The following is a 115343-nucleotide window of genomic DNA, read 5'->3' as shown; positions in this document are numbered from 1 at the left end:
TCGTTTTGAAAAGCTTCGCTTTTTCTTCAGCTTCACGACGCGCACTTGCTTTTTCAAGTGCTTGTGCTTTCACTTTGTACTCGCTGTCTAGCTTCGCGATATCGATACGTAGCTTTTCAACTTCGTCTTGACCCAAAAGCTCGCCGTCACGTTGTAGCTTCTCAATCTTTGTTTTAGCTTGTGCTTGGATTGACTTCAGTTCATCAGCTTTGCTTTTGAAGTCTTTCTGCATTTTTTGTAGTACAACTTCACGTTGAGGAAGAGCTTGAAAAACTTGAGCTGTATTTACGTAAGCAATTTTCTGTGCAGCTTCTGCCGCATTTGCAAACATTGAAGAGCTCAGTACAAGAAGGCCAATCCCAGCCGCTTTGATCATTTTATTCAAAATATTTTCCTCTTTAGAAAGTTCTACCGATAGTGAATGTGAAGAACTCTTCATCATCGCCATCAAATTTCTTAATTGGTTTCGCTAGTGAGAAGACTAGTGGCCCCATTGGAGACATCCACTGCAACGCCGCACCGTAAGAAGAGCGGTAGTTGGTTGGATCTGAGTAATCGTAGTAGTAACGGTCACCATATTCCGCACCTGAATCGCGGTAGTCAAACTCCGTATCCCAAACACTTGCCATATCAAAGAAGATACTGGTACGAATTTGGTTTTGTACTTCTTCTGATGCAAATGGTGTTGGGACAATCAACTCAACACTTGCTAGCGCTACGGCGTTACCACCAACAGAGTCATCTGTTGCTGTATCTGCGCCATTGTTTGAACCAGATGTATCACGGTAAACCGCTTTAGGACCAACAGAGTTTGAGCCAAAGCCACGAAGCGATGTAAAGCCACCTGCGTAGTAGTTTTCGTAGAATGGGAACAAGTTATCGTTGCCATCCGTTTGACCGTAACCATTACCGTAACCTAAGCGGCCACGGAACAAGAGGGTAAACTCATGCTTTTTAGTCAATGGCACATACTGACGAACATCGTACTGCATTTTGAAGTATTGAACGTCAGAGCCAGGTACGGTCATTTTATAGAATGCACGCTGATGGTTACCTGCCGTAGGGAAGTAGCCACGGTTTAAGTTATTACGTGTCCAAGAGATATTGAAGTCGAAGTCGTTTGTGTTCAACGCTCCACTAGAATCAATGTTGTCTGCTTGTGCTCGTAAGAACTGCTCTACCTGCAAGTAAGGCGATAAGTTACCGATCTTGTTGTGCGTATAACCGACACCGAATTCAAAACGGTTCAACTCATCGAATGGGAAGCCCCACGTTAAGCTCGCGCCATAGCTTTCGTTGGTATAGTCAACGATATTGGCTTCTTTCGCTTCAAATTCGTTATAGAAAACCTTACCACCCAAGCTTACACCGTCTAAGTTCCAGTACGGATCACGGTAATCAAGACTGATGTTTTTCTGGTAGTCATTCATCATCGCGTTGATACCAACACGGTTACCGCTACCAATAAAGTTATCTTGTTGCAGGCCAACCTGGAAGCTCACACCCGATTCTGTACCGTAGCCAACACCGAAGTTAACGCTACCAGAGTTCGCTTCTTTGACAGAATAAACTAGGTCAACTTGATCATCACTACCAGGAACTCGAACCGTCTGTACTTCAACATTTTCAAAGTAGCCCAAACGATTTAGACGAGTTTTACCCGTTTCAATCGATTTCGAGTTCAACCAACTGCCTTCCATCTGACGCATTTCACGACGAAGGACTTCATCTTTGGTTGAGTTATTACCCGTGAAGCGAATATCACGAACATAAATTCGGTTACCCGGGTCTACGTTAACGACCAAAGAAACTTCTTGATTCTCGTCGTCAAACTCTGGAATGGTATTCACTTGAGGATAAGCATAACCAGACTCACCAAGCACACGCTTAATCCCTTCTTCCATTGAAGTAACCAACGAGCCGTTGTATGTCTCATTGTCTTCAAATGGCACAAGTCTTTCGAACGTCGCTTCCTCGCCAATCAAATCACCACGGAACTTCACGTTCTTAACGGTGTAAACCTCGCCCTCTTCTAGACCAAGAGTAATGTATACCCCTTTCTTGTCAGGAGAGATTGCAACTTGTGTCGAATCAACGTTAAATTTTAAGTAACCACGATCCAGGTAGAATGATTTGAGTGCTTCAATATCACCTGCAAGGACTTGCTTTTGATACTTTTCATCAGAAAGGAAATTCCACCACGGCACATCAACATTTAAGTTAAAGCGCGAAAGCAGTTCTTCATCACTGAACACTTCATTACCGATAAAGTTGATTTGCTGAATTTTTGCCGACACACCTTCAGTAAAGACAAACTTAAGGTCAGAACGATTACGTGGTAGTGGAGTCACCACCGCTTTTACTGTTGCGTTGTATTTACCTACGCTGTAGTAAAAGTCTTCTAAGCCTTTTTCAATGTTGCTTAGCGTGGTGCGGTCAAGCGCTTCACCTTCACGAACGCCAGACGCGTTCAGGTTTTCTTGTAGCTGCTCGTCCTTGATTGCTTTGTTACCTGAAAAAGAGATGCTTGCAATGGTAGGACGTTCTTTGACTTGAACCATCAGAACACCACCGTCACGCAACACTTTCACATCTTCAAAGTTACCAGATGCATACAGGGCGCGGATAATTTCTGCAACATCGCCTTGGCCAATGGTATCACCGACACGTACAGGCATTTTCAACAATGCAGCACCCAGTGCTACACGCTGCAATCCATCGATTTCAATATCTTGAACTACGAAGTTCTCTGCTCCATTTGCAGATACACTGGTCGCCAGTAAACTTGCAAATAGAATTCGCTTAATCGCCATACTTGTTCTAATTATTCCTTGCTACTGCTTTTGTCTCTGAACTATCACAGACGAGTAAAATCATTAAATAGCGCTAACGCCATGAGCGAGAAGATGATCGCACCACCAATTCTAAAGCCCATTTCCTGCACTTTCTCAGGAACAGGACGTCGAATGACTGCTTCAATTGCAAAAAACAACAAATGACCGCCATCCAACATTGGTAAAGGAACGAGATTAATAATACCTAGGTTAACACTAATTAGAGCGAGAAAACCTAAAAAGTAGACCAAACCATAATCTGCTGTCGCGCCTGCGCCTTTGGCTATTGATATTGGTCCACTCAGATTATTCAGACCAACGTCTCCAACAATAAGCTTCTTAAGCATGCTGATTGTCAAACCAATGACTTGGCCAGTTTTGTCTACTGCTTTACCTATTGACTCGAATACACCAAACTGAAGATCGAAGCGATAACTTTCTGGCCATTCTGCGACTTTAGGTGCAATACCTGCAAAACCAACGACTTCTTTGTTAGCTAGCTCACGGCTACCGGGCGTCAGCGTCAATGTTTGCTCATAACCCTGACGTAACACCGTCAATTCAAGCGGTGTATCAGGATTAGAACGAACCGCTTCAACTACTTGCTTCCATTCGGTCACGCGTTGTTGACCAATTGCGACAACCTCATCACCTGGAAGCACACCGGCTTTTTCCGCCGCTCCACCTTGCGAGACCTGCTCGATAACTCGATACACCTCCGGTGTATACGGAGTAAAACCTAACGACTGCATCGCTGACTGAGTTTCTGGGTCGAACTTCCACTCACGTAAATCGAGCGTTTTCGTTACTTCTGAACCAACTTCATTCGCTGACGTTAGTGTTACCGTCATCAAATCATCGCCAATATGAGAAATCAATCCCATATTTACTGATTCCCAATCCGGAGTTTTGATACCAGATATCGATTTAAGTTCCATTCCAGATTCAATTCCAGCTTCCGCAACAATCGAATTGGGCGTAACTTCACCAATTACAGGCTTAACAGCCGGGATACCAATTAGAAATACCAGCCAATAGGCAAAAATTGCGAAAAGAAAATTAAAGATGGGGCCAGCCGCAACAATAGAGGTTCGCTTCCATAACGGCTTCTTATCAAACGCTAGGTGCTTCTCATGTTCTGGCACCTCATCGACACGGCTATCAACCATTTTCACATAGCCGCCGAGAGGGATCATTGAGATGCTGTACTCCGTTCCGTCTTTGCCTACTTTACTCCAAATAGACTTGCCGAAACCGATTGAAAACTTTTCAACTTTAACGCCGCAACGGCGAGCAACCCAAAAATGCCCAAATTCGTGCACGGTAACAAGAATGCCCAGTGCGACGATAAAAGAAATGAGATTCCACAATATACCAGTCATCAGCTACGCTCGCGTATGGTTTCTAGGGCAATAGTTCGTGCCATTCTATCTAGCTCGAGCAAGCTTTCCAAGCTATTCGCATTCTCAGCTTTGCAGCTTGCGTTGATTTTATTCAACACAGACTCATTGATGCGAGCAATATCGGTAAAACCTAGTCTGTTATTTAAAAATGCATCAACAGCGACTTCATTAGCTGCATTCAATGCCGTTGTTGCGTGTTGACCTTCATAACAAGCATCAATTGCGAGTTTTAAACATGGGTAACGAGCAAAATCAGGCTGCAAAAACGTCAGCTCACCAACTTTCGTGAAGTCTAGCGGCTTAACCCCAGCTTCCACTCTTGACGGGTATGACATGGTGAGCGCAATTGGCGTCGCCATATCCGCTTCTCCCATTTGTGCCAAGACCGAACCATCACGATACTGAACCATAGAATGAATTACCGATTGAGGGTGAATAACCACCTTCAGTTGTTCGCGAGCAGCATTAAATAGCCACTTAGCTTCGATATACTCAAGGCCTTTATTCATCATCGTGGCAGAGTCAACAGAAATTTTTGGCCCCATCGACCAGTTTGGATGAGCAATCGCCTGCGCGGGTGTCACCTGCTCCAGTTCTGCGATGTCAGTGTAACGGAAAGGACCACCAGATCCAGTCAACAAAATATGAGAAATGCCATGTTCTTGTAAATTGCAACGACCCAGATTGGTTTGTACTTGCTGCGGTAAACATTGGAAAATGGCGTTGTGTTCACTGTCGACGGGAAGTAGCTCTGCGCCAAATTCTTCAACGGCATCAATAAATAGCTGGCCTGACATTACAAGTGCTTCTTTATTTGCCAACAAGACTCGCTTACCTGCTTTCACGGCAGCCATGGTAGGCAATAAGCCAGCGGCTCCTACAATAGCAGCCATTACACTGTCGACCTCGTCCAGCGAAGCAATATGGCATAGCGCATCAACACCACCTAGCACTTCGGTACCTGGCGAAACCGAGTGTAGCTCAGCTTGAAGTTGAGACGCCGCAGCTTTATCTGCCATGACCGCATACTTAGGTTGCCAATGACGACATAAACCGATCATCTTTTCAACGTTAGTGCTTGCCGCTAAGGCAACGACAGAAAACAGATCTGGGTTTTGTTCGACCACTTTAAGCGTGCTTGCACCAATTGATCCAGTAGCACCAAGAATCGTTAACTTTTGCATGTTGTAAGACCGTTAGAAAGCTCAGGAGCGACGACGCCGCTCCTGATAAATTAGAATACGTAGTAAAGAAGAGCAAAAACTGGGAATGCTGCGGTTAGGCTGTCGATACGATCTAGCACACCACCGTGCCCTGGGATAATGTTACTGCTGTCTTTAATGCCTGAGACACGTTTGAACATACTTTCAACCAGATCACCAAGCACTGAAATAACGACAGTCACTAGCGTAATCAGCACCATATGGACAGGGCTAGTGAACTGGATGTCGAACCAATCAGCAAATGCCCACGCTACGATTAATGCCGTGATAATGCCACCAATTAGCCCTTCAATGGTTTTATTGGGGCTTACATGAGGAGCCATCTTACGTTTGCCTAAGCTTTTGCCTGCAAAGTAGGCGCCGCTATCTGCAGCCCATACCAAGAAACAAACGTACAACACAAGCTTTGCGCCGTGGTATGGATCTACAGTGATGTCATACGCTCTGAGAATAATCACACTCCAAAGGAATGGGATTAGTGTCAGAAAACCAAATACATGACGTAAAACAAAATTACTTTGCCAAGATTTCGTCGTTTTGGGGTAAGTAATCGCCATTAAGCTAGCAATAATCCACCAAACAAAACCAATACCCAAGACGACATAATGAGGTGTCGTTAAGTGATTTAGGCTATATGCATCAGGCGAGATGTATAGAAAACTAAGTCCGGTAATAATGATTGCCGGCACAAGGGCAGCAATGCGAGAGTTGCTTCCTGTAAACTGAGTCCACTCCCAAAAACCTAATAGCGTTATTGCAGTTAAAGCGGCAATAAAGCCCATTAGCGGTAATTTAAAAATGCCTAAAATAACCAGGGGAGCTAAAATTAGTGCTGTTATTATTCTCTGTTTCAAACTAACTAGTCCTTATTGAGCTGCCATCAATGCCTTTATTTGTTCACCTGTACAGCCAAAACGACGTTCTCGGTTGATAAACCAAGTCACAGCTTCTACCAAACTGTCTTCATCGAATTCTGGCCAGTACTCTGGTGTAAAGTACATTTCTGCATAAGCCATTTGCCACAACATAAAGTTGCTGATGCGGCACTCTCCACTGGTGCGAATTAAAAGATCCACTTCCGGTAAGTCTGCCATGGTCAAATGCTCAGTGATTAGCTGCTCATTGATATCCTCTACACGAATTTCACCGTTACGTGCTTTTAGCGCTAACGTTTTAGCAGCTTCTGTGATGTCCCATTTACCGCCATAGTTGGCTGCAATGTTGATCACCATACCCGTGTTATCTGCCGTTAGGTTTTCTGCTTCTACAATTTTCTTTTGTAGACGCTCACTAAATCGACTGGTATCACCGATCACGCGCAACCGTAAGTTATTTTTGTGTAGTTTATTTACTTCACTAGACAGGACCGTGATAAACAGTTCCATCAAAAGACCCACTTCTTCCTCCGGACGACGCCAGTTTTCACTACTAAAAGCAAACAGCGTCATGGCTCTAATGCCTAGTTTTGAAGCAGCAGCCACGGTCTTACGAACGGCACTAACGCCTTTTTTATGACCAAATACGCGAGGTTTTCCTTTGGACTTAGCCCAACGGCCATTACCGTCCATAATGATGGCAATATGCTTAGGAAGGGAATCAGAGAAGGCTTGAGAATTTTGCATAGGGAGTTAATTGAGTTCCATCAGTTGGATAGACTAACATAAAAAAACGCTGAGCTGTGAGCACAGCGTTTTCCAACAGTGATGTGTGTGGGAGTATTAAACTTCCATCAACTCTTTTTCTTTTGCAGCAAGAACTTCATCGATCTTCTTAACTGCAACGTCAGTTAGCTTTTGAATTTCGTCTTGTGCTTTACGATCTTCATCTTCAGAGATTTCTTTATCTTTTAGAAGCGCTTTAAGATCGTTGTTTGCGTCACGACGGATGTTACGAACAGCAACACGACCACCTTCAGCTTCACCACGGACGATCTTAACTAGGTCTTTACGACGTTCTTCCGTTAGCGGTGGAAGTGGAACGCGGATGATAGTGCCAGCTGACATAGGGTTTAGACCAAGGTCAGACGTCATGATCGCTTTTTCTACTTTCGGCGTCAGCTCTTTATCAAAAACCGTGATTGCAAGTGTACGTGCATCTTCAGCAATAACGTTTGCTACTTGGTTTAGAGGTGTTGCTGCACCGTAGTATTCTACAGAAATACCAGATAGTAGGCTTGGGTGTGCACGACCTGTACGAATTTTAGAAAGGTTGTTCTTAAGCGCTTCAACGCTTTTATCCATGCGCTCTTGCGCGTCTTTTTTGATTTCGTTAATCACAGTTTCACCTTAAAAATGTCATCTTTCCTGAAGAAAGCCTAAAACGGTTGAGCAAAGCAAGCACCACCCTAACGCTTTGGAGTGGCACCTTAAGCCAAGCTTATTCGTTGATGAGCGTGCCTTCTGCTTCGCCCATTACCACGCGACGTAGTGCGCCTGGCTTGTTCATATTAAATACGCGGATTGGCATTTTGTGGTCACGAGCTAGCGTAAACGCCGCCAAGTCCATAACTTTCAGCTCTTTATCCAGAACTTCTGCATAAGATAGCTTATCATACAGCTCTGCGTCTGGGTTTGCTACAGGGTCAGCAGTAAATACACCATCAACTTTCGTCGCTTTTAGTACGACATCCGCTTCAATTTCGATACCACGTAAACAAGCAGCAGAATCCGTTGTAAAGAACGGGTTACCAGTACCAGCAGAGAAGATGACAACTCGGCCTTGGCGAAGCTCACGGATCGCATCAGCCCAATTATAGTCGTCACATACGCCTTTTAGAGGGATTGCAGACATAACGCGCGCATTTACGTATGCACGGTGAAGAGCATCACGCATCGCTAGGCCATTCATTACTGTAGCAAGCATACCCATGTGGTCACCAACTACGCGGTTCATACCAGCTTCAGCTAGGCCTGCACCACGGAACAAGTTACCGCCACCGATAACTACACCAACCTGAACACCCAGTTCAACCAGTTCTTTAACTTCTTGTGCCATACGATCAAGGACCGCAGGATCAATACCAAAACCGTCTTCACCTTGAAGAGCTTCACCACTCAGTTTTAATAGAATACGTTGATACGCTGGTTTAGGGTTCGTAGTCATGGAGTTTACCTTCCAAAGAGAGTTGTTGATTAACAGTCATGAATAGACACAACTTCAGTTATGGCTATTCATCACGGCTAATCGTTCACTGCTCATAAAAAGACCGCAGCCTTGGCTACGGTCTAATCTTTATACAGTCTCTAAGGATTAACCTTTTTGAGCTGCTGCAACTTCTTCAGCGAAGCTCATTTCTTCTTTCTTCTCGATACCTTCACCTACTTCTAGGCGAACGAACGTAGAAACTGAAGCGCCTTTTTCTTTCAGCATTTCGCCTACAGTTTTCTTAGGCTCCATGATGAAAGCTTGACCTGTTAGAGAGATCTCGCCAGTGAATTTCTTCATGCGGCCAACAACCATCTTCTCAGCGATTTCAGCAGGCTTGCCTTCGTTCATTGCGATTTCAACTTGAACCGCTTTCTCTTTTTCTACTACGTCAGCTGGTACGTCTTCTGGGTTAACGAACTCTGGCTTAGAAGCAGCAACGTGCATTGCAACGTGCTTAAGAGTTTCTGCGTCGCCTTCACCAGCAACAACAACACCGATTTTCTCACCGTGACGGTAAGAAGCGATTGCAGTGCCTTGAACGTATTCTACGCGACGGATAGTGATGTTTTCACCGATTTTAGCTACTAGAGCTACACGTGCGTCTTCGAATTGTGCTTGTAGTTCTTCAACAGAAGCTTTTGAAGCTAGAGCTGCAGCTGCAACTTCTTCTGCGAATGCAGTGAAGTTACCGTCTTTAGCAACGAAGTCAGTTTGGCAGTTAACTTCAAGAAGAACAGCAACGCCGTTTTCTTCTTTGATGATGATTGCGCCTTCAGCTGCAACGTTACCAGCTTTCTTAGCTGCTTTCGCTGCGCCAGATTTACGCATGTTTTCAATTGCTAGTTCGATGTCAGCGTTTGCTTCTACAAGCGCTTTCTTACATTCCATCATGCCAGCGCCAGTACGCTCGCGAAGTTCTTTAACTAGAGCAGCAGTTACAGTTGCCATTCTGTCTTCCTCGTTTGATTCGAAATAAGGTAAAAAACAGGGGCCTAACATTGTCGGCCCCCATTGCTAACTATAACTTAGTTTATGCTACACAAAGGTTTCACATAGACCAAGTGTGACACAGAGCCGCTATTATTCAGCTTCTACGAAACCGTCTTTTTCAGCAACTGCAGCTACGTCTTTGTTACGACCTTCAGATACTGCTGAAGCAGCAGCGTTCAGGTATAGCTGTACAGCGCGGATCGCGTCGTCGTTACCTGGGATTACGTAGTCAACGCCGTCTGGGTTAGAGTTAGTATCTACCACAGCGTATACTGGAATACCTAGGTTGTTAGCTTCTTTAATTGCAATGTGTTCGTGATCAGCGTCGATTACGAATAGAGCGTCTGGTAGGCCGCCCATGTCTTTGATACCACCAAGAGATTTCTCTAGCTTCTCCATTTCGCGAGTACGCATTAGAGCTTCTTTCTTAGTTAGTTTGTCAAAAGTACCGTCTTGAGATTGAGTCTCTAGTTCTTTTAGACGCTTGATAGACTGACGAACTGTTTTGTAGTTTGTAAGCATACCGCCTAACCAGCGGTTGTTTACGTAAAACTGGTTGCTTGCGATTGCAGCTTCTTTAACAGCTTCAGATGCAGCGCGCTTAGTACCTACGAATAGAACCTTACCTTTCTTCTCGCCAACTTTAGCTAGTTCAGCTAGAGCGTCGTTGAACATTGGTACAGTTTTTTCTAGGTTGATGATATGAACTTTGTTACGAGCGCCAAAGATGAATGGCTTCATTTTTGGGTTCCAGTAACGAGTCTGGTGACCGAAGTGAACACCAGCTTTTAGCATATCGCGCATTGATACAGTTGCCATTTTAAAATCCTCTATGGGGTTAGGCCTCCACATTCCCCATAACTCCGACCAAGCTTCTGCTCAGCACCCCGGAATATGTGACGGAATGTGTGTGATTTAAAGATAAAAGGTTATTCGGATGAAGCTTGCTTCGCCGCTTAACTTTGCTAAACGAAGAGAACAGTCCTCTATTCCGGCGCGCTTTATACCATATTTTAGCTCACTGTGGCTAGTAAAAATTATTTCTTCACCGAGCCACTTTCTCCTATTTATAAGCAAAACTTTAAACATATGATCGAATTAAGAATGATGCATATTCCTATCTAACTTGGGTTAACGCCCCGATGTCTGATAGAATGCGGCCATTCGCACGTTTACGTGCTTAGGAATAAGTAGAGAAAACCAATGTCAATCAAGATTAAAACTGCTGAAGAAATAGAACGCATGCGCATTGCGGGCAAGCTAGCCGCAGAGATTCTAGAAATGATCGAACCACACATCAAAGTTGGTGTGACGACAGAAGAGTTAAACAAAATCTGTCATGAGTACGCTCTAGAAAAAGGTGCATACTCTGCTCCGCTTGATTACCATGGTTTCCCTAAGTCGATCTGTACTTCAATCAACCATATCGTATGCCACGGTATTCCAGCGGAAAAAGACGAAATCGGTAGCAACGGCCAAATGAAGCCGGCGGTACTAAAAGATGGTGACATCTTAAACGTTGATATTACCGTAATCGTTCCAAATGATGAGAATGCCGATCTGAGCGTGCGTCCTCAGGGTTACCATGGTGACACTTCTAAGATGTTCCTAGTCGGTGATGTTTCGCCTGCAAACAAACGTCTGTGCATGGTAGCTCAAGAAGCACTGTACGTTGGTATGCGTACCGTTAAGCCAGGTTCAACGGTTGGTGACATCGGTACAGCTATCGAGAAGTACATCAAAGAGAATAACAAGAACAATCCTCGCAACAAGTTTTCTATTGTGAAAGACTTCTGTGGCCACGGTATCGGCGATGAGTTCCATGAAGAACCACAAGTGGTTCATTACAAGAACAAAGACCGCCGCGTATTAAAAGAAGGCATGTGCTTTACTATTGAGCCGATGATTAACGCAGGTAAATTTGGTTGCTCTGTTGATGCACAAGATGACTGGACTGTTTACACGGGCGACGGCAAGAACTCTGCGCAATGGGAACATACCATTGTTGTAACAAAAGAAGGTTGTGAAGTACTGACGCTTCGTAGCGACGATACGATTCCTCGCCTAATGAAAAACGTGTAAAGCTGACGACCACTCGTTGTTTACTATATCCCTGCTTCGGCGGGGATATTTTTTATCTGCCGCAAATTTGTTAGATTGTTATTAGATTAGCTTGCACGGATGGCAAATATGACACTTCAGTCCCCTCTTACCTTTTCCGATGAACAAATCAATATCGGTGAACTCAAACAAGAATTAGAGAAGTTTAGCTCTAATCAAAACCAAGAGTTTCTCAATCATCATCCGGTAACAAGCTTGGTTTTAGCCAGAGCTGAATATATGGATCTGCTTCTCAATCGTTTGTGGCAACATTTTGGTTTCAAGGATATTTACAACATTTCCCTGGTTGCCGTTGGTGGCTACGGACGAGGCGAGCTGCATCCGCTCTCCGATATCGATATTTTGATTCTGTCGAACAATAAACTGCCAACCGCGTTAGAAGCAAAAATCAGCGAATTCATTACGCTGTTGTGGGATTTAAAACTCGAGGTCGGACACGCTGTTCGCACCGTTACTGAATGTGCTGAAATTGGTAAAGCCGATCTAACGGTCGCGACAAACCTGCAAGAAGCGCGATTGCTGTGTGGAAGCGAGGACACCTTTCAGGCACTGAAGAAAGTCGTGTTATCAGACTCTTTCTGGCCAAGTGAGACGTTTTACCGCGCTAAAATTCAAGAGCAGCGCGAACGCCATGCACGTTACCACGACACGACCTACAACTTAGAACCGGACATTAAATCAACCCCTGGCGGGCTGCGCGATATTCATACATTAAGCTGGGTCGCTCGACGTCACTTTGGTGCTACTTCATTGTTGGAAATGAGCCGATACGGATTTTTAACTGACGCAGAATACCGAGAATTGGTTGAATGTCAGGACTTCCTTTGGAGAGTACGTTTCGCTCTGCACATGGAGCTTCGCCGCTATGACAACCGCTTGACCTTTGCTCATCAAGCACAAGTTGCGGAAAATCTAGGCTACGTCGGAGAAGGCAACCGAGGCGTAGAAATGATGATGAAAGAGTTCTACCGCACGCTTCGTCGTGTGGCAGAGCTCAATAAAATGCTACTCAAACTCTTTGACCAAGCGATCATTAATGGTGGGGCGACAGAAAGTGCCGAGATTCTCGATACGGACTTTCAACGTCGCGGTTCTTTAATTGAAGCGCGGAAACCCGCATTGTTCCAAGCTCGCCCAGAAACTATTCTGGATATGTTCTTACATATTGCTAACGACTCAACTATTGAAGGGGTGAGCCCACCAACGCTGCGTCAACTTCGCACCGCTCGCCGTCGGCTCAACAAGTTTTTGCACACCATTCCTGCTGCGCGTGAAAAGTTCATGGCGTTATGTCGTCACCCTAATGCTCTGCACAAAGCATTCAGCCTAATGCACCGATTAGGGGTTATGGCGGCCTATTTACCGCAATGGAGTCAGATTGTTGGTCAAATGCAGTTTGACTTATTCCATGCCTACACCGTTGATGAACACAGTATTCGCTTACTTAAACACATCAACACTTTTAGTGACCCAGAAAATCATGCGAAGCACCCTATTTGCTGTGACGTCTACCCACGGATGCAAAAGAAAGAGCTGCTGATTATTGCCGCTATTTTCCACGATATCGGGAAAGGTCGTGGCGGCGATCACTCAATTATCGGTGAAGGAGAAGCGTACGACTTCTGCATTGAGCATGGCTTATCGAAGCCCGAAGCGAAACTTGTCGCTTGGTTGGTAAGACATCATCTATTAATGTCTGTCACCGCACAGCGCCGAGACATTTATGATCCCGATGTCATTACCGAGTTTGCCAAAAAAGTCAGAGACGAAGAATCTCTCGATTATCTTGTATGCCTGACAGTTGCAGATATTTGTGCAACCAACCCAGAACTTTGGAATGCTTGGAAACGAACTTTACTTGCAGAGCTGTATTACTCCACACAACGTGCTTTACGCAGAGGGCTAGAGAATCCTGTCGATGTGCGTGAGCGAATTCGCCACAATCAACAAATGGCCTCCGCAATGCTGCGCAAGGAGGGGTTTGCCGCGCGCGAAATTGAAGTATTGTGGCAACGCTTCAAAGCTGACTACTTCCTTCGTCATACTCATACGCAAATCGCGTGGCACTGCGAACACTTACTTCGCATGGAAGATCCGACTAAGCCTTTGGTATTGATCAGTAAAAAAGCCACTCGTGGCGGCACTGAGGTGTTTGTATATACGAAAGACCAGCCTGCTTTATTTGCGACGGTCGTGGCGGAGTTAGATAGGCGTAATTTTAATGTACACGACGCGCAAATCATGACCAGCAAAGATGGGCACGTGATTGATACCTTTATGGTACTCGATCAACATGGCGAAGCGATCGATGAGTCTCGTCACGCCGCGGTGATTAAACACCTCACTCATGTACTGGAGGCAGGCCGACCAACCAAGATTAAAACGCGCCGTACTCCGAACAAACTTCAGCACTTTAACGTGAAAACCAAAGTCGACTTCTTACCAACCAAAGGTAAAAAACACACTTTAATGGAGTTTGTCGCGCTAGACACACCAGGGCTGTTGGCCAAAGTAGGCCGTACGTTTGCTGATTTAAATATCAACCTTCACGGTGCCAAAATCACCACCATTGGTGAGCGAGCAGAAGACTTGTTTATTTTAACCAGTGATGCAGGGGGAAGATTAAGTGAAGAACAGCAAGATGAGCTAAGAGAGAGATTGATCGAAAAGTTATCTGATGAGGTCGCAGCTTAGATCAAACCTGCCAATCTTTTCGGTTCAGGGCGAGAGCGATCTTGCCCACAAGTTAAGCATTTTGGCTAAATATCAGCTATCTAGCTCATACATAGGCTGCTACAGTTATATCAATATCAATTCGATGTAATAGAGGTAGCCTATGTATCCCCACCTCACTGGTTTGGGTATTCACGACCCTAAGCAGATTGAACGTTATTCCCTACGCCAAGAAGCACACAAAGACGTACTCAAGATCTATTTCCACAAGCAAAAAGGCGAACTATTCGCTAAAAGCGTTAAATTCAAATACCCACGCCAAATCAAAAATGTTCTTGTTGATAGTGGCAGTCACAAATATAAAGAAGTAACGGAAATCAACCGTAACCTCACATTAGTCATTGATGAACTGAATAAAATCACTAAGCCAACGAAACAACCTGAGGTTGATGTAAAAGAGAAAATTCTTTCAGACCTTCGTCATTTAGAAAAAGTCGTTTCGAGTAAGATCGCAGAGATCGAAGCGGATCTTGCAAAACTAAAGTAAACGTTAAGTCTTAAATTTTAAAAAAGGGTTAGCATTGATGCTAACCCTTTTTATTTGTACCCAATCATTATCTAGATCTAACTGCGCCGATTATCGGTTGATCATCGATTCATCCCACTCAAATCGAGTAAACAATTGCTGCCAAGTCTCATCAATATTGGCCGTCATGACAATCTCTTGATCGGTAAATGGATGAACGAACCGTAACTCTGAAGCATGCAGTAGCAAACGATGAGAATCAAACTCTGTGCGATACAGCTTGTTGTGCTTTCCATCCCCGTGCGTTGTATCACCCACGATCGGATGGCGTAGATGTGCCATATGACGACGAAGTTGGTGCTTACGCCCCGTTTTAGGTTTCATTTCAACTAAGCAATAACGCGTTGTAGGAAATTTACCCGTCGAATAGGGAACTTCCACCTTAGCCAACGGTTTATATTCCGTCACCGCTTCTTGCGCTTCTTTTTCTTGTGAAGCGAACTTATCCGCAATCTTGTCTAACTCGACTTTGAGCGCGTAATCTAAGACGCCCTCTTCCTCAATCCAACCGCGTACTATCGCGTGGTACGTCTTTTCCATTTTATGTTCAGCAAACATCGGCATGACTTGTGACGCGACTTCACTCGACAACGCAAACACGAGCACACCAGATGTTGGACGATCCAGACGATGCAATGGGAACACATGCTGACCAATTTGGTCGCGCAAAGTTTGCATGACCAATTGAGTTTCGTGTTTATCTAACCAACTGCGATGCACTAACATGCCGGCAGGCTTGTTGACCGCTACAAAATATTCATCCTGATAAACGATCTCCAGCTCAACTGGTTCTGAAGATCGCGCTATTTCTTGTTCTAGCATTCGTTTACTTACACAGTTCGTCAATGGTTCGGATTGTAACAAGCAGCTCTGCGAACTGCGGTTCCTGCTTCCACGCTTCTGAAAAATAGGGCTCGAGAGAAAACCCTCTTGGCAATGGTTGGTTGTTTTCCACTAGCACGTGCATTCTGTCTATAAAGATCCACTGCAACCACTCATGAGGATGCAATGTATCAATCGCAAATGGCTCCACGCTTTGTAAGGCTTGCTCTGAAGGCCTAGTGTGTTGCCACAACTTATGTTCTTTAAGCTGCGTTTCAAGTTGGTGAAGTAAGTCGACCAATTGAGTATTTGTTACCATTAATTCTATCTCGAACCTTGAATTAGCCGAGAATGATACCATTTCTTGTGAAAAGAACGTTAGGACGTCGTATTTAATGGAAAACATTCAAACCCTCACTCAACTGTTGAACAACAGCCGCTGTGATTATCAAATCTTCGATCTTGGTCGTCGTATCAAAACCATCGCTAAGAAAGAGTTTGCCGATGTAGAAAAAGGTCAAGCACCGTACCCATTCCCAATGCAGCGTAAAGCACACCTTGCCATCGCTTATTGGAATGAACAAAAGCAACCTTGGATTTGGTTTCTAAAGTTTGAATTGGACGAGCGCGGTTTGTTAAAGCAATCAGATATCGGCAATTTCATTAAATACGTAGTGGAAGCCATGGGAACACGCCTCAATGGTGATATCTCTGAAGAGCAACAGCAAAAGCTGTCTAATAACCCATATACGTTCAAACCTTCCGAAGACAAAATGGCCGTGTTTCATAGCCAGGTCCGCGCGAACCTCGATCTTCCTACCAGCCAATATTATGAGCACACTCAGCATTACTTTTCAGGTGGTTTAGGCTGGGATAATTGGCAAACCGTAGGTCTGCAAGGGATCACCGACATGGCCGCTCGTTTGGACAAAGAGCAAAACGGGGTAATGATACGCAAAGCGTTGAACCACCTACCAAATGAGCCACTTTATGCCCTATTAGGTGCGCTTGAGCATGTAGAGCTTCAAGAGCGTTTAGCAGAACGTATCGCGGAAAAGGCACAGCAAGAAATCGCAAGTAGCGAACCTGATCTCTTCCTACTTTCAGCACTTATCCGAGCCCTTGCTGGTGCGCCAACAGAAGTCGCCTCTCCAGTATTAGATGCGATATTGCATAGCCCTCGTTTAAGCCATCAGGAGGTATTGATTGGTGTGGCGGGTCGCGCTTGGCACTTACTCGCCAATGAAAAGGTAGCAGAACAGTTTTTGCTGCGTTTAGCTCAAACCGGTAATCAAGCCCTATTTAATCAGTTATTTGCCGATTTAGTGATGCTGCCAGAGTTAAGAATGGTGTTATTGCCTTTGCTGCATTCAAACCCATCAGAGGAACTAGCAAATGCGCTAGTAAGCTTACAACAAGCAACAAAAAGCTAAGAAAGGTTCAGGAATGATTGGTGATCTTTTAGCAATTTTAGGGCTCTGCTTTTTCTGTTACCTGTTTTGGCAACAGCGTCGCCAAGCCGAACTCGCAAAAGCGGCCATCACGCGTAAATGTGAGCAATTGGATCTCCAATTAATCAGCATCGCCTTTGGTGCCCATAAACTAAAAACGCCAGACGGAGTCTGGCGTTGGCATACGGTGTATCAATTTGAGTTTTCATCTCTTGGTGACGATTGCTACCAAGGAGAGTTAACCATGGTCGGTTTCAGGCCGCAGAACTTTCACCTACCACCGCATCGCTTGTAAATTCCATTTCAAAGTAAGGACCATATATATCCTTACTTTTTTTGTTTCAACAAATCCCAGCTTTTTCAGTACTGCCATAGAAGCTTGATGATTGCTATTCACGTTAGCTTTCACCTTATTCAAGCCCAATTCACGGCACGCTTTGGGGAAAAATGCTTTTAGTGCTTCTGTTGCTAACCCTTTACCCCAATATGCTTTATCAAAAATAAACCCTAATTCAGGTTCGGAATCGAGATTAGCAATGAACACGTGCCCCATATAGTCACGACTGGTGCTCTCTAGCACTGCCATACTATAAATGTTCTCATCATCCAGTATTTTCTCAAACATCTGTTTGGCAGACGCAACTGTATACGGACCATTCAATTCAGCACGGTTTTTCGCACAGCAATTCAGCATGACGAATTCTAGTTGCAACGACTCATTGTAGGGTAGAAGAAGCATTCTTCTGGTTACTATGGCCACATCTGTTCCTTGATTACAACAAACTTAATCTATCCGCAGATCACAAACTCGATGAGCTGAACATGCTCAATGATTGCGGGCATAACACCTTGTAGAGAAGCCGAAAGTTAAACCAACTGGTTGGAAAGGGTATTGATCTGAGTTGTTTTTTATTAAGTGTTATTAGGAATTTATATATTTTGTGATATTGATATCCCCAAGTAACATCGAGATGCTTAATTCAATGAGAGCACTGGATATCGTTTTTATATAAGAAAGACCCCGACACATAAGTATCGGGGTCATGGTCTTACTCGCAGCAGTCCGGCTACTAAAAGTGCTCCATGCATCATCCATAATAGTGGCTGATTCCGTCAGCTTATTCCTTACGTCGCCGTCCTAGCGGTGTCCTTATTATCCTGACTGCTAACATTCCTCGTTAGCACACGTCACTTGTTCCTTGAGCGGTGTCCCTTGCATCTTCCTGATGCTGTCCATAACCTCAATCCTAGAGGGGTCCATTGTCTATCCTTAGTCATCAACATCCTATTGATGATCGTATCCTTACAATGTCCTACGCTCCATGCTTGATTAATCATCCTGACCAACCAAATCGTCTTCCTGACGATAACCAAATCCTTGGTGCTTTCCTGTTCCATGTCTGCTTCCTGCTGACAACTCTCAATTTACGCCTTTTCCAAAAATAGACAATCTATCCAAGATAAATATTTGGCTCTCACATTGGTTAACAAGTTGTTAAATCATTATTTATCAGAAACTTAAGCTCTTCAGCTTCTCTTTTTCCGCTTACGAAATCGTTTTCTCTCACAACCTATGTAAGAGATCTCTCACACTACACTCTCCAAAATGCCATTCGCCAAATTAGCGCACTCAACGTATGATGATAGATATATCGTTGTTAAGGATTAAAAATGTTAACTCAAGACGTTACTAAAGAATTAGAAGCGGCAATGGAACAGTTGCAACAACAAGGAAAAGAGCCAACCGTAGCGTTAGTGAAAGCACGCTTGAAAACGCCAGTTCCAATGCCAGCATTAATCACCGCAATAAAAAGTTGGAAGAGTGCTCAACGCGTACCCAAGGTTGAAATCGCAGCACAACACCACACCGATAATGATCGTCTTGAAGCCCTAGAGCGCACCGTAAAAATGCTAGCCATTCGTATTGAAGAGTTAGAAGCGAAACTCAGTGAGAAATCATCATGAAGTTATGGGTAGATGCAGACGCGTGTCCGAAAGTTATTCGCGAAACCATTGTGCGTGCCGCCGAGCGTACGGGGATTGAATGTACGTTTGTCGCTAACCACGTTGTCCCTGTGCCGAAAAGAGACAACATCCACTCGCTGCAAGTCCCTGCGGGATTTGACATCGCAGACAACGAAATCGTCAAGCGTGTGGAAGCCAACGATTTGGTGATCACGTCAGATATTCCGCTTGCAGATGAGGTTATCTCTAAAGGCGCTCAAGCCCTCAGTTCTCGTGGCGAGCTCTATACAAAAGACACCATCAAAGCTCGCCTAAATATCCGCGACTTTATGGAAACCATGCGTTCAAGCGGAATTCAGACAGGTGGGCCCGCCGCGCTTTCTCAAACCGATCGACGCGAATTTGCAAACCATTTGGATCGTATTTTGGCGAAATTTAAGAAGTAACCCTCACTCTATTCAAATTGAGCCAGCAAATAAAAGCCTGGCTCATTCCTGAAAATTCATTCTCAGCATTGCACCCAAAGCGTGCTCTTACTCCCATTTGTTTTGTTCTGTTTATTTTTCATCTTGCTCGCCATAGCTTCAATATGCAACGTGGTTTATTTTGAACGACGTTTTTAATAAGTGTATAGAGAATAATGGGCTTTAACATCGTTTCCAGTGGAAGCTACCTGCCAACGAATCAATGGTCTGATCGAGAGATGGATCGCTTCCTAAAATTAGCGCCAGGGACCTGCCGAAATAAATTCGACGTTGAATATCGTCATGTAGCCAATACAAAAGAGACCGCTATTTACATGGCAGTGCAGGCAATAGAGCAATGTTTAGGAAACACACATACCTTAAGCTCCGTTGATCTTCTTATCTACGCTAGCGGCACACACCACCAGTCTCTACCCTACGACGCCTCAGCGGTTCTCGCCGCGTTAGACGCTCCAACATGGCTAGAAAGCTTTGATTTGAACAGCACCTGTTTATCCTTTCTCTCTGCGCTTGATCTTGCCCAGAGTCTATTCTTAGCAAAACGATACCGTCGGATTCTTATTGTCACCAGCGAACTCGCCACTGGCATCACACTGAATCGAAATTTTACGCTCAAACCAGAAGTTGCAACGCTATTCGCAGACGGTGCCGCCGCATTTTTGCTCGAAGAACGCAACGATGATGGATTGCTCACCAGTCACTTTGAAACGCATCATACCGGGTATTCATTTTGTCAAATTAAGGGCGGAGGTAGTCATATCAATCCGCATACCTCCGAGCATCAAGCCTATTTAAAAAGTTGCCAGTTTGAGATGGAGGGCAAAGCACTCTTTAAACATGTGCGTAAAGCCTTACCAGCGTTTCTAAAAAAAGGGTTTGACGCCTCTCCGGTAACACTCAGCGATATTGATTATTTTCTTCCTCATCAAGCCAGCGCGCATGGATTAAAAAAACTGCCTTCACTCACCGGGCTACCAACAGAGAAAACCGTTAATCACTTTTCGACTTTGGGAAACCAAGTCGCCGCCTCACTCCCAATTAACTTACACTGGCTGCGTAATCAGCCAGAAACCGCAGGAAAACATGTGTTATTAGCTGGCACCGCCGCAGGGTTGTCACTAGGGATGGGAGTGCTAAAACTATGAAGATATTGGTCACTGGTGGCAGCGGGATGTTGGGTAGCGCAATTTTGAGAATGTTTCACCAGCAGCATGAACTGCATTTTACAGCACGAAACACAGTCATCGCTAAACAACTCGCCGAGCAATTCGATGTTATCCCCCATATAGTCGATTTAAGAGACCACTCAGCAGTTCATGCGGTATGCCAAGGTATGGATGCAATCATCCATTGTGCCGCTTTCTCAAGCCCATGGGGAAAGTGGCAGGCGTTTTATCAAGCCAATGTAGATGCCACCAAAAACCTCGTCAATGCGGCTAATACGCATCAAATCTCGCGTTTTATCCATATTTCGTCCACCAGCGTCTACTTTGACCATCAAGACCGTTGGAATATTCGAGAAACCGACGCCATAGCTTCATACTGGTGTAATGATTACGCACACACAAAATATCTATCAGAAATTGAAGCCGTAAAAGGTCGAAGTAAAGCGATCATTTTAAGACCGCGTGGCATTTTTGGACCCAATGATCGCGCGATTATCCCAAGAGTGCTTAAGGCGATAAAAAACAACACTCTGCTTCTGCCATCAGGTAGAAATCCTGTGGTTGATCTGACCTATGTCGACAACGTTGCCCATGCAGCGATGCTCGCTTGCACTCAGGCAGACCAACTTCAGCATGGTGATGTGTTCAACATTTCCAACAACGAACCAATGCCAATTGAGACTGTTCTGCAAGCTTTATGTGAGGGGTTAAACCTAAAAGTAACGTTACAATCATTACCATACGGCGTTGTATCACCATTATTAAAGCTCAGTGAGCAAATACGAAGTCACTTACCACATCAGCCAGAACCAAGGCTCACCTCATACAGCGCAGGATTGTTTAACTACCATCAAACTCTGGATATCAGCAAGGCGAAACAAACACTGAATTACCAGCCGCTTTTTTCAATTCAAGAAGGAATACAGCAGTATGCAAACTGGTCTAAAAATAAAAATCTTTGAGGCTGGACACTGCGTACACCCAGGCTTTGTTGTCAAACCAGGTTCTGGTATCAAGCCTAGAGCATTTCCGGCAGCCGTTGCGTTAATTCAGCACCCAACACAAGGCAACATCCTGTTTGACACGGGATATCACGAGCATTTTTTTAGCGCGACTCGTCCCTTCCCTGAACGTTTTTATGCTTGGACAACACCTTGTCGCTATAACAAAGAACACGGAATTGTTGCGCAGTTAGCAAAAGAAAGTCTCAAACCTCATGATATTGAACACTTAGTACTCTCCCACTTCCATGCTGATCACATTGCTGCCGTGTCTGAGTTTTCCCACTCTCAATTGCATTGCCAACAAAAAGGGGTGGATGCAATTACTAAGAGTGGTCGAATTGGAGGCGTAAGAAAAGGATACCTAAAAGCTCTACTTCCTCCACAACTTGAATCTAACTTATTCATTCATAGTGACTTTTCCGTACCAATCAGCCAAATTATTCCTCAGTGCCAAGGTGTTAATTTGCTCTGTAAAGACATGTTCGACGACGGATTCATTTATATGGTTAGCTTGCCAGGCCATGCTGCGGGTCAAGTGGGCTTGCTAGTTAAAAGAGACCAAAGTTGGCTGTTCTTACTCGCCGATGCATGCTGGTTAATCGAGAGCTTGAGTGAAAATATTGATCAGCATTGGCTGGCGAACATGCTTTGCGATGATACAAAAGCCTATAAAAACACCCTCTCCGAGTTGAGAAGTTGCTACCAACAAACCCACCACTTTGTTCGCTTCGTGCCTTCACATTGTCAGGAAACTATCCAGCAGCTAATCAAAGAAGGATGGATGAAGTGAGAACGCTTATCTCAGAATTCTGGCGAACCCGCTACCGCCCCTTCGGCTCAAGGGAACAAGTCGAAACATGGCAGCAACAACACTTAACGCAACACTTGGATTGGGTATGCCGTCATTCACCGTATTACCGCTCACTTCAAGGTGCACCACTCAGTGATTTCCCTATCATGAATAAGCAAACCATGATGGAGAACCTTTCAGAGTTGAATACGAAAGGCTTAGATGCTGAACAGCTAATGCAACAAGCACTCGACGCAGAACAGTCACGCAACTTCGCCGCTTCGAAAGTTGTCGATGTTACTGTTGGGCTTTCCTCGGGCACATCAGGCATGCGCGGGTTGTTTCTTGCTGACAAACAGGAAACGCAACTATGGGCTGGCAATATATTGGCTCGCCTGTTGCCCAATCTATGGCAAAAACACCGAATTGCGCTAGCCTTGCGCGCCAACAGCCCACTGTATAAATCCGTCGCGAAAGGGCCTGTAACATTTTTTTATGCCGATTTAACCAAACCTTACCAAGAATGGATAAAAGAGCTGGATGAGTTCCAACCCACGCTTTTGGTTGGTAGTGCGCAAGCTCTTCAGCTCTGCGCCCAGTTCAGCGGTCAATTTGGTCAACCCGCAATTCAACCACAGCGGATCATTTCTGGTGCAGAAGTCCTAACCGAGAGTGACCGTCACTTTATTTCTCAACGGTTCGACAGCGAACTCCATGAAGTCTATCAATGTACTGAAGGTTTTCTTGCATGTACTGATCAGCATGGACAAATGCGCTGGAATCAGGATGTTGTTTACATCGAAAAACATTGGCTGAATACCGAACGTACTCATTACAGCCCAATTATCACCGATTTTCGTCGTAAAACTCAGCCCATTATTCGTTATCAGCTCGACGATATTATTGAGAATAAACAGGATAATGGCGTATTTGAACCTCTTGGCGCGATTGCCGGACGATGTGGTGATCGCCTCACGCTAAACGCAAACCACGTCCCAGTGACGGTGTTACCAGATCTCATCTACCGCGCTATAACACTATCTGCCAAAGGTCGCGTGGATTACCGAATCACCCAAACAGGGTCACAAGCCATTCAAATTGAAGCGGATGTTCACCACCATCGGGTTATACACCAAGCCTTGATAAAGTTGTTTGACCAATTGCGGCTTGATCCTGTCAGATTTAGTTACCGCCCTGCGCCTATTTGGACGCCAATGAATAAACAACGACGTGTGGTGAACATATGCGGGTCTTAATCACCGGAGCCCGAGCACCAGTTGCACTAGAGTGGGCAACCATGTGTATTCATCATGGACATGACGTAATTCTCACCGATTCGCTAAAAAAACCTCTAGGATCGTTTTTGCGAGGCATCGAGTCTTATATCCCCACCGCTTCACCTCGATTTGCGTTTCCCACCTATCAACAGCAGATCCTAAAAATCATTACTCAGATGCGTATTGATATAGTGATACCCACTTGTGAAGAAGTTTATTACTTGGCTCATGTTGCCAAACAATGCCCAGAAGTAGATTTTTTTCTGCCCAATGTGGGACTACTCAATGCCCTGCACAACAAGTTGACCGTCTTTGAACAGCTTCAAAGTTTGCCAGAAATCACACTTCCAAAAACTCGTTTGGTCGCTGATAAAAGTGAGATTGAAATTAATAAGAGAACCGTTCTAAAGCCCGTTTACTCTCGGTTTGGCGGGCAAGTCATAAGAGATGTGACAACTCAGTCTATTTCTGCCGCCACGATATCGCCCCTTTACCCTTGGGTTCAGCAACAAAAAATCCATGGGACTCCGGTGTGTAACTATGCCATTTTTGAACATGGTGACCTTAAAGCACACCAAGCTTATGTGCCGAAATACTGTGTAAACGGCTCGGCCGCCAGTGCTTTTCAGCCGATCTCGTGCGAACGACTAGATAGATTTATCGCAACTTTTGGTAAACGTCATACTTATCATGGGCAAGTGTCGTTTGACTTCATCAAATCACAAGATGAACTCTACGTGATTGAATGTAACCCAAGAGCCACCAGTGGTTTGCACCTACTCTCGTCTAGATGCAGTCAACTGCTCCCTAATATGGCATTTACTGCCCCTTCCAAACAGCGACTGCATCATTTAGGGCCAATAACACTCATCGCTGAAGGAGGGTTATCCCTGTTCAAGGCTCGAACTTGGCAAGATTGGTGGTCTGGAGTGAATGTAATGCAACAGCATAACTTGCCGGTAGGGAGCCAAATCCGGAGTGTGTTTGAATTACTCCGGTTAGCTAGGCAGAACAAGACGAAGTGGAGCGACGCTTCTACCGTTGATATTGAGTGGAATGGAGAGGCATTGAACTCATGACACTTTCCTCTCAAGAATGGCATAAAACTTTTTTCACTCTTATGCAGTCGAATCCCATTGATGAATGCACAGCAAGCTTTGGTTGCTACTATATCGATGATGTTGCCATTCCCTACTCCGTAACACCAAAAATACCAAACAACTGTTATGCCGTGTCCCCTATGACACTGCTTAGTGGCTACGCCGAAGAAGAGCTTCACAAAGTCAAAAATGTGGCTGTTCGATGGGTATGTAAGTTACTTATTAATATGACTAAACCAATCTTATCATTGGCTGGATTGGATCAAGTCCAAACGCTCAACAATCAGTGCTTGTCCACCAATATGTATAGCGAACAATGGGCAGCCTTAAATCTCGATGAACTGCGTCGCGTCGCACTCGATCAATACCCCACCTTTCCCTTGGTGCTTCGCTCCCTCAACCAGCGTCAGCATTCACACTTAATTCAGCGATTGAAGCAGCCAAAATGGCAAAGCTTGGTAACACGACAAGTGTATTTACTTGATGATTGGCAAGCGTTCAGCTTCAACCGAGATTTAACGAAAGACTTCAAACTGCTTAATGATAAAGATTGGCAGTTTAGGCCACTGACCACTGATGAAGAGTTTCAGCGTGCCAAAGAGTTATATGACATGCTTTACCTTGATAAATACAGCCTCAATAACATCCAGTTTTCAACCCAATATTTAAAACAGGTGAGCCAGAACAAATTAGTACATTTAGTGGGACTGTTTTATCAAGAAGAGATGCTGGCTACGTTAGGCATTGTAGAAATTGATAATGATATGACTTGCCCAATTTTTGGCTACGATACCAATAAGCCACAACGCCTCGCATTGTATCGTCGAATATCGGCCTATACCATCCGCCATGCAATGATATACCAGCGTCGCTTTAATATGAGCTCAGGTGCTCCGGCTTTTAAACGCAACAGAAAAGCCCGGCCAGAAATTGAATTTAGCTATGTTTATATTGCGCACTTACCTTGGTACAAACGCATAATTTGGAAAAGCTTATGCTGGCTCACTCAGCACTTTTATCGCCCTTTGTTGATGCGTTTTCAGCTATAAACCGACATCTATAATCAGGTAAGCCTGCGTACACAGTCTCAATCGATAAAAAAGCCTGCGACGTTCGCAGGCTTTTTATAATGGAGCTGTGTGAGGTAACCGTTTTCTACGGTGTGTAGTATGTTGCTGCGCCAGGGCCTACTGGTAAACCAAATACGAATACCCATAGGTAGAACAGCACACTCCAACCTACAATGAAGCAGATTGAGTAAGGTAGCATGGTCGCGATCAGCGTACCGATACCTAAGTTCTTCATGTAACGAGTCGCTACGGCAAGAATCAAACCAAAGTAGCTCATCATTGGAGTAATGATGTTTGTCGTCGAGTCACCAATTCGGTAAGCAGCCTGAATCGTTTCCGGTGCATAACCAACAAGCATCAACATAGGAACAAAAATCGGAGCCGTTACTGCCCACTGTGCCGATGCCGAACCAATCATTAGGTTGATAAATCCACACATCAGGATGAAGGCAAAGAACAACATTGGGCCAGTTAAGCCAATTTCTTGCAGGAAGCTAGCGCCAGCAACCGCGAATACCTGACCGAAGTTAGTCCATTTAAAGAAAGCAACGAACTGAGCCGCAAAGAAAACTAATACAATGTACATGCCCATAGAAGACATAGATTTCGCCATTGCATCAATTACATCGCGATCCGTCTTCATCGTGCCAACAACTTTACCAAACACAAAGCCTGGAATAGCAAAGAACACAAAGATGAATGCCACGATACTTTTCAGGAATGGTGAACCTGCAATTGTACCTGCATCAGAACGTAGAATGCCGTCTTCTGGAACAACCGTCCAAGCAAGCAGCGCTGAAACAACCAGTACAGCAACACCTGCTAGTTTTAGGCCTTTCTTCTCAATGTCTGTTAAGCCACCCATTTTGTCGTTCGACAAATCTTCTGAGGCTTCTTCTTCACTGTATTTGCCAAGCTTTGGCTCAACAATTTTTTCAGTAACAAACGCACCTGTGATTGCAATGAAGAATGTCGACACAAACATGAAGTACCAGTTAACTTCTGGACCAACAGTGTAAGTTGGGTCAATCATTTGCGCCGCCGTTTCAGTAATGCCTGACAACAGCGGGTCAACCGTACCAATAAGTAGGTTTGCTGAGTAACCACCAGATACACCAGCGAACGCCGCAGCAAGACCGGCAAGTGGATGACGACCTAAAGAATGGAACAGCATTGCAGCCAGTGGAATAAGTACCACATAGCCAAGCTCTGATGCCGTATTTGAAATGATACCCGCGAAAACGACCGTCACTGTTACCATGCGTTGAGATGCACCCATGACTAAGCCACGCATTGCTGCAGATAGCAAGCCTGAGTATTCAGCAATAGCAACACCCAACATCGCAACCAATACCGTACCCAAAGGTGCAAAGCCGACAAAGTTTTTCACTAGATTGGTAACGATTAGTTCAAGGCCATCAGCGTTAAGCAAGCTAACGACATGAATCATGCCATCCGCGGCACGACCTTTTGCACCCTCAGGACGAGGATCAACTACGGAAACTTCGAAGTATCCTGCAATACCCGACATCACCAGAATGGCTAAACAGAAAATGGCAAATAGTGTGATCGGGTGGGGTAATAAGTTCCCCAAATATTCGACAGTATCCAAAAAGCGCGTAAACAGCGGCTTCTTAGGCGAGTTTTGTTTAATTGAATCAGATGAACTCATCTGTTCCCTCCTTGTTTTTATTCCTATGCAAATGTGACAAAAATGTCAAAAAGCGTGCGAAGGGTACTTGAGTAGAAGGTCAAATAAAAGCCCTAAATGTTACAAACTGTGACGAACAGAGGCATTTATAACCAACATTGAATAAAAATGTAGATATTTCATCCATGTAAGATAATTAACTCAACATTATCAATTAAACAAAACCATAAGTTAGATATATGCAGGCTGATTACTTTTGCACAGCTTTGAATCTCGGGTTCGTTTTACAAATGACATAAAGACGCCCTCTCCGTTTTACAATCTGACAATCCGGATGACGACTTTTTGCACTTTTTAATGATTTTACTACCTTCATGATTTATTCCTTTTCGCTCTTAAATTGACCAAAACGACGGTTGAAGTTCGCAATGCGACCTTCGGTTTGTACAACGCGCTGTTTACCGGTGTAGTACGGGTGAGAAGCTGACGACACATCTAACGTAAAGTAAGGGTAAGTTTTGCCATCTTTCCATTCGATGGTTCTCTCCGTTTTCAACGTAGAACCAACGACAAAGTACTTATCTACACTGGTGTCGTGGAACACCACAGGACGATATTCAGGGTGGATTCCTGGTTTCATAATACTTTTCCTTTCAATTAAATTGTTATGTTATAACATTTTAATTAATAATCATTATCAACAAGAAAAGCAAGAGAAATTTGTGATACTTTTCATCTCAATGAATTCTTAAAGATGTCCACCATGTATTCCATCGAACCCATCGGCGTCATTGAGACACCGTACAAAGAAAAGTTTGCAGTTCCGCGCCAACCACGCTTAGTACCAGAGGCTAAAGCACGCGTAAAACTGTTAGGTGCAGCAAATAGCCCTGAAGCAGTGCGTGGGCTAGAACAGTTCTCTCACGTTTGGTTGTTGTTTCTATTTGATCAGAACCTGGAAGCTGGTTGGAAACCAACTGTACGTCCGCCACGATTAGGCGGCAATGAACGAATTGGTGTCTTTGCCTCGCGCTCGACTTTCCGTCCAAACGGAATCGGAATGTCAGCCGTTGAAGTGAAAGGAGTCACTAAGCAAGGCGATCAAATCTATCTTGATTTAGGCAGTGTAGATCTCGTGGATGGGACACCGATTGTGGATATTAAGCCTTATATCCCCTATTCGGATTCTATTTCGGAAGCACAAGGCGGATACGCAGACCAAGAGCCAGAAAAGTCACAAGTCACCTTTTCTGCTCAAGCATTAGCAACGATAGAAAATCGATCCGATACTGACTATGTAAGATCAGTCATTGAACAAGTTCTGGCACAAGATCCTCGCCCTGCATATAAGAAAAACAAGCCGGACGACAAAGAATATGCGGTAAATTTGTTCGACTTGAACGTAAAGTTCACAGCAACAAGCAACTTAATAACGGTTACCGCTATTGAAAGCTTTTGACAAACGCAATTGGCTGATATTATAGACCGCTAACAAATTTCCCTTTCGGGAACTCCCATACTCCTGCTTATTCAAGCTTGAGTATCTAACTTAAATAAACGGATAAATTTAATGCGTACCAGTAATTATCTTCTTTCTACTCTGAAGGAGACTCCAAACGACGCAGAAGTAGTGAGCCACCAGCTCATGCTACGTGCAGGTATGATCCGTAAGCTGGCTTCAGGTTTATATACCTGGCTACCTACTGGTCTACGTGTACTGCGTAAAGTCGAAAACATCGTTCGTCAAGAAATCGACAATGCAGGCGCAGTCGAAACTTTGATGCCCGTTGTTCAGCCGTTTGAACTATGGGAAGAGACAGGCCGCAGCGAAAAGATGGGTCCTGAGCTACTTCGCTTTACTGACCGTCATGTTCGTCCGTTTGTACTTAGCCCAACCGCTGAAGAAGTGATCACTAGCCTTGTTCGCAATGAAGTGAGCTCTTACAAACAGCTTCCGCTAAACCTGTACCAAATCCAAACTAAATTCCGTGACGAACGACGCCCACGTTTTGGCGTAATGCGTTCACGTGAATTCTCAATGATGGATGCGTACAGCTTTGACATTGATAAAGACGGACTACAAAAATCATACGACGCAATGCACGATGCTTACTGTAAAGCATTCGATCGCATGGGTCTGGATTACCGTCCTGTACTTGCAGATAGCGGTGCTATCGGTGGTAGCGGCTCTCAAGAGTTCCACGTACTGGCTGAAAGCGGCGAGGATATCATCGCATTCTCTAGCGAGTCAGATTACGCGGCAAACATTGAAAAAGCAGAAGCACTAGCTCCAGCCTCTGAGGCTGCGGCACCAACACAAGAAATGACGTTGGTTGATACGCCAAACGCGAAAACAATCGCTGAATTGGTTGAGCAGTTCGAACTACCAATTGAAAAAACAGTGAAAACACTGTTTGTGAAAGCATCTGACGAAGTTGATGCGCCAATCATCGCGCTTATTATTCGTGGTGATCATGAACTGAACGAAGTGAAAGCAGAAAACCTTCCTCAGATTGCAGCTCCACTGGAAATGGCATCTGAAGAAGAAATTCGTGAGCTTATCGGTGCAGGCCCTGGTTCACTAGGCCCTGTTGGCCTTAAACTGCCGTTCATTGTTGACCGCAGCGTTGCGGTAATGAGCGACTTCGGTGCGGGCGCGAACATCGATGGCAAACACTACTTCGGTATTAACTGGGGTCGTGATGTAGAGCTTGGTCAAGTTGAAGACCTACGTAACGTTGTGGAAGGTGACCCAAGCCCATGTGGCAAGGGCATTATCCAGCTTAAGCGTGGTATCGAAGTTGGCCATATCTTCCAACTAGGTAACGCTTACTCCGCAGCGATGAACTGTGGTGTACTGGGTCCTGATGGTAAGAACGTCATCCTAGAAATGGGTTGTTACGGTATCGGTATCACTCGCGTAGTAGCGGCTGCTATTGAGCAAAATCATGACAAATACGGCATCATCTGGCCAGATGCAATCGCACCATTCCAGGTTGCGATCGTTCCAATGAACATGCACAAGTCAGAAGAAGTAAAAGAAGCCGCTGAGAAGTTGTACGCTGAGCTAACGGCAATGGGCATCGAAGTACTATTTGATGATCGTAAAGAACGCCCAGGTGTAATGTTCTCTGATATGGAGCTTATTGGTGTACCGCATACCATTATTATCGGTGACCGCTCAATGAAAGAAGGCAACTTCGAATACAAGAACCGTGCTACTGGTGAGAAAACGCCAGTCGCAATGACTGATATTATCGAGCACGTAAAAGCTCAACTAAAGTAAGCGCTCGACGAGTTCGCATTTGAAGTAATTTCAAATAATTAGAAAGGGTTGGCTTCGGTCAGCCCTTTTTTATTACTGGGCAACCTTACTACTCCCCTTTAGATCTATTCACTTTGTTAATCTTTGGTTCAGCTTCTTGCTATTAAACTGATTTCATCATCTAAAGGAGGTCAGTTATGGATTTAAAAAGTCTTCTAAACCAAGCACTCAAATCAGACTTACTCAAGCAAGGGGCTGATGCGTTAGGTAAACAAACTAACAACATCAAATCCTCATCAAACTCAAGTAGCCTGAAAACGCTAGGAGCAGGTGCCGTTGGCGGAGGCCTTATCGGTATGCTGATGGGCTCGAAGAAAAGTAAAAAAATGACCAAGAAAATAGGCTCGGGCGCATTAAAAGTTGGTGGCGCTGCTGCGCTTGGAGCATTAGCCTACAAAGTTTATAACGACTGGCAAGCCAAACAGTCCGGTCAAGGTGTTCAAGAAACCTTTGACCCCGATGACAATAAACACAGTGTCTTAATTTTAAAAGCAATGATTGGAGCTGCAAAAGCTGATGGTCACGTTGATGAAGAGGAAATGGCGCGCATTGAACAAGCTCTCGCGGATATGGGCGCAGATGAGCACGTTCGTCACCTCGTTCAGCAAGAGTTAAACAAACCGCTTGATCCTGCTGAAATTGCTAATCAGGCGACCTCTCCTCAACAAGCGTCAGAAATTTACCTAGCGTCTTTGATCGTCGCTGATGAACAAAACTTTATGGAAAAAGCGTATCTGCAAGAACTAGCAAAACAACTTCAACTTTCACCAGAAGTCACTCAGCAGTTAGAAGCACAAATGCAGTGATTAAATCTCGCTCAAGCAAACCTTCAACTTGAGCCAAAACAACTCTGTACTTTGAGTTTCAAATCCGCTGTGTGTATATTGAGATAAGTTATCATTTAGTGGAAAGAAAACATGCAAGTATACGGCTGTTGTGAACTGGTTCGTGAGCTTTATGCTCAGATTGGTAGTGGCGATCAAGCTTATATTCCCCAAGCAATTTCATGTGCAGTTAAAGCACTGAACGATGTTGCAGCGGATGAGTCCCTGCCTAAAGAAGTGCGTGAAAAAGCGGCATTTGCTGCGGCAAACCTACTGATTTCAGATTTTGAGGATAAGTAATGAATCTAGCGAACTTTGAATCCATGGATCCTGTCATGCTGATGAGCATTGTGAATATGAAGCTACGCGACGACTTCGGTGGTGACTTAGATAAACTGGTGGCTTTCTTCGATATCGAGCGCACAGCACTGGAGACAAAACTGGCTTCTGCTGGTTTTGACTTTCTTCCAGAAGCAGGACAATTCCGTTAATCCACACCATGCTTGGCGGATAACCGAAACGAGAATAACCAATATGAAAAAGGGCTTGATGAGTTACCATCAAGCCCTTTTCTTTTATTCGATAGACGTCTCGGTTAGCCAAATGAAGCCCAGATGACTGTCGCCACAAGAATTGGACATACAAACTTCACATACGCAGGCCATAACTTACCAAACCAACCTTGCGTAAACTCCGGGCAACCTTGCTCAAGCTCTTTGATTTTTGAGTTGCGATTCCATACCCAACCACCAAATAAGCAGAATAAGAGCGCAGCGGTTGGTTGTAGATACTGAGTAGCAACCGTCGCGACCATACCAAACAGAGCGCCAAAGTTATAAACAATCACCACACTGAACAAGGCAATGAGACCACCTAAAACCCAGCTCGTTGCGCTGCGCTTAGTATTGAAGCGCTCACTCACTAAAGCCACTGGACACTCTAACATTGAAATGGAGGACGTTAGCGCCGCAATCGTCAGCAATAAGAAGAACACAATAGAGAATAATTGACCAAGCAAACCTAAACTATCAAACATTAGTGGCAATACCGTAAACACTAACGTATCTGAGCTTAATAGAGAGCCATCTTCTGCATAGATTTGAACGCCCTTTTGCATTGCCACAAACATCGCTGGCATCACCACTAATCCTGCAATGAAAGCAACGGCAGTATCTACCATGGTCACGTTCATCGCCATCTTTGGTAGGTTTTCTTTCTTACTCAAGTAAGATCCGTAAATCAACATTGAGCAGCCACCGATCGTAAGCGAGAAGAAGCCCTGTCCCATTGCAGCAAGAATCAACTTGCGGTCCCATACCTTTTCAAAATCCGGCACTAGGTAATGTTTCAGACCTTCCATCGCACCGTTTTGCGTCATGATGTAAGCAAACAGTAGAGCAAACAGAACAAACAATGCTGGCATCAAACGTGTGGACCACTTCTCAATACCTTGTTTTACGCCACCTTGTACGATGAGAATCGTCAGTACATAAAAAGTAATGGTTCCGAACAAGTTACGTTCAACACTAAAGCCCTTTAGCCATTGAGTTGCAGCTTCTAACCCCATTAGATCTGTGATTGCACCCAGTAAAAAGCAGATCAACCAACCACCAACAATTGAATAAAACGCTAAGACAGCGCTTGGTACGCTTAAACCAATCCAACCCACAATGCCGCCGAGCTTTTTACCGGCAGGGTTATCTGTGATTGCACGCATACTGTCTACAGGGTTGGCTTGACCATGGCGACCAATCGCCATTTCAACCACCAGCATCGGAAATGCGACGATAAGAATCATCACCAAATAAACTAACAGGAAAGCACCGCCACCATTACTGGCTGCTTGAGTTGGGAAGCCCCAAATATTGCCAAGGCCAACTGCGGCACCTGCGGCAGCTAAGATGAACCCGAGACGAGAGCCAAAATGCTCGCGAGGCTGAGAAGAGGTTTGCTGTGTCATACTACTCACACAAAAATATCATTGAACTAGCTAACTAGTACACTATAGCAATATTCACTATTCAACAAGAGCACCTCGGTTAAATCCTCGACAGTTGAAACAATTTGTAGTCATTCAGCTTGTAAATTTTAACGTACATCTCATATTCATCGCTCAAAAGCCTCGCGACTGTTGTTCGTTTTACGTGGCTGAATTTTACCAATCCTTCTGCCGTGAAGTGAGCCGAAAAATAATGAGCTCTGGTGTAAGGGACGAACTGTTCCTCGTGACACTGTGTCGAAAAGCAGAATATTGTGCTTCGCTTTTTCCCCCTAATGTCTATTTATCAGCTAGTTATTACTCTGTTCTCATTTATACCCATGATTCAAGGAGAGGAAAATGAAGGTCACCCTACTTCACGGAGCGATGGTTGTAGCACTCAGCGCCAGCTACCAAGCTCAAGCCTATAACTGTCAAAGTCTACCCGACTGGGACAGCACTGCGACTTATACATCGGGCGCTTTAGTAAAAACGCAAGGAGCCGCTTATGAGGCTGCATATTGGACGCAAGGCAATGATCCCGTGACCAACTCAGGATCTTGGGAAGCATGGAAAGCGTTAGGGCAATGTGATGGTGGAAGCAACAATTTATCACCAACGGTGTCGTTCTCCTCTCCAATAAACAACGCACAAATTCCCGAAGGCAGTGCGATCACTTTGTTAGCCAACGCAGCTGACGAAGATGGCCAAATCACACAAATTGAGTTTGTTGCAGGCAACCAAACCGTTGCTGTGGTAACTCAAGCACCATTCGAAGCTTCTTGGACCGCTATTGAAGGGATCTCGCAATTGACCGCAATTGCGACAGATAATGAGGGAGCTGTTAGCACCACGACGATTTCTATCCAAGTTCAACCACAAGTCGAATTACCGCCCCCAAGCATTTCATTGACAAGCCCAGTAGGCACAGAAGTGCTTAATGTAGGCGATAACCTAACCGTAGCCGCTCAAGCTGACGATATTGATGGTGTGGTCACACAAGTTGAGTTCTTCGTAAACAATCAATCTGTCGCCATTGATACTAGCGCACCTTACGAATATCAATGGACCGCTAGTCCAGGTACATACTCGTTCAAAGCACAAGCGACTGATGATACAAACCTCGCAACGATGAGCCAAGAAGTAGCGCTGGTTATTAGTAATTCAGAAACCGGAACGGGCGGATGTGCAGATGCAGTACCTTATGTGGCAGGCACAAGTTATCAAGCTGGCGACCTGGTTTCTCACTTCAACCAAAAATATCGTTGTGATGTTGCTGGTTGGTGCTCCTCGGATGCGACATGGGCTTACGAGCCTGGTGAAGGGCTATACTGGCAAGATGCTTGGAGTGGCCTAGGTGCTTGTTCGACACCACCGCAAGTTACCATTACGGCACCAACGGATGGACAAGTCGTGCTCGCTGGCAGCAATAACGAAATCACGGCAAACGCAAGCGATGCTGATGGCACAGTCACGCAAGTTGAGTTTTTTGCGAACAACACCAGCTTAGGGGTCACCACTCAAGCACCATATTCCGTTACTTGGAACGCCACACTTATTGGCGCTAACCAGCTTAAAGCCGTCGCAACCGATAATGATAACAACACGTCAGAGTCCCTGGTTGGTGTGGAAGTCAGCGATAAAGATTTGGTCGTCTCTCTGACTTCACCAAGCAGCGGTCAAACCGTCGGATTAGGCGAAAGTCTCGCATTAAGCGCCGATGCAACGTCTTTAACTTCAGGCATTAAACACGTTGATTTCATGATCAACGGCTCTATTGTTGCAACCGATACCACAGCACCTTACACAGCCAACTGGACACCAACTGCACTTGGTAACTTTACAGTTAGCGCCCAAGCTGTGGATTTGTCGGGAAGCAATGCACTGTCTGACGCCGCTGCAATAACGGTGGTTGAGCAAGTAGAGAAACGCCATAAACTCATCGGTTACTGGCACAATTTTGTAAATGGAGCGGGCTGTCCAATTCGTCTAGCGGATATGGCAGATGCTTGGGATGTGATTGATATTGCCTTTGCTGAAAATGATCGCAACAGTGATGGCACCGTGCACTTTAATCTATATTCAGGCGATATTTACAGCGATTGTCCAGCACTCGATCCAACACAATTCAAGCAGGACATGGCAGCGCTTCAAGCTAAAGGTAAGAAGTTTGTTCTCTCTCTTGGCGGCGCAGAAGGCACGATTACGCTGAATACCGACCAAGATGAAGCCAACTTTGTCTCTAGCCTAACAGGTCTTATCGCTGAGTGGGGCTTTGATGGTCTAGATGTGGATTTAGAGAGTGGTTCTAACTTAGTTCATGGCTCGCAAATTCAAGCTCGCCTTGGTCGTGCTTTGCTTCAAATAGAGCAAAACATGGGTGGAGATATGTACCTAACCATGGCGCCTGAGCACCCTTATGTTCAAGGTGGTTATGTGGCTTATAGCGGTATTTGGGGGGCGTACATCCCTGTGATTAACGAGACACGCAGCACGCTCGACTTGCTTCACGTCCAGTTATATAACAACGGCGGTTTGCCAAACCCATACCTGCCAGGCAGTGCACCAGAAGGCTCTGTGGATATGATGGTAGCGCAATCTAAAATGCTTATCGAAGGTTTTGAGTTGGCCGACGGCACTCAATTTGCACCATTGCGCGATGATCAAGTCGCAATCGGTTTACCTTCAGGTCCTAGCTCGGCAAATTCAGGGCAGGCTCCAACACAGAATATTATCAACGCACTAGATTGTTTAACCAAAGGCACTTCATGTGGCACCGTTAAGCCAGCGTTCAATTACCCGAATTATGCAGGAGTAATGACATGGTCTATCAACTGGGATCAGCATGATGGTTTTAACTTCTCAAAACCTGTCGGCGATAAGCTCACCGAGATGAACGCGCAATAAGCAACCAAAGAACAAGCGAGTAAAACGCAAAGAGAGCACAATAGTGCTCTCTTTCTTTATCTCATCGAGTTTTTACTTTTTTAATGAGTAATTAAATCGTAAATACTCGGTAATCTTTTAGCTCAGGGATTTTCTTCAACAAATCGTCTTCTTGCCCTGCCATGTCATCCAACGAGTCACACAAGTCTTCTGCTTGTTGCTCTACCTCTTTCGAATGCTCAGCTAAACGCTCTTCTACTTTCGCGCTGAGTTCAGCCATACTCTCCGATAATGCAGTGAGGTTTATTCCCCCCTCTTCCTTCATTTTTTTCGATAAAGCATCCAACGAACTCGCTAAAAACTCTTTATTGAAGATCTCTTGTGCTTTTGCAAAGTCTTCAGTCCACCCTTGTGTCATGGACTCAAAACTTTCCGCTGGTAGAATGAAATCACCATCTTTGTAGTAACGTGATTCAACATCAGCGAAAAAGTCCTGTACTGCGACTTTGACGTTATCAAACACGCCAGGTGCGTCTAGGCTTTCCGCGACATCATCGATGATGTCATTTGCAAGCGCTAAACCATCACTCGCCAACTGCTTTGCTTGTGGAATATACGCGTTCATTTTTTCGCGATAGTCTTCAATTGCCGCTTTTTGGTCGGCATTGAGTTCAATTAACTCACCTTTGATGAATAGATTGTTATCTTCATCCACGACGGCTTTATCACCTGTCGTTTGGCGAATTTCCAAGCTTTGCCCATCCATACGGACTTCATTATTGATGTCCACACGACACTGCGCTGCATAACCAGTAGCACTGACCATCAGCAATGAGAGTGTAAAAAGCTTTTTCATGTCATTCTCTTTTATTTAACATTACTCGTGTTAAACATAACACTGAGTGATACATGAGATGTCAGCAAACCGTCACGACTTCGTAACAAGTTGTTTTATCTCCTATTTTCACGTCAACCTCATCACCTTCTTCTTTTCCGAACAACGCTCGACCCAGAGGAGATTTAGCTGTTAAGACAAAGACTTCCTGAGCCTGATATTGAACAGTCAAACCACCAGAGCAAGGGCCTACAAAGAAGTGCTTTTCAAGCAAATTCTCATCTGCGAGAACAACGTAAGCGCCAACACCAACAGGCGCATTCTTAAGGTCGCGAGTCACTAAAGAACGATATTGACGCAATTCCTCTTCACTATCTTGGATTCGCATGGCTTGTCCATGAGCAAGATACGCGGCTTCAAGTGCCAATGTATCGTACTTGTGCTCGGGAACAGTTTCTTCATCTGTCGCGGCATCGATCGCTCGCTGAGCCGATGCATGGGCAACTTGAAGTTTTTCTTCCAGATGTTGGATGATAATTTGGACTAAGTCAGCTTTGTTCATACTTTTAGGACGCGCGTTTAGTATTCGGGGTGTGTTAATGTAGCCAAGTTTACCATCAAAGAAAGGTTTCCCTATTATGCAAAGTGACTCGCTGCATCAAACACTTCAATCTGTATTTGGTTTTGACTCATTACGCCAAGGTCAGCAACCCGTTATTGAAGCCGTTATGAATGGTTACTCTGCTGCGGCAATCTTTCCTACAGGCTCGGGGAAGTCACTCTGTTATCAACTACCTGCAACCATATTACCCAACCTTACGTTGGTGATCTCTCCGTTGTTGGCGTTAATGAAGGATCAACTGAGCTTTTTACAAAGTAAAGGAATCGCGGCCGCTTCTATCGATAGCAGTCAAAGTAGAGAAGAAGCACAACAGGTCATGGCTGGCGTGAAGAATGGACAAATCAAAATCTTGATGATTTCTGTTGAGCGGCTAAAAAACGAGCGTTTTCGTGAATTCATTCGCCAAGTACCGATTTCTTTGATGGTCATTGATGAAGCGCACTGTATTTCCGAATGGGGGCATAACTTTCGTCCAGATTATCTCAAACTACCGCAATATCAACGTGAACTGAACATCCCACAGTCTTTACTTCTCACCGCAACGGCAACGCCTGCAGTTATTGAAGACATGCAAAAAAAGTTCGATATTGCCAGTGAACATATTACCGTTACAGGCTTCTACCGCCCCAATCTGGATATCTCGGTGATCCCGTGTGAGGAAACAAAGAAACAAGAACAGCTCAGTGAGATCATCGCCTCTTCACCTAAGCTTCCGACCATCGTATACGTGACGCAGCAGCAAACAGCAGAACGAGTAGCAAAGTCATTAATCCATATTGGCATTAACGCTCACGCATACCACGCTGGCATGAAAAGCGACGTTCGTGAACAAATCCAACAGCAGTTCATGGATGGCCAAATTGACAGTATTGTTGCAACGATTGCATTTGGTATGGGAGTCGATAAATCTGATATTCGCCGCGTCATTCACTTCGACTTACCCAAATCAATCGAGAACTACGCACAAGAGATTGGACGTGCAGGCAGGGACGGGCAACGCTCTGAGTGTATTCTGCTAGGCAATACGTCCGGCTTAACGGTGTTGGAGAATTTTGTCTATGGTGACACACCAGAATTTACGTCAATTAACTATGTAGTCGAGCAAGCGAAAGAACATGCTCCACAATGGGAGGTAGTGCCACTGCGTTTGTCGCGTGAAAGTAATATCCGCCAATTGCCACTCAAAACCTTGTTGGTTTATTTGGAGCTACATAACGTCATTGAAGCAAAGTACAGTTACTTTGCGGAATATCGGTTTAAGTTTTTGCACGATCAGCAATTTATTGTGAATCAATTTCAAGGCGAGCGACGTCAATTTGTGGAGGCTATTTTCTCCTGCTCGCAAAAAGCCAAAGTGTGGTGCAAAGTTGATCTAGAAGCGCTATGGATGAACTATCAATCGGAACGCAGCCGAGTTGTCGCAGCGCTCGACTATTTTCACCAGAACGGCTGGATAGAACTAGAGAGCAAACAACTGACGGACGTGTACTCAGTTATGCCAACCAAACAGAGCTCGGATGTTTTAATCCAACAACTGTATGAACTGTTCCAATCCAAAGAAAGCAAAGATATCGAAAGAATCCACACCATGCTGCACTTGTTCCAGTCCGAGCACTGTTTGAGCTCACAATTGGCGAACTACTTTGCGGATCACGATGCACCAAAGCAATGTGGTCACTGCTCCGTGTGTCGTGGTCACGTCGCCACATTCACAGCACCAGAACCTGAAGATATTGAACAATCTCAAGTATCGATATGGGCGCGGGAGTTTATTCAGCTTTCCCCATCGGCCATCAGTAATGATGCCGTTGCTCGCTTCTTGTGCGGAATCAGCACTCCTTTGATTAGCCAGCTAAAAGCCTCAAAGCTAGCAGGTTATGGTGCAATGGCAAATGTAAGTTTTGAGCAGGTATTAACGCAGGTAGAAACGGTAAGGGCCTAAAAAAAGCTCAATTGACGCGCTTGGTCTTCGGGCTTGAGCATCACGTTCAAGCCTAAAAGGCGAATTTCCCGTCCATTTTGGCGTTTAAGAATATCTCTTAGCAAGATCTTGAAGTCCTCAAGCTCTAATTGCGGATGGATGTGCTCAATTGTTGTCAGTTGAAAGTCGGCAAATTTGACTTTAATACCTTGTTTAATAATCGACTTATCTGGGCTTGCACGCTCTAAACGTTTCTCGAGTTCAGGATAAAGTTTCTCCTCAATCACTTGCCAACATTCATCATAGGTTGCGATGTTCTGGCTGAATGTCCTTTCCACACCGACGGACTTTCTCTCGCGCTCAACAACGACTTCTCGATTATCAATTCCATGGCTTCGCTGCCATAAGGAGGCACCCTGACGACCAAACTGCCTCAACAACTCTCGATAGTCACTGTTTTTAATGTCCTCACATCGATAAAAACCGGCTTGGTGGAGCTTCTCAAGACTCACCTTCCCCACACCAGGAATGTTCTCTAGCGGAAGACTATCGATAACCTCTTGGACTTTCTCTGGCGGAATCACAAACTGACCGTTGGGCTTGTTCATGTCTGACGCGACCTTGGCAAGAAACTTTATCGGAGCAATGCCCGCCGATGCCGTCAACCCAAGTTCACTCCAGATATCGCGGCGAATTGACTCTGCGATCAACGTAGCGGAGCCACGGCAAGCTGTCGAGTCCGTGACATCGAGGTATGCTTCATCCAATGAGAGAGGTTCAATGATAGGCGTATAACGCTCAAAAATAGCACGAATCTGCTGAGAGACTTGCTTATATACATGCATTCTACCGGGCACAACCAACAAATGAGGACAGAGTTGCAGCGCGCGCGCCGTTGACATTGCACTGCGAACACCATATTTACGCGCATCATAATTACAGGTGCTAATCACTCCACGCTGCTTTTCATGTCCGCCAACAGCGAGTGCAATGCCACGGTAACTGGGGTTATCTCTCATCTCTACGGCAGCATAAAAACAATCCATATCGACATGAATAATTTTTCTAATTCGATCTGACATAGCCATCAAAGCACTGTTCAAAAAAACAGTATAAATCAAATCTACCTGAAGAGAAATGGGCGTGTTTAAGCGAACGTCAATCTCGAAGCATTACGTCCAATTGATCGACTAATTCGGCCCAATCTGCATCTTCTTCGATGGCTTGTTTTAGAAAGTTCGCCTGTGACATCGTCCAAAAGCTAGCTTCATGTAAAGGCGCAGAATCTCTTTTGTGTCGATGTTGATTAATAAAATCTTTCATTTCTTGAGGAGAGCTACCGAGGCCCAGTTGTTGAAATAGCTCAGCCATACCATGTTGATGCATTTCCATACTACTTTCTCCCTACGTTAGCTAAACATAATTATATAACTAAGACAGGAATAATGATGTGATGTTAACGGATGCGTGTCAAACATTTGAGTAGTTGTTCTACTTTTGGTTGACATGTGTTTTTTGATGGCGATAAGTTTAATTTTAGTTATCATTGATTTTAAACAATTAATTTTGGGGACTGCGCTTGAGTAATAAGATTCTGGTTGTTGAAGATAGTCGTGCATTTAAAAACTTTCTTTGCCAAACAATAAGCCAAGCTGGTTATGAGGTCATCGCAGCGGAAAGCTACGCGGAGGCAAAGAACTTGTTATCTTCAGCACAGGACCTCTTCTGTGCGGTTTTAGACTATTGTTTACCGGATGCTCAAGATGGCGAGATTATTGACCTCGTTTTGGAACATGGTCATCGTGTCATTGTTTTAACGGCTCGATTTCAAGAAGACACTCGCGAAAAGATGCTTGCAAAAGGTGTCCTCGACTATATTTTGAAAGACAGCATGGCGTCCGTTTCCTATCTATTACCACTCCTCAAGCGACTAACCAACAATCAACAACACAAATGTTTAGTCGTTGATGATTCACACACCGTAAGAAGACACATTGCCCAACTTTTGGAGCATCAATATATTCAGACGTTGGAAGCTGACAATGGGCAAAAAGCCCTAGAGCTTGTCGAGCAAAATCCAGATATCACTCTCGTTTTAACCGACCATGATATGCCCGTTAAAGATGGCATTACTATGGTGCGTGAATTACGTCGGAAGTGGGATAAAAATCAATTAGCCATTCTCGGCTTGTCGGGTAGTAACTCTAAGACCATGACGGCTAGGTTTCTAAAAGCAGGGGCCAATGACTTTTTATACAAGCCATTTAATCAAGAAGAATTTTTTTGCCGTATTCACCAACTGTTAGATATCAAAGACGCAACATCTGAACTGTTTAAAATGGCAAATCAAGATGCGCTAACGGGCTTATGGAACCGCCGCTTTCTGTTTGAGCAACCCCATGTAGAAAACGCTCAAAGAAACATCGCGATGCTTGATATCGATTTCTTTAAGCAAGTAAATGATACACACGGACATGAGGGCGGCGATGCAGTGTTAGTCATGATAGCGAATATTCTAAAAATCTATTTTCCAAATGATATTGTCGCTAGGCTTGGTGGCGAGGAGTTTTGTATTCAAGCCAGTGGCGACTATGACGGCTTTCTAACACGCTTAGAACAAATGAGACAGCGCATAGAAAAAACGCCAATAACTTATTTGGACAAAAACATTCTTGTGACCGCGAGTATTGGTGTAAGCAACATCGAGGGGGAGCTGGAACAACAAATAAAAGTGGCGGATGAGCGACTTTACATGGCCAAAGAGAACGGACGTAACCAAATCATTTCTTCGTCCTAATGACTATCAGTGTGGTCTTGCTCTGTAACATGAGAGAAAGAAACAACAAAACACGGTATTGGGCTCTTTCTCGGACATCTGAGCTTTGGTTAGCTGCCTAAAAATAAAGCTCAGCAGAACGCTGAGCTTTATCACTTTCTTAGTACGATTAACCAATACTAAGCAATTCTATCTTTTTCCCACGCCGCCAATTTCTCAGCACGCGCAGCCTCGCGCGCTTCACGTTTTTTACGCGCATCGCAGGGTTCTGGACAATTACACACTTTTTCGATGCCAACTGCCCCTAAGCCACCACAGCTACCTTTCACGACTTTCTTTTGGAAAATGTATCCGACAGCCATTGCAGTGATTACCGCGACAAACACAGCAAAGGTAATTAGAAATGTATTCATAAAAACATGCTCACTTCTGTTGTTATTTCTTCATGAATGGCTTGTATGCTTCCGAAGCCAACTCTTTAAAACCATCTTCCGTTTTCACAATCATGAAAACAGGAATATTATTTTCGTTCGCAATTGCCATGCCTTTGTCTTCACCTAGCACCATAAGACCAGTTGCAAGACCATCAGCAGTCATCGACGATTTATCTAATACCGTTACAGACACCACTTTATGATGAATTGGTTTGCCTGTTCGTGGATTAATAATATGAGAGTATCTCACACCATTACTCTCAAAGTAATTACGATAGTCACCACTTGTTGCAATTGCCATGTCGCCTGGTTCAATAATTTCTTGAATTGAACGTTCATCAACGGTCGGTTTTTCAATTGCGATACGCCAAGGCACACCTTCACGATTGACACCTTTGAGACGCATTTCACCGCCAACTTCGACCATAAAGTTCTGTACCCCTTCAGATTGAAGGTAGTCAGCAACCACGTCAACCCCCCAACCTTTCGCAATCGTCGATAGGTCGACGTACAAGTTAGGAAGGTCTTTGGACAGTGTATTACCATCAACAGATAGGTGGTGAATACCGGTATTTGCTTTGCGAGCAGCGAGTTCTTCATCGGTTGGAACTACATCTGGACGAGCTTCTGGACCAAACCCCCACAGGTTAACTAGAGGGCCGACCGTCACATCCAATGCACCTAAAGTAAGACCGTTAAGGCGAATTGCTTCTTTCACTACCGTTGCAGTTTGTGTCGAAACTGTAAATGGCTCGCTCGTTTGATGCTGATTAAAACGACTTAACTCTGAGTCGTCACGATAGGTCGACATTTGGTCATTAACCTCTTCCAATAAGCGTTCAATTTCTGTCTGCATCGCTTTTGGCGTTGGAATACCATCTTGCTCGATATACTTGATGTTGTAAGAAGTCCCCATGGTAGGGCCACTTAAATGAATTTGATCGGCAGGCTGCTCACAGCCAGCCAAAATCAATAGAGAAGCAAATGCAACAAGCCACTTTTTCACTTGTTAACTCCCAATGTTGTTGAATTGATATGGGAAATAGGATCAATCCTTTCAATCCGATTACCTATATCAACTGTTGAGTATCAGTTTTATGTCTATAAAAAATAATGGCTAGCTCTCTTGGAGAGCTAGCCATAGATTCAATCACTTGGAGGAATTAACCACCGAAGTCATCTAGTAGGATGTTTTCATCCTCTACACCTAGATCTTTTAGCATGCCGATTACAGCAGCGTTCATCATAGGTGGACCACACATGTAGTATTCACAGTCTTCTGGCGCTTCGTGATCACGTAGGTAGTTCTCGTAAAGAACGTTGTGAATAAAGCCAGTGTAACCATCCCAGTTATCTTCTGGAAGTGGATCAGACAGTGCACAGTGCCATACGAAGTTGTCATTCTCAGCTTGTAGCATATCGAAGTCTTCTACGTAGAACATTTCACGCTTAGAACGTGCGCCGTACCAGAAAGACATCTTACGCTTAGAGTGCAGACGCTTAAGTTGGTCGAAGATGTGTGAGCGCATTGGAGCCATACCAGCACCACCACCAACGAATACCATTTCTGCATCTGTATCCTTCGCAAAGAACTCACCAAATGGACCAGAAATAGTACACTTGTCGCCTTCTTTTAGAGACCAGATGTACGAAGACATGATGCCTGGTGGTACGTCTGGGTTGTTCGGCGGCGGAGTTGCGATACGAACGTTAAGCATGATGATACCGTGCTCTTCTGGGTAGTTAGCCATAGAGTATGCACGAATGGTCTCTTCATTAACTTTAGACTCGTAACGGAAAAGGTTGAACTTCTCCCAGTCTTCACGGTATTCCTCAGGAATATCGTAGTCTGCGTATTTCACGTGGTGAGCAGGAGCTTCAATCTGGATGTAACCACCAGCACGGAAAGGTACTGATTCGCCATCTGGAATTTGTAGCTTAAGCTCTTTGATGAATGTCGCTTTGTTATCGTTAGAGATAACAGTACATTCCCACTTCTTAACGCCGAAGATTTCTTCAGGAAGCTCGATATCCATGTCAGTTTTCATTGCAACCTGACACGCTAGACGCTCACCTTCACGCGCTTCACCTTTAGTAATATGGTCAAGCTCGGTTGGTAGGATGTCGCCACCACCTGATTTAACTTTTACGCGACACTGACCACATGAGCCACCGCCACCACAAGCAGAAGATACGAATACGCCAGCACCTGCTAGAGCACTCAGTAGCTTACCACCTGGTTGTGTAACGATCGCCAGAGAAGGGTCATCGTTCACAGAAATTGTAATGTCACCTGTTGGTACAAGCTTAGACTTAGCGAAAAGAATCACTAGTACTAGTGCTAGTACGATCAGAGTAAACATCACTACACCAAGAATAATGTCCATTGACTATTCCTTAATTGTTGCGGTTTACCCGACTTACAGTTGAACACCAGAGAAAGACATAAAGCCTAACGCCATAAGACCTACAGTGATAAATGTGATACCAAGACCACGTAGACCTGGAGGTACGTCAGAGTACTTCATCTTCTCACGGATACCTGCAAGAGCAACGATTGCTAGCATCCAGCCCACACCAGAGCCGAAACCGTAAACGATCGATTCAGCAAAGTTGTAGTCACGTTGTACCATGAAAGATACACCACCGAAGATTGCACAGTTTACTGTGATCAGCGGTAGGAAGATGCCTAGCGCGTTGTACAAAGGTGGGAAGAAACGGTCTAGGACCATCTCTAGAATCTGTACAAGTGCTGCAATTACACCGATAAAGGTGATGAAGTTTAGGAAGCTAAGGTCCACGCCCTCAACTAACGCGTTCTCTCTAAGAACTAGGTTGTATACCAGGTTGTTCACAGGAACAGCGATAGTCAGAACTACCACAACTGCAACACCTAGGCCGAAAGAGGTCTTAACCTTCTTAGATACGGCAAGGAAAGTACACATACCTAGGAAGAAAGACAGAGCCATGTTTTCGATGAAAATCGATTTAACTAACAGACTAATGTAATGTTCCATGACGTCCTTACTCCTTCGCTTCTACTTGTTCTGGTTTCAGAATACGGATTACCCAGATAAGGAAGCCGATTAGGAAGAATGCTGATGGTGCTAGTAGCATTAGGCCGTTAGGCTGGTACCAACCACCGTTGCTCACTAGAGGTAGAACTTCTAGACCAAATAGTTTGCCTGAGCCAAATAGCTCACGGAAGAAACCTACAGTGATAAGAACGAAGCCGTAACCTAGACCGTTACCAATACCGTCAATAAGAGATGGTACTGGCGCAGACTTCATTGCGAATGCTTCAGCACGACCCATTACGATACAGTTAGTGATAATCAGACCAACGAATACAGATAGCTGTTTAGAGATATCGTATAGGTAAGCTTTTAGCACTTGGTCTACCACGATTACTAACGATGCGATGATTGCCATCTGAACGATGATACGCACACTGTTAGGAATGTGGTTACGGATCAATGAAACAGAGAAGTTAGACAACGCAGTTACAAATGTTACCGCTAGTGTCATTACAAAAGCTGTTTCTAGTTTAGTTGTTACTGCAAGAGCAGAACATACACCAAGAACTTGTAGCGCGATTGGGTTGTTATCCAACACTGGCGCTAGGATGCTCTTTTTAACGTTTTGTGCACTAGACATTAGTTAAGTTCTCCGTCACGAACTTTTGCTAGGAAAGGACCAAAGCCCATATCACCTAACCAGAAGTCAAATGTGTGTTGAACACCATTACTAGTGAGCGTCGCTCCTGATAGGCCATCAACACCGTGCTCAGAACCTTGCGGTGCGCCGCCTTTCACGACCTTAATCGCTGGCTGGTGATCTTCATTGTACAATTTCTTGCCAATGAATTGATCGCGCCATGAAGGGTTCTCTACTTCACCACCAAGTCCAGGAGTTTCACCTTGCTCGTAGTAAGTAATAGCAGACACAGTGTTACCATCAGTTTCAACGGCTACAAAGGCATACATCATCGACCATAGTCCTTTACCGTGCATAGGCAGGATAACTTTTTGGACTTCATCTTGATCTTTTACAAGGTACACCACTGCTGTATTCGCGCGACGACGGATATCAGCTACGTCTTCTTCTGGTGTCAATGCGATTGAACGTTCTGCATCTTTTGATGCTTCACGTTGATCGTACGTAGATGCATTACCCTCAGTAAAGTTACCTGTTTCAAGGTCTACTAGACGAGGTTCGATGTACTCAGCAAATAGCTCTGGTACTTTCTTACCGTTTGCGTCAATGCCTGCAACTTCAACGATCTTTGATTGCTTATCTAGGACAGCGTTAGCTTTTTGCTTATCACGCAGACCTACTGCTGCTGTTGATACGATGATTGAACAAACAAGGCTCAACCCGATAACAACACCCAGCGTCTTTTTAATGCTGTCGTTATTACTTGCCATAGCGTGCTAGTCTCCGCTTGATGTTCTTCTCAATCACTACATGGTCGAACAGAGGTGCGAATAGGTTCGCGAATAGAATCGCCAGCATCATACCTTCTGGGTACGCTGGGTTAACTACACGGATCATCACACACATTGCACCAATCAGGATGCCGTACCACCATTTACCTTTGCTAGTAAATGACGCTGATACTGGGTCCGTTGCCATGAAGAACATACCGAATGCAAAACCACCTAGAACTAGGTGCCAGTGCCATGGCATATTAAACATTGGATTAGTGTCAGAACCGATCACGTTAAACAGAGTCGATACTGCGATCATACCGATCATCACACCCGCAATGATGCGCCATGAAGCGATTCGCATGTAAACGATCATCGCTGCACCGATCATTAGAGCTAGAGTCGATACTTCACCAATAGAGCCAGGGATGTTACCGATGAACGCGTCCATCCAAGTGATAGGAGCGCCAGTTACTGTGTTAACTAGAGCACCGTTACCACCTTGAGCCCATTGGCTAAGAGCAGTTGCACCAGAGAAGCCGTCAGCTGCAGTCCATACTACGTCACCCGAAATTTGTGCTGGGTAAGCGAAGAATAGAAATGCACGACCTGCAAGTGCAGGGTTAAGGAAGTTACGACCTGTACCACCGAAGATCTCTTTTGCTACAACAACACCAAATGTGATACCTAGTGCCGCTTGCCATAGAGGTAGCGTTGGTGGAACGATAAGTGCGAATAAGATAGAAGTTACAAAGAAACCTTCGTTAACTTCGTGTTTACGCACCATACAGAACAACACTTCCCAGAAGCCACCAACAATAAATACTGTTGCGTAGATTGGCAGGAAGTAAGTCGCACCTAGTAGCATCTTACTGCCAACACCCGCTTCCGCACCGATAGTGCCGCCAAGCATTTCTGTTAGCCAGTAGTGCCAGTTACCTGCGATAACTGTCGCTAGTTGGTCACCAGCGTACATGTGGTTAAGTGCTGCAATAGCTTGGCCACCTGCGTTGTACATACCCCAGAACATTGCTGGGAATACCGCAAACCAAACCATGATCATGATACGTTTTAGGTCAACGCTATCACGAACGTGCGAGCTTTTATTTGTTACGATACCTGGGGTGTAAAAAACTGTTGCTACAGCTTCGTACAGGGCAAACCATTTTTCGTGTTTGCCACCAGGCTCAAAATGATGCTCGATGTCTTCAAGAAACTTTTTAAGAGCCATGAAAATTACCCTTCCTTCTCGATAGTATCTAGGCATTCACGAAGTAACGTACCGTACTCGTACTTACCTGGACATACAAAGGTACACAATGCTAGATCTTCTTCATCCAGTTCAAGCGCACCCAGTGCTTGAGCACTGTCTGTGTCGCCGGCACATAGATCACGAAGCAGCAAAGTAGGCTCCATATCTAGAGGCATTACGCGTTCGTAGTTGCCAATTGGAACCATTGAACGATCACTACCATTGGTCGTCGTTGTCATATTGAACAACTGACCTTTGAATACGTGACCAAGGAAAGAGCGAGTTACCGAGAACTTATTCTTACCAGGCATTGCCCAGCCAAATAGTTCTTTTTCACGGCCTTCACGTAATACAGAAACCTGTTGATGGTAACGGCCAAGGTATGCGTGTGGACCAGTTGCATGTGTACCTGTTAGTACTGAACCAGAGATCACACGAACTTCGCCAGGCATCAGCTCGTTATCTGTTAGGTCATCTAAGCTTGCACCCATTACGGTACGAACTAGACGAGGGTTATTCACAACTGGGCCAGCTAGAGACACAACACGATCTGTGCATAGCTCACCAGTTAGGAACAGCTTACCGAACGCGATAACGTCTTGGTAGTTGATGCTCCATGCCACATTCTCTGCATTTACTGGGTATAGGAAATGCATGTGGGTGCCAGCAAGACCTGCTGGGTGAGGGCCATCGAAGACGTGTTCTTCTACGTTAGACTGTGAAGAGCGTGGCAAGCTAGTGCCAGATTTACATACGTAAACCTTGCCTTCTGTCAGGGCTGAAAGAATGTCTAGACCAGCAATGAATGCTTCTTGTTGCTCATTAATGATCAACTCAGGCTTAGCTGCTAGTGGATTAGTATCCATTGCAGTTACGAAAATAGCCTTAGTAGAAGACTCGATTGCAGGAACCTTGCTAAACGGACGAGTACGTAAAGCGGTCCATAAGCCAGAGTCAACCAACTGAGTCTTGATCACTTCACGATCTAGACCTGAAAGTTGAGCGGCTTCGAACTTATCAAATGTCACCTGCTCTTCACCTGCCACTTCAATCACTACAGATTGAAGGACACGTTTAGCGCCACGGTTAACTTCGATCACTTTACCGGCTGCTGGTGCAGTAAATTTCACGCCTGGGTTCTTTTTATCTTCAAAAAGAACTTGCGCTTTTTTCACTTCATCACCAACGCGGACATGCATGGTAGGTCGCATGCCAACGTACTCTTCGCCAAGCAAGGCGACTTTTTTGATGGTCTTACCATCATTAATCACCTGGGATGGAGTTCCTGCGATAGGAAGATCCAAGCCCTTCTTTATTGTAATCATACGCACTTGCACTACTTTTATCGGGAAAAAGATTCTTTTGATTGCGTAACTTTTAGACACGACATCAGTGTCCGGTTTTGATGTTGTTTTAAACATCAAAATCGCAACATCCTATTAAAAATCTCGTCACAAGGAATACGCGAGATTTATCAGGTGCCGTAGTCTAGCATTTTTTAGGAACTTGATGCCATGATCAATCATTAGAATAGAGGGGTTATTTCGGTAGAATCAGGTCTAAAAGGTCAAAGAATAGTCATAACTTTGACCCATCGCACAAATGCCATATTCCATACATATCTTATGGAAAAGTGATATTCATCGCCTGAAATATTCTGCAATTTCCATTCATTTGTTGAAACACTGTTAACACATTTTTTAACCAGAATTTGTGCCACGTTAACGTCCCTAAAGAATGTAAAACGAAAAAAGATGGCCTTAAGCCACCTTTCTCTGCACCTTTATATCTTGCGTTTTTAGTGACCACCACCCATACACATCGGGCTATCAGGGGCGCCATCTTGTTCACGCTTCCACTCTTCATCAGTATATGTATGAATAGCTAATGCATGAATGTGGTTGTCCAGTTCATCTGCCAAAATTTGATGAACTTGACGATGGCGCCCAATCAAACGCTGTCCCGCGAACGAATCACTCACAACAATCACTTTGAAATGACTCTCTGAGCCTGGTGGCACATTATGCATGTAGCTCTCATTAATGACTTTGAGATAGCTGGGTTGCAGCTCACTGTGTAGTTTCTTCTCTATGATTTCTTGGATCATATTCGTTCCTCATTGATGCGAATTCCATAAGTATATACCTAAGTAAAGCAGACATGCATCACTCAAACGTCACTCTCATTATTGACGCACTTTGTAGACATATTGTCTCAAGGCGCTTGACTCCACGAACATGTCTAAAGAGCAGCCATCACTGAACTCGTAAAATTTGACAGCTTTTTGTATCTCGACACGTCATCATTTGCGACAATAACACTTAATTTCTAAATCAACTTACATTTAGCTATGAAAACCGAACTGAACCTTCACGAGCGAAGCTTAACACTTCATCGTTTCCCAAAACGTAGTAACGAAACGCTACAAGCGTGGGATGCCGGTGATGAGTATCTTATTAATCATGTTGAAGAGCTTGCTTTGCCAGACAATCAAAACATCCTCGTGATTAATGACAGCTTTGGTGCCCTCTCCTGCTGGTTTTCGGAAAAGCACCATGTAACGCTAATGAGTGATTCATTCATCTCACATAAAGGTGCACAGCAAAATCTCGAGCAAAACCAGTGCAATAAAGTAGCGTTTGCCACCACGATGGACCTCGTTCCTGCCAATATTGATCTCGTCTTGCTGCAACTGCCCAAAAGTAACCGCCATCTAGTGTGGATACTAAGCCAATTAAGAAAGGCGCTACCGGCTTCCTGCCCCGTCATTGCAGTCAATAAAGCGAAAGACATTCATACTTCGACGCTAAAACTGTTTGAAAAATACTTAGGCGAAACAAAAACATCTTTGGCCTGGAAAAAGCACAGATTGGTGTTTTCTCAAGCAACAGTTGAGCCTACGATTGAAGTAATGCCTTTCACGACTTGGCGCGTTGATGGCGAAGATATCGAACTCAAGAACATGCCAAATGTCTATTCAGGAGAAAGTTTAGATTTAGGTGCACGCTTTATGCTGCAGCACCTGCCTCAAGACCCTTCAATAGACAATGTCATCGACCTCGGCTGCGGCAATGGTGTTCTGTCTGTTAAATTTGGTCAGTTGAATCCAAATGCTCGGCTAACATGTGTTGATGAAAGCTTTATGGCGCTTGAGTCGGCAAAACAGAACCTACGCGACAACCTTGGTGAAAATAGAGACATACAGTGCATAGCGAACAATTGCTTGGACGGTTTTAAACACAGCAGCAGCTCTATGGTTATGTGTAATCCACCGTTTCATCAACAACAGGCAATCACCGATCATATTGCTTGGCAAATGTTCTGCGATGCTAAACAAGTATTAAGTGAAAATGGCCGTTTACTGGTTATCGGAAATCGTCACCTCGGGTACGACGCAAAACTCAAACGTCTGTTTGGCGATAAAAATGTGAAACTTATCGCTTCCAACAATAAGTTTGTGATTTTACAGGCTACAAAAAATCCTGCTAAATTAAGCGCAAAATAAGCTTTAGCAAAATAGTTAAAAGGAATAATAAAATGAGAAAATTGGTACTTGCGGCTTCGGTTGCGTTGCTTGCTGCGTGTTCAGCCCCTCAACAACCTCAGCTGAACCTGATGCCAGAAAGCACATTGAGCACCAATCCAATTGTTCAAGGCAAGACTTACAGTTTGACCAGCAAAGATGTACGTGCAGCGCAGTACGTGGCGTTGGTGGATAACGGCCGTTCGAACATTCTTCCTCTTCATGCTAAACAGAATTTACGTATTGCGTTAGAAGAAGCATTAGAGAAGCAATTCTCATCTCAAGGTTTCCATGCGGATCTAAACAGCAACAACGCGATTGAATTGAGCGTTCAAGAAGCGTTGGTCAACGTGAAGCATTCGGTGATGGAAAATGAGATGGATGCTAAAGTTGTGCTGGAAATCACAGCAGAGACACCTGAGGGCAAGCTAGTCAAAACTTATACAGGTACAGCAAAGCGATCTGGCACATTGAGTGCTTCTGATGCCGATATTGAAGAGACATTGAATGATGTGGTGACATTGACGCTTAAAGAGATTGCCAATGACCCTGAGCTTCGTCAATACATGCAGGAGCGTTTCTAATGTTACGCAAAGCGATTCTGTCCTTAGCACTACTCAGCTGCAGCGTTTGGGCTGGACCAAAAGTAGCGTTTGAAACGACACTTGGTTCATTTACGGTTGAGTTAAACGAAGAGAAAGCACCTATCACTGTCGCTAATTTTCTAAAATATGTAGAAGATGGGAGCTACGAGGGTACTATTTTTCATCGTATTATCCCAGGCTTCATGGCACAAGGTGGCGGCTTTAACCAAGATATGCAGATGGTGAAAACATACGCGCCAATCAAAAACGAAGGAAATAATGGTCTAAACAATGACCGTGCTACCATCGCCATGGCACGAACCAATGCACCAAACTCTGCAACTCGTCAGTTTTTCGTCAACTTAGTCGACAATGACTTTCTCAACTATGGCGCTCGACCACCAGGTTATGCTGTATTTGGTGAGGTTACTGAGGGGTTCGACGTTATCCAGAAAATGGCTCAGCAGCCGACCACGACGGTAGGCCGAATGCGTGATGTACCAGAGACGCAAATCGTCATCACCAAAGCTACACTACTTAAATAGCCAAAACGATAAGCCCTTTGAATAATCGAAGGGCTTTCTCTTTCAACGGCTTCATTTTATTGGATTGATTTATGTCTTCATTACCTTCCATCACTTGGTTGGAAACGGTAAAAAGTTACCTCGATAAACGACTCATGTGGGTTTTCATGCTGGGCTGCTCTAGCGGCTTTCCGTGGGTTCTTATCGGTTCAAACATGTCAGGTTGGCTAAAAGATGCCGGCTTGACCCTCTCCGCAATTGGCTATTTTGGTAGCGTTTTTGCGGTCTATGCGATCAACTTTCTGTGGGCACCTCTGGTTGACCGCGTGAAGCTGCCAGTCCTCTTTAGACTGCTGGGGCAAAGACGTAGCTGGATTTTCTTTTGTCAAAGTATCGTACTCGTCGCTACCCTATTTATTGCCGGTGTTAATCCAGCGGAAAACTTGGTGTTTGCGTCACTACTCGCCTTGTGTATTGCAACGGCTTCAGCGACACAAGACATCGCAATTGATGCTTTTCGTATTGATACTTTCCCAAAGTCAGAAGAGTCTAAACTGCCTCAAGCTTCTGCAATGGCGGTCATTGGCTGGTGGACAGGTTATTCACTACCGGGTTATTTAGCGTTTGTTAATGCTGACAGTGTCGGTTGGAATGGTGTGTATTACGGGATGGCGGTGATAGTCGGCATTCTAATGGTCTTTACGATTTTAGTCGGTGAACCTAAGACTCAACGCGAACAACTTCAGTCTGCCGCTGAACAACGCCACAAAGAAGTGGTTGGTTCGAAAGTCGTAGCTTGGTTTACCGTGACTGTTGTGGAACCTTTCCTTGATTTCTTTAATCGCAATGGTGTCCGTGTCGCGATTACTCTGTTGCTGTTCGTTTTCCTATTTAAAATTGGCGAAGCGTTTTTGGGCAGGATGTCGATCGCGTTCTACAAAGATATTGGTTTTAGCAATGAACAAATTGGCTATTACTCCAAACTGATTGGTTGGGGAGCCACCATCTTCTTTACTTTTGTCGGAAGCATGTTCAACGTTAGGTTTGGTATTGTACGTGGATTAATGATCGGTGGTATTGCTATGTCTGCCAGTAACTTGATGTTTGCTTGGATTGCTTCGGTAGGCCCAAACGAGCACTTGTACTTAGCCACGATTATTGTCGATAACTTTACGACTGCTTTCTCAACTGTCGCTTTTGTTTCATTTTTGACGATTCTAACCGGACAAGCATTTTCGGCAACTCAGTATGCGTTGCTTGCTTCTCTAGGAAACTTCGGACGGACGACTCTTGCTTCTTTCAGTGGCGAGCTAGTGGATTATCTTAATGATTGGAGCACATTCTTCGTGCTTACCGCTGTCATGGTCGTGCCAAGCTTGATTATGTTGTACTCGCTACGACATTACTTTGATGCTCTATTGGAAAAAGCACGTCACAAGCATTAACGAAACATATAAAAAACCACCGAATTCGGTGGTTTTTGTTTTGCGAGATATAAGATAAGAGGTCTATGGGTATAACCCTTTACCAAACATATTAAATATACGTGCCACGCCTTGAGTAAAGATCATCGGCTCAGTCAATACGGTTAAACACAAGCAGTCTTCTCCGGCCTTAGTGTAAGGGCTGTGCTTCACTGATGCGTCTCTAATCATCAAATCGCCCTCTTCATATTGGCCATCCTCGTCACTAAATCCGCCATGCAGGATCAATGTAGACTCCAGGCCTTTGTGCGTATGTTGAGGAATTTGCACATCTTCCCCGATGTACATTAAGCTGACACGAGCGTCTTCCCCTAGGTCAATCTGAGCACTAAAAACCTTGCCTCCGTAACTTCTCCATGACCCTACGAGGTCAGAGAAACGCGCTAGAGTTTTAGGAAGAGCGAAACTTTTTCCTGCGACATTAACAGCAGCAGAGTCGCGGATCACGATATTATCAGTCGCTGGCTCCGCATTGATGATGTCATTAAACATGTCGTCAAATTCAGAAACATACTCAGAAGGTATGTCACTTACGATGTTCGCTTGACTTGCTTCGACTTGGTTCACATAAGCTCGGCACTTGGTGCATGTTTCTAAATGGGTTGCGACCACAAGACCAGAAACCGCATCAATGCTTCCCGAAGCGTATGCTTCTAACAAGCTGTTATCTGGGTGTTTGTTCATAGTTGCTCCGTATGCATTGAATGCCTTAGCTTTTCTACTGCAAGCCTCAGCCTGGATTTTACAGTACCGAGGGGTATATCAAATAATTCCGCGACCTGTTGATGAGGTAGCTCTTCAAGATATACCGCTTGTAAAACATCTCTCTGGTTTTTCGGTAATATATCTAAAAACTTAACCACCTGTTCTTTCAACATATCTTGTTCTGGTGAATAGTGATCAACAAGATCAGGTGGATAATACTCTGACGGCCAAATGTCATCAGAATGAATGTGTAATTCCTTACCTTTCTGTTTTCTCAGCAAATCAAAACAAAGGTTTCGGATTATGGTATATATCCAAGTCGATAACGCGCTCTTTTCACCATCATAGAGGTGCGCTTTCTGCCAAACTGTCGCCATGGTCTCTTGCACCATCTCCATAGCAACTTGCTCATTACCAACATGTTTGTAAGCGAATTGCTTCAGCTTGGGTGCGTAAAAACGGAATACAAAAGCGAACGCATCTTTGTCTCGAGCCTTCACTTTATCCATGTAATCGTTCCAATCACTGCGCCCCAGTTTTTTCGGGCTATCACTCATCATAATCGGCCTTAATTTGTGGGAGGAGTCTCCTCCTCCCATTCGTCCTAATCGGTCACGTCATCGACCAACAAGTTGAAACCACCGTTGTTCCCATCATCAATGGCAACGACTTGGTACACAACACCGTTCATTACATTGACTGGTGCTGAGTCAACCGCAACAATACTTGGGTTACCAGCCACTGTTACCGTTACATAATATGTACCTTCAGCGACATATAATCCTTGTACGCTATTTTTATACGCAAAATTAGCAATAGTTGGATCACTTCCATCTATTCCTGCACTCGTAGTGAGGTAAATATCCACCATTTCCGCTATAGGATTAGCCGCAGCGTGTGTCACATTCAATGTCGCGCTAGTCGCCACAGCGCGTCTCATATCTTCAACAACCAGAGCTTCGATATCAATCGCTGGGCTAACAACACCGACTGCATAAACACTGTAATCCATTCCACCTGCAACCATTAACCCGTCAACATCTATGATCGGATTGGTTGTTGTGCCATCCACGTAAACGTCAATATCGTAAGCGCCAGCAGCAAGATCCAAATAACCACGAATCTCTTTGAACGCTAAGTCGGCAAGAGGAGCGAAGGCCGCCCCGTTAACGTTAACATCGACGACTGGCGCTCCATCGACAAGGTGTCCGACTCTTACTTCAGCTTGGCTGCCCATATCTTCAATTATAGAAGAGCCCGAACCGTCCAACACCAAGAGTTTGACAGGTGACGTGCTATTCGAATCTCCTGTGCCGATAGCGACAATCGTCAAGTTGGAATTAGCCGCAAGAGGTACTGTGCCGGAGTCAAAAGCAACGCTGTCTCCTACGGCAAGTCGAACTTGATACTCACCAGCTGGGATGTTCAATACGTCGGTAGAAGCTTTGTAAGCAAGGTTAGTTATTGGAGTCGCGCTAGCAAGAGCAACACCTGGCTCAGTGACATAAAGATCAACAGCAGGAACGCCTGAAGCTGCATGAACAACTTGAACATCTAGACTATTGGCATCAGCCATTGAATCGGCGCTGCGAGTCACAACTAAAGGCTCAACTGGGTTTGGCGAACCATCGGCATCGCCAACAACGAACACGTTATAATTGAGGTCGGAATCAAGATCTAGTTCTGTTTTAGGTATTACGGTCGCGGTTTCATTACCTGGGAGCTGAACATCGACCTGAATCGAATTCATCCCCTCTCGCAATTTAACGTAGCCAGATCCCACACCATAATCAACATTCGTTAATGATGGTTTATCGTTGATCCACACATTTGCAAGCGGCGCGTCAGAAGACGCGTGCACTGCTTGTAAATTGGAATACTCGATAGTGTCACTGTCGGAGCCACACGCCGCCAGTCCTAATGCCGCCACCATAGTTAGCGCAGCTCTGCCAAATCCTTTCATATCCTTGCCTCTTTGTTAGTCGGGGCTTCTATGGCTTCTGTCAGAAATTGCAACGCAGGAATGCAGTTCTCTGCGCCAACGAGCTGTTCGAACAGATTGCAGTCTAAAGGAAGTAATTCAAGCCAGCGCTGGGTCACCCAAGCTGAGTCATCGTAAAAACGATGCTGGTAGAGGTTTCCAAGTTGAGGAAACTCTTCATAAACATGGGATAACTGCTGGCTTAAATAGAAGAAATCTGGTGAGTTGTCTGGATGTTGCCAATTGTCTAACCATTCGACCTCTGCATGGCGTAAGCCGTCCGCATCTGCACGAACTCGTTTGACAACAAAGCGTTTCTCACCAGCGACTGTAATACCAAGAAGACCATCACTGAGTGTTTCAAAATCAACAATCCTGACCAAAGTTCCGATAGATGAAACGTTACCCACGTCTTTAGGGTCACCTTCACTTCCTACTAGGCAAACTCCAAAACCCACATTTTGTAGGCTGCATTCCTTTACCATTCGCTTATATCGTGGCTCAAAAATGCGCAGATTCATTTTACCTTCAGGGAGTACAACTGAAGTGAGTGGGAATAACATGACTTCTTTCATTCAAACGTCCTCTTTGATTCACGGATACATACGAATCCCTTATCACTCCGATCACTAACGATTTATGTTGGTTAATCGACTGGCTTAAAAAGTCATAAAATCGCTCACGCAAACGATCTAAATCACACATTTATTGCAATAAAATGCAACAAACAAAAAGTTCCGTAAATAAAGATAATTTCGTGATGCAACTCACCAAAAACGTTTCATTTTGCACCCTTTATCACTTTCATTTGGGATTTTTATCGCTATTATTCCCGCCAATTGGAAAGCGCAGCACAGATTGCGTGTTCTGAATCATTACAAACATAGAGAGTCCCCTTATGCGTAAATCACTTTTAGCTCTTAGCCTTCTAGCGGCTACTTCAGCTCCAGTTATGGCGGCAGATTACTCTGACGGCGATATTCACAAAAACGATTACAAGTGGATGCAATTTAACCTAATGGGTGCATTTGACGAACTTCCAGGTGAGTCTTCACACGACTACCTAGAAATGGAATTCGGCGGCCGCTCTGGTATCTTCGACCTTTACGGCTACGTTGATGTATTCAACCTAACTTCTGATCCAGGTAGCGACAAAGCTGGCGCAGAGAAGATCTTTATGAAATTCGCTCCACGTATGTCTCTAGATGCGGTAACTGGTAAAGACCTATCTTTCGGTCCAGTTCAAGAGCTATACGTTGCAACTCTAATCGAGTGGGGTGGTAACTCTGGTGTTAACTCTCAAAAAATCGGTCTAGGTTCTGACGTAATGGTTCCTTGGTTTGGTAAAGTTGGTGTTAACCTATACGGCACTTACGACGGCAACAAAAAGGATTGGAACGGTTTCCAAATCTCGACTAACTGGTTCAAACCATTCTACTTCTTCGAGAACGGTTCATTCATTTCTTACCAAGGCTACATCGATTACCAATTCGGTATGGATGATGATGCTGGTAACAAGTTTGGTTCAACCGCGTCAAACGGTGGTGCAATGTTCAACGGTATCTACTGGCACTCAGACCGCTTCGCAGTGGGTTACGGTCTAAAAGGTTACAAAGACGTGTACGGTATCAAAGATACTGATGGGTTCAAGTCAACTGGCTTTGGCCACTACCTTGCTGTAACTTACAAGTTCTAATTGAACCACTAAGTTTGCTCAAAAATGGCGCCTTTCGGCGCCATTTTTATTTGCTTTCCTTTTTTCCCTCATTATCCTTGCAGCAAACCTTTTTAATGAGAGCGTTTGGTGAATATCCTTATCCTCGGTCCAGGTGCGGTGGGCTCACTCTGGGCAACAAAATTTAAGCTTGCCGGGCACAATGTTTCATTGTGGGGAAGAAGTTCTGAAAGCCAACAATCACTTCAGTTGGATGACACACCCGCAATCGTATTCAGTAATCAAGATATTTCCTCCGTAAATAAAGCAGATCTCATTTTGATCACGGTAAAAGCTTGGCAAATGGAAGACGCCATTCAGCCTTTACTGCCTCATATCAACGCAGACACGATTATCATGCTGATGCACAATGGTATGGGTACCGCCTCTGGCGTGGAGAAGGCTCTGCCAAACAATCCTATCGTGCTCGCCACAACGACGCACGGCGCATACAAACCAGATAACCAACACGTACTGCATACCGGTCACGGAACAACGCAAGTGGGTGGTTATAATGACAAAGGAATGCAGTGCGCTTTTCTGCAAGATGTTATGCATCATGCCCTTCCAGAGGCCATTTGGAATCCACACATCCAATCTGCGTTATGGACTAAGTTAGCGATCAACTGCGCGATTAACCCACTGACTGCGATTCACCAGTGTAAGAATGGTGAGCTTGCGCAGCCCGAGTTTAAGATACAACTCGAAAGCATCACTCAAGAACTGGTTGAAGTAATGAGTAAAGAAGGTATTGCTATCGAGTTTCGCTCTCTTTTCGATACGGTAATGCAAGTGGTGAACGCCACAGCTGAGAACTATTCTTCAATGAGACAAGACGTATTCCATCAGCGTCGAACGGAAATTGATTTTATAACCGGACACTTGTTAAAGGCTGCCGAGAAACATCGCATCAATACGCCTGAGAATTTAAAACTTTACCAACGCATCAAACAAATAGAACAAAGCTGGACAGAACAATGAGTAAGAAAATCTTAGTGCCAATCGCTCCGGGCACCGAAGAAATGGAAGCCGTCACCGTTATCGACATGATGGTTCGCGCGGGTTATGACGTTACAGTAGCGAGTGCTGCTTTTGATGGCTCATTGACGATGAAAGCTTCTCGCGGAGTCACACTAACTGCCGATTGTAAGCTAGTCGATATCGCTGATGATGAGTTTGACGCCATAGCGCTTTCTGGTGGTGTTGGTGGTGCAGAAATTTTTCGTGATAGCACGGTGATGATAGAAATCCTTAAGCAGCACATCTACGAGGGAAAATTGGTCGCTGCTATCTGCGCAGCACCGGCGTTGGTATTGCAACACCATGATCTTTTCCCACAATCACTGATGACCTGTCACCCGAGCTTTCAGTCACATATCCCGGAAGAGAAGTGGCGCAGCAAACGCGTGACCTTTGATATCAACCACAACCTGATCACCAGTCAAGGTCCGGGTACAGCTTTAGAGTTCGCGATGGAAGTAATCATTCAACTCTCAGGTAAAAAACACGCATGGTCAGTTGCTGAACCAATGATCCCTCTGCCTACTCTGCACTACCACAAGCTTGGTGAAGAATAATGTTTGACGTAAATGCTGTACGCGAGCAATTTCCTGCTCTAAACCAATCCGTCAACGATACGCCCTTAGTGTATCTAGATAGCGCAGCGACAACGCAAAAACCGCAATGTGTGATTAATGTCATCAGTCATTACTACAGTGCGCAAAATGCCAATGTTCACCGTGGCAGCCATAGTTTAACGGCTAATGCCACCAGCCAATTTGAAGCGGCACGAGAACGAGTGGCAAGCTTTATTGGTGCAAACAGCTCTAAAGAGATCATTTGGACACGGGGCGCAACCGAAGCACTGAACTTAATTGCTCAAACCTACGCCCGTAGCACGTTACAACCAGGTGATGAGATCTTGATTAGCGAGATGGAGCACCACGCCAACATCGTGCCCTGGCAAATCGTGGCAGAGCAAACGGGTGCTAAAGTCATTAAAGTTCCGATGACATCAGATTGCCAGTTCGACATCAGTGCATTTGAGGCGCTTCTGTCTGACCGCTGTAAACTTGTTGCTTGCACACAAATAACCAACGTAACAGGCACACGCCAACCTATCGAAAAAATCACTGAACTGGCGCACAACGTTGGCGCGGTTGTTGTAGTTGATGGCGCGCAAGGCATCGTACATGAGCAACTTGATTTATCGACATCAGATATCGATTTCTACGTTTTCTCAGGTCACAAACTTTATGCACCAGCAGGCATTGGGGTTTTATACGGCAAGCTTGAACTTTTGGAAGCCATGCCACCATGGCACGGCGGCGGTAAAATGGTTGAACGCGTTTCTTTCGAAAAAACGACGTTTTCTGCACTTCCTGGAAAATTTGAAGCGGGCACACCAAACGTTGCGGGCGCGATTGCTCTAGCTAAAGCCATTGAGTGGTACCAAGGTTTTGACCATCACGAAGTAGAGACTCATCTCCATGCGCTTCAGGATAAGGCCTACCAAGCACTAAGCGCTTTGGATGACATTCATATTCTAGGCTATCAACCGAATGCCTCTGTACTGACGTTCGTCATGGACGGCGTTCATCACCAAGATATTGCGACGCTGCTCGATCAACAAGGCATTGCGGTACGAGCAGGACACCACTGCGCTCACCCATTGATGGATGCGCTAAATGTGAAAGGCACGGTACGCGTCTCTTTTGGTATTTATAACACGACGAACGATGTGGAAAGACTCATCGCCGCCGTAGAAAAAGCCGTCGACATGCTATAACGCCAACGGTTTGATTTGGAGTAACCAACAAGGTTACTCCATCTGCCTATCCAGAGTCGCCACGCAATTTCTGCCATTTCTTTTCGCAGCATAAAGCGCTTTATCTGCATGCGCATACAAACGTTTGGTGGTTTCATTTCTGCCTATTTCCACCACGCCTACACTCACCGTGACCGGAATTTCAATCTTTTCAAATTCGAACTGACAATTTTGAATGTGGGAACGTACTTCCTCTCCTACCTCTTTCGCCGCCGACAGAGAAGTTTCTGGCAAAATAATCGCAAACTCCTCCCCTCCGACTCTTGCAAAAATTTCGTCTTTGACGAGTAAGTGAGAAACCAAATCAGCTAACGTCTCTAAGACATAATCCCCCGCATCATGACCACGTTTATCATTGATGACTTTAAAAAAATCCAAATCAAATAATAACAACGCGGAGTGATAATCCGGAGCTTGGGATTTAATAACTTCTTCTGTGAGCTTTTCGAAAAAGACACGTCGGTTGTAGATGTTGGTAAGAGCATCAATTTGGCTTTGATGGCGAAGAAGGGTTTCAACTCGGTGGCGATTGGAGATGTTGCGTGTAAGAATAAGGACAACGCGACGACCTCGGTATTTTATAGCGAGTGGGCAGATCTTGCCTTCGTAGTATAGGTCGCCTCTTGGCCCACTGTTAGCATCTATTCCCTGAATGCTGTCGGCGCACATCTTGTACTCGATCGTCACAATACTGTCTTGTTTCAGTGATCGACTGATCTGCTCGATAAACCAGTCGGCTTTATCTTTTTCAAGTACGCCGTGAAGTGTCTTACCTATCAAATTGCTTCCATCGTGATAGGCTTTTTTATCTGTTCCTCCAAAAACATCAATATAGATACCATCTTCACTCAGAATAAAAGTGGGGTCTGGCATTTCGGATAACACGTCTTGCGCATGTTCCAAGGTGAATTGCATATAGGGAGGTTCCTAGCATTTGTATCTAAGTAACCCAATCGCTTCCAAGTGTGTTTCCACATTGGGGAATAGGAGCGAATGGGGCATATGTCTATTATCTAATATAGACAAATTTTAAATACAATTGAGTTTATAAAAACCAAGTGGGCAATATAATGAACCAGGATCAATAGAATGGTTAATTAACGCTAAAATAGTCGACCATTTGCACACTTTTTATCCATATGCAAAAAATATCTCAACTCAGATACAAAAAACACCAAACAGCTAGGCTATTCAGCGTTTTTTAAGAATTGGGAAAATGACTCGTTACACGACGGTTTGCTTAATCTGCTCTACAATAGCTTTCAAGCCATTACCACGTGACGGGCTTAAATGGGAGACAAGCCCCAGCTGATCAAAATAAGCATCAATATCAAACGCTTGAATTTGATCGGTCGTTTTACCGTCATAAGCTGCCATTACCAAGGCAATCAATCCACGGACGATACGCGCATCGGAGTCCGCACAAAAATGCCAAACGCCATCTTGCTCTTTGCTCACTAACCACACCAAGCTTTCACAACCCAAAACGGTAACTTGTTCTGATTTCAGCTCTTCTGGCATTTGTGGCAGCTTTTTACCCCACTGAATAACCTGACGGTAACGATCTTCCCAGCCTTGGAATTGCTGCATAGTCGCTACAATGTCTTCGCTGGTGATATCTGTACCAAATGGAGAAACGGGAAAATCTGTCATGATGCGCTCTTCTTCTAGTTTACTGCTTATATTTTGAAATCAACTTCTCAACGATTCGCGATACCGCGACAAAGCCAAACGTTGCAGTTACGACAGTCGCCGCACCCAAACCGCTAGCGCAATCCATACGTTTTGGACCTTCTGCTGTCGACTTCACACCACACACTGAACCGTCTGCTTGAGGATACTTCAGCTGCTCGGTTGAAAACACGCAATCAATACCAAACTTACGAGCCGGATTCTTAGGGAAGTTATGATGACGACGCAAGGTGTCTTTGATTTTCTTCGCTAGAGGATCTTGGATCGTTTTCGTTAAGTCAGCGACCATGATCTGCGTTGGGTCAACCTGACCACCAGCGCCCCCCGTGGTGATCACTTTGATCTTGTTGCTGCGGCAATACGCCAACAAAGACGCCTTCGCTTTTACGCTGTCAATCGCATCTAGCACGTAATCAAACTCTTTGCTTAAGTACTCATGTTGATTGTCTGGCGTGATGAAATCATCAATCAGATTGACTTTACACTCTGGGTTGATCAATTTGACACGCTCGGCCATCACTTCAATTTTGCTTTGGCCAACGGTGCCCGTCATCGCATGAATTTGGCGGTTAATATTCGTGACACAAACATCGTCCATATCAATCAGAGTCAGCTCACCGATCCCGGTACGGGCCAGCGCTTCGACCGCCCATGAACCCACGCCACCAATACCAATAACACAAACGTGTGCAGCGCGAAGAATGTCCACTTCGCTGTTGCCATAAAGACGACGAGTGCCGCCAAAGCGTTGATTGTAGCTGTCAGATGCTGGGGTATCGAGTTCACGCATATTGAAGTCCAGATGATCGATAGAAAAACAAAGAGTGCGATTTATACGCACTCTTTGATGAAATGTCTAGATAAGAGAGTGTTCCTCTTTCTTGGGTCGCTATTGTAGCTTTTCTGGCGGCAAAGCCCAAGGCGCTTGAGTTGGTGAGTTTTCCAGCCCAAGTTTCCAAACTCGACCAAAATGCTTGTAGTGCCCTGCTTCCGTTCCTGCTCTCGCACCAATGCCATGATACAGATCCAAATGGTTCTGTTTTACCGCACCACCAGTGTCTAAAACGATCAGCATTCGCAGTTGATGAGCACCGCTCCACGTACCATCCGCATTCAGCAATGGTACTTCCGCCAAGATTGGTGTGCCCATTGGTAAGATAGAACGGTCACCCGCGACCGCGGCCATTGGTAACAAAGGAATACCAGCCGATCCCGTTACTGGCGCTTCCGCTTTTGGCGCAAAGAAGACGTAAGAAGGGTTTTGCTCCAACAACTCGCGTACTGTTGCGTCGTCGTTGTCCATTACCCACTCTTTAATCGCTTTGAGAGACATTTTTTCACGCGGCACTTCACCACGTTCAATCAAAATGCGGCCAATACTAACGTAAGCTTTATTATTTTTCCCTGCGTACGCGAAGTACTCCAACGTATCATCATCTTCAAAATGCACATAGCCACTGCCCTGCACTTCCATCATAAACGAGTCAATACGGTTAGGCGCATAACCTAGCACTAAACCTTGGCCATCTAATGCCCCGTTGTAGATCTCCGCACGAGTCGGACAATCTGATGAGCAGTTTGGCTTGCCATAAACTGGGTACTTAAAAATGTCGTTTGGTGTATGACGCAGCTCCATCACGGGAGAAAAGTATCCGGTAAACAGCACATTACCTTTTTTATCACCACCACCCAATTGCGCGGCTTGAATGCCAAACGCACTCAACGCACTGGTATCTCCGCTCTGTTGCGCCCACTCACTTAATCGTTGATATAGCGGTTGGTATATCTTCGCCATGGATGGTGACTTTATCACCACTTGCTCAGCTTGCTTGTTAAATTCAGTAAAATCGCGTGGTTTGTTAGACTCAACCACATCCACTTGATTGAGGATCTGAGGAAACTCACCATCAAGATATTGCTGAGCACGATCATTTTGTTGAGCACAGCCAAAGAGTAGGCTCAAAGAGATAATAGGAAGGAGTTTTTTTAACACGTGTCTTTTCCGTAAAAGAGAATAGCAAAAGGATGGCAAACAAATGCATACGGTGCAATTGAAAAGCAACGACAAAATGTTTCAACGCTAAGCCAATCCGTTTACTCGTTGTGAATTCATTCAGTTAATACAACATGATAGCAGCGGAAGAATTACGGAATTGTCCGGATTATGTTTGAAAGTAAGATTTACTGATTGAGAGATGAAATTGTGATCATCCATGTGACTCACAGACGCAAGAGATCTCTGCTTAACAGACAAAGATAAAAACGACTATCTTACCGCAATCCTTGCACGCCCCTCTAAACGGAATACAGGTAGATAATGTGCATTGGCATCCAGCTTCATTTCTGCATGCTGCTTACCCACAAAATTGAAGTGCCGCTCATTTGAACCCACTCGATACGAAAACGAATCCCCATCGAATTCAAAACTGGTCGCCACTGTAGAACCATTTACGGTAACACCGCGCTCACTCAACACAAATTCTTCACGAGCATAAGGCGCAACATCTTGCTCAACCCAGCGACCATAAATTGTCGATTTGGGAATGGGCGGATTAATGGTTCGAGTAATCAAATCACTATACAGCATGCACACGACAACGGTTCCAACTATCGCTATAAGCATGAGAGAACGCTCTAGCCACTTACGAAGCATTGATTTAGATGACGTTTTTGACAGATTTGAAGCAGTGATCGCAGCATTCTTATTAACAGCAGAAGACATGAGGTTCACGTATTGAGGAAAGACGCCACCATTGTAACCTTCCCTCTTAACGGGACCAAGAACCTACCTCAATATGTTTGTGCTTTATTCCAAAATTTCACCTTGCCACCAAGTGAATAAAAAGGCATTATTTTAACATAATTAAACAAAGGAATGGCTGTAGTGAAAATTCGTAGTACTGCTCTCGTAAAAGGATTCCGTCAATCAACACCTTATGTCAATGCTCACCGCGGAAAAACCATGGTGATCATGCTGGGCGGAGAAGCCGTCGCACACAAAAATTTTGGCAATATTATTAATGATATCGCACTCATGCACAGCCTCGGAATCAAAGTCGTGGTGGTGTATGGTGCACGTCCTCAAATTAATCAGCTGCTAGAAAAACAAGACCTCACTACGCCTTACCACAAAAATATCCGCATTACGGATGAATCAGCTTTATCTGTTGTTATGCAAGCTGCCGGACAACTTCAGCTTGCGATTACTGCGCGCCTATCAATGAGCCTCAACAACACTCCGATGGCAGGTACCCAGCTCAATGTTGTTAGCGGAAACTACATCATTGCTCAACCACTCGGCGTTGATGATGGTGTGGACTATTGCCATAGTGGACGCATTCGCCGCATTGACACCGATGCTATCAACCGCACTCTTGATCAAGGTTCAATTGTTCTGCTAGGTCCCATTGCTAGCTCTGTGACTGGCGAGTGCTTCAATTTATTATCGGAAGAAGTCGCCACCCAACTAGCGATAAAGCTGGGTGCGGATAAGCTGATTGGTTTTTGCTCCGAACAAGGTGTCATTGATGACAACGGCAATGCTGTCGCCGAGTTACTACCAATTGAGGCGGAGCATGTCATCAAAACGCTTTCTGAAAATACGTATCCTGACCTAGATTACAACACTGGGACACTGCGCTTTCTTAAAGGCTCTATTGCCGCTTGCCGTGCCGGAGTACCTCGTAGCCACTTGATCAGTTATAAAGTAGATGGCGCCTTAATTCAGGAGTTGTTCTCTTTCGATGGCATCGGAACCCAAGTTGTTATGGCGAGTGCTGAACAAGTGAGGCAAGCTAATATTGACGATATTGGCGGTATCTTAGACCTCATTCGTCCTTTAGAAGAACAAGGTGTACTCGTTAGACGCTCTCGAGAGCAGCTAGAGCAAGAGATTGGAAAATTTACCATCATCGAAAAAGACGGCTTGATTATTGGCTGTGCTGCCCTTTATCCATACCCAGAAGAGCGCAAAGCTGAGATGGCTTGCGTAGCGATTCACCCTGACTATCGTGATGGAAACCGAGGTTTGTTACTGCTCAACTACATGAAACATCGTTCTAAATCCGAAACCATTGATCAGATTTTTGTCCTCACGACACATAGTTTGCATTGGTTTAGAGAGCAAGGTTTTTACGAAGTCAGTGTCGACTATTTGCCTGGAGCCAAACAAGGGTTATATAACTTCCAGCGTAAGTCAAAAATCTTAGCGTTAGATTTATAGCTTAACCTTAAATCAGGGAGCGAAACTTAACGTTCCGCTATACCAAAACCTCAAGGTGCGGGATTCAGCTCATTAACGCTCAACCCTGCACATCGAGCTTGTTTAGGAACGAGTTTGTTTAGGAGTAAGGCCACACATAAACCCTACTCCGGACTAGCGGGTCATCATGTAAACCCAACTTAGAAATGCGCAAACCATTGCTTGATTTTTGTTCCAATTTTATCTTTTAAATATACATTTGGTTGGCTATACTCTGCTCGCTAGTGATTGGTTTTTAACCAATACGAATGGATCTAGGTGATGTAATGTAGCCTTCACCCTAAAATACTGGGCAATTGAAAAACTAGTTAGCTCCGTATTGCACACCAAGGACAGTTGTTAATCTGACTTTAAATAAGCCGAGACGAGCACTGTTATGAGAACAATCATTTGTAATTCGCTTCAAAGCTTCTGGGATATGGCTGACAATCAGTTTTTAGAAGGCCTAGACGTCCACTGTGTTTTCCCCGTAAATGACGCTATCCGAGATTTTATTCTTGCTTATCAACAGCAATACAAAATACGCAGCGTGTCTTTTACCAACGCGTTTGCAAAACATGCATAAAAGAAGACCGAGCCATAAGCTCGGTCTTCTTGTTTTAGTTAGTAAGCCGCTGTACTAACCCACTCGCACGAGTGGTTTTCACCTTAATGCCTCGCTTCAGAACATTAAGTTCGGCGTAAAGAGCTAAACGCTTTTTCGCGCGGGTAATGCCTGTGTAAATCAACTCACGGGTTAATATCGTGCTAAAGTCTGGTGGCAAAATCATCAGGGTGTAATCAAATTCACTGCCTTGCGATTTATGGATGGTCATAGCGTAAGCCGTTTCATGTTCAGGTACTCGGCTTGGCAAGACCGATTTCACACTGCCGTCAGGTAACTCGAAAAAGACTTTCAAACGCGGTTCTTCTTCACTGTCATCTCGCATGCAAATACCAATATCACCGTTATACAAACCTAAACCGTGATCATTACGCGTAACCATGACGGGTCTGCCGTGATACCAAATTTCATCCTGAACTTGAATGAACTTGCGCGCCGCGAGCGCTTTCTCGATGCGTTGGTTTAGCCCAGCCACACCGAAGTCACCTTCACGGATCGCGCACAGCAATCGGCATTGGTTGAAGGTATCTAACACTGCTTTGGCTTTGTGCGTTAGCGACTCTAGCTCTCCGGTTTTAGGATCGGTTTCCTGTTGTCCAATGCGTTTGAGGTAACGACCGTATTCCTGCACCAACGTCTGCATCATTTGGTTGTAATGTTGACTACTTAGCGCGAAATGTTCGATGTCAGAAAAGTCACGCGCCCAGACGTTATCTACGCTCGCAGCAGAACCTGAGTTAACCGCTTTTGCCAACTGACCAATGCCTGAGCGAGCGTCAAATCGGTAGCTCTTTTGCAGCATACATAAACTATCGGCAATGCTAGATGCACTGTTACCCGTATGGGCTAAAGTATCGAAACCCGTCAGTTTTGCGATGGCTGACGCCTGCTCTTTGCCATAACCCAATGCATGGAACGAACAGATATCACCCAACACAGCCCCAGCTTCAACTGATGCAAGTTGATCTTTATCACCTAACAAAATCAGCCGCGCATGTTTCGGTAAGGCATCGACCACTTTGTACATCATTGGTAAATCGACCATCGACGCTTCGTCGATAACTAAAATATCCAAATGCAGTGGATTTTGCTTGTTGTGACGAAATTCTGCACTATTAGGAATCGCGCCCAGCAACCGATGTAAAGTGCTCGATTCAGTCGGAATTTTGGCTTTTAGCTCCGGAGAAACTGGCAGTTCTTGCACCGCTTTACCAATGGACTCGGTTAATCGCGCCGCCGCTTTCCCCGTCGGGGCCACCAGCTTGATGGTTAGATTTTTCTCTTGCGTCGCCTGTTCAATCAAAGCAGCAAGCAATTTGGTTACTGTCGTCGTTTTACCCGTACCAGGGCCACCAGAAATCACAGCAAATCGACGAGTTAACGCAACCGCCGCCGCGACTTTTTGCCAGTTCACACAAGCTGAGAGTGGCACGAGTTCATCCAGTGTTTGCAAATCTTGAACCTTGCGCGCATTGCTAAGCACGGAATCAATCGCGTGCCAATCCAACGATTCGCTTGCGACCACATCAAGGTGATCACACACCAATTGTTGACGCAACACTTGGTTGCTGCTTCCCGCTTCTACTGCTTTGCCCAACGCGTTAAACAGAAAATGGTATTGGCGTGCGAACAGATGGTTGAGCAACTCCGATAATCGCGCAAACTCTTGTGGTTGCAAGTTAACTGCGGCGCCCAGCTGATTGAGCTTTTCCGCCAGTGTCACTTCATAATGCCAATAGCGATGCAGATACAGACGCTCACCATCGAACATTAAAGGCAAGGCTTCTCCTTGCGCGCCGACCACGCTGGAATTTTGTAATACTTGAATCCAGTCTATGCCTTGCAACTGTGTGTTAAGCGCCAATGCCGACTCACCAAACAGCCCTAGCTTACTGGCTAAATCCGTAGTTTGCCCTTGTGCATCGCACAGAGACAGACAGATATGTCCTTTACCAAGCTCACTACTGACAACACCAGCGATAAACGCCAGTGCTTGGCTGTCCGACTGTTCATCATGCGTTTGAGAATCAATAAAACAGGCGAATTGGTAGTCGAGCTGACGAATAGCACCTTTGTGCGCCAAGCGTTCCAACACTACCAATAGGCTATCTTGGTCAGAATGAAGATTGTGATTTGTCGTCATTAAAGTAGCTCCATCTGCCCGGCTTGAGTTGAGCGCGTTTCAAGTACTTGACCATCAATCAAACGATCCATCTCTTGTAAGAACTCGAAAGTTGGTTTCGCGGCAAAAATGCCGTGGTCACTCTGCCCATCCATGCCGCGCAAGAACAAGTAATACACGCCACCAAAGTGCTGTTCATAATCATAATTGGCCAATCGGCTGCGTAGGAAACGATGCAGGGCTAACGCATAAATCTGGTACTGCAAATCGTAGCGGTGATCTGCCATCGCCGATTTCAGAGCCTCACCATGATAGTGCGTCACATCGTCGCCAAGATGATTCGATTTCCAGTCAAGCACGTAGTATTTACCTTGATGTTCAAACACCAAGTCGATAAAACCTTTGAGCATGCCTTGCACGGTTTGGAAACCTAAATCCCCCGCTTTCGCCGACAACGGATCGTGACGTTGAATGACTCGGTTTAACGCCGGTGCAGACAAAACTTCAATCGGCAGCAAAAATTCCATCTCCACCAAACGTTGCGACGGTGCTTTTTGATTCAGCAGCAAAGACTTACCATCCAACGGCGTTGCGAGTACGGTATCAATCAATTGCTGTAAAATAGGTAGCCACTCTTCATCGAGCTGTTCGCTTTCCATCAAGCCAAGGATGATTTGTGTATTCTCTTCCGTAGTGGCTGGCTGAGTAAATTCAACTTCCTCAAACAAGCTGTGCAGGAACGTACCCGGACGCGCACCACGAGGGAAGGTAAAAATAGAGCGCTCTGGCTCCACCAAATCCGCTTCGTCTTGCTCTTCAGATGAGTCGATATCAAAACCCGTAATCTCAATCGTGGCATCATGCTCGGCGTGATGAGAGCCTTGCTTGACCAAGCCAGAATAACTGGTGATGCGCCAGTTTCTATCGATAGGGTTTTGCAGCTCTTTCGCGCTAAGATCGTGTATTTCTTCTTGTGGCGCTACGTACTTCTCTTCGAGTTGCTGCGGCGGATCGGCCACAACGACACAATCAAGCTCGTCTTGTTGCTTTGTTAAACCTTGTTGCAAATCGTTAATGCCACCTTCTTGACCATTTTGAATCAAATAGCCAATCGCACTGCGGTGTACACCAGTTGGCTCTTTGGTCGAACGGCCATTGCGCAAAGGTGAGGCACCGATAAAACACGCATACACAGCTCGCGTTAGTGCTACGTATATCAAGCGTAAGTCTTCCGCCAAACGCTCTTTATCCGCTTGCTTCATGGACGCATCGTTGCCAGTAATATCCAGTACCGTGCGGTCATTGGCTGCATCGTAATATTTGGCTTCACTGACTTCTCGATAGCTGAACACAAACGGCAGAAATACGAGGTCATACTCCAAGCCTTTTGATTTGTGAATAGTTACGATCTGCACTAAGTTACGTTCCGATTCTAAACGTTGGATTTGGTCATCACTGCCACCCAAACCGTTTTCCGCATCACTGATAGACTGAGCGAGCCAACGCAGTAGACCGTGATCGCTGTCCAGTTCATTACTGGCTTGTTGAAGCAGTTCACCGATGTGCATTAAATCGGTAAGCACTCGCTCACCATTTTCACCCTGTGAACTCGCGCCTTCTTCTAGTAATCGCTCGGCAATATGGCGTTTGCTGATCACCGCCCGCAGCATCGGCAGCACACCACGCTGAACCCAAAGTTTGCGATATTCTTTGAATTCGTTTACGGCGTTTTCCCACACAATTTCATCGTTATTAAGTGCATCCAAACTTGCTGCATCAAGGGCAAACAGCTCAGAGGCAAGACTTGCACGCAGCGCACGGTCATTTTCTGGAGTCAGCACCGCTTGCAGCAAACGCTGTAGATCCTGCGCCACTGAACTGGTAAACACACTGTCTCGGTTAGACAGGTACACGCTGGCAATGCCTTGTTCAGCCAGCGCTTGTTTGATCATTCGACCTTCACTACCTGTTCGAACCAACACCGCGATATCGCCCGCTTGAACCGCTTTCTGTTTTTCGCCATTCACCAGACACGCTTGCCCCTGTTGAGCCTGCGTCAAAATAGTTTGGATTTGGCTTGCAGTCGCCTCTGCCATTCGAGTCAAATACTCGCCTTTTGGTAGCGGTTTATCGTCCGCTTCTTGCAACCAATAAGTCAGCGCCGGTTGCTTTTGGCCACCCATAGTCCAAATGCGTTTTTCGGCATTGGGACTGTACTTAACGGGTAAGAACGGAATATCTGAATCATAGATAAATGGACTGTCTGGCAAAGCAAATACTTGGTTTACCGCCTGCACCATATCTGCGCTAGAACGCCAGTTGGTTCCTAACGTATAGTGGGCACTTACTTGGTTACGCGCTTTGATATAAGTGAAAATGTCTGCGCCACGAAAGCCATAAATCGCCTGCTTGGGATCACCGATCATAAACAAACCACATTCCGGATTATTCAGATAAATACGGCTGAAAATACTGTATTGAAGCGGGTCGGTATCTTGGAACTCGTCAATCATTGCGACGGGATACAAAGTACGAATACGCGCCGCTAAAAGCTCGCTTTCGTCCGTATCGATAGAAGCAGAAAGTTGCGTCAGCAAATCATCGAAAGAGAGCCACTGTTTTTGATTTTTCGCGTTGGCCAGCATTGCACGACAATGCTCAATCGCATGAGCAAGCAGTGGCGCTTTTAAGCTGATTGGATTGGCAAGAAATGTTTCAATGGCTTCAAATACCGCATGCTGCGGCGCACTGCCTTTCGGTGTTTTTTCCAACAAGACGTTTTGCGCGAATTTCTCCAGCTTGTCTGGATAATCGTAACCTGTAGTTTCCGTTGCAGCCCAAGCGCTTACCGCCTCCAACCACGTCGGCAGAGACTTTTTGTTGTAACTTCTCGGATTTACATCTGAAGACGAAATCAGCTTTAAGAAGTCATCTTGGCTTTCTCGCCACTGTGCTTTTAATTCATCAATTTTTTTCAAATTTTCAGTATGAAGATCAGCCAAACTGCCTTTCATTGCTGGAACAGAAAGGCTTAACGGCGCACCAGTTAAGTAATTGCTGATGTCAGACAACAACGCAGATGGAGAGCTCCATAGCTGGCGAATTTCTCCAGCCAAGGTAAATGGCAACGGGTAGAAATTGCGGCGCCAGTAATCGGCTACAACTTGCGCTTTTAGGTGACTTTCATCGGTCACAAACTCGTTATTAAATCGGCTGCCAGATTCAAACGCATTTTGCGTTAGCATACGTTGGCAAAAACCGTGAATGGTGTAGACCGCCGCCTCGTCCATCTGACGCTCTGCCTGCAATAAAATTTCTGCGGCTTGCTTGTGATCGTCAAACTCATTAAGCAAAGGTTGGATCACCGGGTCGGAACTCTGTCCACGCGCAAACGCGATTCGCGCATCATGGATTCTTGCCCTGATACGATCGCGTAATTCCGCAGTTGCCGCTTCGGTAAAGGTTACAACCAGAATTTGGTCGACCGTAAGCGGTACGCGATGTCGAGTTTCCGCGCTGCCATGACCAAGCAAAAGACGCAGATATAAACCTGCAATAGTGAAGGTTTTACCTGTACCTGCTGATGCCTCGATTAACCTCGCACCGTGCAGAGGAAACGTCATCGGTTCTAGTGGCGTTGGTTGAGGTTGCTCTGTGCGGTCTAACGTATGTAGAGGGCACTCTGCACCTGACATTTGATCCATAACGCTGAATCTCTCCGGATTATTTACTAGGACGTATCACCTAATAAATGTGATCTATAGTTAAAAATTCTATTAATATGTTTAACAAGTTGGATAATTTAGAGCTTTGTGAGATCTTTCTCACGGTTATCCATAAGACGTACCGTTAGTATGCGCCCCACGAGATAAGCCAAACCTTTTTGGCGGCACAACTCAAATGAATTAAACAAAAGTATCATGGTCCCTCTGACCTTGTGGCCGTACAGCGAACGCCCTACAAAAAATAATGATTTTCTGGCGGCCACCCTACTCTTCCTTCTCTTTATCCAGCTGTCTTTATTACGCTTTTACATCATCAGCGTCTTGAACCGCTAAGCGCGCACCTTGCAGTACTAATGCTGTCAGCAAACGAACTTCTGAGGCCAACTCATCATTCCAAGCAGGCCAAATTCGAGAGATGTACGCATTACTGCCTTCGCCCGGGCTCATGAAGCCATCATTGAATGCGTCAGCCATTTTCTTCAAAGATTTCTCTTCGTAATCTACCCACTGACCGCGGCTAAAGCCCGCTTCAACACAAGCCAACGCCGTTTTCGGGAAATAAGGCAAAGGCTTAGTCATGCCTTCGAAAAATAAGCGAACTAATTCAGTCAGTAGCTGTTTGGCATACTGCGCATCGGCAATTTCTGGGTAGATCAAATGCAGCGCGCCTTCTTTACGATCGTAACCAATGATGTGAGTTTTCTTAGCATGACCCGACGCCGACATGGCAAGGTGATCGATCCACGCAGCAAGGTAATCCTGCGAGCGAATCTTACCGCTTCTATAGCGAATCAAACCGGATTGGTAGCATTGAGTCAGCCAACCTGTTAGGCGAACGTTTTTCTCTTCGCCTTCATTTCGCTCAAACAAGGAATCAAACGTCAGGTCGATTTCCAAATCGTCTTGAGGCGCACCAGATAAAAACGCCAGTTTATCCACCAGCTCTTCCGCCTGAACTCGGTTAGTTTCAAATTCGATATCACCAAACGCCCCCACCGGCAGTTTGCCTTGCGCGCGCTGTTGACTCATAAAGTGTTTAAGTACCTCTGTTTTTTTCTCTGGCTGCATCAATGTCGTTTCAAGCAAGGTTTCTAACAGCTCATCACGCATTTGATAGCTCTCCAAACCACCTAAAACAAAGGGTTCGTCGTCCTCCATCACCGGTAGTGGCGGTTCAAAGATTACTTTTAAACGACGATTGAAAAAATACTGCACAGGTAAGCGCCAGAAACGTTGCAACTCGACTAAGTCGAGCTCAAGTGGGAACGTCGCTCCTAACAGATAGTCGTCTAATGCCCGATTAAAATCACGACGAACATAGCCTTGCGATTGACTACTTTGAGTTAATGCCGCTGGAATCCACTCTTTCGCGTAGCTGGCGTGCATGCCTTGGAACGCACTTGGGCTAAACGGCACCATGGCGTGGGTATTCACCAACGCATTTAATAAGTTGTCGCCAGACTCATCAACGGGCAACGCTTCATCACCACTTAAACAATAGTTTTGGTGGCAGTATTCCATCAGCTCAGAAACCAGAACCGAAGGTACTCGCTCGGTATTGTCTTGGATTGAACGGCCAACATAACTGATGTAGAGCGTTTGCTGTGCCGATAGCATTGCTTCGAGGAATAGGTAACGGTCATCATCTCGACGCGAACGGTCGCCCGGTTTGGTTCTTCCGGTCATCAAGTCAAAGCCTTCTGGCGGCATGGAGCGTGGGTACACGCCGTCATTCATCCCCAGTAGACAAACGGTTCTAAACGGAATAGAGCGCATCGGCATCAGGGTACAAAAGTTCACTTGACCAGCCAGGAAGCGCTGGCTGACTCGTGTGCCAGATAATTTGTTTTGAAGGTATTGGCTGATGATCGACGGCGACAACGCATCATCAAATGCGGCATCAGCTAATTGCTCTTTGAGTTGGCTGAGCGTATCGCGAATGGATTTGAGCGCCATTTCGCCTTCTAACTCAACTGAGAAGAAGTCATCCAGCAGTGAAACCAAAGTCTCTCGCCAACCATCAATAGTCTGAACATGAGAAAGTTTGCTTCGATAAGTGCTAATTTGTTGGATAAAGTGTGCCAACTTGCCCGCCAGCTCTGCACCCATGCCTTGCACTTCGTTGTACGGAGATAAACTGCCTTGCTCGGTTTCAAACAAACCTGCGGATTCTGGCATCGCGTAGCCAAGCAACATGCGTTGAATACCAAATTGCCATGTGTTTTGACGGGTTTCCGGCAGTTCAAATTCGCGTCCGGTATTGGCATCCAACCCCCAGCGAATCCCCGATTCCTCAACCCATTGTTTGGCTTGTAAGAAATCATCTTCGCTGAGTTCAAAACGCTTTAATATCGCCGGAGTTTCCAAAAGTTCGAGTAGTTCTGATGCCAAACAGCGCGTATTGGGTAAGTTCACCAACTGCATAAATGCGGCCAGAATTGGGCTCTCTTGATCGGCGGTTCGGTCAGAAATCGAATAGGGAATAAAACGCTCACCCGGTGCGTTACCAAAGACCGCCTGAATCGCAGGGCTGTAAGCGTTGATGTCCGCGACCATCACGATAATATCGCGCGGTTTTAACGTTGAGTCAGCATCGAACATCGCCAATAGTTGATCATGCAGCACTTCCACTTCACGCATCGGGCTGTGACAAGCGTGTAGGCTCAGTGATTTATCACCCAAGCTAACCACTTGTTTGTGATGACTGTTTTCAATCTGTTGGTCATCTTGATGTTCTTCAAGATTGAGAATATCCGCTTGCAATTGATGGAGCAGACTGTCGCGCTCAACATCAACAAAGGCTTCAATTTCATGAGATTCCAGCTGAGACAACAGATACATATTGTCGCGCCCGAGTTTACCCATGGACGCCAACAGACTGTTTCCGACCACATCGGTGTGCAGCTCATCGATCACATTATCTTCCAGTGATCCTTTCAGTTGCTCAGTTTCACCTTGCACTTCCGAGTGATCGTCCTGCCACACAACGTGCTGACGATGTTTCGCCGCCAAACGAGCCAGATATTTGCGATCTCGAACTTCACCCCAGTAATAACGACAAGGGTTAGTGAACATCAGATGCACGTCGATGTGTTCGCCAATTGCTTTTAGCGCATCCATATAGCGAGGCGGCAACGAAGAAATGCCAAAAACAAACAAACGCTTGGGTAAATGGTCAAAATTGCCGTTAAAACTCGCTAACGTGTCGATAAAGTGCTCATAAAGGTTGGCACGGTGATATGGAGACTGCCCTAACGACACAGTGTGATCATACAACGCTTGCCATAAGATCGGCTGCCACGGATGCTCATCTTCCAACTCTGCCACACTCTTCCCGGCTTCCCAACTTGCGATCCATTCCGGACGATACACCAAGTAACCATCGAAAATATCGGCAATTTTCTCAGCCAGCTGATACAGCTTAGAGTGGTCACTGTCATCTTTGAGGTACTGCGCTAACGGCGAAAACACCTCTTGGTTGAGAAGCCCCGGAAGCAAATGCATCAACTTCCACGTCATCGCTTCTTTGTTAAACGCACTGCGTTTTGGCACGTCTGGCAATACCTGCGTAAACATTTCCCAAATGAAAGTCGCAGGGAGCGGAAAATCAATGTTCGCGGCAACACCAAACTCTTTGGCCAATTCCATTTTTAGCCACTGGGACATGCCTGGACTTTGAACCAGAATTTGTTCTTTTTCGAACGGGTTTTCCAGCGGACTGATTCGAATCAGTTCGACAAGGAGTGATTTAAGAACGTCAACTTGGTTGGAGTGATAAACAGTAAACAAATTGGGAATACCGAGCGCCGATTGAAACTGTTAGCTAGCTTAGCACAGCCCCATTTAAACCCGCAGTGATCTCGCGTTCGGAAAAAACAAAAGGTTATATATCACTCAAATAGAGTATGAATCTTCTGAATTTTCACATGTCAATCAAGTCTGACACTTCCATACAAAATGTGACATTCGTCGCAACTATTCCATAATAAAAAACACTGTTTTATACTCCCTCTACCCATAATTTATAAACAAACAAAAAGTATGTTTCGCAAACTGTCTTCCAACAGCGCTTGGCTGATTGCTTTTTTTGCTTGCTTTGCAGTGTACCTGTCGATCGCTTGTTATCCTTTTGTGTTGTCTAACAATCAGAATGAACCGCTAACCTTGTTGCAAGGTTACTATTTGGTTTCGACTCAATATGGCTGGCTGGGCTTGATCGCTCTTCCATTTATGTTGTTGAGTTTATTGCTCTCTTTTCTACCGACTCGAGCATTCAAAGGTATCGTGATCGCTATCGCGATCTGTCTATTGATCATGTTTAAAGTCGATATCCTCGTTTTTCAGCAATACAAACTTCACATCAACGCCCTATTAATCCGTATGTTTTTCGAAGGTGGCGGTGATGTCTTCGATATTTCTTGGATGAGTTGGCTTATCTTCGTCAGTGAAGTTGCCGTTCTGGTGATCGGGCTCGCCTGTACCGTTTGGGTAAGTAATCAACTGTCAGAAAGCCGAGCTAAGTTCGTTTTGATCAGCGTTTGGTTTGCTGTATTGCTTAGCACACAGATGATTCATGCGTACAAAAACGCACTTTACGACGATGAAGTCAGTCAGTTTTCGAATAACTGGCCACTTTACTACCCGCTGACGGCTCGTAAATTTATTTACAAACACGACCTAGTGGATGAGAACATTGCATCGAAGAACCGCGTAGAGTTAACCAACATTGAACGTAGCTCACTCAACTACCCGCTTGCGCCGATTCAAGTGCAAAGCAAAGAGAAACAGCCCAATGTTTTGTTTATCTTGGTTGACGCGTGGCGCTACAGTGATGCGACGCCGGAAGTCATGCCAAATGTCAGCAAGTTCGCCGAAAAAACGATGAATTTCACACAACATATGAGCGGCGGCAACTCAACTCAAGCGGGTATTTTCAGCCTGTTTTACAGCTTGCCCGCGACCTACTGGGAAAGCTTTTACGCAAGTCAACGCTCTCCTGTGTTTATGGATACGCTGCAAGCAGAAGGCTACCGCATGGGCATTTTTGGCTCAGCACCGCTCACCAGTCCGCCACTCTCTCGCACGGTATTCAAAAAAGTGTCGGATTTGACCCTGAAACAAACTGGGGAAACAGCTGTCGAGCGCGATCAGCAGATAACAGACAAGTTCATCGAGTTCCAAAAGCAGGACAGCGACAAGCCGTACTTTGGTTTTCTGTTCTACGATGCCGCCCACGGCACGGTGTTTCCTGAACCTGAATTTGCGAAATTCAAACCATACTGGGAACGCGTTGACCACATTTTGCTCAACAACGATTTTGACGCTTCGCTTTACCACAATCGATACAAGAACTCGTTGTACTACATCGACAGCTTGATTGGTGATGTGCTGAAAAACGTCGACTTAGACAACACCATTGTGGTGATTTCATCAGATCATGGTGAAGAGTTTAATGACCATAAGATGAACTATTGGGGCCACACGGGTAATTACAGTGACGTTCAAGTGCATGTGCCTCTTTACGTGTACATGCCAAATCGTCAGCCAGAGCAAGTTGATTACCGCACGACCCATTTTGACGTCGTGCCAACCATGATGAATACGCTGTTTGACGTTCAAGGCACAACGAGTTCATACAGCGTTGGTCATAATTTGTTTGATAGCTCTGCCTCTCGCGATTGGTATATTGCAGGCAGCTACTACAACTATGCATTGGTCGGCAAAGAACTGATGCTTGTGGTCAACCCTGGCGGGCACTCTCAGCAACTGAATCGCCAGTTAAAAGTCGAGAAAGAACAGAAAGTTCCTGTCGATATCATTCGTCATTCTCTGGATGAGATGTCGCGATTTTACAAAAAAGGCTAGCGTCCAACATCGACGCCGATTGAAATAAAAAAGCCTCTTGGTTGTAAGACCAAGAGGCTTTTTCCTATCTGCTATTTAAGCGTGATGAGCGTGCATCAAGCGTGGCTGAATCAACAAGTTGTTGATGTATTGTAAGGCCACATAAGAGACAACAAATGTTGCCACAATCAACTCAAGACCAGCTAAGCCTCGCACTTGTTGAACATAGTGCGCAGCCAATCCTTGCAACTCCATCCAATTCGCCATTTTAAACAGCGCCGTCGCACCGATCACCATCGGGAAGGTAAACGCTGCATAGCCAGGGCTGAATGGCAGTCTAAGCAATTTAAAGAACGCGAGATATATGATGGCTGTCATCAATACCGCGATACCAAATAGCATAGCGATGATCACTGGTGATGGTGTCGCAGTGACCGTTAAGTACCCTGCCAATGATAGACTTGCTGGCGCCGCCATAATTGCCATGGTTGGTTTTGCTGCATCCGGAATTTCATGGGTAAACATGAAACGGTAAATCATCATCGGCAACATGATCGCGTACGCCACCATACCAAACATCAATGCACCTTGTGCCACTGGTGCTAACATAGGGTTGCCAGAGAAAGACACATCCGCAACGATGATACCCACAGGCGGTACAAACCAACTAGGAACCATGTGGTGCAATTCAAAATCTTTGGCGCGATGGTAAACAAAGCTCACCAAGAATACGATGTGCAAAACCACCGCAATCAGCCAAAGCGCATCGCCAGCTAATGGGTAAAAATGGCCGAGAGAGTTCGATACCACCATAGTGCCCATCGCAAATGTCGGAACCACGCTGCCCACAACCGGATGAGCAAGATCTTGTCTCAATAGATGATTATGTAGCAAAAACTTGGTTGCCAATATAGCCAACAATATGCTCGCGATACCCGCACTAATCCACTGTCCGTAGCCATGTAATTCGGCGAAGTTTTCCCAACTCCAGCCCAAGCTTGCAATACCAAGAGCCAAACCCGCCATTGGAGTTGGCGCTCCCATTACTTTTGCTTTTGTTCTTTGAATCATGATGACCTCAACCAGACTCACTCTTGATGAGACGTATAATACGCTTGCACTTCGTTCCGATATATCTAATTATTTAAAACAAACGTTCAGAATTACTTAACGGTGGGGTATGGCAAGTCACATTTCTCTTAAACAACTGAAAGTGTTTACGACGATCACGCAGCACAAAACGCTCACAGCGGCTTCTGATAGTCTCTTTTTATCGAAAGCCGCAGTGAGCATGGCACTCTCAGAATTAGAAAAGCAGATCGGCCATCACTTATTTGATCGTGTTAATAACCGACTGATTTTGAACCAAGAAGGTCAAAAACTACTGCCACTGGCGGATGAATTACTCAACCGAGCCAAGGACATCGAGAGCATTTTCGATGGTGACCAAGCGCTATCGGGCCAACTTCGCATTGGTGCCAGCGACACCATTGGCAACCAAGTCGCGCCCTATTTGCTTAGCGAATTTCGTCAGCAAACGAACCATCGTTCTCAAAGTCTGTTCATTTCTAACTCCGCACAAATCTGCGACATGCTGACCGATTACGAGTTAGACATAGCCCTCATTGAAGGCAAAACACTTCACCCTGAATTGCAGTCTACCCAGTTTAGCGAAGATGAAATGTGCGTGATTTGCGCGCCCAATTCCCCAGCCGCGCACGAAGGGCCAGTAAACTTAACCGAGCTAGAAAACAGTGAATGGATATTGCGAGAGGCAGGCTCTGGTTCACGCGAATTTTTTATGCGCGTTGTCGCGCCGCGCTTGGAACATTGGCATGAAGCTTTTCAGCTCAATACCACCGAAGCGTTGATCAACTCAGTATCGGCAGGGTTAGGCTTGGGCTGTTTGTCACGTTTGTCTGCAGAACCTGCTATTCGTGACGGCCGCGTAAAACTGCTCGACATGCCTTTAGATATGAAACGTCGCTTCTGGTTACTGGTTCATAAAGAGAAATATCAAAGCCCATTGCTCAAAACGTTTATCGAATTTTGCCAAGATTGGGAGCGACCAACAAACCTTCCTTTGGCGGACAAATCCGCAAAGTGAAACCAAGATAGTTTAAATGCTAGTCAGTTAGTTGTACGTGTCTCTCATTCTGAGGCTTGTCGCTAGACTTGATTGGTCAAAAACTGTATAAAAAGCCAGTATCAATACACCAAATTAGGGGACCAACCATGGCTGTAATCGTCAAGTACGTGGTAGAACGCAATGGAGAAGAGAAAATGACTTTTACCTCTAAAGCGGAAGCTGACGCATACGACAAAATGCTGGATATGGCAGACGAGTTATTCTCACTGCTGGGTAAAAGTGAACTTCTAGAAGACGAAGGTAAGCAAGAAGATCTTGCAATGTTCCTTGCGCAAAACAAAGAAGAAGTGCTTTACGCTCTTGGTGCAAAACGTAAACCTGCACCAAAAAAAGCAAAGAAGCTTGAAGCTGTTGAAGAAGATAGCGAGCAAGAAGACGCTGCATAAGCCTCTTATTTGTTTAGAAAAAACGTCGCATTATGCGGCGTTTTTTTATTCCTTCCGTTTATCTCCATATATCTCTGAGAATATAAAGAACCGATTTAATATCCCAAATTGCTCTAAATTTCATGTTGCGGATTAGTGTGACTTAGATCTAGTCTAAATGGGTCCGGTGATGGGGTGCCACCGGAATCGAAAGATTCGAACCGCTGTTAAAGCTAATGACTCCTACAGAAACGAAAACAGGTCAGCCCTGTTGGAAGTGCTTTCGCTTATGTTGTGAAAGCAAGAGTTCTGTAGTGAGCAATTCAACTCTTCTCCAACCCCGCTCCTGTTTTCTCAAAAATTAAAAAGATATCCAAAATAGTTGTTAACTCAACAAGGCGACAAACGCATGAACCTCCTGAACATAGTTTTCTATTTGATGGAGCGAATAAGAGCAGTCAACGCCGTTGAGACTGACAAATAGGCTGGATATCGTACACTGGGAAAACATTATGCAATATTCACACGAAATCCAATCAATGTGCCCGATTCAACGCGGCGAGCTTCATGCATCTGCACCGATCCCTGTTGAAGGCGCAATGATCAATCCAAAAGACGTTATCGCGATTTCTGGTCTTAGCCACGGAGTTGGCGCTTGTGCTCCTCAACAAGGCGCAGCAAAACTGACCCTTAACGTCAAAAACGGCATCATCGAAGAAGCTTTGATCGAAACGATCGGCTGTTCAGGCATGACTCAATCAGCAGCGATGGCCGCAGAAATCCTAACAGGCAAAACCATTCTTGAAGCACTGAATACCGACTTGGTATGTGATGCTATTAACGTCGCGATGCGCGAAATCTTCCTTCAATTTGTTTACGGTCGTACGCAATCTGCTTTCTCTGAAGGCGGCTTAGAAATTGGTGCGGCATTGGAAGATCTTGGTCAAACTCAACGCAGCCAAGTGGGTACTAGCTACTCAACCAAAGCAAAAGGCGTGCGTTACATGGAGTTGGCTGAAGGCTATGTAACAAAACTCGCGCTAGACGAAAACAAAGAAGTGATTGGTTACCAATATCTCAACCTCGGCAAGATGATGAAAGCCATCAACGAAGGCGTATCTGCTGCAGAAGCCGCAGACAAAGCGACGGGGACTTACGGTCGTTTTGACGAAGCCGTAACTACCATCAACCCACGCCAACAATAATTGCCACCAAGAGGAAAGAGATTATGAACACTCCAATTACTGAATCTGTACGTCGCACATTAGACGAAATGCAACTTTCTTCTCTGGAAGAGGCTTACCAATACTGTATGGATCGTGGTATCGACCCTAAAGCACTAGTGATGGACACTCAACCTATCGCGTTTGAAAGCGCTGCCGATGCCTACACGCTAGGCACTGCTTTGGCGATTTTCCGCGTAGCAAAAACAGCTGAAGAAGCTGCAAACATCATCGGTGAAGGCCTTCAAGCCTGCACAAAACCAGGCAGCGTCGCAGAACAACGCCGAGTGGGTATCGGTCACGGTGCATTGGCGGCTCGTCTATTGAATGAAGAAAGTGGCTGTTTCGCTTTCCTTGCGGGCCATGAGTCATTCGCAGCGGCAGAAGGCGCTATCAAAATCGCATTGAACGTGAACAAGTCACGAAAAAATCCGTTGAAAGTTATCCTAAATGGCTTGGGTAAAGACGCCGCTTACCTAATCTCACGCATCAATGGTTTCACTTACGTACGCACTCAGTACAACTACCAAACTGGTGAGTTAGTGGAAGTAGAACGTCGCCGTTTCTCCCAAGGTCCACGTGGTGAGATCCTTTGCTACGGTGCAGACGATGTGCGTGAAGGCGTGGCTATCATGCATAAAGAACAAGTGGATGTGAGCATCACTGGTAACTCAACCAACCCGACTCGCTTCCAACACCCTGTAGCAGGCATCTACAAAGCAGAACGTAACCGTGAAGGCATGCCTTACTTCTCTGTGGCATCAGGTGGTGGTACTGGTCGTACTCTACACCCAGACAACGTGGCGGCAGGTCCTGCCTCTTACGGCATGACAGATACCTTGGGTCGCATGCACGCCGATGCGCAATTCGCGGGTAGCTCTTCAGTACCAGCACACGTAGCGATGATGGGCTTCATCGGTATGGGCAACAATCCAATGGTAGGGGCAACGGTTGCACTTGCAGTAGAGGTCGGTGAGCTAAGCCTCTAAGTCGATTTATCGCTTTACTATCCAAAGTCAGTAAATCCAACAAACCCAGTGTAGGGGGAGTGACTTCGGTCCTCCCCTTATTTTTTTGCGATGCTCCCTTCTCCCACTTCACTGTGTCTCTGCCCAAAATCGGCCTGATAAGGCTTTTGCGACACATTTCTCATCAGACAAACATATCTCTAAAAAGACAAAAGGTATCCATCTACGGACTTTCTCCATTTCCCCTCTTTAAACTCCCCAACACTCTCTTTATGATGACCGACAACTTAATTATTTCTTGTCAGTGAACAGACGAGACACAAGACTCAACACATGGAGATCAACTATGGCTTTCTTCTCTCTAGCCTTTGGTACGGCAACTAAAAACCGCGACGGCAAAATCATCGAAGCGTTTTTCCCAAACCCAGTTCTTAACCCAAGCGAAGCGCTTGTTAACGCACTAGCAGCAGTAGCAGGTTATGAGCAAGGCAACCAAGCTATCGAGATCTCTGCAGCACAAAGCGCAGAACTGGCAGCAGCATTTGAAGCAAACGGCGATGCGGCAAACGCTTCTTTCGCAGCAAAAGCAGCAGAATCAGCACAACCACTTGTACTGGTTATCCTTGCAACTGACGAGCAGCCACAAAGCGTTGCTGAAGGTTTCCTAAAACTTCAACTTATCTCTAATCGCCTAGTTCAACCACACGGTACGGTACTAGACGGTATCTTCGGTCTACTACACAACATCGCATGGACTAATGAAGGTCCAATCGACCTACCTGAACTAGCAGAGCGTCAAATCGAAGCTCGCCTAGCGGGTCGTGCACTAAGCGTAGATTGCGTAGACAAGTTCCCTAAAATGGTGGACTACGTGGTACCAACTGGCGTTCGTATCGCTGACACTTCTCGCGTACGTCTTGGCGCACACGTTGGCGAAGGCACAACGGTAATGCACGAAGGCTTCATCAACTTCAACGCGGGTACAACAGGCGTGAGCATGGTTGAAGGTCGTATCTCTGCTGGCGTAGTGGTTGGTAACGGCTCTGACATCGGCGGCGGCGCATCTATCATGGGTACGCTATCTGGCGGCGGTAAAGTTGTGGTTTCTATCGGTGAAAACTCTCTACTAGGCGCGAACGCAGGTCTTGGCTTCCCAATGGGTGACCGTTGTACTATCGAATCAGGTCTGTACGTAACTGCTGGTTCTAAAGTGCGCATGCTAGATTCTGCAGGCCAAGAAGTAGAAGTTGTGAAAGCCCGCGATCTTGCTGGTGTTTCTGACCTACTGTTCCGTCGTAACTCTGTAACAGGTCAAATCGAGTGTCTTGCAAACAAGAGCGCGGTTGAACTGAACAGCGAACTGCATAAAAACAACTAATTCATTCGTGAATTAGCCCTACGAAAAATCCCCCAGCAGGAAACTGTTGGGGGATTTTTTAGCTTACAGCAAAATGCGTGATTACTGATTTAAAAAGCTGACCGCTTTATCTGGGAAATCAGTAAACAAACCATCCACTTTTACTTGGTTGTAGTACACATCCATCATGCCTTCAAAGCTGTCAGTGTACGCTGGAATGCGTCCTGGATCGGCGCGGAACGTGTATGGATGCACTTGCAAGCCAGCGTCTTTTGCAGCCTTCATCAACGGCTTGATGATGATATTGTCTTTGGTTGACTTATCATCCACCAGCATCGGCTTCCAAGGTCCAATTCCTTCCGCGTAACTCGCTACTTTCTTCATTCCGTCGGCTTCGAACATCCAGTCATAACTGTATGGTGTTGCCTTGTCGCCTTTGTACACCATAGTTTCGTTCCAGTCCGTGTAAGCCATAAGCTGAACGAGCTTTAAGTCCATGTCCATTGCAGGCATGAGTTCACTGTTGATGCGTTGAAGTTCATTCGCATCAAAACACTGAAGGTAGACTTTGTCGTCTTGAGAGCCGTAACCGTACTGCTTCAAGACTTTAAGTACTGCTTTAGAAATGTCCTTACCTTCATGACGATGGAACCAAGGCGCTTTAATTTCTGGGTAAATACCGATGTCATAACCCAGCGTTTTGTTTAAGCCTTGGATCAGCTCAATCTCTTCAGCAAACGTCGGCACGGTGAAGTCAGATTTCCACATAGGGAATCGGGTTGGATAGCCCGCTACTTTGTTGCCTTTCTCATCGATGTTGAACCCTTCGGTAACTCGCAAGGATTTGATTTCCGCCAGAGTGAAATCAATCGCGTAATAACGACCATCTTTACGTGCACGATCAGGAAAACGCTCCGCAACATCCGTTACGCGATCGAGATAATGGTCATGCAACACGACCAACTGGTCGTCTTTCGTCATTACCACATCTTGCTCTATGTAGTCAGGTTTCATTGCGTAAGCAAGTGCTTTGGCTTCTAGCGTGTGCTCAGGCAAGTAGCCCGATGCGCCACGGTGCGCAATGACAAGCGGCTTCGCAATCGCACCAGCAGAGAGGCTAAGTGCTAAAAAAGTAAGACATACTGACTTTGTTTTCATTGTTATTTCCTTGATAAAGCGAAGAGGCAGTATTCCACTGCCTCTTTAAATAAATATTACGCTAGCGCTTCCTTCTCGCGCTCTTTTTGCTCGTGGTGCGCACGTTCACCTAAGAAGGCGTACATCAAACACACGATAGAAGTAATACAAGAACCCACTAAGATGATAAAGCCACCATCCCAGCCAAAGTGGTCTACGGTGTAGCCCAAAATCGCGTTTGCGGCAACTGCCCCACCCAGGTATCCAAACAAACCAGTAAGACCAGCGGCAGTACCTGCGGCTTTCTTCGGAGCGAGTTCAAGTGCGTACAAACCGATCAGCATAACCGGACCATAGATTAGGAAGCCAATTGCAATAAGCGCCATCATATCTACTGTTGGGTTGCCCGCAGGGTTAAACCAATAAACCATCACTGCAACTGTCACTAGCACCATAAATAAGATACCAGCAGGTGCACGACGACCTTTGAACAATTTGTCAGAGATCCAACCACACAATAGTGTTCCTGGAATGCCAGCCCATTCGTATAAGAAATAAGCCCATGACGATTTATCTACCGAGAAATCCTTCGCTTCTTTTAGGTAAACAGGTGCCCAGTCCAGTACGCCGTAACGAATTAGGTAAACAAATGCGTTTGCAATTGCAATCGACCAAAGAAGTTTGTTGTTGAAGACGTATTTGAAGAAGATTTCCTTCGCTGTCATTTCTTGTTCATGGGACTTGTCATAGTCATCTGGGTAATCGTCTTTGTATTCTTCAATAGGAGGCAGACCACAAGACTGAGGGGTATCGCGAACCGTCATCCAAACAAACACAGCAACCAACGTGGCGAAAAATGCAGGAACATAAAATGCAGTGCGCCAATCATCGTTAAATGCCCACAGGCCAAGAATAAATAGTGGACCAATCAAGCCACCACCCACGTTGTGCGCCACGTTCCAAACCGAAACGATCTCACCACGCTCTTTACGTGACCACCAGTGCACCATGGTTCGGCCACAAGCAGGCCACCCCATCCCTTGGAACCAACCGTTTAAGAAAAGCAAAATGAACATCGCAGTGACGCTACCAGTCGCCCATGGCATAAAGCCAAAGCAAAACATCACTAATGCAGACATCAATAGGCCGCCACTAAGGAAATAGCGAGGGTTGGAGCGGTCTGAAACGCTGCCCATTAGAAACTTAGAGAGACCATATGCAATGGAAACAGCTGCCAAGGCGACACCTAAGTCTCCGCGGCTAAAGCCTTGCTCGATAAGATAAGGCATCGCCAAACTGAAGTTTTTACGAACTAGATAGTAACCGGCGTAGCCAACAAAGATACCGATAAAGAGTTGCCAACGGAGGCGAGAGTAGGTGCTATCGATGCTGCCAGGGGACAGACGATCAATGTGCGCCTTAGGTTTGAATATTCCAAACATAGGAACCTCATTATTTTGTATGCGATGGTAAAAACACAAAAGGAGCGAACGAAAAAAATAAATCTTCGTTCGAAAGTTCATGAATTGTATGGAGTTAGGATTTTATTTCTGTGACAAATGTTGCACATGGATTAAATATAAGTAAATACAGTAAATTATATGAGCATTAATTAGATCATCGTTCAACTTTACTCAAGATTCGTTAATATGAAACTGATGTTCAAACCTCTCACTTGAGCATTCTAATTCGAAACCTTTGAAACAAAGGCTCGAATTAGAACATAAACTAACCGTAAAAAGGGCGATTTACGCCTGCCCTACTCGCTCCGAACCAACTAATAACTAAAAAGCTGAAAAACGATCACGTTTAGCATCAAACGAAATAAAAAAAACAATTTTTATTTGAATACAAGCCGAAGCAATGATTCACAAACACAAGACATTAACAGCGTTTATTCTCTTATCAACTCATCCTATTGGTACCAATGGGATGACGATTTTTTCTAAAAGTCCAAACATGACAGCGTATTTTTTATATCACTGCTATCCCTTGATACATTTGACATTCCGCTACTCCTTTAGGGTTAATTGCTACACAAGTTCTGTGCAATAAGTCTCCAAGCACGTAGCAGCTTCACAAAACTCCTCTTACCAGTTGTGCATTCTTTTTCACATCGGTAATTTGAGCGCTCTCAACACTGGCCTCGTGACAAATAAATTATTTTCGTTGTGTTCTTTTCCGGTTAAAAGATGCGCCATTTAACAAAAACGAAGACTTTGATTAACAAATTTATGCTCAAACGCTCATTTTTAACGCTCGTTTGTTTTCGCAAACGTTTATATATGCACAATAGTATCGTGCTAGACAGGCAAAAATGATCAAAGGACTTTTAACATGACAACGAACAAACACCCCTCTCTGCTTGGAGAATGTTTGGCCGAGTTTATCGGTACAGGACTACTTATTTTCTTCGGCGTAGGCTGTGTTGCAGCCTTAGTTCTAACAGGCGCATCATTTGGACAATGGGAAATCAGTATTGTATGGGGCTTCGGTGTCGCCATCGCTATTTACTGTACGGCTGGCGTCTCTGGTGCACACATCAACCCTGCCGTTACCATCGCACTTGCTATGTTCCATGGTTTTGATAAGGCGAAAGTGGTGCCATACATTATCGCTCAAATGCTTGGGGCATTCTGTTCTGCTGCATTGGTATACAGCTTATACAGCAACCTTTTCACCGACTACGAAATCGCTCATAACTTCGTTCGCAGCAGCCAAGATGCACTAGCAACTGCTGGTATCTTCTCAACCTATCCGCATGCCTCCCTCTCTTTCTTTGGTGCTTTTGCTGTGGAATTCGTTATCACTGCTGTGCTGATGTTTGCGATTCTGGCTCTGGGCGATGAAAATAACGGCGCGGCACGTGGCGCAATGAACCCTCTATTGATCGGTATTTTGATTGCCGTCATCGGTGGTTCACTTGGCCCACTAACAGGCTTTGCTATGAACCCTGCTCGTGACTTTGGACCGAAGCTGTTCGCTTACTTCGCAGGCTGGGATTACGCTCTGACAGGTGCTAAAGACATTCCTTACTTTATCGTGCCTTTACTTGCTCCGATTGCAGGTGCATGTTTTGGAGGTTGGTTGTATCCAAAAGCGATTGCCGCTTACCTTCCACAACAAGGTCACGGTTGCACGATTCCAAACCAATGTGAGACGGAAGAAGAAACAGAAGAAGCTAGAGCTTAAACTGACGTAACTCGAACATTTACTAAAATATAAATAACGAAACAAAAGGATTCTTACCATGACTGAGCAAAAATACATTGTTGCCCTAGACCAAGGTACAACAAGCTCTCGCGCAGTGATTCTTGATCATGATGCGAACATCGTAAGCGTCGCGCAACGCGAATTTACTCAGATTTATCCAGAAGCTGGTTGGGTTGAACATGATCCAATGGAAATTTGGGCAACACAAAGCTCTACCTTAGTAGAAGCTCTAGCTAAGTCTGGCATCCGTAGCGACCAATTAGCGGCTATCGGTATTACTAACCAGCGTGAGACGACCATCGTCTGGAACAAAGAAACAGGTAAACCCGTTTACAATGCGATCGTATGGCAATGTCGCCGTACTGCTGATATCTGTGAAGATTTAAAAGCACGCGGTCTCGAAAACTATGTACGTGACAACACTGGTTTGGTGCTTGACCCTTACTTCTCAGGTACCAAAGTTAAATGGATTCTGGACAATGTTGAAGGCGCACGAGAAGACGCAGAAGCAGGTAAGCTGTTGTTTGGTACTGTCGATACTTGGTTAGTTTGGAAGATGACTCAAGGTCGCGTTCACGTAACCGACTACACTAACGCATCGCGTACCATGCTGTTTAACATCAACGATCTATGTTGGGATCAAAAAATGTTAGATGAGCTTGGCATCCCAGCATCTATGATGCCAGAAGTGAAGCGCTCATCGGAAATTTACGGTAAAACCAACATCGGTGGTAAAGGCGGTACTCGTATTCCTATTTCTGGAATCGCAGGTGACCAACAAGCAGCGCTTTACGGCCAAATGTGTGTTGAAGCGGGTCAAGCGAAAAACACTTACGGTACGGGTTGTTTCTTGCTAATGAATACTGGCCAAGAAAAAGTCACTTCGACACATGGCCTTCTAACTACTTTGGCTTGTGGTCCTGCAGGCGAACCAGCTTATGCACTTGAAGGCGCCGTATTCATGGGTGGAGCTTCTATCCAATGGCTACGCGATGAATTGAAAATCCTAAACGGTGCAGAAGACTCTGAATACTTCGCGACAAAAGTGGATACATCAAACGGCGTTTATGTCGTGCCAGCATTTACTGGTTTAGGCGCTCCATACTGGGATGCCTACGCACGTGGCACGATTGTCGGCCTTACTCGCGGTGTGAATTCAAACCATATCATCCGTGCAACATTGGAAGGCATCGCTTATCAAACTCGTGACGTACTGGATGCGATGCAAGCTGACTCAGGCATTAAGCTTGCGAACCTTCGCGTCGATGGTGGTGCAGTAGCGAACAACTTCCTAATGCAATTCCAATCCGATGTATTGAACACAGAAGTACACCGCCCTCAAGTAACTGAGGTTACCGCTCTTGGTGCAGCCTACCTTGCCGGCCTTGCAGTTGGTTACTGGGATAGCATTGATGAGTTGCAGAATAAAGCGGTACTTGATCGCACCTTTGAGCCACACGATGATGAAGAAAAACGCAATCGTCGTTACAAGGGCTGGAAACGTGCAGTGAAATGTGCACAAACCTGGTCTGAACTTCACGACGAAGAAGATTAATCTCATCTCCATAAGAAAAAAAGAGCGCCATTTGTGCGCTCTTTTTGCGCTTTATCCCCGATTCCTGAACTCGCTTACTTCTCACAACGAGCAAATTCGAGCACAATAGAGCTTCGAATTTGAAGCATTGGCCGTTACCAATGCACAAGGGAGTGGTAAGTGAAGCAAATACCTCGACACCAGCAGATTGTTGAGCTGGTGAAAAAACAAGGCTATGTCAGCACGGATGAGTTGGTAGAAAGATTCAATGTCAGCCCACAAACCATCCGACGCGATCTCAATGAACTCGCCGATGACAACAAAATTCGTCGTTATCACGGTGGAGCCACTATTCCTCTCAGTTCTGAAAACACATCTTACAACACGCGTAAAGCGCTCAACTTCAATGAAAAAGATGTCATTGCAGACGAGGTAGTCAAACACATTCCAGATGGTGCCACACTATTCATCGATATTGGCACCACACCAGAAGCAGTTGCGCGAGCGCTCAATAAAAACCATAAACAGTTGCGTGTTGTCACCAACAACATCAATGTTGCGACCATTCTTTTCCCTAACCCTGAAATCAAAGTCATCTTAGCGGGTGGAGAAGTCCGCAGCAGAGACGGCGGTATTGTTGGCGAGGCTACCCTCGATTTCGTTAAACAGTTCCGTCTCGACTTTGGTATTCTCGGCATTAGCGGTATCGACTTCGATGGCTCGCTATTAGACTTTGATTACCACGAAGTCCGGGTAAAACAAGCGATCATTGACAATAGCCGTAGTGTATTTCTTGCCGTAGACCACACCAAGTTCGGGCGCAATGCTATGGTGAAACTAGGCAATATTGCACAGCTCAACATGATCTTTACCAATAAGCAGCCACCAGAAGAAATCTTGTCAATTTTGAAGGAAGCTTCTATCCCACTTGAAGTGGTTGAAGCTAACGAATCAAACTCCGAAAACGAGTAACGTCAATCGTATAATTCCCCCTCAAATGACCTCTGTCTTAATTAGACAGAGGTTTTTTTGTGTCTAAATCACACAAAACGCTCACAAACGAAAATAATAGATGATCACAAACGAAACCTGAGCTAGGATTACATTATGTTCTAAAATGCTCGTTCGCTCACCAAGAGGTCAAATTTATGAGTATACAAAATAATGCTTCCACTACTAGCTCATCCACTACCTTAGACTTGATCGTAATCGGTGGCGGCATTAACGGAGCTGGTATTGCGGCAGACGCAGCAGGCCGAGGTTTGAGTGTTGGCTTATATGAAGCAAATGACTTCGCATCTGCGACTTCTTCAGCAAGTTCTAAACTGATACACGGCGGTTTACGCTACCTTGAACACTACGAGTTTCGTTTAGTTTCGGAAGCGCTCGCAGAGCGTGAGGTTATTCTTCGTAAAGCACCACACGTCGCACTACCAATGCGTTTCCGTTTACCGCATCGCCCATTCCTACGCCCAGCTTGGATGATTCGTTGTGGCCTTTTCCTTTACGATAACTTGGGTAAACGTACGACGCTGCAAGGCAGTAAAACCGTCAACCTTGCGAAATCTGGCTTGCTAAAACCAGAAATGAAAACGGGTTTCGAATACTCTGACTGTTGGGTTGATGATGCACGTTTAGTATTACTGAACGTTCTTGCGGCTCGCGAAAACCATGCTGAAGTGCGTAACTACTGCCGTGTGGAAAAAGCACACCGTGAAGGTGGTATCTGGCATGTTACTATTCACGATGTGATGACAGACCAACGTTTCGAACGTAAAGCAAAAGCGTTAGTCAATGCTGCGGGGCCTTGGGTAAAACAGTTCTTTGATGATGGATTAGAGCAAGCCTCTCCTCGTAACATTCGCTTAATCAAAGGCTCGCACATCGTTGTTCCTCGTATCCACAACGAACCGCAAGCCTACATCCTTCAAAACAAAGACAATCGCATCGTATTTATGATTCCTTACTTAGATAAGTTTTCAATCATTGGTACAACAGATGTGGAATACAAAGGTGACCCACGCGAAGTGTCGATCTCAGATGACGAAGTCGATTACCTCATTGATATCGTAAACCAACACTTTGTCCACCAGTTGACTCGCGAAGATGTAGTTTGGACATACAGCGGTGTTCGTCCTTTATGTGACGATGAATCTGACTCTCCGCAAGCAATCACACGAGACTACACGCTAGAGCTCGATGCGGAATACGACCATGCACCTCTGCTTTCTGTTTTTGGTGGTAAGTTAACGACCTACCGTAAGTTAGGTGAAGCAGCAATGAAGAAACTTGCTCCGTTCCTACCTGAAATGGGTAAAGACTGGACGGCCAACCAAACCCTTCCTGGTGGTAACTTCAGCTGTAGTCGTGAACAATTAGCTAAACAAATTCACGCTAAATACACTTGGGCGCCAGAAGCATTGATTCTTCGTTATGTCACACAGTTTGGTACCCAAACCTGGAACTTAATGGAAGGCACAACAAGTGAAGCTGACTTAGGACAAACGTTCTCGGCACAAGCAGGTGGTGTTTACCAACGTGAGATCGATTACTTAATGAACCATGAAATGGCAATGACCGATGAAGACATTTTATGGCGCCGTACTAAGCTTGGTCTTTACATGAACGAGGAAGAAAAACAGGCCTTAACGGACTATTTAAAGAAAAAGCTACAACAGAAAGTGGTTAATCTTTCTCAAGTTGGCTAACAGCTCCCCTCCCTCCCCCACAATAAAGCCTGCTTAGTTGCAGGCTTTTTGTTTTGTTGTTTAAGCACAACATCTTGGTGCGCTCCACTCGATTGCAAATAAGAACAACTATTCATAGACATTTGGCGTTAAATACAATCATACTCATTTGAAAAATAATGCATCAATGACTTCAGAGTACCGTACTCAGAGCATTGCCTTTGTATGGCAAGCAATTCTCGCGAAAGAAGTATCTTGAGGTTATTTTGGTATCGGCTCAAACAAGGAAAAGAAAATGGGTTTTATGATTGAACATTGGGACTTCTCAACCCCAGAAGCAACTCAACAATCCACCACGGCAGAGCAAATTCAAGCTAAGCATTGGTACCATTGCGAACGGCTGCATCCCGATATTCGTGGTTGGCTGGAGCAGAACCAAGTACCTAGAGCTACGGTTGATCATCTATTAGCCGACGAAAGCCGACCATCTTTCCATCCTTTAGATGACGAAAACTTCATGTTGATTTTACGAGGCGTCAATATGAACGGCAATGCATCACCAGAAGATATGCTTAGTATTCGAATTCTCTACTTTCAAGGCGCACTCATTTCAACTCGTAAAATTCCATCACGCGCGATCATGGAGATTCGCCAAGCATTAGCGGAACACAAAGGCCCAAAAAGTCTTGCTAGTTTACTTCATCAGATCATTGAAGGATTAAACAGTAAAATAGACATTTACCTTGATACGATTGAAGAAACACTAAACCAGTTCGATGTGAATGATGAGTCGACGTACAAACATATGGCGACTCAAAAAGCGCTGATTTCTATCAAGCGTTTTATTCGCCCTCAGCAGTACGCTATCCGTGATCTTGTGGAGTCAGAATCAGAATTGATTGCTTTGAGACCTCATCAATATCGCTTCGCACACAATAATATTACGCGCATAAATGAAACACTTGAGTTTTATCTTGGAGAAGTGGCGCTTTTCCAAGAAGAGATCAAACATCATCGTGATGAGAAAACCAATAAAAACAGTTATCTGTTTACTTTGGTAGCAACGATTTTTCTACCAACCAGCTTCTTAACAGGTTTACTCGGCATCAATGTTGGTGGAATGCCAGGTGTGGAATCCACCATGGCATTCACCTGGTTCTGTATCGCCTTAATTGTCATTTTTGGTCTAGAGTGGTGGCTATTTAAACGCTTGGGGTTCACGAATAAAGCGGACGACGAAGACGAGTAAACACTAAACCTATAAAGAACAAAAACCAAAAGAGGAGCACGCGGCTCCTCTTTTCTCTACTCACATTAGAATCTTATCCGGGGTGACCATCCACACGAGGGGTCACAAGCATCACACCAAAGCGCCACACAAACAGCCCAAACGCAACAATCCATAATCCGCCGCTGATATCAATCCACAGTATCATGTTCGCTGGGTCAAAGATCACGGCGAAACTGCGAACCAAAGCTGCCGCGGTAATCGCTGTAAACGCAAGGCTCATGTTTGGCCCTTTGTAGATCATGCGACCAGTATGTCCCATCGTCACCCGTGCAATCATCGCTAAAATCAAACCGCCTAACGCACCTATCGCAAACAGGTGAATGAGGTTATGGCTGGCAAATGCATCTCCCCAGACGCCTCGCAAAATTAAGCTTAGTGGTAAACACAAATACGCAGCATGCAGCGACCACACTAAAGGCTCGCTCAGGGTTAACCAAGGTTTCCAGCGAACAAAACGCACCAACTGAGCAACACCTGCAAATAGCATCAAAGGACTACCTAGTTCTGCAAACGTCACAGGGAAAAAGCTCAGCACAAATAGCATTACCAATGGCAAGTTCGCGAACCACTCTAACCAAGCCAATGGTTGCGCTTTTTCGAAATTAAATCGACGCGCAGTAAAAAATGGAATCACACGTCCGCCCATCACTGACAACAGCAAGGTAAACCACCACAGCATTGCTTGCCACACCGCTGAAGAGCTAAAGGGCGGCATACCTTTTATCGTTGCGTAGCTTGCAAAGTTCGCAAAGATGGCCAAAAGAAACAGTGGAACGAAAAACAAATTACGCCAACCTTTGGCTCGATACACACGAATGCCCACCTCATAGGCGACAAACAGTAAAAATACCGCTTCGATACTGCTGGTTAACCATAACGGTGCTTGTGTCCAAAGCAATATGCGGGGCACTAACCACAAGCCAAATAAAGCCAGAAGCATGTAATGCTTGGTACCATTAATGCCAGTCCAGTTTTGTACCGCGGTCAGTACAAAGCCAACTACGATTGCCATCGAAAAACCGAACAACATTTCATGTACGTGCCACCATAATGCCGGTACAGCTAATGCGTTTGGCTGTCCGCTCTGGAACATCCACACCCACAACGCGATCGCAACAATGGCGTAAATCGACCCAAACAGAAAAAACGGCCGAAAGCCTAATCGCAGCCATGCGGGGATTTTTTCTTCCACTTTTTTATCGGTGATATTCAGCATTATCTTGCCCTCAAGCGTCTCTTGATGCTGGTTGACTCAACTACAATATTGATGCTACCACAAACATTCATAAAAAATACATGTTTATAATTAAGATTATACTTAAGAGGTAAAGTTGTGCTTCAGAGGCGGGTTAGGTATAAACGGTGAGAGACACAACCATCAGTTAAGGGATGCAACGAAGATGTACATATTTGGCTATGGCAGTTTGATTAATTCTGCGTCACGTAAGTTAACCGGACAAACGGGAGAAGCCATTCCCGTCATTGCTCATGGACTGGTGCGCTACTGGGGGAAGATTGACGACAGCTACAGCCTCTCTCCATTAGTGGTGAACCAAGGCGATGGACAGGTTAATGGCGTTTTACTCGAAGTGAATAAAGAAGCGCTCGCAGAATTCGACCGCCGTGAGCGAGGTTATCATCGTATTCAACTTCAGCCAGATCAAATCGAAACAGATGCGAGTTTTAACCAAGAACATGACATTTGGGTTTACGTAAAAGACGAGCCACTACCACCATGTGCAAAGAGCCCAATCATGCAAAGTTATGTTGATACCGTGCTGGCAGGTTGCTTGGAAGTTTCCCACGCGTTTGCAGAGCATTTTGTGCGTCACACCATTGGCTGGCAACACGCGAAAGAAAATGACCGCCATCAACCCAAATATGGCAACCTTGCAGGCGTACAAGAGCACCATTATGAGTTGATTGATAATCTAATAAAAAAAGGAGCCTAACGGCTCCTTTTTAGTATCTATGTTTTGCTTATGCGAGCTTAAAACTTGTAATCAACGCCAACGTACAGGCTGTCAAAATCAAATTCAAGATCGCCACCACCTTCAACATCGATGGTTACTGTAGAAGCACGGTAGCCACCAGAAACAACCAGACCTGAAGCAAATTCATAACCCACTTCAGCACCATAGTTAAAGCCAGCATCGCTACCATCAGTCTTACCAGTGAAACCAGAAAGGTTTGATTTTGCCTCTAAATCAACCCCAGTTACACCTAGACCAACAACAGCACCAACATAAAAACCAGTGCCAGAGAATTGGTACTTAGGTTTAGCATTAAGGTTGAATGAATAACCTTCAACAGTAGCTTCTAACCAATTACCCGCGCCCGATGCTTTTTCTTCGAAGCTACCGTAGTAAATGTACTCACCTTCTAAAGCCAATTTGAAGTTTTCTGAATATTGCAGCTCTTTACCTACCGCAATACCCAAACCTGTAGCTGAAGAGCTGTAAGAGTGACCTTCAACTTCAAGATCAGAGTTAAGAATATCTGCGCCAACATACCAGTTACCTTTTGCTTGAACTGACGCTGAAGCAACCACTGCACCTAAAGCCAATAATGGCAATACTTTTTTCATTATAATTTCCTATGTTTTTCATACTGTTAAACAGTTTTTAAAAGCGCGGAGATTATAAATAGAGTTGAATACTTTCCTATTGATTTGTTTATAAAATGAGACACAAAACATAAACATGAACAATAAAACGTTTGCTTGATTAAACTCTAAACAGCTCGAGTCCTATTAAGTACTAGAGTTACCACAAGTAGCAAGTTTCCAAACCAGTCGCGTTTTTCAGTATTTTTACAGCAATATAATCCTTACGTTTACGGCTTTATTTATTACTCAATAGAGTGTATTTCATGAAAACAAGTTGGCTTGATATGCTGATTTAAAGTGTTTAGGACTGTCTTACTAAAGGTTTGTGCATCTCTAAGTAGCTGTTTAAAATAGTCAGATTATTGAGCTCACACTTGGGCAGTGAGCAGTGCCGACGGGAAATTTACATGGCAAAGCTAAAAGATATCGCCATTGAAGCGGGCGTCTCACTTGCAACCGTATCGCGGGTTTTGAACAACGACCCAACGTTGAGCGTTAAAGAAGAAACCAAATACCGCATTTTGGAAATTGCAGAAAAACTGGAGTACCGCACCAGTAGCTCGAAGAAAGGCATCAAAGAAGTTAAGCAAAAACATCACTTTTTAGCCTTATATAACTACAAACAAGAAACAGAGGTAAATGACCCTTACTACTTATCAATTCGTCATGGGATTGAAACGCAATGCGACAAATTAGGTATTACGCTAACCAATTGCTATAACAGTGAAATTGATGTTGAAACGAAAAAGATAACAGGTGTCCTTTTAGTCGGAAATGTCGACCAAAAGGTAGTAGATAAATTACCTAAACGTCTAGCCGATAGCATCTGCTACATAAACTTTTCAGATCCAACCTGCCCTTATGATTGCGTTGATGTCGACCTTATTCGAATCAGTAGGCAAGTAGTTGATTTCTTTGTACAACGAGGCTACCGCCGCATCGGTTATATTGGCGGTCAAAACAAGCCCGACGCAGCTGACACTCGTGAAAATGTGTTTTTGGACTATGGCTATCTAAAAGGCGTGGTCGCAGAACAAGATATACACTATTGTGCCTGCTCTAGTTTGTCCGGTTATAACTTAGCGAAAGAGATGCTAGCCAAAGGTGACTTCCCGAAAGCAGTATTCATTGATTCAGACTCCATCGCGATTGGCATAGTACGTGCAATCCATGAATTTGGCTTAAAGATACCAGAGGACATTACGTTGATTAGTATGAATGATATTCCTACTGCTCGCTTTACCTTTCCGCCGTTGTCTACAATTCGTATTCACTCTGAGTTGATGGGAACTCAGGGAGTAAACTTACTGGTGGAAAAATACCGAGATGGACGCTTACTCCCTCTTCATGTATACGTTCAAACAGAGCTTAAACTACGTGGTACAACTCAATGATACCTTTTCCATTAATCTCTTTTATGAATTAAACCTGGAACATCCCCCCCTAACCAAAGACATTCATTTTGCACAATCAGTACTGTTTCGGTGTAACGCCGATAACTCAGCGGGTAGTAAGAAGTTCAACAACAAATCACTCTAAGCACCATGAGTGCCCCAAATGTTTATCATTTAGAGGTGATGGTCGAAGAAACCAACTCGCGTAGCCAAATGCCTTTGTCTTCATTGTTTCGGCTGGAATGCCACAGCATGGCAATATCAAAATCCGCAACGGCGATCGGCGGCTTAACAGTAATGAGATCGTCCGAAAAGCCCTCCGCCAACGCCATTTTTTCTGGCACGATGGCAATGAGATCGCGCTTTTTCAATAGATGCCGAATAGTGAGAAAGTTGCGCGACGCCACGGTGACTTTGCGGCTCAAGCCATGTTCTGCGAGCTTTTGGTCTACTTGTGTCTTTAAGCTCCCATCGGGACTTACCAGAGCTTGCTCTATGTTCGCGAACGCTTCCAGAGACAGCTGTGTTTCCCCTTGCAATACCTGTTTATCACACATGCACACGTGCTTTTCGGTGTACAAGTACAAGCTCTCAAAGTTGTCATCCAACACCGGCATGCTGCCAATAATGACATCGAGCTTTTCATGCTCAGTTAATGCCACGTAGTTGCTACGATTGACGTTAATAAAACTGATCTGCGCCTCTGGGGCGCGCTGGCGTATTTCGTCATAAAGCCGAGGAGCAAAAATAAACTCGGCATAATCCGTTAATCCAATGCGACATACACCCGCATAATTTTTAGGTTGGAAGGCAGACTTAGTGAGCAAGTCTTTGGCGATAGAATCCAACAAGTGATGCACAGTTGGCGCGATGTGGTGAGCGTGCTCGGTGGGCTCCATCTTGTGCCCTTTTCGCTCAAAAAGCGGGTCGTCAAACAACAACCTTAAACGAGACAAACTATGACTCATCGCCGACTGGCTAACGTAACTTTTCTCTGCCGCGACGCTAACGCTTCGATAGCGATACAAGTAGGAAAACGTCACCAATAAGTTCAAGTCAATGTTGCGCCACTGAATGTCCTCTTTCACTCCAACATCCTCATCCCATTTCATTCATAGATGAAATTAAAATCATCAATTTGAGTCATTTTAGAGCATTCGATAAATTAGCAACAATGCTTTTTAGATAAACAGGCTCGACATGTTCACCATATTCAAAACTTTTTTCTGGCTGGGTTGGTTCAGCTTCGGCGGCCCGGCGGCTCATATTGGTTATTTTCGCCAAACCTTTGTTGAGAAACTGAAATGGCTTGATGACAGCGAGTACGCGCAAATTGTCGCGCTCAGTCAGTTTTTGCCGGGACCGGGCTCAAGCCAAGTTGGCTTTGCTTTAGGCTATAAACGTGGCGGTTTAGGTGGCGCATGCGCAGCATTTGTCGGATTCACGCTTCCTTCAGTGGTCATCATGTTGGCGCTGGCGATGGTGAGCAGCCAAATCACCGACACCGCAGTGTTCCAAAACATCGTTCACGGCCTAAAACTGCTCGCAGTCGTCGTCGTGGCGGATGCGACTTGGGGCATGTACAAAAACTTCTGCCAAAGTAAACTGACCGCGGGTTTGTGCGTCGCGACTGCGATTGCGTTGCTGGTGGCACCAAGCATCATGACGCAAATGTTCGTGTTGATCGCAGCAGGTTTTGTCGGAATGCGATATCTGAAGAAAGACTCCGCGCCATCAGCCGAGTCGTTTAAACCGTCTATCGCGCCATTAGCTCTATTTGCGATGCTTTTACTCGGCTTACCGTTAGTGGCTCATACGTTACCTTTGCTTGGGCTGTTTAGTGATTTTTTCCAAGCTGGTAGCTTAGTGTTTGGTGGCGGTCATGTGGTTCTGCCGCTTCTGCAAAACATTGTTGGCGACCAGCTCAGCCAAGATGCATTTTTAACAGGCTACGCCGCTGCACAAGCTGTACCGGGGCCAATGTTCACCTTTGCTACTTTTATCGGTTATGAGCTTTCGGATACGCCAATTTTAGGCGCTCTGATCGCAACGCTTGGCGTATTCCTCCCTGGGTTTCTTTTACTACTTGGCGTTCTTAAGAACTGGCAAGCACTGGCAGGCAAACCGCTGGTCTCCGGCGCCATCAACGGTGTAAATGCCTCGGTAGTAGGGTTACTACTCGCGGCACTTTACCAGCCAGTATTTAGCAGCGCAGTTGTTGCTCCCATCGACATGGCGTTAGTGATTGCGGGTTTCTATCTACACAAAAAGCTCAACCTTTCGGTACTATGGATGATCGTGTTTTTTGTGGCAGCAGGCCTTGTCACGGGCATGATGTAGCCTGCTGATACGCCAACTATTGAATCTAGATAAACCACGGGCACTCAAATACGAGTGCCCTTGCTTAGATTAGATAGTGAAAACGGAACAGACCCCGATAAAAAGAGCATCACAAATTATGACTTAACTTCTCTCGGTTAAGCCATTGTTCATTCTTACCAACTTAACTGCATCATGACGAGAATGGACATCGAGTTTTTTGTACAACTTGTATATATGGCTTTTCACTGTACTTTCAGATAAAAAAAGTCTTGAAGCAATTTGTTGATTTGAAATGCCGTACACAAGTAGCTCTAGAATCTGTTTTTCTCTGCATGTTAACTCATCATGCTGCTGTTCTTCGGACAAATTTGCATGCCGATAATTGAGGACTAACTTCTCTAGGTACATTCTTGGTAGCCACAACCCACCTTTCAGTACGTATTCCGCGCCATCACATATATGTGTCACTGATGCACTTCGGAGCAAAATTCCTTTTAACAACTTCCAATGCAGTAAGTCCGTTTGTACTTTTTCACAAGGGACGTTGTGAAGCATAAAGGACCACCCAAATAGATCAAAATCTGGTAACTTTCCTTGTACTTCAAGCTGACGCATAAAATCGTAATCAATAAACATCAAATCGATACTGAGTGAGTGACTTCTGAACACCACTTCATCTGGTTGCATTATCTTTACATCGACATCATGAATGGAAGACAGCTGTTTTTTTATTAAGTTACTTTGTAAATTACTCTCAGCTAGCAGTATCAAGTGCTTCTTTTCCATAGTCCCACCACATTAACTTACCTGTTTCACCAACCCCCGTTAGAAAATTAATTGGAGGCAGCAAAGAGAATTTATCTTCATTTTAAGTAGAAAATATAGCACTTCAGAATGATATCGCATTGCTTTTCAGCACCGAAAAAGACTTAAAAAGTATGAACCTGTTGTGTTTTTATCCATACTTTTCAACCTGTGTTAGCATAAGGATATGATTTATAATATTAAATAATAAAGATAATAATTGGATAAAATGCCATTTATAAAAAATGGATGACTGCTCCGCTCAGTGCAATAGAACAAATTACTTCTTTATATTGGCTTCATTTCATACTTGATGAGTACTTAAAGTAAATACAAAAAATAACATTATGATTATGTTATTTTTTTCTTTAATACTTTAAATAGACGTACCTAAATACTCCCTTCCAGCCTGAATCATTCTCAATAATGAGAACAGCTTTCACTGATCCTTTCTTATAATTTCATCGCTTCCCACAACATTTGAAGGAAGCAGCAAGAAGTTAAGTGCAGTCATTTTTAATCAGGAATAACAGGAAATGGAGTAATCGTTATGACTCTAAACAAAACAGGGCTTGCTTTAGCAATGTCAGCAATTTTATTTAGTGGCTCTCTAATCGCGAATGAGATCGATGATGGAGACGACAACATGCAATGGACTGACAGCGCTAATACCGATATCGGTTTATCTGGCAGCTTCAATGATAACAGTGACAATAGCGCATCTCTCGGTGTTGGTGATAGCTTCAACGACAACAGCGATAATAGTGCGTCACTAGGTATTGGTCATAGCTTCAACGACAACAGCGACACTGACAACAGTGCAACTCTTGGTGTTGATGACAGCTTTAATAACAACAGCGACAACTCAAACTCGAGCACTAACACAGCTCAAAGCCACAACGACAATAGTACGTCTAACGCTAACGACAACAGTACCAGTGCTGATCTTGATGTGAGCCTAAATAGTGATAGTAGTGATTCAAGTACTAACACAAATAGAAGCCACAACGACAACAGCGACTCTAGTACTACTGTAAGACGTAGCAACAACGACAACAGTGACTCTAGTATCAACAGTAGCTTTAACGATAACAGCGATAATCGTAATCAAAGCGACAACCGTAACCAGAGTGATAACCGTAGCTACGCTGATTCAAGCACAACAAACTCGAACAGCTTTAACGACAATAGTAACTATCAAAGTGACTCGAGCTCAACAAATGTTGATAGCTTCAATCAAGTCCATATGGATACAGATATGGTTGTTGCGAGCTCAAGCCTAATGGGTGGTGTTACAGGTGCATCAGTTATTTATGCAACTAACGCGGATGATACTCGAGTTCGAGTTGAAAACATGAACACCCTTGGTGGTCTTGGTGGTGCGGCTGGTATTACTACCGTTGGTCAGAATGCTGGTTCTAATTCACTTGTACAACAATCTGTTACAACTAATGCAAGTGTGTTTACTGGGGGTGAGTAACCGACTAGTAGGAGAAAGCGATGCGTTTGGCAATCTGTACTTTGAGTATGATAGTTGCCTGCACTGCACTCGCTGATGACATTGCATTATCTGGCGGAGAAGTTAGCTTGGATATCATGAATGAATCAAGAGGTGGACAAAATGTTGAACTCGACTTGGTTTATGCAGAATCAGATATCAATGGTATTTCGTCAGATAATGTCGCGTCAAACACCGTGAGTGGTAACAATATACTATCAAGTGGAGCGTTCGCAGACAGTTCGGGTATATCCAACGTAATTCAGAACAGCGGAAACAACGTTTTAATCCAGAACTCTACCGTCGTTAACCTGACACTCAAGTAAACAATATGAAAGTATTAAATAACGTAATTTGGCTGATGCTCGTTTATTCAGCATCAGCCATTTCATTAGAACTGCTACCTTACCGAGCACATTACTCTGTTCCTGTTAAAAGCTACAAAGAAATAGTGTTCGGTGATGTTTTTCGCCAACAGTATGACTTCAGCTGTGGCTCTGCCGCCCTGGCTTCTCTTCTCACTTTTCATTATGCAACAGAGTCATCTGAACAAGATATCTTCAAAAGCATGTTTGAAAAAGGTGATAAAGAAAAAATCAAAGAGAAAGGTTTTTCTTTGTTGGATATGAAGTTTTACTTGGATTCCATAGGGTTACGTTCTGACGGCTTTCAAGTAGGATTGGAGAAAATTAAAGAAGTCGGCGTCCCTGGGATTACTCTCGTTAATTTCGATGGGTATATGCATTTTGTTGTCATCAGAGGTATAAACAATCACTCAGTTATTCTAGGAGACCCTTCTAGAGGAACCATGATAATGAAACTGGATGAGTTTGAAAAATATTACCAAGGAATTGTGTTACTGGTCCGTAACGAAGCGGAAATGGGAAGGTCTAGCTTTATAACCAATGATAATTTCACCGTATATCAAAGATCACCATTAAAAACAGGAGTGTCTAGAGATTCCTTAGGGGTATTTAGCATTACTCTCCCAGTTTCCGGTGAAAATTAATATAACATTGTTTTAAATAACTTTAAGAACTAAACAACCTGAAAGGCCTGCATTATGAACTACAATAAATTTTTGTTAGTGCTTTGTATGCTAATACCTCATTTTAATGTGAATGCTAAAGATGTTGGCCTGCAAGAACTTACTCCTCTTTCAAATTTATCTTTAGAAGAATATCGAGGTGGCTTCCAAATTACGGACGAGTATATTATTAATATTGGATTAAGCATTACTACGACTATAAATGGCGATGATATTTTGAACACAAACATTGCCAACTTAGTAATTGAAAATGGTAATTTAAAAAACATTAGCGCAAATAGTGAAAATCAAAGTGGAGATATTTTCAACCAGGGTATTGTTAACATCATACAATTTGGTGAAGGAAATATTATTGGAGATGATTCTATAGATTCACCCAAAATGCCTTCGTCTCAAAATCCTAATATAATAAGTTCAGACTTTATAAATTCAAGTATTATCAATATTATTCAAAACACGAAAGATAACAGTATTATTGGACTTAGCACGCTCGTAGACATTGATGCTCAAGTAAATGGGGTAATACGGGAAATCAAAGCAAACCAACAATTAGAAGACGCCTTATTGAACCACCTTCAATGAGCATTTCCATTTTTATCTGAAAAATTGTCACGTTAAGCTTCTTTGATATTAGAAACGACTGATATCTATGATTACATACCAAAATAAAGGTAGATATATCAATAGGCCACCATCATTTTAAGAATATATACCTACTTTATCCAATATAATCCAATCAATTTATAATGCGAACACTAGGCGCTAACGATAAATTAGGCCCAAGACTCAAGGGCCTAATATCCATTTTACAAATTAAAAGGTACTCGTACTGTTAATTGAAAGTCGGGAGTATCTTCTGTAAGACCAGCTTGAGCACTAACATTGATAGATGAGCGTTCACTAAAGGCATAGTTTATACCAAAAGTTAATGCATCTAATTGAAGCAACTTAGCATCATCTGCCGATCTGCCATTTACTTTGCTTTTTAAAATAGTTTTATGGCTAAGTCCTAAAGAGAATGAAAGATCAGGATTCACCGCAAACCCCATTCCTCCTGAAAGAGAAATAGTGTCTCCAAGTTCAACATCAGCTTTTGTGTCGCCAACTGTAACAGTATCCTCTAAGTTATAAATATAACTTAGACTAGCGAACAAGACCGCAGGATCAACAGGGTGAATAAGAGATAAATTAGGCTCAAAACTCCAAAAACCCGAACCTGTAGGGACATCACTAAATGAGTTGCTTCCATCTTCAATAGAAACATCATAAGGCGATCGTCCTGTATCCGACTTTACTCTAAGGCCACCTACCCAGTATGGCGCAGACTCAAAGTTAAACTGGTGCCTCAATGCGAACTCTACATCACCAAGCCCTCCGCCATCCACCGTTGTGTTTACTACTTCACTGTTTGAACCATCTTGAATGGGGCGCGTAGAAACTTGGTCATTACGATACACATACGGCACTCTAACTTCTAACTCTGTGGCGTTTGTTAAACCGTACCGAGCAGTTAATCCAACGGTTACTGTAGTCCTATCCGAATCACTCACTTCAATTCGCCCAACAATCAGAGTTGGTAAGACTGTATACCCAACAACAGATACTTTGTTTGAAGAGTTTTGTGTATAGCTTAAAGACGAATCAAATGACCATTTACCTTTAGGTGTGAGAACGCCTGGGCGCTCAATAACATCACCAACCGTTTGGGCGCGCTGAGGAATATCATCTCCTTCAGCACCATATGCATTCCCCGCAATGAATAAACTACAAAGATAGGTACCCAGTAAAGTCTTCCGTAACATCACATCTTTCCTTTTGCTGATGATCGTACCCAAGTAATCTCAGGCAATAGCTTGAGGTGAAGCTCCTAACTTTCCAAAGTAAGATTAGTATAGCTACTTCAAAACCACGACATACCTTTAAGTTTGGCGCTTTGAAGAAATTAGGAGACATTTATACTTATCTTCAACACTAAGCCACTAGTTAATAAATAATTAGGATAGATTCTATGTTTTCGCAATATTATTAATAAAATAAATTGCTTACCTGTGCTCCTAGTATGAAGTCGGTATGACATAACAGCTGAAAAGCCTGTTCTCTTTTGCGTAGCATCAATCACATTGCTTTTTAGATCGAGTCGCTCCGACTTCAACCATAACTAACGCTATCTTCCCCACATATTTCATCAAAATGCATTCCCGTGTCGCGATTTAACATGCTAAAGTTAACAATGCGTTAACAATTATAAATACAATGAGAAGACATGGAGTCACTTAAAATGAATCAGCCGAATCTAAATAGCGCTGCTGGTTGCGCTCTCCCACCACCAAATGAAATGATCCTCAAATGGGCTCAAGAGCGTCCAAATGAGGTCTACCTAAAACAAATTATTAACCGACAGTTTGTTGAGTACACATTCTCTGATGTTGCAGATCAAGCCTTAAAACTTGTCAGCGCACTACGCTCGCTTGGTGTAAAGCCTGGCGACAAAGTTGCGTTAGTATCTAAAAACTGTGCAGAATGGTTTATTTGCGATCTTGCTATGATGCTTGGTGACTATGTCAGTGTGCCAATCTTTCCTACCGCCGGTGCAGACACCATCGAATACTGTGTGACTCATAGTGAAAGTAAAGCGATCATTGGCGGAAAACTCGATGATCCCAAAGCAACTCAGCAAGTCATTGATGCTATGCCTGAACTCATTAGCATCGCTCTACCTTATGACACGGCACCTAAGTGTAAGCACGAATACCAAGCGCTCATTGCTGGTGCAGTGCCAAGTGAAGAGCGTCCGCAGCATTACGATGACAAGCTAATGTCGTTGGTGTATACCTCAGGCACATCAGGGTTACCGAAAGGCGCGATGCTAACTTACGGCGCATTCAGTTGGTCTGTTCAGCAACTAATCAATCATATTGGTATCCAAGAAAACGACCGATTGTTCTCTTATTTACCGCTCGCTCATATTACAGAGCGTGTTTATATCTTCGGTTCATCGATTATGGGTGGCGTGCCAACAGCATTTCCAGAGTCACTGGACACTTTTATCGAAGATGTGAAGATGCACCGACCAACTCTGTTTATCTCCGTCCCACGATTATGGACGCTATTCCAGCAACGTATTCAAGACAAACTTCCACAGAAGAAGCTCAATATTCTGTTGAAAATCCCATTCGTCAATTCTTTGATCAAGAAAAAGCTAGCAGATGGTCTCGGTTTAGATCAGGCTCGAGTATTAGGCTGTGGCTCCGCACCTGTATCGCCAGCGCTGTTGGAATGGTACCACTCAGTGGGCCTTGATATCACAGAGGCTTGGGGGATGACGGAATCATTTGCCTACAGCACGCTCAACTACCCATTTAGAGCTGACAAAATTGGTAGTGTCGGTAATGCAGGGCCAGGCATTGAGTTAAAAATCGCAGCCGATGATGAAATCATGGTGCGTGGCAAAGGGCTATTTTCTGGCTACTACAAAAATGATATTGCCACCCAAGAGTCTTTTGATTCAGAGGGCTGGCTACACACAGGCGATATCGGCGCTATCGACTCAGATGGTTATCTAACGATTCAAGGCCGTAAAAAAGATAACTTCAAAACCGCCAAAGGTAAATTTGTCTCTCCGGTTCCTATCGAGAAAAAGCTTTTCGAGTACAGTCGTGTAGAGATGATGTGTCTCATCGGTTTAGGGCTACCCGCTCCGATTCTTTTGGTTGTGCCACATGACTTCCCTAACTTTGATCGAGAGCGATACGCACGTACCACACGTAAAGTTATTGCCAGGATGAATCAAGAACTCGCCTCTCATGAGCAAATCAAAGGTGTGTTAATGATTAAAGAACCTTGGAGTATAGAAAATGGCGTACTGACGCCAACGCTTAAAATTAAACGTCATGTGCTCGAACAAAAGTATCATGAGATAGGCCACAATTGGCCAAAAGATGAATTGGTCGTGTGGGAAGAAGACTTGTAATTTTGCTTGCACTCCTCAACACCATTGGGGAGTGCAACTTAACTTTGAGCTTGAATCAAACTCATAGACTACTCTCTCCAGAATGGCTTACTCACTTCACAACTAATCTCCCTTTCACCTAATCCAATATCGTCCCAAAGGTGCTTTGGTAACTCTCTCAAGTGACGACGTGTCTTATAGTTCCTTCTCCAAGCCGCCAGTTTAGAATAAATTAACTGTAACCCGCTCTGATGGGCAGTAGGTATAGTACGCTCACAAGTGTGTGTCATGTTTTCCATTTCAAAGATCCCTATACAATGTTGACCACTTAATAATCAGCGACTACGCTGATATCCTCAAACGATAGAATCTGCCATAGAGTTAAGGAAAACTAATGTGAAAGATCGAATGCCTCCCTTACAGGGCTTGTATTACTTTTTCGTTGCAGCAAAGGAAGGAAGCTTTAAAACGGCAGCAAAAGAACTGTTTGTTACGCCAGCGGCCATTAGTCAGCAAATTCGTCATTTAGAAGAGTTCTTAGGCACGGACCTATTTGTTCGTCAGCACAGAAAAATCGTGCTCACACCAGAGGGAGAGCTACTGTTTAGTCAGGCAGAAAGAGGGTTTGCTCATTTGCAGCAAGGGGTTAGATTAGTCAATCAAGATCCAAACCCGAACCACCTTTCGATATCAACACTCCCCTCTTTCGCTCATCATTGGTTAGTCCCGAAAATTACGGCTTTTCGCCAGCGTCACCCTGATATCGCCTTGCTATTAGAACCAACCAATGATTTGGTGTCTTTTCAAGATAGTCAGATAGATTTATGTGTTCGTTACGGTTTAGGAAAATATACCAATTTAGAATCACAATGGCTGATGGACGAAGCTTTTTATCCTGCTTGTCATCCGGTGTACCAGAAAGAGCACAGGATCTATAACATCGAGGATTTAAGCAAAGCTGAGCTGATTGAAGATGTTTGGCCTGATCTTGATTGGAATATGTGGTTAGCAACCTTGGGTCACTGCGCAGCAAAGCCTACCTTAAAATACAGTGGATCACATCTCGTGCTTGAGGCTGCACTATCACTTCAAGGCGTGGCATTAGTAAAACACAGTTTAGCCCATCAATATTTTCGTTCTGGCAAATTGGTCCGAATTGGAGATATCGCTATCAAGCCCAACTTTGCGTATTACTTGTGTGCGCCAAAAGGCTACTTAAAAAGACCTAAAGCTCAATTGTTTGCGCAATGGTTGAAGGAAGAAATAGAAATATTTGAAAAGTCAGTGGTACCAGACTTTAAGACCATTGACCTAAAAGGCAACAGTACTAGAACGGCATCATAACAATCATCAAAACAAACACGCTCTGCGTATAAGACTGCTAAATACAAAAAGCCCCGCACTAAGCGGGGCTTTCAAGTTATAGAGTTAACTTAAGAATTACTTCTTAGCGTTACGCTCTTTAACGTCAGCAATTACTTGCTCTGCAACGTTTGTTGGACATGGTGCGTAGTGTGAGAACTCCATAGAGAACTGACCACGACCAGAAGTCATAGTACGTAGAGTACCGATGTAACCAAACATTTCTGATAGAGGTACATCACCCTTGATACGTACGCCAGTAGACGCTGCTTGTTGGTCTTTGATCATACCACGACGACGGTTAAGGTCACCGATTACGTCACCAACGTGATCTTCTGGAGTGAACACGTCAACTTTCATGATTGGCTCAAGAAGTTGCGCGCCAGCTTTAGGCATAGACTGACGGAATGCACCTTTCGCTGCGATTTCGTAAGCGATAGCTGAAGAGTCAACTGCGTGGAAACCACCGTCGAATAGTTCAACTTCAACGTCTAGAGTAGGGAAGCCAGCTAGAACACCGTGCTCCATCATTGACGCAAAGCCTTTCTCAACTGCAGGCCAGAATTCTTTAGGTACGTTACCACCAACAACTGTAGATTTGAACGTGAAGCCAGAGTTTGGCTCACCTGGTTTGATGCGGTAGTCGATCTTACCGAACTGACCAGAACCACCAGACTGTTTCTTGTGCGTGTAGCTATCTTCGATTGCTTGAGTGATAGTTTCACGGTAAGCAACCTGTGGAGCACCAACTTCTAGCTCAACGCCGTAAGTACGCTTAAGGATATCTACCTTGATGTCTAGGTGAAGTTCACCCATACCTTTCAGGATAGTTTCGCCTGAATCTTCATCAGTCTCAACTTGGAATGATGGATCTTCTGCAACCATTTTACCGATCGCGATACCCATCTTCTCAGAACCGCCTTTATCTTTAGGCTTAACTGCGATAGAGATTACTGGATCTGGGAAGATCATTGGCTCAAGAGTACATTCGTGCTTAGGATCACATAGAGTGTGACCAGTTTGAACGTTCTTCATACCAACTACAGCGATGATGTCACCAGCTTGTGCTGAATCGATCTCGTTACGCTCGTCCGCGTGCATCTCAACCATACGGCCGATACGCTCTGTTTTACCAGTTGCAGAGTTAAGGATTGTGTCACCTTTCTTCATCTTACCAGAGTAGATGCGGATAAAGGTTAGAGCACCGAAGCGGTCATCCATGATCTTAAATGCAAGAGCACGTAGTGGCTCGTCTGCAGATACAGTCGCAACTTCACCAGTTGGCTCACCAGTCTCTGAATCAGTTAGAGGCTGTGGATCAACTTCTGTTGGAGATGGTAGGTAATCAATTACCGCGTCAAGAATAAGTTGGATACCTTTGTTCTTGTACGCTGAACCACAGTAAGTTGGGAAGAATGCTAGATCACGAGTACCTTTACGGATACAACGTTTGATGTCTTCTAGAGATGGCTCTTCGCCTTCTTCTAGGTAAGCCATCATTAGATCTTCGTCTTGCTCTAGAGCAGTTTCGATTAGCATTTCACGGTATTCAGCAGCTTTTTCTACCATGTCTGCTGGAATATCTTGAACTTCGTAGTTCTCTGGTTGGCCAGACTCATCCCATACGTAAGCTTGTTGGCTTAGTACGTCTACAACACCTACGAAATCTTCTTCGATACCGATAGGTAGAGTCATAACTAGAGGTGTAGCACCTAGTACGTTCTGTACTTGATCTACAACTTTGTAGAAATCTGCGCCCATACGGTCTAGTTTGTTAACGAAGATCAGACGTGATACGTGTGATTCGTCAGCGTAACGCCAGTTAGTTTCTGACTGAGGCTCAACACCACCAGAACCACAGAATACACCGATACCACCGTCAAGTACTTTTAGAGAACGGTAAACTTCGATAGTGAAGTCAACGTGTCCAGGAGTATCGATGATGTTTAGACGGTGATCGTTCCAGAAACAAGTTGTTGCTGCAGACTGGATTGTGATACCACGCTCAGCTTCCTGCTCCATGAAGTCAGTAGTAGTTGAACCGTCGTGAGTGTCACCGATCTTATGGATCTTACCAGTTAGCTTTAGGATACGCTCTGTAGAGGTAGTTTTACCCGCGTCTACGTGAGCAAAAATACCAATGTTTCTGTATTTTGATAAATCAGTCATTGTCTTACTCTGTTAATAAGGTATAAAGTGCGCGCAGAGTATATCACATTCTGTCAATACTGATACCCTTGCGTGCGGATGGAAGAAAAAAAATTTTAACGTGAAATTTCCGTCCCCAAAGCATAGTCAAACACAGCAATTTATGTACTTTATTCGCATTTTATTGAGGACGGATAGAACAGTTTGTGATTGCACAAATACCATTCTTATGAGCATTACAGCTCGTCAAAAGCCTCTATAGCTTCCGACAATTTCTTAACGCCGTGAATTTGCATGCCAGGGATGCCACCTTTCGGCATGTTGGCTGCTGGCACGATGGCTTTCTTGAAACCATGTTTGAACGCTTCATTCAAACGCTCTTGCCCACTTGGCACTGGACGGATTTCGCCCGCAAGCCCTACCTCACCAAAAATCACCACATCTTTAGGGAGTGGACGGTCACGAAAACTCGATAAAAGCGCCATAACTAAAGCAAGATCAGCGCTCGTCTCCGTCACCTTAACACCGCCAACCACATTAACAAAGACATCTTGGTCTGCCATTTGTAAGCCACCATGCTTATGCAACACCGCGAGCAAAAGTGATAGGCGGTTCTGCTCCAAGCCGACCGCAACACGACGAGGGTTGGCTAACTGCGAGTAATCCACCAGCGCTTGAATCTCTACTAGCAGAGGGCGCGTGCCTTCCCAAACCACCATGACGGAAGAGCCTGATGTTTCTTCTTCACCACGAGAAAGGAAGATCGCTGATGGGTTACTCACTTCTTTCAATCCTTGGCCTGTCATTGCAAAGACACCAAGCTCATTCACAGCGCCAAAACGGTTTTTATGACTACGCAAAGTGCGGAATCGGCTATCCGTTCCACCATCGAGTAGTACCGAACAGTCGATAATGTGTTCAAGAACTTTGGGGCCCGCAAGGGTACCATCTTTTGTTACGTGACCAACAATAAATACCGCAACATTATTCTGTTTTGCGTATCGTGTCAGAGCCGTCGCAGATTCACGTACCTGAGCAACACTGCCAGGCGACGATTGAACATCAGAAACGTGCATCACCTGAATCGAGTCTATTACCATTATACGAGGCTGCTCTTTTTCGGCGATTTGGCAAATTTTGTCGACGTTCGTTTCCGATAGCATTTTTAAATGATCTTTCGGCAAGCCCAATCGGGAAGCACGCATTGCCACCTGCTGTAACGACTCTTCACCGGTTACGTAAAGCGTTGGCATTTGCGCAGATAAACTACACATGGTTTGCAACAGAAGGGTTGATTTACCTGCACCAGGGTTACCACCAATCAAAATTGCGGCACCTGGCACAACACCACCACCCAAGACGCGGTCAAGCTCTTTAAACCCACTGGTGAAGCGAGGTACTTCTTGCAGATCAATTTCGGATAGCGTTTGAACCGTTGCTTCTGTTGCGGAACCAGCGTAGCCGCTTAAGCGTTCATTGCGAGCAACGGTTGGCGATGCAGCGATACGTACTTCTGTTATCGTATTCCATGCACCACATGCGTTACACTGCCCCTGCCAACGGGGAAAGTCCGCGCCGTAACCTTGGTTATTACTTAGACATGAAGTTAGATTAATTATCAATAATCCATTGTGCTGCAACGGTTATCGAAAAGA

At 44.8% G+C, this 115343-nt stretch carries 103 protein-coding genes, 1 pseudogene and 1 riboswitch (1 of these 105 running past the window's edge); of the genes and pseudogenes, 51 read left to right on the top strand and 53 right to left on the bottom strand.

The genetic code is table 11. From position 1 onward, the window contains the following. The 10 genes from R7F64_RS17320 to rpsB form a co-directional block, all read right to left on the bottom strand. On the bottom strand, nucleotides 1-385 hold the 5' portion of the coding sequence (locus R7F64_RS17320; protein WP_005391804.1) for an OmpH family outer membrane protein. Its footprint begins 125 nt before the window's first position; the window shows 385 of its 510 coding nt (coding positions 1-385); its start codon is at nucleotides 383-385; its stop codon lies off the left edge, out of view. A 13-nt stretch (nucleotides 386-398) separates the two neighbouring features. Then, the gene (bamA, locus tag R7F64_RS17315) at nucleotides 399-2813 is read right to left on the bottom strand and encodes an outer membrane protein assembly factor BamA (RefSeq protein ID WP_042521413.1); all 2415 of its coding nucleotides are present in this window, start codon (nucleotides 2811-2813) and stop codon (nucleotides 399-401) included. Nucleotides 2814-2857: 44 nt separating this feature from the next. After that, entirely contained in the window at nucleotides 2858-4216 is a 1359-nt protein-coding gene (gene rseP, locus R7F64_RS17310; RefSeq protein WP_047102606.1) for a sigma E protease regulator RseP, read from the bottom strand. Beyond that, entirely contained in the window at nucleotides 4216-5421 is a 1206-nt protein-coding gene (ispC, locus tag R7F64_RS17305) for a 1-deoxy-D-xylulose-5-phosphate reductoisomerase (RefSeq protein WP_047102607.1), read from the bottom strand. The genes rseP and ispC overlap by 1 nt, the downstream gene beginning before the upstream one ends. A gap of 50 nt (nucleotides 5422-5471) precedes the next feature. Then, nucleotides 5472-6314: a phosphatidate cytidylyltransferase gene (locus R7F64_RS17300; RefSeq protein ID WP_005385351.1), complete on the bottom strand. Its 843-nt coding sequence runs from the start codon at nucleotides 6312-6314 to the stop codon at nucleotides 5472-5474. A gap of 12 nt (nucleotides 6315-6326) precedes the next feature. Further along, nucleotides 6327-7082: an isoprenyl transferase gene (locus tag R7F64_RS17295; RefSeq protein WP_047102608.1), complete on the bottom strand. Its 756-nt coding sequence runs from the start codon at nucleotides 7080-7082 to the stop codon at nucleotides 6327-6329. Nucleotides 7083-7178: 96 nt separating this feature from the next. After that, nucleotides 7179-7736: a ribosome recycling factor gene (frr, locus tag R7F64_RS17290; RefSeq protein WP_005380330.1), complete on the bottom strand. Its 558-nt coding sequence runs from the start codon at nucleotides 7734-7736 to the stop codon at nucleotides 7179-7181. A 100-nt stretch (nucleotides 7737-7836) separates the two neighbouring features. Then, nucleotides 7837-8562, bottom strand: a complete 726-nt coding sequence (pyrH, locus tag R7F64_RS17285) for a UMP kinase (protein ID WP_005380329.1) — start codon at nucleotides 8560-8562, stop codon at nucleotides 7837-7839. A 147-nt stretch (nucleotides 8563-8709) separates the two neighbouring features. Continuing rightward, the gene (tsf, locus tag R7F64_RS17280; RefSeq protein ID WP_005380328.1) at nucleotides 8710-9555 is read right to left on the bottom strand and encodes a translation elongation factor Ts; all 846 of its coding nucleotides are present in this window, start codon (nucleotides 9553-9555) and stop codon (nucleotides 8710-8712) included. Between the two features lie 132 nt (nucleotides 9556-9687). Continuing rightward, complete coding sequence (gene rpsB, locus R7F64_RS17275; RefSeq protein WP_005380327.1) at nucleotides 9688-10416, bottom strand: 30S ribosomal protein S2; 729 nt, start codon at nucleotides 10414-10416, stop codon at nucleotides 9688-9690. Nucleotides 10417-10800: 384 nt separating this feature from the next. Between rpsB and map the strand changes: the two genes are divergently transcribed. From map to R7F64_RS17260, 3 genes are all read left to right on the top strand, one after another. After that, a complete protein-coding gene (gene map / locus R7F64_RS17270) occupies nucleotides 10801-11679 on the top strand; it encodes a type I methionyl aminopeptidase (protein WP_104975539.1) in 879 nt (292 codons plus the stop codon). Nucleotides 11680-11787: 108 nt separating this feature from the next. Next, nucleotides 11788-14412: a bifunctional uridylyltransferase/uridylyl-removing protein GlnD gene (gene glnD / locus R7F64_RS17265; protein WP_017636037.1), complete on the top strand. Its 2625-nt coding sequence runs from the start codon at nucleotides 11788-11790 to the stop codon at nucleotides 14410-14412. A 142-nt stretch (nucleotides 14413-14554) separates the two neighbouring features. Then, nucleotides 14555-14938 carry a DUF3461 family protein gene (locus R7F64_RS17260; RefSeq protein ID WP_171344492.1) on the top strand — a complete coding sequence of 128 codons (384 nt, stop codon included), beginning with the start codon at nucleotides 14555-14557 and terminating at the stop codon, nucleotides 14936-14938. Nucleotides 14939-15028: 90 nt separating this feature from the next. Here the strand turns inward: R7F64_RS17260 and truC are convergent, their stop codons facing one another. Both truC and R7F64_RS17250 read right to left on the bottom strand, forming a co-directional pair. Continuing rightward, nucleotides 15029-15799, bottom strand: a complete 771-nt coding sequence (gene truC / locus R7F64_RS17255; protein WP_318071927.1) for a tRNA pseudouridine(65) synthase TruC — start codon at nucleotides 15797-15799, stop codon at nucleotides 15029-15031. Between the two features lie 4 nt (nucleotides 15800-15803). Beyond that, nucleotides 15804-16118 (bottom strand): YqcC family protein, encoded by a 315-nt coding sequence (locus R7F64_RS17250; RefSeq protein ID WP_005391784.1) that lies wholly within the window; start codon nucleotides 16116-16118, stop codon nucleotides 15804-15806. A gap of 76 nt (nucleotides 16119-16194) precedes the next feature. On the opposite strand from R7F64_RS17250, the gene R7F64_RS17245 reads away from it, so the two are divergent. Continuing rightward, the gene (locus R7F64_RS17245) at nucleotides 16195-17232 is read left to right on the top strand and encodes a DUF3549 family protein (RefSeq protein ID WP_017636035.1); all 1038 of its coding nucleotides are present in this window, start codon (nucleotides 16195-16197) and stop codon (nucleotides 17230-17232) included. A gap of 13 nt (nucleotides 17233-17245) precedes the next feature. Continuing rightward, on the top strand, nucleotides 17246-17545 hold the full coding sequence (locus tag R7F64_RS17240) for a DUF3301 domain-containing protein (RefSeq protein WP_005380315.1): 300 nt from the start codon (nucleotides 17246-17248) through the stop codon (nucleotides 17543-17545). Here the strand turns inward: R7F64_RS17240 and R7F64_RS17235 are convergent. Further along, nucleotides 17505-17989 (bottom strand): annotated as a pseudogene (locus R7F64_RS17235) (GNAT family N-acetyltransferase). The gene R7F64_RS17240 and the pseudogene R7F64_RS17235 sit on opposite strands and share 41 nt — an antisense overlap. Before the next feature lie 932 nt (nucleotides 17990-18921). On the opposite strand from R7F64_RS17235, the gene R7F64_RS17230 reads away from it, so the two are divergent. The 8 genes from R7F64_RS17230 (at nucleotide 18922) to R7F64_RS17195 (ending at nucleotide 26086) form a co-directional block, all read left to right on the top strand. Next, complete coding sequence (locus R7F64_RS17230) at nucleotides 18922-19215, top strand: hypothetical protein (protein WP_005391777.1); 294 nt, start codon at nucleotides 18922-18924, stop codon at nucleotides 19213-19215. Continuing rightward, a complete protein-coding gene (locus tag R7F64_RS17225) occupies nucleotides 19212-19661 on the top strand; it encodes a YaiI/YqxD family protein (RefSeq protein WP_005380310.1) in 450 nt (149 codons plus the stop codon). Before R7F64_RS17230 ends, R7F64_RS17225 begins: the two co-directional genes overlap by 4 nt. A 194-nt stretch (nucleotides 19662-19855) precedes the next feature. Further along, entirely contained in the window at nucleotides 19856-20845 is a 990-nt protein-coding gene (locus R7F64_RS17220; RefSeq protein ID WP_213894089.1) for a ketoacyl-ACP synthase III, read from the top strand. Next, nucleotides 20842-21828 carry an NAD-dependent epimerase/dehydratase family protein gene (locus R7F64_RS17215; protein WP_213894087.1) on the top strand — a complete coding sequence of 329 codons (987 nt, stop codon included), beginning with the start codon at nucleotides 20842-20844 and terminating at the stop codon, nucleotides 21826-21828. The genes R7F64_RS17220 and R7F64_RS17215 overlap by 4 nt, the downstream gene beginning before the upstream one ends. Next, entirely contained in the window at nucleotides 21797-22660 is an 864-nt protein-coding gene (locus tag R7F64_RS17210; RefSeq protein WP_213894085.1) for an MBL fold metallo-hydrolase, read from the top strand. The genes R7F64_RS17215 and R7F64_RS17210 overlap by 32 nt, the downstream gene beginning before the upstream one ends. After that, nucleotides 22648-23916 (top strand): F390 synthetase-related protein, encoded by a 1269-nt coding sequence (locus tag R7F64_RS17205; protein ID WP_213894083.1) that lies wholly within the window; start codon nucleotides 22648-22650, stop codon nucleotides 23914-23916. The genes R7F64_RS17210 and R7F64_RS17205 overlap by 13 nt, the downstream gene beginning before the upstream one ends. After that, entirely contained in the window at nucleotides 23904-25016 is a 1113-nt protein-coding gene (locus R7F64_RS17200) for an ATP-grasp domain-containing protein (protein ID WP_318071926.1), read from the top strand. Before R7F64_RS17205 ends, R7F64_RS17200 begins: the two co-directional genes overlap by 13 nt. Beyond that, a complete protein-coding gene (locus R7F64_RS17195; RefSeq protein WP_238762483.1) occupies nucleotides 25013-26086 on the top strand; it encodes a hypothetical protein in 1074 nt (357 codons plus the stop codon). The genes R7F64_RS17200 and R7F64_RS17195 overlap by 4 nt, the downstream gene beginning before the upstream one ends. 106 nt (nucleotides 26087-26192) lie before the next feature. On the opposite strand, the gene R7F64_RS17190 is transcribed toward R7F64_RS17195, so the two are convergent. The 3 genes from R7F64_RS17190 to R7F64_RS17180 all read right to left on the bottom strand — a co-directional run bounded on the left by R7F64_RS17190 (nucleotide 26193) and on the right by R7F64_RS17180 (nucleotide 28398). Next, complete coding sequence (locus R7F64_RS17190; protein ID WP_005380301.1) at nucleotides 26193-27779, bottom strand: AbgT family transporter; 1587 nt, start codon at nucleotides 27777-27779, stop codon at nucleotides 26193-26195. A gap of 229 nt (nucleotides 27780-28008) precedes the next feature. Then, the gene (gene ykgO / locus R7F64_RS17185; protein WP_005380299.1) at nucleotides 28009-28134 is read right to left on the bottom strand and encodes a type B 50S ribosomal protein L36; all 126 of its coding nucleotides are present in this window, start codon (nucleotides 28132-28134) and stop codon (nucleotides 28009-28011) included. 3 nt (nucleotides 28135-28137) lie between these two features. Further along, nucleotides 28138-28398, bottom strand: a complete 261-nt coding sequence (locus R7F64_RS17180) for a type B 50S ribosomal protein L31 (protein WP_005380295.1) — start codon at nucleotides 28396-28398, stop codon at nucleotides 28138-28140. Between the two features lie 123 nt (nucleotides 28399-28521). Here R7F64_RS17180 and tsaA point away from each other — a divergent pair, with 123 nt between their 5' ends. The 5 genes from tsaA (at nucleotide 28522) to R7F64_RS17155 (ending at nucleotide 32398) form a co-directional block, all read left to right on the top strand. Next, on the top strand, nucleotides 28522-29217 hold the full coding sequence (gene tsaA / locus R7F64_RS17175) for a tRNA (N6-threonylcarbamoyladenosine(37)-N6)-methyltransferase TrmO (RefSeq protein WP_005380294.1): 696 nt from the start codon (nucleotides 28522-28524) through the stop codon (nucleotides 29215-29217). Nucleotides 29218-29328: 111 nt separating this feature from the next. Continuing rightward, nucleotides 29329-31044: a proline--tRNA ligase gene (locus R7F64_RS17170; RefSeq protein ID WP_213969798.1), complete on the top strand. Its 1716-nt coding sequence runs from the start codon at nucleotides 29329-29331 to the stop codon at nucleotides 31042-31044. A gap of 176 nt (nucleotides 31045-31220) precedes the next feature. Then, nucleotides 31221-31889, top strand: a complete 669-nt coding sequence (locus tag R7F64_RS17165; RefSeq protein ID WP_318071925.1) for a tellurite resistance TerB family protein — start codon at nucleotides 31221-31223, stop codon at nucleotides 31887-31889. Nucleotides 31890-32000: 111 nt separating this feature from the next. Then, complete coding sequence (locus tag R7F64_RS17160) at nucleotides 32001-32207, top strand: YaeP family protein (RefSeq protein ID WP_005391765.1); 207 nt, start codon at nucleotides 32001-32003, stop codon at nucleotides 32205-32207. Further along, nucleotides 32207-32398: a DUF4250 domain-containing protein gene (locus R7F64_RS17155; RefSeq protein ID WP_005380289.1), complete on the top strand. Its 192-nt coding sequence runs from the start codon at nucleotides 32207-32209 to the stop codon at nucleotides 32396-32398. The genes R7F64_RS17160 and R7F64_RS17155 overlap by 1 nt, the downstream gene beginning before the upstream one ends. Before the next feature lie 104 nt (nucleotides 32399-32502). Here the strand turns inward: R7F64_RS17155 and R7F64_RS17150 are convergent, their stop codons facing one another. Next, nucleotides 32503-33867 carry a sodium-dependent transporter gene (locus R7F64_RS17150; protein ID WP_005391763.1) on the bottom strand — a complete coding sequence of 455 codons (1365 nt, stop codon included), beginning with the start codon at nucleotides 33865-33867 and terminating at the stop codon, nucleotides 32503-32505. Nucleotides 33868-34245: 378 nt separating this feature from the next. On the opposite strand from R7F64_RS17150, the gene R7F64_RS17145 reads away from it, so the two are divergent. Beyond that, entirely contained in the window at nucleotides 34246-36792 is a 2547-nt protein-coding gene (locus R7F64_RS17145) for an Ig-like domain-containing protein (protein WP_262653219.1), read from the top strand. A gap of 91 nt (nucleotides 36793-36883) precedes the next feature. On the opposite strand, the gene R7F64_RS17140 is transcribed toward R7F64_RS17145, so the two are convergent. Further along, nucleotides 36884-37627 (bottom strand): YggN family protein, encoded by a 744-nt coding sequence (locus tag R7F64_RS17140; RefSeq protein ID WP_318071924.1) that lies wholly within the window; start codon nucleotides 37625-37627, stop codon nucleotides 36884-36886. A gap of 61 nt (nucleotides 37628-37688) precedes the next feature. Next, nucleotides 37689-38168 carry a GreA/GreB family elongation factor gene (locus R7F64_RS17135; RefSeq protein ID WP_213894075.1) on the bottom strand — a complete coding sequence of 160 codons (480 nt, stop codon included), beginning with the start codon at nucleotides 38166-38168 and terminating at the stop codon, nucleotides 37689-37691. Between the two features lie 76 nt (nucleotides 38169-38244). On the opposite strand from R7F64_RS17135, the gene R7F64_RS17130 reads away from it, so the two are divergent. Continuing rightward, on the top strand, nucleotides 38245-40170 hold the full coding sequence (locus tag R7F64_RS17130) for an ATP-dependent DNA helicase RecQ (protein WP_318071923.1): 1926 nt from the start codon (nucleotides 38245-38247) through the stop codon (nucleotides 40168-40170). Here the strand turns inward: R7F64_RS17130 and dinB are convergent. Together dinB and R7F64_RS17120 are read right to left on the bottom strand one after the other, a co-directional pair. After that, nucleotides 40167-41231: a DNA polymerase IV gene (dinB, locus tag R7F64_RS17125; RefSeq protein WP_025768236.1), complete on the bottom strand. Its 1065-nt coding sequence runs from the start codon at nucleotides 41229-41231 to the stop codon at nucleotides 40167-40169. The two genes, R7F64_RS17130 and dinB, sit on opposite strands and share 4 nt — an antisense overlap. Nucleotides 41232-41307: 76 nt before the next feature. Beyond that, nucleotides 41308-41541 carry a DUF2789 domain-containing protein gene (locus tag R7F64_RS17120; RefSeq protein ID WP_005380277.1) on the bottom strand — a complete coding sequence of 78 codons (234 nt, stop codon included), beginning with the start codon at nucleotides 41539-41541 and terminating at the stop codon, nucleotides 41308-41310. A 187-nt stretch (nucleotides 41542-41728) separates the two neighbouring features. On the opposite strand from R7F64_RS17120, the gene R7F64_RS17115 reads away from it, so the two are divergent. After that, nucleotides 41729-42946 (top strand): response regulator, encoded by a 1218-nt coding sequence (locus tag R7F64_RS17115; protein ID WP_005380276.1) that lies wholly within the window; start codon nucleotides 41729-41731, stop codon nucleotides 42944-42946. A gap of 158 nt (nucleotides 42947-43104) precedes the next feature. Here the strand turns inward: R7F64_RS17115 and nqrM are convergent, their stop codons facing one another. The 9 genes from nqrM to bolA form a co-directional block, all read right to left on the bottom strand. Further along, entirely contained in the window at nucleotides 43105-43338 is a 234-nt protein-coding gene (nqrM, locus tag R7F64_RS17110) for a (Na+)-NQR maturation NqrM (protein WP_005380273.1), read from the bottom strand. A 22-nt stretch (nucleotides 43339-43360) separates the two neighbouring features. Next, nucleotides 43361-44365: an FAD:protein FMN transferase gene (locus tag R7F64_RS17105; RefSeq protein ID WP_213964423.1), complete on the bottom strand. Its 1005-nt coding sequence runs from the start codon at nucleotides 44363-44365 to the stop codon at nucleotides 43361-43363. 157 nt (nucleotides 44366-44522) lie between these two features. Then, nucleotides 44523-45746, bottom strand: coding sequence for an NADH:ubiquinone reductase (Na(+)-transporting) subunit F (gene nqrF / locus R7F64_RS17100; RefSeq protein ID WP_005380271.1), 1224 nt, complete (start codon nucleotides 45744-45746; stop codon nucleotides 44523-44525). Nucleotides 45747-45779: 33 nt separating this feature from the next. Next, nucleotides 45780-46376 carry an NADH:ubiquinone reductase (Na(+)-transporting) subunit E gene (gene nqrE / locus R7F64_RS17095; RefSeq protein WP_005380270.1) on the bottom strand — a complete coding sequence of 199 codons (597 nt, stop codon included), beginning with the start codon at nucleotides 46374-46376 and terminating at the stop codon, nucleotides 45780-45782. A gap of 7 nt (nucleotides 46377-46383) precedes the next feature. Beyond that, complete coding sequence (locus R7F64_RS17090; protein ID WP_005380269.1) at nucleotides 46384-47016, bottom strand: NADH:ubiquinone reductase (Na(+)-transporting) subunit D; 633 nt, start codon at nucleotides 47014-47016, stop codon at nucleotides 46384-46386. After that, entirely contained in the window at nucleotides 47016-47786 is a 771-nt protein-coding gene (locus R7F64_RS17085; RefSeq protein WP_005380267.1) for a Na(+)-translocating NADH-quinone reductase subunit C, read from the bottom strand. Before R7F64_RS17085 ends, R7F64_RS17090 begins: the two co-directional genes overlap by 1 nt. Next, nucleotides 47776-49020 carry an NADH:ubiquinone reductase (Na(+)-transporting) subunit B gene (locus R7F64_RS17080; protein ID WP_005380265.1) on the bottom strand — a complete coding sequence of 415 codons (1245 nt, stop codon included), beginning with the start codon at nucleotides 49018-49020 and terminating at the stop codon, nucleotides 47776-47778. Before R7F64_RS17080 ends, R7F64_RS17085 begins: the two co-directional genes overlap by 11 nt. A gap of 5 nt (nucleotides 49021-49025) precedes the next feature. Then, a complete protein-coding gene (locus tag R7F64_RS17075) occupies nucleotides 49026-50366 on the bottom strand; it encodes a Na(+)-translocating NADH-quinone reductase subunit A (RefSeq protein ID WP_005380264.1) in 1341 nt (446 codons plus the stop codon). A gap of 473 nt (nucleotides 50367-50839) precedes the next feature. Then, nucleotides 50840-51148: a transcriptional regulator BolA gene (bolA, locus tag R7F64_RS17070; protein ID WP_005380262.1), complete on the bottom strand. Its 309-nt coding sequence runs from the start codon at nucleotides 51146-51148 to the stop codon at nucleotides 50840-50842. A 243-nt stretch (nucleotides 51149-51391) separates the two neighbouring features. On the opposite strand from bolA, the gene R7F64_RS17065 reads away from it, so the two are divergent. The 4 genes from R7F64_RS17065 to R7F64_RS17050 all read left to right on the top strand — a co-directional run bounded on the left by R7F64_RS17065 (nucleotide 51392) and on the right by R7F64_RS17050 (nucleotide 55117). Beyond that, nucleotides 51392-52546, top strand: a complete 1155-nt coding sequence (locus R7F64_RS17065; RefSeq protein WP_005380260.1) for a methyltransferase — start codon at nucleotides 51392-51394, stop codon at nucleotides 52544-52546. 32 nt (nucleotides 52547-52578) lie between these two features. Continuing rightward, on the top strand, nucleotides 52579-53148 hold the full coding sequence (locus tag R7F64_RS17060) for a YajG family lipoprotein (protein WP_005380259.1): 570 nt from the start codon (nucleotides 52579-52581) through the stop codon (nucleotides 53146-53148). Then, a complete protein-coding gene (locus tag R7F64_RS17055; RefSeq protein ID WP_005380258.1) occupies nucleotides 53148-53693 on the top strand; it encodes a peptidylprolyl isomerase in 546 nt (181 codons plus the stop codon). Before R7F64_RS17060 ends, R7F64_RS17055 begins: the two co-directional genes overlap by 1 nt. A gap of 71 nt (nucleotides 53694-53764) precedes the next feature. Then, complete coding sequence (locus R7F64_RS17050) at nucleotides 53765-55117, top strand: AmpG family muropeptide MFS transporter (RefSeq protein WP_005380257.1); 1353 nt, start codon at nucleotides 53765-53767, stop codon at nucleotides 55115-55117. A gap of 63 nt (nucleotides 55118-55180) precedes the next feature. Here R7F64_RS17050 and R7F64_RS17045 read toward each other — a convergent pair whose 3' ends face one another. The 4 genes from R7F64_RS17045 to R7F64_RS17030 are packed head-to-tail and all read right to left on the bottom strand — an operon-like array spanning nucleotide 55181 to nucleotide 58417. Beyond that, a complete protein-coding gene (locus R7F64_RS17045) occupies nucleotides 55181-55840 on the bottom strand; it encodes a ChrR family anti-sigma-E factor (RefSeq protein WP_005380256.1) in 660 nt (219 codons plus the stop codon). Further along, nucleotides 55837-56421: an RNA polymerase sigma factor gene (locus R7F64_RS17040; protein WP_005380255.1), complete on the bottom strand. Its 585-nt coding sequence runs from the start codon at nucleotides 56419-56421 to the stop codon at nucleotides 55837-55839. The genes R7F64_RS17045 and R7F64_RS17040 overlap by 4 nt, the downstream gene beginning before the upstream one ends. A 44-nt stretch (nucleotides 56422-56465) precedes the next feature. Beyond that, the gene (locus tag R7F64_RS17035; RefSeq protein ID WP_213970988.1) at nucleotides 56466-57824 is read right to left on the bottom strand and encodes a DUF4397 domain-containing protein; all 1359 of its coding nucleotides are present in this window, start codon (nucleotides 57822-57824) and stop codon (nucleotides 56466-56468) included. After that, nucleotides 57821-58417, bottom strand: coding sequence for an LON peptidase substrate-binding domain-containing protein (locus R7F64_RS17030; RefSeq protein WP_005380253.1), 597 nt, complete (start codon nucleotides 58415-58417; stop codon nucleotides 57821-57823). Before R7F64_RS17030 ends, R7F64_RS17035 begins: the two co-directional genes overlap by 4 nt. A 323-nt stretch (nucleotides 58418-58740) precedes the next feature. On the opposite strand from R7F64_RS17030, the gene R7F64_RS17025 reads away from it, so the two are divergent. The 4 genes from R7F64_RS17025 (at nucleotide 58741) to csdA (ending at nucleotide 62344) form a co-directional block, all read left to right on the top strand. Then, nucleotides 58741-59538 (top strand): outer membrane protein OmpK, encoded by a 798-nt coding sequence (locus R7F64_RS17025; protein WP_005385292.1) that lies wholly within the window; start codon nucleotides 58741-58743, stop codon nucleotides 59536-59538. 108 nt (nucleotides 59539-59646) lie between these two features. Further along, on the top strand, nucleotides 59647-60537 hold the full coding sequence (panE, locus tag R7F64_RS17020; protein WP_053349833.1) for a 2-dehydropantoate 2-reductase: 891 nt from the start codon (nucleotides 59647-59649) through the stop codon (nucleotides 60535-60537). Beyond that, complete coding sequence (locus R7F64_RS17015) at nucleotides 60534-61133, top strand: DJ-1 family glyoxalase III (protein WP_006742560.1); 600 nt, start codon at nucleotides 60534-60536, stop codon at nucleotides 61131-61133. The genes panE and R7F64_RS17015 overlap by 4 nt, the downstream gene beginning before the upstream one ends. Then, on the top strand, nucleotides 61133-62344 hold the full coding sequence (gene csdA, locus R7F64_RS17010) for a cysteine desulfurase CsdA (protein WP_062730471.1): 1212 nt from the start codon (nucleotides 61133-61135) through the stop codon (nucleotides 62342-62344). The genes R7F64_RS17015 and csdA overlap by 1 nt, the downstream gene beginning before the upstream one ends. A 33-nt stretch (nucleotides 62345-62377) precedes the next feature. Here csdA and R7F64_RS17005 read toward each other — a convergent pair whose 3' ends face one another. The 5 genes from R7F64_RS17005 to R7F64_RS16985 form a co-directional block, all read right to left on the bottom strand. Further along, the gene (locus tag R7F64_RS17005) at nucleotides 62378-63298 is read right to left on the bottom strand and encodes a GGDEF domain-containing protein (protein WP_318071922.1); all 921 of its coding nucleotides are present in this window, start codon (nucleotides 63296-63298) and stop codon (nucleotides 62378-62380) included. 309 nt (nucleotides 63299-63607) lie between these two features. Continuing rightward, nucleotides 63608-64036: a cysteine desulfurase sulfur acceptor subunit CsdE gene (gene csdE / locus R7F64_RS17000; protein ID WP_318071921.1), complete on the bottom strand. Its 429-nt coding sequence runs from the start codon at nucleotides 64034-64036 to the stop codon at nucleotides 63608-63610. A 19-nt stretch (nucleotides 64037-64055) separates the two neighbouring features. Then, nucleotides 64056-64865 (bottom strand): tRNA cyclic N6-threonylcarbamoyladenosine(37) synthase TcdA, encoded by an 810-nt coding sequence (gene tcdA, locus R7F64_RS16995; protein WP_149191564.1) that lies wholly within the window; start codon nucleotides 64863-64865, stop codon nucleotides 64056-64058. A 99-nt stretch (nucleotides 64866-64964) separates the two neighbouring features. Continuing rightward, on the bottom strand, nucleotides 64965-66068 hold the full coding sequence (mltA, locus tag R7F64_RS16990; protein WP_017636015.1) for a murein transglycosylase A: 1104 nt from the start codon (nucleotides 66066-66068) through the stop codon (nucleotides 64965-64967). A 273-nt stretch (nucleotides 66069-66341) separates the two neighbouring features. Next, entirely contained in the window at nucleotides 66342-66797 is a 456-nt protein-coding gene (locus R7F64_RS16985) for a DUF2850 domain-containing protein (RefSeq protein WP_005380234.1), read from the bottom strand. Between the two features lie 162 nt (nucleotides 66798-66959). On the opposite strand from R7F64_RS16985, the gene argA reads away from it, so the two are divergent. Continuing rightward, nucleotides 66960-68297 (top strand): amino-acid N-acetyltransferase, encoded by a 1338-nt coding sequence (gene argA / locus R7F64_RS16980; protein ID WP_042521373.1) that lies wholly within the window; start codon nucleotides 66960-66962, stop codon nucleotides 68295-68297. Between the two features lie 415 nt (nucleotides 68298-68712). Beyond that, entirely contained in the window at nucleotides 68713-68901 is a 189-nt protein-coding gene (locus R7F64_RS16975; protein ID WP_005380230.1) for a hypothetical protein, read from the top strand. 34 nt (nucleotides 68902-68935) lie between these two features. Here R7F64_RS16975 and recD read toward each other — a convergent pair whose 3' ends face one another. The 3 genes from recD to recC form a co-directional block, all read right to left on the bottom strand. Then, nucleotides 68936-71083: an exodeoxyribonuclease V subunit alpha gene (recD, locus tag R7F64_RS16970; RefSeq protein WP_005391718.1), complete on the bottom strand. Its 2148-nt coding sequence runs from the start codon at nucleotides 71081-71083 to the stop codon at nucleotides 68936-68938. Then, nucleotides 71083-74757: an exodeoxyribonuclease V subunit beta gene (gene recB / locus R7F64_RS16965; RefSeq protein ID WP_318071931.1), complete on the bottom strand. Its 3675-nt coding sequence runs from the start codon at nucleotides 74755-74757 to the stop codon at nucleotides 71083-71085. The genes recD and recB overlap by 1 nt, the downstream gene beginning before the upstream one ends. A 327-nt stretch (nucleotides 74758-75084) precedes the next feature. Beyond that, the gene (gene recC, locus R7F64_RS16960) at nucleotides 75085-78576 is read right to left on the bottom strand and encodes an exodeoxyribonuclease V subunit gamma (protein WP_238975028.1); all 3492 of its coding nucleotides are present in this window, start codon (nucleotides 78574-78576) and stop codon (nucleotides 75085-75087) included. Nucleotides 78577-78828: 252 nt separating this feature from the next. Here recC and R7F64_RS16955 point away from each other — a divergent pair, with 252 nt between their 5' ends. Continuing rightward, nucleotides 78829-80652, top strand: a complete 1824-nt coding sequence (locus R7F64_RS16955; protein WP_318071920.1) for a DUF3413 domain-containing protein — start codon at nucleotides 78829-78831, stop codon at nucleotides 80650-80652. A gap of 75 nt (nucleotides 80653-80727) precedes the next feature. Here R7F64_RS16955 and R7F64_RS16950 read toward each other — a convergent pair whose 3' ends face one another. Beyond that, entirely contained in the window at nucleotides 80728-81702 is a 975-nt protein-coding gene (locus tag R7F64_RS16950; protein WP_017636010.1) for a TDT family transporter, read from the bottom strand. A 109-nt stretch (nucleotides 81703-81811) separates the two neighbouring features. Here R7F64_RS16950 and R7F64_RS16945 point away from each other — a divergent pair, with 109 nt between their 5' ends. The 5 genes from R7F64_RS16945 to dapD all read left to right on the top strand — a co-directional run bounded on the left by R7F64_RS16945 (nucleotide 81812) and on the right by dapD (nucleotide 86714). After that, nucleotides 81812-82738 carry a LysR substrate-binding domain-containing protein gene (locus R7F64_RS16945; RefSeq protein ID WP_017636009.1) on the top strand — a complete coding sequence of 309 codons (927 nt, stop codon included), beginning with the start codon at nucleotides 81812-81814 and terminating at the stop codon, nucleotides 82736-82738. A gap of 128 nt (nucleotides 82739-82866) precedes the next feature. Further along, nucleotides 82867-83166, top strand: a complete 300-nt coding sequence (locus R7F64_RS16940) for a YebG family protein (protein WP_005380208.1) — start codon at nucleotides 82867-82869, stop codon at nucleotides 83164-83166. Between the two features lie 156 nt (nucleotides 83167-83322). Then, nucleotides 83323-83398: riboswitch (Fluoride riboswitch) on the top strand. Nucleotides 83399-83657: 259 nt separating this feature from the next. Then, nucleotides 83658-84350: an iron-sulfur cluster assembly scaffold protein gene (locus tag R7F64_RS16935; RefSeq protein ID WP_005391710.1), complete on the top strand. Its 693-nt coding sequence runs from the start codon at nucleotides 83658-83660 to the stop codon at nucleotides 84348-84350. Nucleotides 84351-84373: 23 nt separating this feature from the next. After that, nucleotides 84374-85357 carry a GGGtGRT protein gene (locus tag R7F64_RS16930; RefSeq protein ID WP_005391709.1) on the top strand — a complete coding sequence of 328 codons (984 nt, stop codon included), beginning with the start codon at nucleotides 84374-84376 and terminating at the stop codon, nucleotides 85355-85357. Nucleotides 85358-85682: 325 nt separating this feature from the next. Further along, complete coding sequence (dapD, locus tag R7F64_RS16925) at nucleotides 85683-86714, top strand: 2,3,4,5-tetrahydropyridine-2,6-dicarboxylate N-succinyltransferase (protein ID WP_005391708.1); 1032 nt, start codon at nucleotides 85683-85685, stop codon at nucleotides 86712-86714. Between the two features lie 81 nt (nucleotides 86715-86795). On the opposite strand, the gene glpQ is transcribed toward dapD, so the two are convergent. Together glpQ and glpT are read right to left on the bottom strand one after the other, a co-directional pair. Further along, complete coding sequence (gene glpQ, locus R7F64_RS16920) at nucleotides 86796-87851, bottom strand: glycerophosphodiester phosphodiesterase (RefSeq protein WP_005380201.1); 1056 nt, start codon at nucleotides 87849-87851, stop codon at nucleotides 86796-86798. Nucleotides 87852-87907: 56 nt separating this feature from the next. Further along, entirely contained in the window at nucleotides 87908-89272 is a 1365-nt protein-coding gene (glpT, locus tag R7F64_RS16915) for a glycerol-3-phosphate transporter (protein WP_005380199.1), read from the bottom strand. 895 nt (nucleotides 89273-90167) lie between these two features. Between glpT and R7F64_RS16910 the strand changes: the two genes are divergently transcribed. From R7F64_RS16910 to R7F64_RS16890, 5 genes are all read left to right on the top strand, one after another. Continuing rightward, entirely contained in the window at nucleotides 90168-91022 is an 855-nt protein-coding gene (locus tag R7F64_RS16910) for an MIP/aquaporin family protein (protein WP_005380195.1), read from the top strand. Nucleotides 91023-91080: 58 nt separating this feature from the next. Then, nucleotides 91081-92598 carry a glycerol kinase GlpK gene (glpK, locus tag R7F64_RS16905; protein WP_005380193.1) on the top strand — a complete coding sequence of 506 codons (1518 nt, stop codon included), beginning with the start codon at nucleotides 91081-91083 and terminating at the stop codon, nucleotides 92596-92598. A 159-nt stretch (nucleotides 92599-92757) separates the two neighbouring features. Then, complete coding sequence (locus R7F64_RS16900; protein WP_005380192.1) at nucleotides 92758-93549, top strand: DeoR/GlpR family transcriptional regulator; 792 nt, start codon at nucleotides 92758-92760, stop codon at nucleotides 93547-93549. Between the two features lie 176 nt (nucleotides 93550-93725). After that, on the top strand, nucleotides 93726-95285 hold the full coding sequence (glpD, locus tag R7F64_RS16895; protein ID WP_017636005.1) for a glycerol-3-phosphate dehydrogenase: 1560 nt from the start codon (nucleotides 93726-93728) through the stop codon (nucleotides 95283-95285). 274 nt (nucleotides 95286-95559) lie between these two features. Beyond that, nucleotides 95560-96513 (top strand): CorA family divalent cation transporter, encoded by a 954-nt coding sequence (locus R7F64_RS16890; protein ID WP_318071919.1) that lies wholly within the window; start codon nucleotides 95560-95562, stop codon nucleotides 96511-96513. Between the two features lie 73 nt (nucleotides 96514-96586). Here R7F64_RS16890 and R7F64_RS16885 read toward each other — a convergent pair whose 3' ends face one another. Then, nucleotides 96587-97771, bottom strand: a complete 1185-nt coding sequence (locus R7F64_RS16885) for an NnrS family protein (protein ID WP_213868650.1) — start codon at nucleotides 97769-97771, stop codon at nucleotides 96587-96589. Between the two features lie 184 nt (nucleotides 97772-97955). Here R7F64_RS16885 and R7F64_RS16880 point away from each other — a divergent pair, with 184 nt between their 5' ends. Beyond that, on the top strand, nucleotides 97956-98507 hold the full coding sequence (locus R7F64_RS16880) for a gamma-glutamylcyclotransferase family protein (RefSeq protein ID WP_017636002.1): 552 nt from the start codon (nucleotides 97956-97958) through the stop codon (nucleotides 98505-98507). A gap of 38 nt (nucleotides 98508-98545) precedes the next feature. On the opposite strand, the gene R7F64_RS16875 is transcribed toward R7F64_RS16880, so the two are convergent. Beyond that, entirely contained in the window at nucleotides 98546-99142 is a 597-nt protein-coding gene (locus R7F64_RS16875; RefSeq protein WP_012841470.1) for an outer membrane beta-barrel protein, read from the bottom strand. A gap of 428 nt (nucleotides 99143-99570) precedes the next feature. On the opposite strand from R7F64_RS16875, the gene ebgR reads away from it, so the two are divergent. Then, nucleotides 99571-100557 carry a transcriptional regulator EbgR gene (gene ebgR, locus R7F64_RS16870; RefSeq protein WP_167415415.1) on the top strand — a complete coding sequence of 329 codons (987 nt, stop codon included), beginning with the start codon at nucleotides 99571-99573 and terminating at the stop codon, nucleotides 100555-100557. A gap of 170 nt (nucleotides 100558-100727) precedes the next feature. On the opposite strand, the gene R7F64_RS16865 is transcribed toward ebgR, so the two are convergent. After that, nucleotides 100728-101645, bottom strand: coding sequence for a LysR family transcriptional regulator (locus tag R7F64_RS16865; RefSeq protein ID WP_404764677.1), 918 nt, complete (start codon nucleotides 101643-101645; stop codon nucleotides 100728-100730). 112 nt (nucleotides 101646-101757) lie between these two features. Here R7F64_RS16865 and chrA point away from each other — a divergent pair, with 112 nt between their 5' ends. Next, nucleotides 101758-102897 (top strand): chromate efflux transporter, encoded by a 1140-nt coding sequence (gene chrA / locus R7F64_RS16860; protein ID WP_005380170.1) that lies wholly within the window; start codon nucleotides 101758-101760, stop codon nucleotides 102895-102897. Between the two features lie 123 nt (nucleotides 102898-103020). Here chrA and R7F64_RS16855 read toward each other — a convergent pair whose 3' ends face one another. After that, a complete protein-coding gene (locus tag R7F64_RS16855) occupies nucleotides 103021-103665 on the bottom strand; it encodes a helix-turn-helix transcriptional regulator (RefSeq protein WP_005380169.1) in 645 nt (214 codons plus the stop codon). Between the two features lie 568 nt (nucleotides 103666-104233). Between R7F64_RS16855 and R7F64_RS16850 the strand changes: the two genes are divergently transcribed. From R7F64_RS16850 to R7F64_RS16835, 4 genes are read left to right on the top strand one after another with little or no spacing between them, the layout of a single operon-like run. Then, complete coding sequence (locus tag R7F64_RS16850) at nucleotides 104234-105163, top strand: hypothetical protein (RefSeq protein WP_005391691.1); 930 nt, start codon at nucleotides 104234-104236, stop codon at nucleotides 105161-105163. Nucleotides 105164-105183: 20 nt separating this feature from the next. Beyond that, nucleotides 105184-105507, top strand: coding sequence for a hypothetical protein (locus tag R7F64_RS16845; protein ID WP_005380167.1), 324 nt, complete (start codon nucleotides 105184-105186; stop codon nucleotides 105505-105507). A 5-nt stretch (nucleotides 105508-105512) separates the two neighbouring features. Continuing rightward, complete coding sequence (locus tag R7F64_RS16840) at nucleotides 105513-106190, top strand: C39 family peptidase (RefSeq protein ID WP_033905563.1); 678 nt, start codon at nucleotides 105513-105515, stop codon at nucleotides 106188-106190. Nucleotides 106191-106244: 54 nt separating this feature from the next. After that, a complete protein-coding gene (locus R7F64_RS16835; protein ID WP_005380163.1) occupies nucleotides 106245-106811 on the top strand; it encodes a hypothetical protein in 567 nt (188 codons plus the stop codon). A 224-nt stretch (nucleotides 106812-107035) separates the two neighbouring features. Here the strand turns inward: R7F64_RS16835 and R7F64_RS16830 are convergent, their stop codons facing one another. Further along, complete coding sequence (locus R7F64_RS16830; protein ID WP_005380160.1) at nucleotides 107036-108031, bottom strand: transporter; 996 nt, start codon at nucleotides 108029-108031, stop codon at nucleotides 107036-107038. Nucleotides 108032-108507: 476 nt separating this feature from the next. Here R7F64_RS16830 and R7F64_RS16825 point away from each other — a divergent pair, with 476 nt between their 5' ends. Then, nucleotides 108508-110199 carry an AMP-binding protein gene (locus R7F64_RS16825; protein ID WP_165401629.1) on the top strand — a complete coding sequence of 564 codons (1692 nt, stop codon included), beginning with the start codon at nucleotides 108508-108510 and terminating at the stop codon, nucleotides 110197-110199. 68 nt (nucleotides 110200-110267) lie between these two features. On the opposite strand, the gene R7F64_RS16820 is transcribed toward R7F64_RS16825, so the two are convergent. After that, nucleotides 110268-110468 carry a DUF1127 domain-containing protein gene (locus tag R7F64_RS16820; RefSeq protein ID WP_224721253.1) on the bottom strand — a complete coding sequence of 67 codons (201 nt, stop codon included), beginning with the start codon at nucleotides 110466-110468 and terminating at the stop codon, nucleotides 110268-110270. Between the two features lie 106 nt (nucleotides 110469-110574). On the opposite strand from R7F64_RS16820, the gene R7F64_RS16815 reads away from it, so the two are divergent. Then, nucleotides 110575-111522 (top strand): LysR substrate-binding domain-containing protein, encoded by a 948-nt coding sequence (locus tag R7F64_RS16815; RefSeq protein ID WP_318071918.1) that lies wholly within the window; start codon nucleotides 110575-110577, stop codon nucleotides 111520-111522. A gap of 96 nt (nucleotides 111523-111618) precedes the next feature. On the opposite strand, the gene fusA is transcribed toward R7F64_RS16815, so the two are convergent. Together fusA and radA are read right to left on the bottom strand one after the other, a co-directional pair. After that, entirely contained in the window at nucleotides 111619-113709 is a 2091-nt protein-coding gene (gene fusA, locus R7F64_RS16810) for an elongation factor G (protein WP_005386444.1), read from the bottom strand. A 215-nt stretch (nucleotides 113710-113924) separates the two neighbouring features. Then, nucleotides 113925-115304 carry a DNA repair protein RadA gene (radA, locus tag R7F64_RS16805; protein ID WP_213916035.1) on the bottom strand — a complete coding sequence of 460 codons (1380 nt, stop codon included), beginning with the start codon at nucleotides 115302-115304 and terminating at the stop codon, nucleotides 113925-113927. Nucleotides 115305-115343 lie beyond the last annotated feature (39 nt).

Origin of the sequence: Vibrio sp. Vb1980 (assembly GCF_033338615.1) — a bacterium.
Lineage (GTDB): Bacteria > Pseudomonadota > Gammaproteobacteria > Enterobacterales > Vibrionaceae > Vibrio > Vibrio alginolyticus.
Note: the sequence above shows the minus strand (reverse complement) of the source record. Positions and strands in the feature narration are given on the sequence as shown.

Bases quoted from the DNA above. Each gene is read 5' to 3' on its own strand.
- R7F64_RS17130 (WP_318071923.1), top strand. From the start codon at position 38,245: ATGCAAAGTGACTCGCTGCATCAAACACTTCAATCTGTATTTGGTTTT.
- R7F64_RS17045 (WP_005380256.1), bottom strand. From the start codon at position 55,840: ATGAACAAACACCCAGATAACAGCTTGTTAGAAGCATACGCTTCGGGA.
- dapD (WP_005391708.1), top strand. From the start codon at position 85,683: ATGGCTTTCTTCTCTCTAGCCTTTGGTACGGCAACTAAAAACCGCGAC.
- tcdA (WP_149191564.1), bottom strand. From the start codon at position 64,865: ATGCGTGAACTCGATACCCCAGCATCTGACAGCTACAATCAACGCTTT.
- R7F64_RS17085 (WP_005380267.1), bottom strand. From the start codon at position 47,786: ATGGCAAGTAATAACGACAGCATTAAAAAGACGCTGGGTGTTGTTATC.
- glpT (WP_005380199.1), bottom strand. From the start codon at position 89,272: ATGTTTGGAATATTCAAACCTAAGGCGCACATTGATCGTCTGTCCCCT.
- R7F64_RS17260 (WP_171344492.1), top strand. From the start codon at position 14,555: ATGTATCCCCACCTCACTGGTTTGGGTATTCACGACCCTAAGCAGATT.
- R7F64_RS16955 (WP_318071920.1), top strand. From the start codon at position 78,829: ATGTTTCGCAAACTGTCTTCCAACAGCGCTTGGCTGATTGCTTTTTTT.
- R7F64_RS16940 (WP_005380208.1), top strand. From the start codon at position 82,867: ATGGCTGTAATCGTCAAGTACGTGGTAGAACGCAATGGAGAAGAGAAA.
- glnD (WP_017636037.1), top strand. From the start codon at position 11,788: ATGACACTTCAGTCCCCTCTTACCTTTTCCGATGAACAAATCAATATC.
- ispC (WP_047102607.1), bottom strand. From the start codon at position 5,421: ATGCAAAAGTTAACGATTCTTGGTGCTACTGGATCAATTGGTGCAAGC.
- R7F64_RS16845 (WP_005380167.1), top strand. From the start codon at position 105,184: ATGCGTTTGGCAATCTGTACTTTGAGTATGATAGTTGCCTGCACTGCA.
- R7F64_RS17215 (WP_213894087.1), top strand. From the start codon at position 20,842: ATGAAGATATTGGTCACTGGTGGCAGCGGGATGTTGGGTAGCGCAATT.
- R7F64_RS17120 (WP_005380277.1), bottom strand. From the start codon at position 41,541: ATGGAAATGCATCAACATGGTATGGCTGAGCTATTTCAACAACTGGGC.
- glpQ (WP_005380201.1), bottom strand. From the start codon at position 87,851: ATGAAAACAAAGTCAGTATGTCTTACTTTTTTAGCACTTAGCCTCTCT.
- R7F64_RS16985 (WP_005380234.1), bottom strand. From the start codon at position 66,797: ATGTCTTCTGCTGTTAATAAGAATGCTGCGATCACTGCTTCAAATCTG.
- R7F64_RS17140 (WP_318071924.1), bottom strand. From the start codon at position 37,627: ATGAAAAAGCTTTTTACACTCTCATTGCTGATGGTCAGTGCTACTGGT.
- R7F64_RS17145 (WP_262653219.1), top strand. From the start codon at position 34,246: ATGAAGGTCACCCTACTTCACGGAGCGATGGTTGTAGCACTCAGCGCC.
- chrA (WP_005380170.1), top strand. From the start codon at position 101,758: ATGTTCACCATATTCAAAACTTTTTTCTGGCTGGGTTGGTTCAGCTTC.
- R7F64_RS16875 (WP_012841470.1), bottom strand. From the start codon at position 99,142: ATGAAAAAAGTATTGCCATTATTGGCTTTAGGTGCAGTGGTTGCTTCA.
- R7F64_RS16855 (WP_005380169.1), bottom strand. From the start codon at position 103,665: ATGGAAAAGAAGCACTTGATACTGCTAGCTGAGAGTAATTTACAAAGT.
- tsf (WP_005380328.1), bottom strand. From the start codon at position 9,555: ATGGCAACTGTAACTGCTGCTCTAGTTAAAGAACTTCGCGAGCGTACT.
- R7F64_RS17035 (WP_213970988.1), bottom strand. From the start codon at position 57,824: ATGAAAGGATTTGGCAGAGCTGCGCTAACTATGGTGGCGGCATTAGGA.
- ykgO (WP_005380299.1), bottom strand. From the start codon at position 28,134: ATGAAGGTAGTAAAATCATTAAAAAGTGCAAAAAGTCGTCATCCGGAT.
- R7F64_RS16840 (WP_033905563.1), top strand. From the start codon at position 105,513: ATGAAAGTATTAAATAACGTAATTTGGCTGATGCTCGTTTATTCAGCA.
- bolA (WP_005380262.1), bottom strand. From the start codon at position 51,148: ATGATCCAAGAAATCATAGAGAAGAAACTACACAGTGAGCTGCAACCC.
- R7F64_RS17015 (WP_006742560.1), top strand. From the start codon at position 60,534: ATGAGTAAGAAAATCTTAGTGCCAATCGCTCCGGGCACCGAAGAAATG.
- recB (WP_318071931.1), bottom strand. From the start codon at position 74,757: ATGTCAGGTGCAGAGTGCCCTCTACATACGTTAGACCGCACAGAGCAA.
- R7F64_RS17225 (WP_005380310.1), top strand. From the start codon at position 19,212: ATGAAGTTATGGGTAGATGCAGACGCGTGTCCGAAAGTTATTCGCGAA.
- R7F64_RS17030 (WP_005380253.1), bottom strand. From the start codon at position 58,417: ATGAAAGAAGTCATGTTATTCCCACTCACTTCAGTTGTACTCCCTGAA.
- R7F64_RS17155 (WP_005380289.1), top strand. From the start codon at position 32,207: ATGAATCTAGCGAACTTTGAATCCATGGATCCTGTCATGCTGATGAGC.
- pyrH (WP_005380329.1), bottom strand. From the start codon at position 8,562: ATGACTACGAACCCTAAACCAGCGTATCAACGTATTCTATTAAAACTG.
- R7F64_RS17220 (WP_213894089.1), top strand. From the start codon at position 19,856: ATGGGCTTTAACATCGTTTCCAGTGGAAGCTACCTGCCAACGAATCAA.
- R7F64_RS17295 (WP_047102608.1), bottom strand. From the start codon at position 7,082: ATGCAAAATTCTCAAGCCTTCTCTGATTCCCTTCCTAAGCATATTGCC.
- nqrE (WP_005380270.1), bottom strand. From the start codon at position 46,376: ATGGAACATTACATTAGTCTGTTAGTTAAATCGATTTTCATCGAAAAC.
- rseP (WP_047102606.1), bottom strand. From the start codon at position 4,216: ATGACTGGTATATTGTGGAATCTCATTTCTTTTATCGTCGCACTGGGC.
- fusA (WP_005386444.1), bottom strand. From the start codon at position 113,709: ATGACTGATTTATCAAAATACAGAAACATTGGTATTTTTGCTCACGTA.
- R7F64_RS16910 (WP_005380195.1), top strand. From the start codon at position 90,168: ATGACAACGAACAAACACCCCTCTCTGCTTGGAGAATGTTTGGCCGAG.
- R7F64_RS17055 (WP_005380258.1), top strand. From the start codon at position 53,148: ATGTTACGCAAAGCGATTCTGTCCTTAGCACTACTCAGCTGCAGCGTT.
- R7F64_RS17165 (WP_318071925.1), top strand. From the start codon at position 31,221: ATGGATTTAAAAAGTCTTCTAAACCAAGCACTCAAATCAGACTTACTC.
- R7F64_RS17210 (WP_213894085.1), top strand. From the start codon at position 21,797: ATGCAAACTGGTCTAAAAATAAAAATCTTTGAGGCTGGACACTGCGTA.
- R7F64_RS16950 (WP_017636010.1), bottom strand. From the start codon at position 81,702: ATGATTCAAAGAACAAAAGCAAAAGTAATGGGAGCGCCAACTCCAATG.
- nqrF (WP_005380271.1), bottom strand. From the start codon at position 45,746: ATGGACATTATTCTTGGTGTAGTGATGTTTACTCTGATCGTACTAGCA.
- R7F64_RS17160 (WP_005391765.1), top strand. From the start codon at position 32,001: ATGCAAGTATACGGCTGTTGTGAACTGGTTCGTGAGCTTTATGCTCAG.
- recD (WP_005391718.1), bottom strand. From the start codon at position 71,083: ATGACGACAAATCACAATCTTCATTCTGACCAAGATAGCCTATTGGTA.
- R7F64_RS16935 (WP_005391710.1), top strand. From the start codon at position 83,658: ATGCAATATTCACACGAAATCCAATCAATGTGCCCGATTCAACGCGGC.
- R7F64_RS16975 (WP_005380230.1), top strand. From the start codon at position 68,713: ATGAGAACAATCATTTGTAATTCGCTTCAAAGCTTCTGGGATATGGCT.
- R7F64_RS16890 (WP_318071919.1), top strand. From the start codon at position 95,560: ATGGGTTTTATGATTGAACATTGGGACTTCTCAACCCCAGAAGCAACT.
- rpsB (WP_005380327.1), bottom strand. From the start codon at position 10,416: ATGGCAACTGTATCAATGCGCGATATGCTAAAAGCTGGTGTTCACTTC.
- R7F64_RS17230 (WP_005391777.1), top strand. From the start codon at position 18,922: ATGTTAACTCAAGACGTTACTAAAGAATTAGAAGCGGCAATGGAACAG.
- R7F64_RS16820 (WP_224721253.1), bottom strand. From the start codon at position 110,468: ATGACACACACTTGTGAGCGTACTATACCTACTGCCCATCAGAGCGGG.
- csdA (WP_062730471.1), top strand. From the start codon at position 61,133: ATGTTTGACGTAAATGCTGTACGCGAGCAATTTCCTGCTCTAAACCAA.
- R7F64_RS17135 (WP_213894075.1), bottom strand. From the start codon at position 38,168: ATGAACAAAGCTGACTTAGTCCAAATTATCATCCAACATCTGGAAGAA.
- ebgR (WP_167415415.1), top strand. From the start codon at position 99,571: ATGGCAAAGCTAAAAGATATCGCCATTGAAGCGGGCGTCTCACTTGCA.
- tsaA (WP_005380294.1), top strand. From the start codon at position 28,522: ATGTATTCCATCGAACCCATCGGCGTCATTGAGACACCGTACAAAGAA.
- R7F64_RS17200 (WP_318071926.1), top strand. From the start codon at position 23,904: ATGCGGGTCTTAATCACCGGAGCCCGAGCACCAGTTGCACTAGAGTGG.
- R7F64_RS16835 (WP_005380163.1), top strand. From the start codon at position 106,245: ATGAACTACAATAAATTTTTGTTAGTGCTTTGTATGCTAATACCTCAT.
- R7F64_RS17050 (WP_005380257.1), top strand. From the start codon at position 53,765: ATGTCTTCATTACCTTCCATCACTTGGTTGGAAACGGTAAAAAGTTAC.
- R7F64_RS16885 (WP_213868650.1), bottom strand. From the start codon at position 97,771: ATGCTGAATATCACCGATAAAAAAGTGGAAGAAAAAATCCCCGCATGG.
- R7F64_RS16880 (WP_017636002.1), top strand. From the start codon at position 97,956: ATGTACATATTTGGCTATGGCAGTTTGATTAATTCTGCGTCACGTAAG.
- glpK (WP_005380193.1), top strand. From the start codon at position 91,081: ATGACTGAGCAAAAATACATTGTTGCCCTAGACCAAGGTACAACAAGC.
- R7F64_RS17040 (WP_005380255.1), bottom strand. From the start codon at position 56,421: ATGATGAGTGATAGCCCGAAAAAACTGGGGCGCAGTGATTGGAACGAT.
- R7F64_RS17060 (WP_005380259.1), top strand. From the start codon at position 52,579: ATGAGAAAATTGGTACTTGCGGCTTCGGTTGCGTTGCTTGCTGCGTGT.
- R7F64_RS17075 (WP_005380264.1), bottom strand. From the start codon at position 50,366: ATGATTACAATAAAGAAGGGCTTGGATCTTCCTATCGCAGGAACTCCA.
- R7F64_RS17195 (WP_238762483.1), top strand. From the start codon at position 25,013: ATGACACTTTCCTCTCAAGAATGGCATAAAACTTTTTTCACTCTTATG.
- nqrM (WP_005380273.1), bottom strand. From the start codon at position 43,338: ATGAATACATTTCTAATTACCTTTGCTGTGTTTGTCGCGGTAATCACT.
- R7F64_RS17065 (WP_005380260.1), top strand. From the start codon at position 51,392: ATGAAAACCGAACTGAACCTTCACGAGCGAAGCTTAACACTTCATCGT.
- R7F64_RS17080 (WP_005380265.1), bottom strand. From the start codon at position 49,020: ATGGCTCTTAAAAAGTTTCTTGAAGACATCGAGCATCATTTTGAGCCT.
- R7F64_RS17150 (WP_005391763.1), bottom strand. From the start codon at position 33,867: ATGACACAGCAAACCTCTTCTCAGCCTCGCGAGCATTTTGGCTCTCGT.
- R7F64_RS17190 (WP_005380301.1), bottom strand. From the start codon at position 27,779: ATGAGTTCATCTGATTCAATTAAACAAAACTCGCCTAAGAAGCCGCTG.
- csdE (WP_318071921.1), bottom strand. From the start codon at position 64,036: ATGACAGATTTTCCCGTTTCTCCATTTGGTACAGATATCACCAGCGAA.
- R7F64_RS17245 (WP_017636035.1), top strand. From the start codon at position 16,195: ATGGAAAACATTCAAACCCTCACTCAACTGTTGAACAACAGCCGCTGT.
- R7F64_RS16830 (WP_005380160.1), bottom strand. From the start codon at position 108,031: ATGTTACGGAAGACTTTACTGGGTACCTATCTTTGTAGTTTATTCATT.
- R7F64_RS17205 (WP_213894083.1), top strand. From the start codon at position 22,648: ATGGATGAAGTGAGAACGCTTATCTCAGAATTCTGGCGAACCCGCTAC.
- R7F64_RS17240 (WP_005380315.1), top strand. From the start codon at position 17,246: ATGATTGGTGATCTTTTAGCAATTTTAGGGCTCTGCTTTTTCTGTTAC.
- R7F64_RS16945 (WP_017636009.1), top strand. From the start codon at position 81,812: ATGGCAAGTCACATTTCTCTTAAACAACTGAAAGTGTTTACGACGATC.
- R7F64_RS17250 (WP_005391784.1), bottom strand. From the start codon at position 16,118: ATGGTAACAAATACTCAATTGGTCGACTTACTTCACCAACTTGAAACG.
- R7F64_RS16930 (WP_005391709.1), top strand. From the start codon at position 84,374: ATGAACACTCCAATTACTGAATCTGTACGTCGCACATTAGACGAAATG.
- R7F64_RS17180 (WP_005380295.1), bottom strand. From the start codon at position 28,398: ATGAAACCAGGAATCCACCCTGAATATCGTCCTGTGGTGTTCCACGAC.
- truC (WP_318071927.1), bottom strand. From the start codon at position 15,799: ATGCTAGAACAAGAAATAGCGCGATCTTCAGAACCAGTTGAGCTGGAG.
- dinB (WP_025768236.1), bottom strand. From the start codon at position 41,231: ATGTCAGATCGAATTAGAAAAATTATTCATGTCGATATGGATTGTTTT.
- R7F64_RS17170 (WP_213969798.1), top strand. From the start codon at position 29,329: ATGCGTACCAGTAATTATCTTCTTTCTACTCTGAAGGAGACTCCAAAC.
- map (WP_104975539.1), top strand. From the start codon at position 10,801: ATGTCAATCAAGATTAAAACTGCTGAAGAAATAGAACGCATGCGCATT.
- R7F64_RS17090 (WP_005380269.1), bottom strand. From the start codon at position 47,016: ATGTCTAGTGCACAAAACGTTAAAAAGAGCATCCTAGCGCCAGTGTTG.
- glpD (WP_017636005.1), top strand. From the start codon at position 93,726: ATGAGTATACAAAATAATGCTTCCACTACTAGCTCATCCACTACCTTA.
- R7F64_RS17005 (WP_318071922.1), bottom strand. From the start codon at position 63,298: ATGCAATTCACCTTGGAACATGCGCAAGACGTGTTATCCGAAATGCCA.
- R7F64_RS16825 (WP_165401629.1), top strand. From the start codon at position 108,508: ATGAATCAGCCGAATCTAAATAGCGCTGCTGGTTGCGCTCTCCCACCA.
- R7F64_RS16850 (WP_005391691.1), top strand. From the start codon at position 104,234: ATGACTCTAAACAAAACAGGGCTTGCTTTAGCAATGTCAGCAATTTTA.
- R7F64_RS17025 (WP_005385292.1), top strand. From the start codon at position 58,741: ATGCGTAAATCACTTTTAGCTCTTAGCCTTCTAGCGGCTACTTCAGCT.
- bamA (WP_042521413.1), bottom strand. From the start codon at position 2,813: ATGGCGATTAAGCGAATTCTATTTGCAAGTTTACTGGCGACCAGTGTA.